Below are 93,573 nucleotides of genomic sequence, written 5' to 3' on the forward strand. Positions count from 1 at the left end.
CTCCCCTCCCCCCCCCCCCCCCCCCCACGACCGGGTGAGACTCCGCCGAAATCGGCCCGCCGCCCGGCCACGCCCGCCAGGATGGATCGGGTGCCCCCCGCAGACCTCTGGCATCACCACGGCCGCACCCGCCACGCCACCGACCGGACCGTGCCCAGCTCCTTCCGCTGGAGCTGGAGCCAGGACAGCGGGCCCGGCCCGGAAGTCCTCGGCGCCGGCCGGGCTGTGCGTCGGCGATCTCGGCGCCGGGACCGCCCGGCACGCCGCCCACCTGGCCGTCCACCACCAGCCCGCCAGGATCATGGCCGTCGACGCCTCACCCGCCCAGTACGCCATGGCCACCGACCTGTACGGCCACCTCGCGCCCCGCCTGGGCATCGTGCCGTCCGACGTGGTCAGCCACCTGCACGCGATGCCGGACACCTACGACGTGCTGTACAGCGTCTTCGGCGCGGTCGACTTCACCGAGCCGCGGGAGCTGCTGCCGGTGGCAGCCGCCGCACTGCCGCCCGGCGGGCGGCTCGTGTTCTCCACCCTCGCCCACTACCTCGGCGGCGAATCCGCGCAGCCCGACGTACTGCACGCCGACATCCCCGCGAAGACACCGGACGGCAGGGCGACCACCATGCACCGGTGGGTGCTCCAGGAACACGTGTGGACCAAGCTGCTCGACGAGGCCGGGTTCACACGGATCAGCGTCGACGTACTGCCCGGCGGGGACGGGCCGCGTACCGCCGACGCGCTGCTGGTGACCGCGTACCGCTCGTCGTGACGTCCCACTCTCTGCGGGTGGGGGGGCCAACTCCGCGCCAGAGGCACTCTCCAGGTGACCGCGTGAACATCATCGACCTCCTGGCGGACCTCCAGGCCCGGCACGACGAGGCCACCGCCCTGGCCGACGAACTACGCGCTTCCACGAGTACATGCAAAGGCTGCCCGGCTCCGTTGGCACGGTCGTGCCGGTCGTGTACGACAGCAGGAAGCCGCGGCACACGAAGACGGGAACCCGCGAGAACCTCGACTTCGACGGTGAGCGGCTTGTCGTGCTCTTCGTCGGGGGCACCGGTCTCGTGCTGCTCGGTGTCGGGGCGCTGCTCTGTCTCATCGGTGCGGTGACGTGACGCATCGGACGCGCAGTCGACGGGCCGGGATACCGCGACGCGCGCTGCGGGCGGGGTCAGGGTGATTACCAGGACAGGCGGCCAAGGACGGCCGCATGCCGTGCCGATCCCGCACTTGAGATGGACGATCTCCGGTCGCCGAGCCCACGCCCGCACCAGCCACTACCGGCGCCAGGCAACGCAACGAGCCTGAAGACACGATCTACAGCTGGACTACTAAGGGGTGTTTTCGAAAGCCCCGAACAGCACCCACAGCGCCCGGCACACACTCTCGCCGCACCGGCCGAAATCCCAAGTACATAGGCGGCCTACGCGGTTGTGGCGATGCCGCCGTCGACGGGGATCACGGCGCCCGTTAGGTATGCGCCTGCCCGGCTGGCGAGGAACACGGCGACACCCGCCATGTCGTCGTCGCGGCCGATCCGGCGTAGTGGGGCCGACGCCGCGATCGCCTCCCCGAACTCATCGAGGGTTGCCGCCATCATCGTCGACGGGAACGGTCCCGGCGCCACGGCGTTCACGGTGACGTGCTGCGGTCCTAGTTCCTTGGCGAGCACTCTGGTGAGTTGATGCAGTGCGGCCTTGCTGCTGGAGTACGAGTAGTTGGGCCGCTGGGGGATGTGGATGGCGGCGATGCTGCCGATGTTGATGATCCGTGCGGGATCGTCGGCGGTGCCCGCCTTGCGAAGTGCGGGCAGCAGCGCCTGGACTAGCCAGAACGGCGACTTCAGGTTGAGGTCGATGACCGTGTCCCAGGCCGCGTCTGGGAACGTCGCCAGCGGCTCGTCCCACAGGGCGCCCGCGTTGTTGACGAGGATGTCGAGAGGCTCCGAGTCGGCGGTGACGAGGTCGGACAGTCGCCGACACTCGTCGTGGCGGGACAGGTCGGCGGGGATGGCCCGCACGTCACCGAATTTGGACAGCTGTTCCTGCGCCTGAGCGCACGCTTCTGCGTTGCGTGAGCTGATGACCACGCGGACGCCCGCCTGGAGAAGGCCTCGCGCGATCATCATCCCGATGCCTCTGGTGCCACCGGTGACGAGCGCGCGCTTTCCACTCAGATCGAAAAGTTCTGCGTGCGTTGTGAATTGGTTGTCTATCACTTGCCGTCTTTCTCGTTGGTCGTGCGGGGTGATGCGTCGACGCGTCGGGGGTTCGGTTCAGCTGTCGGTGTTTTAATGACGATTTTGCCGGGGCCGTGGTGGCTGACCGTAGAAGAAAATCATGCCCATGCAGCCGAGCCCGAGAGCCGAGACTTCGAGTTGTTGTCTTAGTTTGCGTTGTTGCATTAGAGATGCTCCTGGGGTATCGGTCGTCTGGCTCCCGCTTATTTCGTGTTTAGCCGGGAGCCGGTATAGAAGTTGGGCAGCCTTCCGGGACACCGGCGAGACCCTGGTGATTACCGGCATGCCCTCAACGCTATGGCCTTGGCGTGCACTCCAAGCAAGCGGAACAGGTAAGAAATCGGCAGGGTGCTCCCGCGGGGCGGCGGCCGCACCCCTGGGTGCTGTCGAGCCGCGGGGCCGCGCGGGCATGGCCTCGACTGCCTGGGTACCGCTGTGCGGCATGAGCCCCTGCCCGACGAGCAAGAGGCCATCCGTGACGCTGCCGGCATCATCGCGGAGTACAACGCTCGGATGGAGGAGCAAGCCCGGGCGTACGAAGAGGGCCATCACTGATCCGGACCAAGGGCTCATACTGCTCCCGGCGCCTCACCCTCATCAGTAGAGGCATCAGGAAATTCCTCTTGTCCTGTCACGCCACGCCGTATCCGCTCACGCTCAATATCGGCAGCGATTCGTGCACGCTCCATCTCGTGCTCTTCCTTGATTACCGTTCGTTTGGTCTCGCGTTCGCTTCCGCAACTCGACACCAGCGAATTCGCACCACGGAATCGAGCGCCTGCTGACCAAAGTGCGGAACTGCATTCCCGTCTCCGTCAGTAGCACCCGGCCGTAGATGCCATTGACCCTGCCGAACAACGCGGTCATCGAGAAAACGCCGAAACCGCCAATCCACACCCGCGGTCCGGCGCCCGCGCCCCCAGACCGACCGCCACTGTCCCACCGGGGAGGATCAGCATGACAAAGCCGGTGCGCCACCAGCTCTTTCGCCGTGCGGCATCACTGTGGCCGATCAAGACATGGGCCATGCGCCTGATGCTACTGACCGGGGCGGTCAGAAGAGCGGACGCAGCCAGCGAAGCATCGGCCCGAGCATCAGAGCCTCGGCAGTCCGCCCACCCATCAGCCGTGCGGTTTGCCTTCGTCGGCGATGCTGCGACTGCGCAGTGTCCGACGTGCACCACGTCGAGCGGTGGGCCATGCCCGGGACACCGGCTCGTGTGCCGTCGCCGAGAAACTCGACTTCACCATCGGGCGCGGGAGATCGCCGCCAACCGGCAGGCGATCACCGACCGCTGGACCGCAAGGAATTCACGAAGTAGAAGTGGCCCGCGGCGGGCACCTTGGCCACGAACGGGTGATCGGAGACGGGCCGTACCTGGTTCCACCCCATCTGGGGTACGCGCACTCGCCCACCGTCGAATGCCCGCACCGTTCCGGGGAGCCATCCCAGGCAGGTGGCGTCCTGCTCCACGCTGTGCTCGAAGAGCACCTGGAGTCCGACGCAGATCCCCAGGAACGGCATCGGTCCGTCGACCACCAGCAGGTGGAGCGCGTCGGGCCACCCGGTCCCCGACAAGTACTCCATCGTGGTCCCCGCCGAGCCGACCCCACCGGGTCATGGTCGCCACGACCGTCCCGGACAGCGGCACGAAGAACTCCGCGGCCGTCTCGGTCGACCCGATTGTCCCCAAAGATCGGCGGGAGGGAAGTGCATGACGGACGTGAGGACGTAGACCGGCCGACCCGGGTCCTGATTCCGCTGGCTGTCACGGTGGCGGGATTTCCTTGGGCGCGGAGTCAGGCACTTCGGTGGCGGGGTTGGAGGTGGAGGTGGAGGTTGTGGGGGCGGATGACGATGTCCCTTTCGTAGCGGACGGGTGCGGCGGTGGCGGGTGTGAGCTGCCAGCGGCGGGTGAGGGCGCCGAGGGCGAGGGTGAGTTCGCCGACGCCGAGGGTGTCGCCGATGCATTTGCGGGCGCCCAGGCCGAAGGGGATGAGGGAGCCGGGGACGGGGGGTGTGGTGTGCGGGGGCGCCCAGCGGGCGGGGTCGAAATGGTGGGGGCTCGGGTGGGCGGACGGGAGGTGTTGGACGAGGTAGGCGCTGACGACGAGGGTGTCGCCGGCTTTCAGGGGGTGGTCGCCGAGGGTGGTGTCGCGGGTGACGGTGCGGGTCAGGAGCCAGACGGGCGGGTAGTGCCGCAGGGTTTCGGTGATGACACGGCTGGCGAGTTCCAGCTCGGACAGGTGGGCGTGGGTGAGGGGCCCCGGGGGCAGGGTCGCCGCTTCGGCGTGTACGCGCTGCTGGAGGGAGGGGTCCTGTGCAAGATGGTGGGTGGCCCAGGCGAGGGCGTTGCCGGTGGTTTCCATTCCGGCGATGAAGAAGGTGATGACCTGGTCGCTGACGTCTTTGTCGGTCAGGGTGCGGCCGTCGGGACCAGGTTCGGTCAGGAGGCTGAGGAAGGCTCCGTGGTCGGTGGTGCGGGCGCGGTGTTCGGCGATGATGCGGCCCAGTGTGGCTCGCAGGCTCCTCTGGGCTCGGGTGTAGCGGCGGTTCGCGGGCAGAGGAAGGCGAGTGTAGGCGGCGGGGAGCAGGGCGTGGGTGTAGATGCCGGCGGTGATCGCGGACATGTCCTGGACCATCGTGGTGACGGTGGCGGGGTCCAGGGTGCCGTCGAAGAGGGTGGAGACAATGGCGCGGGCTGTCAGCGCCTGGGCCTGTGCGGCCATGTCGAGGGTGCGGCCCGGCTGCCATTGGTCGATGCCGTCGGTGATTTCGGCGGCCATGAGGTCGAGGTGGGCGGGGAGGCGGTCCTTGTGGAAGGCGGGCTGGAGCAGGCGCCGTTGTTGCCGGTGACGGGAGTGCGGGCAGGCGAGCATGCCGTTGCCCATGACGTCGGCGATCCGGTCGTAGAGGGGGCCGCCCTTGTCGTAGAGGGCGTCGTCGAGGAAGACGTCCCGGGTGAGGGCGGGGTCGCTGACGAGGGTGGCGGTGAGCGGGCCCAGCCGGACGCGTGACAACGGCCCGTGGGCGGGTGCGGCAGTGAGGAACCTCGCCGGGTCGTTGAGCAGGCGCAGGGCGTGCCCGACCAGGGGCAGCGCGCCGGGCAGCAGGGGCAGGGCCGCGGGGATGTTGGAGGGCCGGGAGGCGGTGAAGGTCATTGTTCTCCTGGCGGAGCGCTGGGTGGGACATGAACGGCGCCGGGCACTGTGGGGCATGCGAGTGTGCTGAATGTGCCGGTCAGGTGTTCCACCACCAGGCAGCGACGGGTGTGGTGAGGGGTTGGCTGAGGCGTGCGGGGTCGGCGAGCCGGGTGACGACGGCGGGCATCTGGATGCGGGGGGTTACGGTCTGGCCGGGGTTGTTGGGGTCGTTGTAGCGGCCGCTGGTGAGGTGCCAGTGCAGGCTGCCGGCGACCCAGTCGGTCAGGGCGCGCCCGTAGCGGACGAGGCGGGGGCTGGCGCCGTCGGTGAGTTGCTGGGCGAGCTGGTGCAGGCGGTGCATGGCCCGGTCGTGCATCAACGTCGCTTCACGCAGCGCCTGCTGGGGGGTGCAGCTGTGGTGGCGGGCGAGGATGGGCACCAGGTTCATCGCCTCGGGGTAGCCGAAGTGCTGTTCGCGGAAGGCTTCCTTGTTGTACGAGGTGGTGTCGTTGTGCCAGGCGATGAGGGCAACGCACAGGTCGTGCAGGACGTGGATGCGCGGGTCGTGGTACTCCTCGGCGGTCAGGACGTAGTCCTGGGCGATTTCGATGAAGGCGAGTGCGGACAGGGCGGCGCTGCTGCTCTGCCACATCATGAGGTAGTCGTCCAGGTTCGCGGAGTGGGGTTTCTGCCGGATGGCGGCTTCCCAGACCAGGCCGGAGAAGTACGCGTCGACCTGGTCGGTCCACCGGTAGACCTGGGCGGGAGTGCCCTGTCGGTCGAGGGCGGCGCGGATGTCGAGGAGGGAGGCGGCCCACTTGTCGTCGCGCATCAGCGGGGCATCGGGGGTCTGCAGTGCGCGGCTCAGCCGGGCGAGGTAGGGGGCGAGGGTTTCGGGGGCGGTGCCGCCGAGGGTCTCGTCGCAGAGTGCGTCGTCGAAGGAGAAGAGCCAGTTGCAGTAGTTGGTGCCCGCCAGGAGTGTGTCGGCACGGCCGTCGGGAATGCCGAGGCCGACGAAGTCACCCACGTGGGCGCGGCGGGTGTACTCGCGGTGCGCGTCGTCGGTGAAGAGGTCGAAGCTCTGCATCCAGGTGAGGCTCTCGGCGTCGACGGCCTCGGCGTGCGGGGAGCGGCGCGGGGGGAAGGGGCAGTACAGGGGTGGCACGGCGAGCGGTGTGTGCGTACAGGTGGCCACGGGAACTCCAGGGCTGGACGGCCGGGTGGGTGAGGGGCCGGGCCGGTGACGGCCCGGCCCGTGGGTGCGTGCGGGAGGGTCAGGCCGTGGGAGCGGTCACCGCGGCGGGGGCAGTGGAGGTGGGGATGTGTGCGAGCGATGAGGCCGGGCGCGGAGAGCGGATCATCATCACGCACAGGACCAGGGACCACAGGGCGAAGCCGACGTAGGAGCCGAAGCTGCCCCAGCCCCACGGGGTGAACGGCGTGTCACTGGTGGTCAGCACGTTGAAGAAGTACCCGAAGTGCGCCATGGCCAGGACGTGGGAGGTCCAGCCGGTCCAGCGGGGCAGGGTGGTGTTCTTCAGGATCAGGCTGCCCGCGGCGTAGGAGAACAGGGCGAGCGGCAGGGACCCTGCGTAGCCGAAGGTGACGCACAGGTCGTAGGTGAGGTGCAGGTAGGCGCTGCTGATCGCGTCCGGGCGCTCGGCGGCGACGGGGCCGAGGAGGAACGCGGCGTTGGACATCATCCAGCAGATGCCCACGGACAGGGCGGCGGGGATGAGGAGTTCGGCCTGCAGCGGTGCCCGGCCCGGGGCGGTGAGCCACCGCTTGAGCCCGGCGGCGAACCAGATGAACAGCAGGCCGAAGGCGATGTCGATGGTGTAGCCGGAGATCGACGGGTTCTGGGCGAACCAGGTGCCGATGCTGTCGGAAGAGTCGCTCCAGTACGGGAAGGGTCGGCTCAGCGGGTTGCGGACGAAGGGCAGCGGGACCAGGAAGAGCGCCACCATGGCGATCCCGATCCAGCCGGCCACCTTGGCCTCGCGGCGTTCGTCGTGGGCGTTGAGCATCGGCGTGTCCTTAGGTAGTGAAGGGACGGGGCCGTGCCCTGGCAGGGCACGGCAGGAGCGCGTGCAAGAAGCGCCCCGGGGATCGCGGTTGTACGGGGGTGGAACAGACCCGAGGTTGAACGCGGGCACGGCATGAGCGCAGGGGCGAACCACGCCCTGGGGACCGGTTCTCGTGGCGACGAGGGCGGCTTGGCCGGTGAAAGTTGTGGAGGACTGCGGCCGGGGCTCCGGGCCGGACAGAAGTGCGGCTGCGGGCGTACCCGGCCGCGGTTGGTCAGCGCAGGCCGGTGAGCCAGGAATCGGCGGGGACCAGGCCCGTCCACGGGCGGTCGGCGGCGGAGTCGGCCAGGGCGTCGAGCGCGTCCGCGATACGGGCCAGCAGGTTCTCGGCGTAGTGCGGTGGGGCGTAGGCCGGGTCGAAGATGACGGCCAGGTCCAGTGCGTCTCCGTTCTCACGAGCCAGCAGGCCCAGGTCGCAGGGCAGTTGGAAGAGCTGTCCGGCGAAGGCGGGGTCGAGCTGGTCGGTGCGCTCGACGGCGCAGCCGGTCAGGCGCAGCCCTTCGACGGGGGGCAGGTAGTCGTAGAAGACGAACTGTGAGGCGGCGAAGAGTTCTCCGATCGGCGGATGGATTCCTGCCAGGGTGAGCAGGGAGGCGCTGTCGTGGCACAGCGCCTGGTGCAGGTCCGTGTCCGCGGCGTGCAGGGCCTGTCGCACGGTCACTGCCGGATCTTGGGGCACGTGATGACGTACGGGGACGGCTTGGGCGTACAGGCCCGCGGTGTGGGCGGTGTTTCCCGGGTGGGCGGCGCTGACCGCGAGGAGGAGCGTCTCGTCCTGCCCGGTGTCGGCTGCCACGGCGGCGGCGAAGAGCGCGTACAGGGCGCTGGCCGGGGTCACGCGCTCTGTGCGGGCCAGCCCCCGGAACGCGGTGGCGGTGGTGGCGGGGATACGCCGGGTCCGCAGCAGGGCGTCGTGGGCGTCGGTGTGGGTGCCCAGATGAGCGGGCGGGATCAGGAGGCCGGGGCGGGCCCCGGAGAGCCGTTGCGTCCAGAAGGCGATGTCGTCGGCGCGTGGCTGCTCTGGTGCGTTCAGGGCGTGGTAGTCCGTCGCCGGCAAGTTGCTGGCCCGGCCCTTGACGGCGTCCGCGTAGAGGGTGGAGAGCTGCTGTTCGACGAGGTTGAGCGACCAGCCGTCGGAGGTGAGGTGGTGCAGTCGCAGGCCCAGCAGGTGATCGTGCGGGCCGGCGGTGAGGAGGGTGGCGGTGAAGACGTGTCCGGCGGCGGCGTCGAGGGGATCGGCGGCGTCCAGAGCCGCCAGGAACTCCGCGGGACTGCGGGAGCCCATTGTGTCGACGGGGTGATGGCGCAGGACCGCCTCGGCAGCGGGGTAGACGGTCTGGTGCAGTTCGCCCGGTTCGCCGGTCAGGTGCACTGCGGTACGCAGTGCGGGCTGGTGGGCCACGAGCCGGTCGACGGCCGCCGACAGGGCGCGGACGTCGAGGGGGCCGCGGATGCGGTAGTGGCATTCCAGCGAGAAGCGCGGCCCGTGACTGGGCAGGATCCCGCCGGCCCGGTCGTCGTTGACCCTCAGAAACTGGTGCGTGGGTCCCGCGGCCAACCGCGCCCCGTCCGGACCGATTTCCGTCAGGGTGTCCGTCATGAAAGCGGCCCGTTGCCCGGGCAGTGACGCACCGGCGGCCGTGTCGGCCAGGTGGGCGGCCAGCCGGGCCGCGGTGGGGTGCTCCAGCACCGTGCGGGACGGGACGCTGCGGCCCAGGGCGTCACCGATCTGCGTGGCAGCCCGCACCGCCCGCAGCGAGTCGCCGCCCAGCTCCACGAAGTCGTCGTCCACTCCCACCCGGTCGAGCTCCAGAACGCTCGCCAGGATCCCGGTGAGCGTTTCCTCGACCGGCGACTCCGGTGCCCGGTAGGACATGGACACCGCGGGCCGTTCGCTCGACGGTGCGGGCAGGGCCGCCCGGTCGAGTTTGCCGTTGGCGCCCAAGGGCAGTTCGGTCAGCAGTACGTACCGACCGGGCCGCTCGTGTTCGGGCAGCCGGGCATCGGCCTGGCGGCGCAGTGCCGGCAGCAGGTCTTCGGACGCCCGGGCCAGGACGTGCCGGTGCAGGGGTGCCGAGATGAGCTCGTCGTCCCTCACCGGCTGCGGCCACCGGATCGCGACCGCCCGCTCGGCAGCGGTGTCCGCGCCCGGGGAGACAGCGGGAAGGAACACGACGTCGAAGGCGCCGTCGCGGTACCCCGCCGCACGGGACAGCCGCACCGGCCGCCCCAGTTCCGCCGCCAGTTCCTCCACGTCCGCGGGATGCACGGCGTCGGCGTCGGCGCGGGCGGCCAGAGCCCGCAGGTCGGCGGCGGTGAATCCGCTGCGGCCCGCTGCGAGGATGTCCCGTACCGCGCACGCCCCGGCCGTTCGGCGGTTGGGCACTCGCAAAACCCCCACCGGTCCCGGCTCCGCCGCCAGCAGCTCCCGCAACCCCTCCAGGGTTCCGGGCCAGGAGCACCACTGCGCCACCTCGAGGACGGAGTCCGGCAATTGGGGGGTGAGGACGGCGTCGAAGCGGAAGTCGTTCATCTCGTTGCGGGCGAGCCCGGTGCGGGGCCGCACCTCGGCATGGGAGGCTCCGCAGCGGGTGAACCAGCGCGGGTCCACCAGCAGATACGGGTCGAGGGCGACCCGGCGCCGCCACCGGGTGCGCAGTACCTCGCCCCCCACGGCGTCGTCTGCCCCGTCCAGGACTACGGACGCGTGGAAGGCGTCCTGCACCGTACGGTCCTTCACGTCACCGAACACCACACGGCCGCCTGGCGCGGATGCCCGCAGCGCGGTTGTCACGGCTCGGGCCAGATGCGCATCTGAGTTCAGGTAGGGCACGACCGAGTTGCACAGCACGAGATCCATCCCCGTGACGTCCCCCGCGCTGGTCACATCTCCCTGGCGCAGCTCGACCCGGGACAGCGCCGTGCCGTCGAGCCGGGCGCGCAGGGCGGCGAGGGATTCGACGGAGACGTCCACGCCCACGACGCGTGCCGCCGCGTCGGCCAGCCGGGTCAGGATCATGCCCGAACCGCAGCCCAGGTCCAGCAGGCTGCCCGGGGAGCCGTTCTCGGAGGCCAGACGCACCGTGGCCTCGATCCACTCCTCCATCTCCGCGTCCGGAAGCTGCTTTCCGGTGTAACTGCTGGTCCATCCCGCCCGCTCATCATGGAAGTCCAGGCTGCTGAAGAGCTTGTCCCAGCTCTCGTGCAGCTGTCGGGCCGCGCTCTGCTCGTCCCACCGCGGAACCACGTGGGCGACCAAGCGGCCCCGGTGGACGCCGACTGTCACGTCCCGCACCCCCGGCACCTCCTGCAGCACCCGGGCGATGCCCTCGGGCTCCACCCGGAAACCGCGCACCTTCAGCTGGGCATCACACCGGCCCAGCAGTTCCAGCCTGCCGCTCTCATCGAACCGGCCGAGATCACCGGTGCGGTACATCCGCTGCCGTCCGTCGCCCGGGCAGGCCACGAAACGGGAAGCGGTCAGCTCGGCATCCCCCGGGTACCCCTGCGCCAGCCCGGCGCCCGTGACGCACACCTCACCGACCTCACCTGCCGGAACAGGCTGACCGTTCCCTCCGATCACGAGGACCGGCGTCCCCGGCAAGGGGGTGCCGACTGTGACGGGCTCCCCGGGCCGGAGCACGGCGGCCGTGCACCACACGGCCGCCTCCGTGGGCCCGTAGGCGTTGACAAACTCCACGTCCGGCATCCTGCGGTGGTGATCGGCGGCCAGCTCGCTCGGGCAGGGCTCGCCCCCCACTACGACCTGCCGCAAGTGGGGTGACGGGCCCTCCAGGAGCGGCAGGACCGCCCCGTACAGCGACGGCGTGAGCAGGACGTGGCTGACCGGACCCTCGGCCATCTGCGCAGCGAGGTCACTCAGGGCCTGCTGCGGGTCCGCGGGCGCCAACCACACGGTTCCGCCGGCCAGCAGCGGCCACCAGATTCCCGGCAGCGAGGCGTCCGTCGTCATCGGCGACACCACCGCCATGCACCGAACCGGCGTGGCAAAGCGGTGCGCATAGGCTTGCATGGTGTGCGCGATCGCCCGGTGCGCGACCGCGACCGGCTTGGGCCGGCCCGACGTGCCCGAGGTATGAATGATGTACGCACGCATCTCCGGCGAAGGGCCTAGCTGGCTCCCGGCTTCCGCCACACCGGTGCCGGAGCGGTGAACCGTCGGATCGTCCAAGTCGACCCGGTCGACGCCATCGGGCAGGCACTGCCCGGACAGCGCGAGCACCCGCCGCGTCTCTACCCCCGCCAGCAGATCACGAAGCCGGTCCGGCGGATCATCGGCAGACACCGGCACATACACCGCCCCCGCAGCGAACACCGCCAACTGCGCCACCACTGCCCGCACACCTCGCGGGACCGCGCAGGCCACAGCATCACCCGCACTGATTCCGCCCGCACGCAGGTACCGGGCCCATGCGGAGACTTCGTCCACGAGCTGGGCGTAGGTCAGGCTCTCCGACGGGTCGGTCACCGCTGTCGCACCGGGCACTTCTTTCGCACGCTCGCAAAGCAGGTGCCACAAAGTGGTGTCGCATTCCGGGTGCGGGAAATCTGAACGGTCCTCCCGCAATTCGAGAATATCGGTCACTTTTCTCCCGAAGATAGCGATTGGCATGTTGAGCGAAGGCACCCCTGGCGGATTCAGACCGGAGGACCATCAGCTCAGGAAATACATAAGGAGCACTTGGGGGAAATCCCTTTGAGACTTGAGAGTGACGCCCCAATGTTAAAATGCGTTTCGTCCGGATAAGTTCCCGAGAAGACCGGCGCGGCAAACACCATATTCGCAAGAACTTCCTCAGGCGGTAAATGCGATTCCCGTCGTTCGAGATGCATGGAATTTTACGTTTGAGGGTTCAGTCCGGGTTGTTCCCGAAACGGTGCTCTTCAGGAAATGCGAAGCGCATCACGGGGACACCGGGACGCAGTGGCGTGTCAGCAGCGGCGCCAGTGACGCAGGCGCGATGAGTACCAGCCCCGCGCCGCAAGGGTGATGCATCGCCCTGAGGGACCTACCGGCCGCGGCGCGGCCCGCCATTACCCGAAGGACGCCTATACGCTTCCCTTGGTCGTGGACGGCGTCTGCGCGTCAGGGAACAGCCTGGCAAGCAGCGCTGGTCCGGCTTCCGGAGCGCGGGAGAGGCCAACACCACCGGAGCCGAACAGGCAGGGTTTTCATTCGCAGACCCGCCCCCGGCAGGTGGAACCGCTGGCAGGCGCACCGCGGCAGGGGCGGACGAACTGCGCGCCCCTGCCGGATGGCCTGCGGGCGTGGCTACCCTGCGAGGGCGCGATTACCCGAAGGGACCGAGGCGTCGGTCAGGCGAGGCTTCCGAGGAAGTTGCTACCCGCGTCCGTGAGCTCGTCGCTGAGCAGATACTGTTCCCAGCCCGCGTGGAACTCTTCCCGGGAGACCTGCCCGTCGTTGTTCACGTCCATCAGCGAGCACGTCGCTGCGGCCTCTGCCGGGCTGGAGCCGAGAGCCTCCAGATAGCGCTGGAAGTCGACAACCGGGACGAGCCCGTCGTCGTCATCGTCGATGGCTGAGAATTCGGCGTCCAGTACCGAGCGGCATCCGGAGATCACCTGCTCCCGACGCCCCAGGGTGTCGGACATCGCGGACCGGAACTCCTCGCGGGTGATCATTCCGTCACCGTCGGCGTCGGCCGCCGCCACGAGACGGTCCCACCCCTCTCGGTAGGCGGCGAACAGCGCAGTCGCCTTGGGGGAGTCCGCGGACACGCGCCCTGAGCGGATTACCTCCTGGCCCATGAGCTCGCAGTCGGCGAATTCCAGGACGCCGCTTCGGTCGGCGTCGAGCCGATCGAAGATCAAGTCATATTTCTGCAGAATAGATTCGGTGGTCACTGCGTCACTCCTCCAAGAGCGGAATCTGGATGTCGGCACCGCCTGGGTTGATACCCGGCAATGACTACAGGGTCCTATCCAATGAAATGGCGTCATACACCATTTTCGACGGGCTCGTCATGAATGAGGTAATCGCATAAGCGGGGTCGCGTAAGAAATAGGCGGTGTGTCACCGGGCGGGATCGACCGATCACACCGCAAGTACGTACGCCAGACCGGCCCGCTCCTGCCTCCACCAGGACCGAGAGCGGGAGGGACGAGGACACGGTTACGACTTCGTGGCCGTCTGGCGGACTGGTCGGCAGCCTTCCTCGCCCTCGCCGACGGCACGACCACCTGAGGCGAGAAGGACCTTGGCGAAGATCCTGGGACTGGCCAGCGCGGCAAGGGGTTTGAGCATGTGGAAGACATTGACGAACAGGCTGTGCAGACTCGGATCGGTCACCATGAGCCGCAGGAGGCGCCCCTTGTACCACGCGACCGGCCGCAACCAGAGAGGCAGCGGCTCACGTCGGCTGTGATACTGCCAGACAAGGTCGTCGCTGGCGGTCATGATCCACTGCTTGCGGGCGATACGTGCGATATGCCGCTGGAAAGAACGTGCGAGGCCCTCGATGGTATGGGGCCGGCCTCGCAGCACCCGGGTCAGATGGTCCGCCAGGACCCGGGCTTCGAGCACGGCGGTAGCCATGCCTTGCGCGTAAGCCGGATTGAAGGCGCCGACGGAATCGCCGATGGCGACGAGCCCATCAGGCCATCTACTCATCTGTGCATACAGAGTGAGACGGTTCTCGGTACGCCTGAAGACATGGATCCTGCCGCCCGGCACGGGGGTGGCACCAGCAAGCAGCCGGTCAAGATCGGGGTTCCGCAGGCTCGCGGCGAACTGCCGCCAACCGGCGGGGTCCACCGGCGGATGGTCTCCGCCCGCGCCGAACAGAGTGACCAGCCAGTTCCCATGCTCCAACCGCGCGGCGAACCCCCCACGCGGTTGCTCTGGCGCGTTGTACGGCTGGAACAGCGCGTCGAAGTCCTGTGACGGCGCCTCCACGGTCCTGGTCGCGTAGACCAGGTCCGCATCAGTGACCTTCTGTGCCGGCCGCGGATAGCCCGCGTGCTCCAGCCAGTTCGGGAGTGGTGAGAACCGCCCGGAAGCATCCACGACCAAAGCCGCTTCGAGCGTGCGCCCGCCCTCCAAGCGGACTCCGACTACGCGCGATGCGCCGTCGTCCCAGCACAGCCCCTTGACCCGGCTCCGGTCGCGTACGTCCACTGACGTGTCCGTCAGCACTCGCTGGCGCAGCCTCCACTCCAGCAAGTCCCGCGAGAACGCCTGCACGGCCACATTCATGGGTGTACGTGGCAGCCGGCAGCCGGCAACCGTCATGGATGTCCGTAGCCCAAAGTCGAACAGCGGTGCCCCGTCCGAGGACAGCTCCTCACGCAGCCCGGGAAAGAGACGTTGCAGTTCTGAAGCGCCGCTGATCAGCAGACCGTGCTGGTGTCGGGCCTGCCCAACCCCCCTGCGAGGCACGGCCGTTGATGGCAACGATGCAGCTTCCAGTACGACAACGCTCTCGAAATGGTCTGCGAGTACCCGGGCAGCAACCAGCCCCGCGATGCCTGCGCCGATGACTGCTGCCTGGCCAGCGAATTTCAGCTGACGGCATTCCGGCATATGTGTCCTCCCGGTGTGGTTGGTGTGCCGCGCCGCTTGTCGGCCAGCAGGCAGGGGTGACCGGACAAAGGCGGCAGGCTGCACGGCTCGGCGGTCAAAGCAGCGCCGCTAAGCGTCGTGGTGAGCGTGGACACGGGAACCGAGGTCGCGAGGGCAGACGAAGATGTCCTTCGCCAGCAACTCCCCTCCCGCCAGCGGGTACGCCTCAGGATCTCCCGGCTGTTGACGGCCGCCCCTAAGGGTTGGAGATATTCACCGTGCCAGGCCGGTACCGGGGAAACAACACAACCGTCCCACAGTCCTCCTTCCGGGGGACCCGCAGGAGTTCGCGGCCATGAACGTCATAGCTCAGCGGGCCCTTGGACGGCCGACACTGTTCGCGGCAGCCGACTACGGCACCGACTGGCGATGGACCTGGTCGCCCCTCCTCGACACCAACATGATGGGCGCCCTTGACTTCCTCCCCCTCGTGAACGAGAGGGGGTTCCTACGGCTCGCGCCGTGGGGTTTTCTGCTTCGTCGCCGACTGCCCGCCCGGAGAACTCCGTTGAGGTCTTGCACCAGCTCCACAGACAGACACCGCCAGCCCGGCGGCCAGAAGGTTGTTCGCCGCGTTCACGTCCCGGTCATGGACCGCACCACAACCGCACACCCACCTGCGGACGCTGAGCGGCATCATGTCCTGCAGACTGCCGCAGACGGAGCACAGCCGGGAGGAGGGGAAGAACCGGTCCACCACGATCACTTGACGCCCGTACCAGGCAGCCTTGTACTCCAGCATCGAGCGGAACTCGCCCCAGCTCGCGTCCGAGATGGCCCGGGCCAGCGTGCGGTTTTTGACCAGATTGCGCACGGTCAGGTCCTCGATCACGAGCGTTTGGTTGTCACGCACGAGACCAGTGGTCAACTTGTGGAGCATGTCCCGGCGCCGGTCGGCAATCCGGGCGTGGACCTTGGCGACCTTGCGCCGGGCTTTACGGCGGTTGGCTCCGTCGCCCTTGGCCGTGCGGGACAGCCCCCGCTGAGCCTTGGCCAGCCGGGCGCGATCCCGGCGCTCATGCCGGGGGTTGGCGATCTTCTCCCCAGTGGAGAGGGCCAGCAGGTGGTCCAGGCCAACATCGATTCCGACCGCGCGGTCGGTGGCGGGAAGCGGTGTGACATGGGGGTCCTCGCACAGCAGCGAGACGAACCAGCGTCCGGCCGCGTCCTGCGACACCGTCACCGTCGACGGCTCCGCACCCTGAGGCAGCGGCCGGGACCACACCATGTCCAACGGCTCAGCCATCTTCGCCAGGGTCAGCCGGCCGTCCCGGAAACGGAACCCGCTGGTGGTGTACTCCGCCGACTTCCGCGATGTCTTGCGCGCCTTGAAACGCGGATACTTCGCCCGTCTGGCGAAGAAGTGGGTGAACGCCCTCTGCAGGTGCCGCAGCGTCTGCTGCAGCGGCACCGACGACACGTCGTTCAGGAACGCCAGCTCCTCGGTCTTCTTCCACGCCGTCAGCATCGCCGAGGTGGCGTTGTAGCCGACCCGTTCCTGCCGCGCCCACGCCTCGGTGCGGGCGGCGAGCGCCAGGTTGTAGACCTTGCGCACACACCCGAACGTGCGCGACAGCTCCGCCGCCTGCGCATCACTGGGACAGAAGCGGTACTTGAACGCCCGCTTCACATGGTTCACGGCCACGCGCACAAACCAGCCAGGCGGCAGGTAGAGATCAAACCTGCGGGTCAGGGCACTGGGATCCGCCCTTGCGTCGCATCCCAGCCCCTTGCCCTGCTCCGCAGGGATTTCGTTTCCTCCCCCGGCTGAAGCCGGAGGTATCCACGAAAGGACTCCGATGACTGGCCGGTTTACGCCCCGGAACGGGACGTCCAGGGCAGCACGTGGGCACGGGAGCGCGACGCGCAGCGGGAGGAGGCCATCGCCCGACCGTGCCGCATGGGAAAAGGAGCGGCAGGACGCCCGCGATGAGCTGAAGGCGCAGGTGTGGCTGCCGGCCGACAACAGCCGCCGGCTGCGCGCGATTGCCGCCCGCACCGGCCTTGGGCCGGAGCAACTCGCCCAACTCGCCGACCGGGTCCGCATGGACGACGACGGCGCCCTGACAGGCGACGCCTTCACCCCACGCTGACAGGGCGCTGGGAGGCACTGCTGGCCGGGGCCGGGGCGGTGCGGTTGCCTTGGAGGCGACCGCGCCGCCTCACGGCGCGAGCCCGGCCGCGCAACGCGAACCGGGCTCTCCAGTGAGCACTGTGCATCGTGAAGTTGCAGGTCACGGGTCTGGTGTGCGTGAGTTTCAGTGTGCTCATGCTGGTAGGCGGCCGGTGTCCATGGCGAAGATCGTCTGACCGGTCGGCTGGGGCGGTTCTCGGGTTCTGCTGCGCCTGCCGGGAGGGGCCGCCTACGATCCGTCGCCGGGCGGATACGCAACCAGATCGCGGGGAGGGTACGGGGATGTCCGAGCTGGAGCGGATCACGGCGCGCCGGAGCAAGCTGGATGCACAGTGCTCCATGGAAGCGTCACGGCGGGGACGCTCACCACGTTCGACATGGTCAGCCGCGCCCACCGAAGGGGCAGCGTAGCTCGCTGGAGACTCAAGTCACCCTGAGAACTGTCAGGTTCCCGTCCCACGGCCTGCGTTCTACGATGCGGGTGACTAGACCGGCAGTAACGAAATATGCGTACCAACCAAGTGCCCAGCTTGGGGGTACGCGTACTCAAAAGAGGAGGATGATCCAACCAATGAACTTAGGTCGCATTTCTCGCCCATTCAAAACGACTAAGCGAACAGCATCGACGGTGGCGGTGACCGCCCTAGTGCTCACTGCACTGACAGGGACATCTCGCGCGGATTCGGGAGACTCTCAGCAAGAATTCACTCTCAGGGCGCAAAACCTGGGCTTGACGCGCCCTCAAGCCAATGCCCTCCAGGAGCGGGTGGAGTCTTACCTCGCCAAGAACGGTGGAGTGCAAGTCGAGATCAACAAAATCAATTACGATGACGGCAAAAGCCTCGTCGTTCCTCTGCCAGGCGAAAAGAAAGTTCGCGAAATCAACGCTCAGACTAAATCAATCAAATCATCTAGCGCCGATATCGTCTGCGAGGAAGGGAACTTCTGCGCCTGGTCGGGAACCGACTACACTGGTACTCAATGGAACCTATATCACTGCAGGGACTATTCTATGCCACCCGGTTGGACATATGGATCTTGGTGGAACAATCAGACCGGCCGCGCACAGGCGCTTTTCAAAGACAAGCAAAAGATAATTCGATGGATCTCGGATCCCGCCCCCACTTCGGATCAATATGCACCCTGGGATTGGGTCGGCTGGATTAAGCCCTGCTGAGCAGGGAGCCGTCCAGCAGGAAGATGCCGCCGCCCGTTCGGACGACCTTCTCGCATGCGTGGTCCAGACGCGGGGCGCGAGCGGCGAGCAGGCCGACAACCTCCCGCACCCAGCAGAAAACGGTCGTGCGGTGGATGCCGTCGCCGCCGGCGCCTCGTCGTCATGCGTGTGAAGACCACGTCGACCTCGACGAGCCGCAGCAAGATAGGGGCCTTGGACGTAGCCCGTCGCCATGGTCAAAGACGCCGGGCACAGGCCCGCGTCCCGGCTCCCGGCCCCGAGCCCGCATATCCCTTCCGCAGGCTTGCTGGACCCGCACCCGCGCAGAATGCGGTTCTGGCAGTCGCCCTCGCCGACTCGCCGGTGCGTCTTCGCTGCCTCGGCCCGCAGGTGAGGGCGTGCGCGGTGATCTCCTTTGGGGGGAGAGACTCGCGCTCCGGCCGCCGCCCGCAGCGAACACGGCGGCGGCCAGGCCCCTTGCTGGGTGCGGGACCGCAGGGCGTGCAGGCGCGTTATGCCCTCCACTCCGGGCCGAAGTCGACTATCAGGCTGGTGCCGCAGCTCATGCCGAACTTCCAGTTACCGGGACCCATCCATCGTCCGAAGTGAAACGAACCGTCCCTGCACCCCGCATATGCGCGCGCCTGGCCTTGGAACACCCGACAGTCGGCGGTCCAAGTGTGCAAGTCCGATTTCCAGTTGGTGCATTTGGTCTTCAAGGCTTTCTGTGCCTGCGGGAGACAAGGCGGCGGCCCCACAGCCGGCCCAGCTCGCAGGCGCGCCGCTTGTGTAGGGCCGTTACCCCTGCGGGGTGATGCTCAAGGACCGGATGAGCTGGGCCAGTTCTTCACGGAAGAGCTTTTCCGGGCTAAGGGCCTGGGTCTGCAGGTGGCCGTAGATCTCGAGTGACACCAGGCCGTGCAGGTGGCTCCAGATGCGCAGGGCGAGGGCCACGGCGGCCGGGGGCAGGTCGGGGAAGGCCGGGCGGACCTTGTCGAGGAGACCGGCGTCGAAGTCGGACCACTCGAAGTCGCTGTCCGCGTAGCGGTGTTCGGCCTGCGGCCAGGCGGCGGCCGCCAGCGCAGTGATGCCAGTGCAGACACGGTGGGCGGCGTCCGGGGCGGCGCCGCCCTCGGGAGGCCGGTAGCCGGGCACGGGGTCACCGTAGATGAGGCGGAAGCCCTCTGGGTTGGCCAGCGCCCAGTTCCTGAAGGCGCAGGCCCATGCCTGGATCCGGGCGGCCGGGTCCTGGGCAGGGGCGGCGTCCCAGGCGGCGTCCACCGTGTCGGCCAGCGAGGTGTAGACGTTGTTGATCAGCGTGGTGACCAGGTCGTCACGGGTGGCGAAGTAGCCGTAGATGGCGTTGGCCGTCATGCCCATCTCGCGAGCGATCGCCCGCAGCGTGATCGCGTCGGGTCCTCCCGAGGCCATCAGCTCCAGCGCGACCTTCTTGATCTCGGCGGTCGTCTCGGCCCGCAACCGCTCGCGGCGCCCTTTGATGGTTCCCACGCTTCCCACGATCACTCACTCTACAGCGTCATAATACTGAGCGCCGTATCATTACTTCACGCCGTATAGTTACTGCGTGCCGTGAAGAGAAGATGACGGCATGGGCGACTGACGCACGAGCAACCACCAGGGGAGAGCCATGCACATCGGAGTCATCGGGGCCACGGGCGGCATCGGCAGTCGCGTCGTCGCCGAAGCACTCGGCCGGGGGCACCACGTCACGGCCTTCAGCCGTGACGCCACGCGGATCGACGAGGACCGGAAGAACGTCGTCTGGCAGAGCGTCGACGTTCTGGACGCCGAAGCCATCGCCGCCGTCATACCCGGCCTCGACGTCCTGATCAGCGGGTTCCAGCCCGGAAATGCCGCCAAGGACATCGCCGACACGGTGGCCCGCTCGATCGCCGATCCCACGGTGTACGCCACCGCCGCGCGAGCACTCCTGAAGGCGCTGGAGAGCCACCCCCGGACCCGGCTCATCGTCATCGGTGGCGCCGGCAGTCTGGAGATCGAGCCCGGACTCGTACGGGCCGACTCCGATGAGCTATTGCACGAAGCCCTCGACGCGATCGGCCTGCCGAGGGAGTACACCGCCGCGGTGCGCGGCCACCGGGACGCCCTGGACGTCCTGCGCACCTCCAACCGGTTGTGGACCTATTTCAGCCCCGCGGAGGACATAGCGCCCGGCGAGCGTACGGGCCGGTTCCGGATCGGCGGCGATCAGCCCGTACTTGACGCGGACGGGCGCAGCCGCATCTCGGTGGAGGACGCCGCCGTCGCCCTCGTCGACGAGGCGGAACTGCCCCGCTTCGTCCAGCGCCGCTTCACCATCGGCTACTGAACCGACGCCGGCGGACCAACGCCGCAGCTGTCGGCGGCCCTGACAAGCGCGGCGCCGCGCCGCTATTGACCGGGTGCGGCCGCAGACACGTTCGCGATCCCCAGGGGGAAGTCCATGAACTTCCCCCTGGGGAATATCGGGCTCTGTCGGGGATCTTGTGAAGTCTGCGGGGTCAGCTCAGTTCAACGTCTGGGCTTTGCGAGACAAGGCCCAGACGTAGTGCCAACGGTCCTCCTTGAGTTCCCTGGGGCTGTTACTTGTGGCGGCGTCGATGATCGTCCAAATGCCGCTGCCTGCACTGCTGGCCGCGATGAGCTTGAAGGCGTCCTCCATCACGGGGCCGTAGACGGCGGCCAGGACGGCACCGACCGTGCCCACGGCCGCGCCGCTCACCGCCACGGCCCTGCGCCGTCGGGCCATGGCCATCTGCGCCCTCATGCTGTGCAGCTGCTGCTCGATGTCAGCCGCGATCCTCATCAACGCCTGCTCGGACTGCACTGCGTTGACTGCATCGTCCAGTTCGAGGAGCGACTTCCGCAGAAAGGTACGGAAGTCCGCATAGGAGTTGAATTCGGACGCGGTGATGTCACTGAAGTCTCTCAGTCCTACACCGTCAATAAAGGGCAGCTCTATTTCCAGAATCGGCCGGACAATACGGCTCTTGATCGGGTGTGCGCCGGACGCGTCGACTGCCCGGCCGTCATGGATGAGGTAGTCGATGCAGGTCACCTGCTCGGGTTGTCCGAACGACGCGTGATCGATGCTGCCCTCTACGACCTGGCCGGCCCGTGTCGAGTAGTTGGGGAGGTACCAGGTCAAGCCAGCCTTGAGCAGCGGCTCCGAGTCCAGAAGCCAGCGCCCAAGCGCGGCAAGGTCAGGGCTGTGGATGCCGATGGACTCGGTCGGGTGATTGTCGATCGAATGCCTGAGCCGCCTCTGCGTATCGACCGAGCGGTCCATGTCCCCGTCGAAGGGCAGGTTCATATCATCCAAGACCCACTGGGCTGCCCATCGTTCGGTTGAGAACTGAGTCACCGGGTGGAAGCTGCTGTTCCAGTCACCAGACAGAAGCAGAGTGTCGGAGACCAGAGCCACGCGTTTCGTCACATCCTCAAAGTCGGCAATGTTGGCAGATATTCCTACGTAATAGCGAGACCGAGATAGCTTCTTCTGAACCCTTAGGCTGGATCCCACGCGCCCCCACATGCGCATCGAATATTTCACGGCAACCTGTTCAGGATCCCCTCGCTCACCCGAAGAGAGCCCGGAGAAGAACCCCCGCATCATCCGGGCAACGTCTCTGTTCTGAACCGTCCGGCAGCGTCGCAGCATGGAGTAATTGTGCCAAGAACGCACAGGCGATATCTGCGTCTTCAAGGGATGCAGGCGCATCTGCCACACCGTGGGAAGCACCAGCCCAACAGCGCGTTGCCGATCACCGAACCTGACACACCTTCTGGACTGGGTGTCACGTCAACGCCAACTACAGGTCTTCACGAGCTGTAGAGGATGCGTCTGCGGAGGAGGTCGAGGTTGGCCCGGCCGAAGCCCATGCGCTTGAGGAGCTTGGCTCTGGTCACGTGCCCCTCAACCTGGCCAGAACTCCAGGGGGTGGACAGGCCGGCGGTGACCGCATCCAGGTCCCGTCTCATGCCGTTGACCAGGGAATGCAGGGCGGGCAGGTCATCTGCGAGGACGCGGTCCATCCATGCGGGCAGTTCCTCACCCCGCAGATCGCGCATCATGTCGGCGAAGTCGCGAACGTGGCGTGCGGTGGCGTCGAGGTGTGGACAGGCAGCCCGGATCTCTTTGAGCTCGGCCGCGTCGGTCTCGGCGAGGTGTCCGGGGCTGGTCATGATCCAGCGGGCGACGCGCCGGGGTTTCGGGGCAGGCCGGGACTCGGGAGTTGGCACGGGCGGGTTCTTCGGCTTGGGGCTGTGCGGCATTTTGAAGGGGCGGAAGTAGCGGCGGACGCACTGGATGTCTCCGGTGAAGCCGCGTGCGCGCACTTCACGGTGCAACTGCGGGATGTCGTGGCAGCCCTCGCGCCAGCGTTGGTGCAGGTAGGGCTTGTGCTCGTCCAGGATCGATGCCCGGTTGGTGGCCTTGACCAGCAGTTCGTCGAGACTCCGGGCGCGAGTGAAGCGCCGTACGGTCGAGTGGTCCAGCCGCAACTGGCGGCCGATCGCGGCCAGGGACTTGCCCTCGGACAGCAGCTGCTGCACCGCCGTGTACCGCTCGGCGGTGCGGGCCACCAGCAGCCTTGGGTGCCCGAGGACGTCCCGAGTGCCGTCCGGCGGGACGAACGGCACCGCTTCCGGGGGTGGCTCCGCCGTCTCCTTGGGCGCCGTGGCGGACTCCGTGACGGCCGGGGCCGTCATGAACGCCTTGCGGATGCACTGGTGATGGGAACCGACCGTCTTCTCCACAGCTTCGGCGAGGTTGCGCAGCAGGTGCCAGGCGTCTGCCACTTGCCGGGCCTGCGGAGCCCCTCTCCGGGCGCCTTCGGCGTAGGCGCCAGCCCGGTCACGGCAGATAACCTCGACTTCCGGATGGCCGCGCAGCCAGGCTGCCAGCGGCTCGGCGTCCCGGCTCGGCAGCACATCGACCGGGCGCCGTCCTTCCAGGTCCACCAGGATCGTGGCGTACGAATTGCCCTTGCGCAGCGCGAAGTCGTCGACCCCGAGGACCCGCACGCTGATCTGTGGTAACTCCGGTAATCCGCGTAGGAGTTCAAGGAGCTTGTCCTTGGCGACGCGGATGCTCAGCGCGGCCGCGAGCCGCACACCGGGCCGACCCGCCAGAACAGCGGCGATCGAGGTGAGCAGTGTGCGTAGCAGCGGCGTGTACCGGGCATGCGGGCTGGTCAGCCCTTCGATCTGCTCGGCGAACGTCACCGCCGGACACTGCGGGTTGAGGCATTTGAACCGGCGCACCACGAGTTCGACCACCACCGGGGCTCCGCCGACGGGCGCGTCAGCGAGCTGGCGCGCGTAGCGGCCGTGCACACGCCACGACACCACCCCGCATCTTGGGCACCTCGCCGTCGGTTCCGCGGAGTGAGCGTAGAACGTGACCGTTCCGGCCGCACGCTCGATCGACTCGACCACCACACCGGCCAAATGCGGCAGCAACCGTCCCAAACCCCCTGAACTGCACACCTGGTAGATGCCCAGATCAGGCAGGTGACGTCACAAGATCCTCGACAGAGCCGAATATCGTGAGCGTTCACACACAAGAACAGCGCCGCAGCCAAGCAATGGCTGCAAAGGGCTGGCGAGAGGCGCCGGGACGTGTAATCACCCGAGCGCATTCTCTCCGGCTTCGCCCTGGTCAGTTTGCTCTCGTAGTCGTTTGACCTGTTGTTTCTTGGTGGCAATGTGCCGCAGGCTCTCCTGCAGTCCGGCGACTTCGCCGAGCCACTGCATCCGCTGGGCTTCCCCGAGACGTTTGCGGGTGTTGGTCTCGATCTCCAGAAGTCGGGGTTCCTGGGCCAGGTCCAGGCGGAGCATGGGACATCTGACGCAAGCGTTTTCATGCTGGCAAGGGGTTCCGTAGGGGCGGTCGCAGGTGCCGAGGGCGACTTTGCGGAGACTGAAGTGGTCACGGAATTCCTGCCATTCGATGTCACTCGGTTCGCGGTACTCCTCGCTGGGGCGGTGGGTCCGGCGCTGGTCGACGAACTGCCGGTAGTGGCGGATGACCTCCTCGGGATAGACCGCGACGTATGCCTGGGGCGTGTTGAGATCAAGGTGGCCAAGTAGCTTCGCGGCGATGTGGATCGGCAGGCCGCCGTTGACGGTCTCCGTGGAGAAGATTCTGCGGAAGTCATGGGGCGTGAATCTCAGCGGTGTCCCGTCGACATCGACGATGCCGGCCTGCAGGGCGAGATCGGTGAGGAGTTCGCGGATGCGGTTGGCGGAGATGACCTGCAGCCGGTGCTGGGAGGGGCACTGGAACAGGTGCGGCAGCGACGGGCCGAAGACCCGCTCGTAGCCGTCGTATCGGTTCAGCAGCGGGACCCGCCCGTCGGGGCCTTTGATGCGGCGGATGATTCTGGCGAGCACCGCGACCAGGTCCGGGTCGGCGGGGATGACGCGTTCGCGGTCGGTCTTGGACGGGCTGATCTGCAGCAGCGGCACCGTCTCGCCGGTGGGCGCCTGGTACTGGCGCAGGCTCAGGTGGGTGAGCTCCAGCAGTTCCTCGATCCTGGTGCCGGTGCGTCGCAGGACCTCGATGCCGGCCCAGGTCCAGAAGGCGTTGTTCTCCTCGCATTCGGGCGTCGAACCGCGGGCCGGGCTCGTCGGCCGGGGTGATGAACAGCGCGGTGGGCCGCCAGTTGCTTCGTTTCCGGCCGGTGCGTCGATACCGCCGGTCCTCGATGGTGAATTCCTCGCCGGGCTTCGCGGATCGGGCCGCGTCCAGGAGGAGGGTTGCGCGGTGCAGCCGGTCCTCGGCGGCGCGGACGAGCTGCGGGAGGACGGGGACCAGGGTGCGGGTGCGTTGCTGCATCCGCGCTTGTCGGTGCCGGGTCTCCTTGAGGTAGCCGCGGATGTCGGCTTCGCTGATCGGGCAAGGTGCGGCCCACACGCAGGACACGCCGATAGTGCGGTCAACGGGTCGGTGCACCGCCTTCCCGGAGAACGACCACCGCAGGCAGAACAAATGGCACTTCACCAGCTCGCCCCGCAAACGGACCGCGACCTCGCCGAAGTCGACCTCGGCTTCGGCGCCGGCCAGGTGCGACTGCTCGATGAACACCTGCGCCGGGCCACGGCCGGCCTCGACCCGAATCTCCGGCTTCCGCTTGGCGACGTAGGCGCGCACGACCTGGTAGGACACGTCGTCCATCGCGTGCTCGTTGATCAACCGGCGATAGATCCGGACCACCGTGTGACGCTGCTTCCTCGGCGCATCCAGATCAGCCAGCAGCATCTGGTCGATCACCGGCTTGAACGGATCCAGCTGGAACGGCGAGGCGCATACGGTTCCCGAGGTTGCGGCCACGCCGAACTCAGCGCCTTCTGAACAGTCCGCCAGCCCACCCGGCACTTGCGCTCCAGCGCCCGGTTCGACATGCCCTCGTGAGCGTCACGCCGCAGCGCGGCATACAACTCGACCTTCGACTGACCAGGCGGCATCGGCGGTGCTCCTTCACTGAGCACATTCACCTTGCCACCGCAACCCCGCGAGTGACTCTACTTCTCACGAACAACTTCCCAGCTAACCAGCCGGTGACATCCACTCAGACGGACAACTGACAACCCACAAACACCGTCAGAGCCATCCTTGCGAAAACCATTGGTGCCCGGCTTGCTCCGCTGATGGACTGACGTCCTACCGTGAGTCTGCCGGTGACGGAGGTAGTGGTTGTGACAGGCTATGACGTGCTTGCCGAGGTGTACGAATGGCTCATCTCGGATGCAAAGTTGCCTCCAGCCGAGTTCGCTGCGTCGTTCGACGACGTCCTCAATCTCCTGCCGTCGAACGCTCACGTCCTCGACTGTTCGTGCGGAACCGGACAGTTGGCGGTTGGCCTCGCCGGTCGTGGCATGCAGGTTGTCGCAACTGACGCCAGCGAGGCGATGGTTCGTCGGACTGCAGAGTTGTCCAAGGAGTTCGGGGCATCCGTCCGGGCCGTACGGGCGAACTGGGAAGAGTTGCCCGACCATTTCCAGGACAACACGTTCGACATGGTGTTCTGCGTTGGCAACTCGCTTCACCATGCCGCGGGCGCGACAGGCAGGGGTGCTGCTCTGGAGTCGATGTCACGGCTTCTGTGCCCCGGCGGGCGCTTAGTACTCACATCCCGCACTTGGGAACTCGTGAGGGCCAGAGGTTCCCGGCTGGAGATCAGTGACCGACTCGTCCGCCGGAACGGTCGCGATGCCGTCGTGGTCTACCGCTGGGAGATTGCGCCGCATTGGGAGGAGGAGCACCACATCGAGATTGCGATCGCGCAAGTTGATGCGACCGGGTTGGTTCTTGTCCGCTCGGAACTGCTGTCCTGCTGGCCCTACCGGTACGAGGAACTCGAAGTCGAGCTGCACCGGGTCGGACTCCAAACGGAACTGAGCACGTTCGATCTTGAGGCCGAGAACTACATGGTGGTCGCGAGCAAGGTATAAACACCGGACTCTCAGTCCCTGGCCGGACCGCGCGGTTGCTCGCAGGACGCTTGCCCTCTCATCGGTGCGGGTTCAAGTGGTCAACGCAACGCCTCGGACGAGGAGTGCTCGTCGATCAGACGGCGGTAGATCCGGGGTGACGGTGTGGCGCTGTTTCCTGGTCGCGTCCAGATCAATGAGCAGGATCTCGTCGATCAGCAGCGTGAACGGATCCGGCTTCGACGGCCGCGCCGAAGCGGTTGTCGTGCGTGGCTGCGCCCAAACCGAGGTCAGGGCCTTGTTGACCGTGCTCCAGGTGACGCCGTACTTGCACTGCAACGCCCGGTTCGACATGCCATCGCGGGAGTCGCGCCGCAGCGCGGCGTACAACTCGACCTTCGACTGGCCAGGCCGCATCGGGGGTGCTCCTTTACTGAGCACATCCAGCTTGACACCGCAACCCCGATGGTGACGTCAGAATTCGGCTCTGGCACAGATCTTGGGGAGCGAACGCGGAGAGTGACAGATGACGCTTGAGCTAGGAACGACGATCCTGGGACTCAAGCGCCATGATCGGACCGCTGTAGGGTCTTACAAGATCACGATAGTCCCAGGCGGAACCGGTCCCTCGCCCGCGTAGGTGTCCCCCAGTGGCTCCGACGGGGCGTCGTCCTCGGCGAGCGTCAGGCTGGGCCACGGCCTGGCGAGGACGGCGTCGTCCAGTGTGATGCCGAGGTGGTCCAGTACGAGGGCCACCACAGGTGCCATCCCGGCACCTTTGCCTTCGTGCGCGGCGAGTGCCGCTTCCACCCGTTCCCACCAGGGGCCGAGCGGTTCGGACCGGGTGTGCTCCATGCCGGGCTCGAAGTACTCGACGCACTCGCCGTCACGCCAGTACTGGAAGACGTCCATTCCGTCGGTGGTCGCCACGCTGTATGTCTCAGTGCCCCGAGACAACTCCGCGAGCACTGCTTCCCCGAAGCTGATGCCACCTTCCTCCTCGACGCTGAAGGCCCATTCACCGATCCTCCCGGACCGCAAGAGCGAGACCATCCCGTCGCCGGAGTCGCCCGAGGGTAGGTCCGAGGCCGCGTCCCAGTCGAGTATGTGTGCCTGGTCCGGGTCGGCCCCGTACCGGGTGAACACCTCCTCGGGGCTGAGGCCATGGGTAAAGGTGACGCACATCCAGGCCGCCGCCCAGCGGAGCGAATCCAGGTCCTCATCTGTCTTCATGTCTGGCCTCCGTCGTTCATTTTGGTACCGCTCGCCGGCCCTGCATGCCCTCGTGTTCCCGGCCATGCGCGTGGCGCGACGGGGAGTCGGGCTCATGCTGCCTGATGACCGCGGAGGCTATTGCAGCAGGATCATCTTGCGGAGTAGTTCGAACCCGGCGCGCCCGTAGAGCTGCCTCTTGATCTTCTTGATGCGATTCACAGCACCCTCGACACTGCCGGAACTCCACTCCAGGGTGAGTCCGGCTGTCACCGCGTTGAGGCCTCGGAGCATGTGGAGTGCGAAGTTGGTGAGGCCGGGCAGTTGGCTGGCGTCGACGGCGTCGATCCAGGCAGGGAGCGTGGTGCCGAGGTGGCGGCTCCCGGTCGATGTGTTCGAGCTGGAGGCAGCGCCCCGCACCGCGCGGATACTGCTGCTGTCCGCCTGCGACGGGCAGCAGGCCGCCATCGAACGCGGCGACGAACCAGGCCGGGCACTGCTGCGCTTGCAACTCCCCACCCGCCCCGACCCGCAGTCCCACCGGGACTGGACGTGGGTCGCCTGCCCGGTCCCGCTGCCGCCCACGGTCCCCGCGAACGCGGTGCTGCACCTGCCTGCCCTGCGCATCCACCAGAGCAAGGTGCGGGCCGATCTTGCCTACACGCACGCTGTCCCGAAGGCCCAGCGAACCGGGCACACGGTCGCACTCGGCGTGGACTGGGGCCTTAACACGCTGTTGTCTGCTGGTGCCGCCCGGCTCCACGACGACGGGCGTATCACCGCCCCCGGCAGCGGGGGCATGTTCCGCGCCGCCGGTGTCCTCGCGAAACAGCACCGCCTGCGCCGCCTGTCCGAGCACCTGCACGCCAAGGCCGACCACTACCAGCGGCTCACCGGCGGCCATGCCGAACACCCCTTGTCCTCCAGGCATCAGGTCCTCACCGCCGAGATCCGACACGTCTGCGACCGCCGGTCGAACCTCAATGACGCCCTCGCCTGGTCCGCCGCCCGCTGGACGGTTGATCAGGCCATCGCCGCCTCGGCAACCGTGATCCATGTCGAAGATCTTCGCTCGATGGAGGCCAAGGGCATGGGCCGCAGCATTAACACGCGTATGTCCCAGCAGGTGCGCGGGCAGATCGTGGACCGGATGCGGCACCTGGCCGCCGAGGCAGGTATCGCCGTCGTGAGGGTCCCGGCCCGGAACACCTCCAAACACTGCCCGCCGTGCCTGGTCCCGCTGCGGCACCGTAAAGCTCCCGACCGCCCAGGGCTGGAAGTGGGCTGTCTGCAGTTCCTGCGGCTATCAGGGCGACCGCGACGCGGGTGCATGGAAGCGCATCGCCGCACGCGGCCTCACCCACCAGGCGAAGACCGTGACCGAACGCGCCGGCGGTGCCATGGTCATCCGCTCGGTGGTAGACAAACTCGAAGCCAAAGCCATGGTCACCCCGACCACCGCGAGGACCAGCCGGGACCGGTCCAAGACCGGACTCACCCGGCGACAGACAGCACGCCCCGCGCCCAGGCGACGCAGGGCCCCCCACCAGCCCTTCGGGTCCGGCGGGCCAGCGTCCGGGGGGACACGCTCACACGGACCGGCCCCGGCTGCCCCGCGCAGCCCACCGGCACCAGGGCGTGACGACGATCAGCACACCCACCACCGGTCACCGGCCGCAAGGGGCAGCACTGGGCGCGGGAGATTCCACCTGCACGCTCACGCCACCCATCCACGGTGGACAGATCCCGCGCCAGACACCACGTCTGACACGGAATCACTTAGCTGATCAGAGACGCTGATGGTGCCAAGGATCGACCCTGCGGTCATGACGATGCGCGGGCCGCGCTGATCGAGGATCCGTCCCACGCGAATGCCCGCGACCGCGGAGAAGATCAACGCCGCAGAGAACGCCGCCGTGGTCGCGCCTGCGGACCAACCGGCTTCGGCGGTGATCTGCGGATTCAGGACCGGAAAGGCGTAGTAGACGATGCCCCGGCTGGTGATCTGGGTGGCGCACAGGGCGGGCAGCGCGGCGCGGGGCCGTGACCGGCCCCCGTCCCGGTGACGGCCCCGCCGGTATGGAGGTCGGTCATCGGCGGGTCAGCAGCAGCCGCCCGCGGCGGCCGGTTCCTTCGCGCCGGTGTCGGCCTCGGCTGGGCTGGCGCAGCAGGTGCTGCCCTGTTGCTTGGCCAGGGTGTCGGCGTCGGCCTTGACGACGTACACCTCCCAGGGTTCCTGGCCGGGGCCGTGGACCCAGACCTTGTCCTGGAGGGCGTAGCAGCAGGTGGTGTCGTTCTCCACGTCGGTGGCCAGGCCGGCCTCGCCCAGGCGGACAGTGGCAGCGTGGACCGTTTCGCTGCTGTCGACCTCGACGCCGAGGTGGTCCATGCGGGTCGCCTCGCCCGCCGCGCCCTCGATCAGGACGAGCTTCAGCGGGGGCTCGGCGATGGCGAAATTGGCGTAGCCGTCGCGGAGTTTGGCGGGCGCGGTGCCGAATAGCTTGCTGTAGAAGGCGACCGAGGCGTTGAGGTCGGGGACGCGGAGCGCGAGCTGTATGCGGGACATGACGAACCTCCTTGGATGGGTGGGGAGTTCAGCAGCCGCCGGAGGCGGTTGCCGGGGCGCCGATGCCGATCTGGAGGATGGTGGGGGTGGCGCAGCAGCCGCCGCCGTCGCCGGCCTGTGCGGCCTCGGGGTCGTCGAAGAGGCCCGCGCCGCCGCACACGCCCGTCTCCGGCAGGGTCAGCTCGACGCGCTCGGCGGCCTCTTGGTCACCTGCGATCGCTGCCGCGATGGAGCGGACCTGCTCGTAGCCCGTCATCGCGAGGAACGTGGGGGCGCGGCCGTAGGACTTCATGCCGACCAGGTAGACGTCCTTCTCCGGGTGCGAGAGCTCGTTGACGCCGTGCGGGTAGACGGTGCCGCAGGAGTGCTGGTTGGGGTCGATGAGCGGGGCCAGGGCGGTCGGGGCCTGGAGGCGCTCGTCGAGGCCGAGGCGGAGCTCGGAGAGGAAGGACAGGTCGGGGCGGAGGCCGGTGAGGACGATGACCTCGTCGACCGGGTCGAGGCGGCGGCCGTCCTCGCCGACGAGGACCAGACGGCCGTCGGCGTCGCGTTCGATGGCGTCGGTGCGGAAGCCGGTGACCGCGTCGGCGTGGCCGTCGTCGACGGCGGCCTTGGCGGCGAGGCCGAGGGCCCCGCGGGCGGGGAGCTGGTCGGAGGTGCCGCCACCGAAGGTAGAGCCGGAGATGCCCCGGCGCAGGATCCACACGCCCTTGGTGCCGGTGCCGTCGTCGGACGTGGCGAGGTCGGCGAGGTACGCGAGCGCGGTGAAGGCGGAGGCGCCGGAGCCGATGACCGCGGTGCGCCTGCCCGCGTACCGGGCCCGCACGGCCGGGTCCTTGAGGTCCGGTACGCGGTAGGTGATCCGGTCGGACGCGGCCTTCTCACCGAGGGCCGGAAGGCCGCTGCCGCCTGCCGGGCTGGGGGTGGTCCAGGTGCCGGAGGCGTCGATCACCGCGCGGGCGAACAGCCGCTCCTCGCGGCCGTCCGCGTGGGCGACGTGGACGACGAACGGCTGGGTCTCGCGGTCGGCGTCCACGATCCGGTCCCGGCCCGCGCGGGAGACGCCGGTGACGGTGGCGCCGAAGCGGATCTGCTCGCCCAGGACGTCGGCGAGCGGCTGGAGGTACTGCTCGGCCCAGTCCCCGCCCGAGGGGTAGGTGGCGGCGTCAGGCTTCACCCAGCCGGTGGGGGCCAGCAGCTTCTCGGCGACCGGGTCGGTGACCTCGCCCCAGGTGGAGAACAGCCGCACGTGCGCCCACTCGCGCACCGCCGCTCCGGCGACCGGGCCGGCCTCCAGGACCAGCGGAGTGAGGCCGCGGCCGACCAGGTGGGCGGCGGCGGCGAGACCGGCGGGACCGGCCCCGATCACGACGACGGGCAGCTCGGTGGTGGCAGGCGCGTTCACGGTCGACTCCTCGGTGTTTCGACATCCGTCGATGGCTTGCACGGCCAGCATTGCACCTGATTCGACGAACGTCAACATAGACATTCATCGAATCCAGGGTGTATCCGTGGAGCACGTCGATGTCGTGGTGATCGGCGGGGGGGGAGTCCGGGCTGGCCACGGCGCACGCCCTGCGACACGCCAGAAGGGCATCGAGCCGGTGGTACTGGAGGCATCCGATCGGGCGGCGGGGTCGCGGCCGCGCTACTACGACAGCCTCACGCGGTTCTCGCCCGCCCGGTACAGCTCACCGCCCGGGATGCCGTTCCCCGGCGCCGCCCCGGACCGCTAGCCGTACCGGGACGAGGTCGCCGCCTACCTCACTGCGTACACCGCCCGGTTGGACGCGGACATCCGCACCGGCCGGCGCGTCACCGCCGTCCGCCCGGCCGACGGGGTTTCGGGGTGGATCTGGCGGGTGGTGGCCGACTGGCGGCGCGCGCCGTCGTCGCCTCGGGCACGTACGGCCGCCCGCACCGCCCGGCACTGCCGGTCCTGGAAAGCTTCACCGGTTTGGTGCCGCACGCCGCCGACTACCGCAGCCCGGAGCGGTTCGCCGCGTAGCCGGTCGTCGTGGTGGGAGCGGGCAACTCCGCCGCGCAGATCGCAGCCGAGCTCGCCACGTGGCCTGGGTGACGCTGGCCCGCCAGCGCATCGGGGGTCGTGACCTGCACTTCTGGCTGAAGCGGACCGAGCTGGACATCGCGCCGCTCGGTCGGCTTCCGCACACCCCGCCGACCCGGCTCGTCATCGACGACGGCCGCTACCGGGCCACCCTCCCCCAGGGGGCGCCGGTCCGGCGGGAGCTGCTCACCGGCATCGACGGCGTCAAGGCCCTCTGGCCGGACGCGACGCGGAAGGAGGTGGACGCGATCGTCCTTGCCACCGACTACCGACCCGCCCTTCCCTACCTGACCGGCCTCGACGGCGCCCTCGACGCGGCGGGGCAGCCCCGGCATCACGACGGCGCCTCGCTCACCCACCCGGGGCTGGCGTTCGTCGGCTGGAGTGGCAGCGCAGCCTGTCGTTCAACTCGCTTCGCGGCGTGGGCCGGGACGCCGGCCGCGTCGCGCGGCGGCCGGCGCACCGCCTCACCCGGGGCCAGACCATGCCGGGCCTCGCCCGCTTGGTTCGATGTGTGTCAACATAGACGTATGTCGAATGCCAAGGTGCTGCCGCTGATAGAGCCCGCCGCCGGCCAGGCCGTGGCGCCGTGCTGCCCGCCGCTGACCGAGCGACCGTTCAGCGCGGAGGAGGCCGAGGCGGCCGCGCGGATGTTCAAGGCGCTCGGCGACCCGGTGCGGCTGCGGCTGTTCTCCGCGGTCGCCTCGCACGAGGGCGGCGAGGCGTGCGTCTGCGACATCTCCGACGTCGGCGTCTCCCAGCCGACCGTCTCCCACCACCTGAAGAAGCTCAAAGAGGCCGGACTACTCACCTCCGAGCGGCGCGGCACCTGGGTCTACTACCGCGTCGAGCCGTCCGTGCTGGCCGCAATGGGACAGCTGCTGACCAACGCGTCGGCTGTGGCCTGACCCACGCGCTGTTCCCGGCCCGTCGCTGGACCTGGGCGGTCGGGATCCGGCCCGTACGGCGGCCGGTGTCGTCGGTCAGGACGGCAGGTCAGCCGGTCGTGGCCGTTGCCCGATCCGGGTCCGAGGCCGGTACGAGCCGTGGAATGAGGCGTACGTAGGCGACCATGCCGATGACCTCGACGAGGGTCTGGGTGACCACCACGACCGCGGCGACGGCCAGATCGTCGGGCAGGGCAAGGGCGAGCGGCAGGACGACCAGCGAGTTGCGGGTGGCGCCGGTGAAGACGACGGCCCGGGACGCGGGGGCGTCGAGCCGAAACAGGCGTGCCACCACGCGCCCGGCGAAGGCCATGGCGATCAGGAAGACGGCGTAGACGGGGATGACGGCCGCCACGTCGCCGAGGCGGCCGTCCAGCTTGGGAACCTGGGAGGCGACGACCGTGATCAGGGTGGCGGCCATCAGCGGCACCATGGCGGTGGTCGTGGCGCCGGAGACCGTCTGGCCGGCCGGACGGCGCGCGGCCCACGCCTGCAGGGCCCAGGCCAGGGCGAGCGGGATGACGATCAGGAAGAGGAAGGCTTCGAGGAACGGGCCCGCCTCGACGATGTTCCCCAGGTCCGGGCCCACGAACAGGTACAGGAAGCCGGGCAGGAGCAGCATCTGCGCGCCGAGCAGGAGCGGGGTGGCGGCCAGCAGGCGGCGGCTGTCGCCGCCTGCCAGTCCGCTGAAGACGATCACGTAGTCCACGCACGGGCACAGCAGCACGAGCAGCACGCCGACCCGAACCGCCTGGTCTGCGGGCAGGAACGCGAACAGGGCCGCCACGACGAGGGGTACGACCACGAAGTTCACGGTCATCGCGGCGGACAGGAACCGGCTGTCGCGCAGCGCGCGGAGCAGATCCGAGACCGGGACCTGGAGGAAGGTGACGAACAGCAGCGCGCCGAGGACGGGGTTGATGGCGTGCTCCAGGCCGGGGCCGGCGGCGGGCGCCGCCCAGCCGAGGAGGCCGCCCAGGGCCATGGCGCCGAGGTAGATCGCGACCTGGTGATCTTCCATCCGCTCGACCAGGCCGCGCTGTTCCTGCGACACCGTGTCCGACCCCTTTTGGCTGTGCTGATCAGTGTGGCTGAGCCCCTCGTGGGAGTGGTTCATTGTGGCAAGCGGTCGGGGCCAGGGCCGTGCGGCCCGCGATCTCACGGGCCGCGTCCCGGGCCGGGCGGCCCACACCGATGAGCGTCGCGGAGGCGGGTCCGGTCCAGTCGCCGTAGCCGAGCAGGTACAGGCGCGGCTCGTCCACCGCCTGGGTTCTCTCGGTGGCGATGTGGCCGCGTCGGCCTCGGAGTTGGAGCGGGGCAAGGTGGGAGAGAGCGGGACGGAAGCCGGTGCACCAGATGATGGCGTCGGCCTCGGCGCGCGTGCCGTCGGCCCACTCGGCGCCACCGGGGACAAGACGAGAGAACATCGGGCTCGCCTTCAGCAGGCCGCGGTCGCGGGCCTTGCGTACGGATGGTACGGCGACGATGTCCCCGAGCGAGGCGACGCCGCCCGTGTCCGTGCGCCCTTCGTCCAGGGCACGGCGGCGGGCGGTGGCCGCGTCGAAGAGCGCACGCCCGTCGATGTCGTCGGCGAGGAAGCGCGGCGGGCGCTGGGTCACCCAGGTCAGTGCCGTGTCGTAGGCGAGGTCGGCGGCGATCTGGGCGCCGGAGTTACCCCCGCCCACCACGATCACGCGTTGGCCTGCGAAGTCGGCGGGACTGCGGTACTCCGCCGTGTGCAGCTGGCGGCCTTCGAAGACCGCTTGGCCGGGGACAGCAGGGAGGAAAGGCCGCCACCAGGAGCCGGTCGCGCTGATCACGGCGCGGGCGTGCCAGGTACCGGAGTCGGTCTCCACCCGCAGGAGCACACCGTCCCGGTGGACGCCCAGGACCCGTACCGGCCGCTCAACGGGGAACTCGTAGCGCTTCTCGTATTCGGCGAGGTACTCCACCACGTGCTGCGCGTCGGGGTAGGTCTCGCCGCTCTGCGCCGGCATGAGACGTCCGGGCAGCGAGGAGTACGCGGCCGCGGAGAACAGACGCAGCGAGTCCCAGGCGTGCTGCCAGGCCCCGCCCGGCGTGGTCTGGGCGTCGAGGACGACGAAGTCGAGTCCCAGGCGGCGCAGGTGGTAGCCGGCGGCGAGCCCGGACTGGCCGCCGCCGATCACCACCACCTGCGTCCTGTTGGTCATTCGGCCGATGGTCCGCGCATGAAGATGAGGGCCACCAATGCCAGCCCTGCCATACCGCCGACGAGTTGCATGCCGATGAAGCCCAGGAGCGAACCCGGCGCGATGCCCGCGAAGGTGTCGGTGAAGGCGCGGCCGATGGACACCGCCGGGTTGGCGAACGACGTCGACGAGGTGAACCAGTACGCCGCACCGATGTACGAAGCGACGGCCGCCGGTGCGAAGCGCAGCTGGTCGGTGCGGGCCAGGCCGAAGATCAGCAGGATCAGGCCGGCCGTGGCGACGACCTCGCCCAGCAGCAGGTGCCCCGCCGACCGGTCGTGCGTGGACCACTCCACCAGCGGCTTGCCGAACATCGCGTCCGCCAGGATGGCGCCCGCGATGGCGCCGACGATCTGCGCGGGGACGTACACCGCGGCCTCGCGCAGGGTGACCCCGGCGCCGCCGCGTCGCGCCGTCCACCATTCGGCAAGGGTGACGACCGGGTTGAAGTGCGCGCCGGAGACCGGGCCGAGCAGGAGGATCAGGATGCCGAGGCCGAAGACGGTGGCCGTGGAGTTGGCCAGCAGCTGCAGGCCGACGTCCTTGGTCAGTTCGGTGGCCTGGATGCCGGAGCCGACCACGACCGCCACCAGCAGCGCCGTGCCTACGAGTTCGGCGGCGGCTCGGGCGACCAGCGGGGTACGCGGCGGGGTGGCACCCGGCGCGGGCCGCGGCTCGGCGCCCACGGCTGTGGCGGACTCCCTGGCTCTGTCGTGCTCGGTGGCCTCGGTGGCGGTCAATAGGACTCCTCGGTGCAGTCGCCGCAGGGGCGGGGATCAGGGGCAGGACCGCTTGACGTTGTTCTCGGCGGTGGCGCGCGCGGTCTCCGCGAGGTCGGCGAACTGACCGGCGAGGGCGGCGATGACGTCGGGCTTGAGCCGGTAGTAGGTGAACCGGCCGCAGGGCTCGGTCTCCACGACCCCGGCCTCACGCAGGACCTTCAGATGGTTGGAGAGGTTGGTCTGTCTGGCCCCCGTCTCCTCGATCAGGTGCGTGCTGCAGAGCGTCTCCTTGGCGAGCAGGGTGACGATCCGGAGGCGGAGCGGGTCAGCCAGGACCCGCATCAGATCAGTGTCGACTGACGTCAGCATGCACTGATACTGTCACATCAGTGGTGACTGACACCATCGGGTGCTGATGTGGTCGTGCCCTCCTCTGTCGCCTGCCAGGTGTCGCCTGACGGGCGCGAGATCAAGAGAGACCTCCTGATGTCCGACAAGCCGTCCGTACTCTTCGTCTGTGTCCACAACGCCGGCCGTTCCCAGATGGCCGCCGCATGGCTGACCCACCTGGCCGGAGACCGCGTCGAGGTCCGCTCCGCCGGCTCCAACCCGGGCGCAGGCGTCAACCCGGCCGCCGTCGAGGCCATGAGCGAGGTCGGCATCGACATCTCCGCCGAGGTCCCGAAGATGCTCACCGTCGACGCGGTGAAGGAGTCGGACGTCTGCATCACCATGGGCTGCGGCGACACCTGCCCGGTCTTCCCCGGCAAGCGGTACCTGGACTGGCAGCTGGAGGACCCGGCGGGCCAGGGCGTCGAGGCCGTACGCCCCATCCGCGACGATATCGAGCGCCGCGTCCGCGGACTCCTCGACGACCTCGGCGTCCCGGCACAACACTGACCACACGCAGGGCGTGCGGAGGCCGGACCCACACGGCCCGGTCGCCGTACGAATCAACCGTGCTGTGCGGGCAGCCAACGCTCCAGGTAAGCGCGCAGCCCTTCGAGATCTGCACCGCGCGCGACGAAACCGAGGCAGCCGTCAGAGCGTACGAGCCCCTGGACCACGTCCGGCCACGGGCTCTCGCCGCCAAGCCGGTGCACGCCGACCAGGTCGTCCCGTCCGCGCAGGACCAAGGCGATGCGTTCGTCGGGCCACAGCTCGGGCGGTCCGGACACAAGTAGGTGCCAGCCCGGCCCCGAACTCCGCGCCTGGAGCCCGCGCGGCAGGTCGGGCAGCCGGTCGCCCGCCCGCGGCCCCTTCCTCGGCGACCGCGAACCCACGCCGCAGGCGGGGCTTCGCCGGTAGTGGATGCCCAGCTCGGAGACCGTACGGAAGACCCGCCCGCGCGGTCCTGTCACCGCAGCGCCAACGGGGCCAGGCGCGGGGCGAGCCGGGTGCGGGCAAGGCGGACGAGCGGGTTACGGCTGGTGCCGATCGCGAAGGCGCGATCAGTGAAGCGCAGCACCGCTCCCCACGGGCCAGCACACCATGACCGCCCTCAGCACCCTGGTCAAGGCTTGATCACTACGGCAGGCGCAGGATCCCGTTCAGGCTCAGGGACACACCCCAACAATCGCCACGTTCCCCCTCCACCGCCCAAGTGGTCCCATAACTAACCGCCCTGTGGGCCCACCCCGATCGCCAACATCGGCGCCCTGCCCCTTGCGGTCGCCCGCGACGCGGGCTGCGAAGGAGTAGTGCCGATCGGCCCATTCCGGGCTGAGTATCGCTTCCAGCATCGGCATCGAGCGGCAGTGATCGCGAAGCGCGGGAATTGCGGGCAGTTGCCGAGCAACATCGTGGATGGTCACGTCTGCATCCAACATCAGAGGGCTGACAGAGTCCGGCCAGGCCCGCAGCCGAACCTCACGCGGATAGACCGGAGGCGCTGAGCAACTCGCTGACGGCGTTGCGGACGTTCTCGTCCTGGACGAAGCCTCGCCAGCCGCCGTTGGTACACAGCCGCTGGTCACGGGCGGGCACGTCACGCAAGAGGTGTGCGGCAGGTTGGGCTGCTTGCCCGAGTTTCGCCAGGTGGTCCAGGGCGGGAAGCATGACGGGCAGGTAGTTGCCCTTCGTCAGATCCAGCACGGCCGTCGTGAGCACCGGGACAGCGGTCTCGGTGTCGCTGGTTGCAGCCCACAGGGCGTGCGCTGCCTCGACGCGAGTCCAGGGGTCGGTATCGGCTGTCAGCGCCCTGAGCTGGTCCGCGTAGGGGGCGACATGCGATCCGAGGCCGGCGAGCTTGAGCAGGACGGGATGGCGGAATCCTCGCTCCTCAACGCTGCGTCCGAGTTCTTCCAGGGCTGGCCCCGGTTCACCGCCGACTCTCCAGTACGCCCAAGCCGCGAGTGCCGTATGCGGTCCGGTGGCACGCGATCGGGACAAGAGCAGGTCCCGTGCTCCGTTCCCCGCCAAGCCGATCCCTGCCAGGGCCTTCGCCGCAGCCATCCAGGTCCGGTCGTCCTCCAGCAGGCCGAGCAGCCGTGGAACCGCTGCCTTTGCCACGGGCCCCCAGTCCGCGAGTACGTCGCAGAGCCGGTTGAGCAGGTGGTCATCCGTGGCGGAGTCGAGTTGGTCGCAGATCAACGGAAGGAGCGGCTCGGCGTGATCCTGGAGGTAGCCCAGCACCTCATGGAGTGCGGGGAGGGTGACAGGGTGCAGGCCTGTGGCGGGGTAGTGGGCGGAAGCCGATGCGAAGCCGGAGCGTGTGCCGGCGATCAGTTCGATCAGGCCCGGCAGGCAGCGGGGATCGTTCATCCGGGCCAGGGCCCACAGGGCAGCCTCGCCGACGGTCTCCCGTTTGCGTGTGGTGCGGGCTGCGGTGTCGGAGAGGAGTGTGGCCAGCTCGTCGGCGTGGGCGGCGGCTGCCGGGCCGAGGCAGGCCAACAGCTCGGCCGCCCGGAAGCGGACTTCAGGGGCGGGATCGTCCAGTCGCGCGACGAGGCGTGGCAGAAGGGCAGCGGTCGGTGAGTGCCACTGAGACAGCAGCCTGCCCGCCTGGGCCAAGGCACCGATCCGCTGATCGTCGTCGTGATGGTCTGCCAGCACGCCGAGCGTGAACGTGGGGGCCGGGCCGGTGATCAGCCCCGCAGTCCAGGAGTGGACACCCAGTACCCCGGTCTGTACCGAGCTGGTATGCCGCCACAGCTCGACGGTTGGGTCCCGGACCGCTTCGAGTATCAGGCTCAGCCGTCGGGCAGGCAGGCCCGGGTCGTTCGGCGTGAGCGCGTGCACTGCTGCCAGGCGTATCTGAGCCTGTGGAGCGTCGAGCAGACGATGGAGCACGTCGAAGACCTCGACGCCCTGCGCGCCCACTGGTGCGCGCAGGGCCGCCTGGCCCAGTGAGAGGACCAGCTCAAGGCGGGTAGCCAGATCCTCCTCCACCTCCCAGCACCGCAACAGCCCAGGTAGAACCAACTCACCGGGGCTGCCGCAGACACCGAGCACGTCGGCTGCGGCCCGCCGGATCTCCGGCTCGGGGTCATCCAGCAGGCCCAGCAACTCGGGCAGGGCCTGGTCCCACGCGGCTACCCAGCCGGAATCAAGGAACCGGGCTTCGATCCGACCGGCCTCCGCTGCCAGCATCGCCACCAGCTCCAGCATCGCGCAGCGGCTCGGCACCTGCGGTGTCGCAGCCAGGCGGAGCACGAAGGGCAGTGCGGCCGAGGCGGCGGAACAGACCCAACCACCTTGGTGGAAGAGCAGGTTGAGTACCTCGGATGAGGCGTCGTCTGCATCGTCCGGATCCGGACCCCCGCATCGGCGGAGCAGGCCGGGTACGTCCTCGGCAGACCCGTAGTTGTGCTTCAGCCCAGCCCAGTCGACCGCATCCAATCCCACCCACATGCGCGCGACCCTACCGGCCGGGACACCCACGCTCAGCCGAGTCGTGACTGAACGCGCTGGTTGCCCTCGACGTGCTGCGTCGCGTCGCGGTCGATGGCGGCGAGCCGGGTCTCGGTGGCGGGGTCGAACCGGCCGGTGACGACGCTGCCGTCGGCCTGACGGATCCCGGTCCGCGGCCCCTTCGTCATCTCGCACTCTAAAAGTTGCGCCCGATCACCGCGCGAGATTTTCGTCTTTCGTTCCCTACAGGCGTCGGTGACCACATAGAACGGTGGTTGAAGGGATCCGTCTTGACTACTCACCGACTGCTCCGGGCCCTGGCGGCACAGCGCGGCACCACCACGGGGATGCTGAAGGACGAGGACCCGGTGCTGGCGTCCCGCCGCCGGCTCGCCGCCGACGCGGAGCAGGTGGCCCGCGCCCGCGCGGACCGCTTCGAGGGCCCGGAGATGCATCGGCTGACGGACCGCCTGTGGGCGTACGGCGTCACCGCGCTCAACCGAGGGATGCGGGACAGCTCGCTCACCAGCCGGGTACGGGCCGCTGCCGAGCGTATGACCTCCTTCTCCCTGGAGGGCGGCCGCCAGCGGCTGTTCGACGTCGATACCCGGATCGCTCTCGCCGTGCAGACCGTCCTTGACGAACGGCATGTGGGTGTGACCGCAGACAGACCACGGTGTCGCCGAGGGGGTCTGAGGGAACCGCTTCGGCGCGATGGGCGAAGGACAGGTGAAAGCCCAAGTATTCGAGCATCGTCCCTTGGACGAGAGGAGCCCCGATGACCGTCGGACCAGGCGTCGGCATCGGCACCGCGCGTGCCGATGCCGAGAGCGACGCCTCAGTGATCGCGCGGTCCCGGGATGAGCCCGAGGCGTTCGCCGCGCTCTTCGACCGGCACGCCGACGCCGTGCACCACTATGCGGCCCGCCGCCTCGGCGGCGAGCTCGCCGATGACCTCGTGGCGGAGACCTTCACCACCGCATTCCAGCAGCGGCATCGCTACGACCCGGCCCGCGGCGCGGGCGCCGACGCCCGACCCTGGCTGTTTGGCATAGCGACCAACTTGGTCGGCCGGCATCGGCGGGCTGAGGCCCGCCGGTTCAAGGCCATGGCCCGGGTCCCGGCCCTCACCGACCACGACGAGCCGCTGGCCGACCGGGCCGCGGACCGGGTGGTGGCGCGGGCCGTACGCCGCGAGCTGGCGGCGGCGCTGGCCGCGCTGCCCGCTCGGCACCGGGACGTGCTCCTGCTGGTGGCCTGGGGGGATCTCAGCTACGGGGAGGCGGCCCAGGCCCTCGGCATCCCCGTGGGCACGGTCAGATCACGGCTGCACCGGGCTCGCAGCAAGCTGCGCGAAGCATTGGGCGGATCCAATCCGACGGCACTGCGAGAGGTATCCGACCATGAATGACGAACTCGAACTCTTGAGGGAGTGGGACGCGGACGCGGCCCCGCTCACCGGTCCGGCCCGGGACCGGGCCCGGCACCAGCTGCTCAACGCGATGGCCCACGCGGACCAGCGCACCGGCACCGGCCCCAGTCGCCGCCATGCACTACGCCTCGCGGGGACCGCGGTGGTCGCCACGGCGGTTACGGGGACGGCGGTGCTGATCGGCACGGACGGCTCCGGCGAGGGCGGCGCACCGGGCACGAGCACCCCGCGGGTGGAGAACGCCGCCGCGACAGTGCTGAACGGGGCGGCGGCGTGGGAGCGCGAGCAGGAGAAGGAGCCGGTGGCGCCGCGCGACGACCAGTTCATCTACTCGAAGCGGATCATCAAGGAGACGGAGCAGAAGACCGGCAAGGTCAAGACCTACACCGACGAGATGTGGGACTCGGTGGACGCCTCCAAGCCCTCCTTGTCCATGGAACTGGGCCGCGAGATGTGGGAGGAGCCCGCGGGGAAGGGCGGCGGGGTGTGGCCACCCCGGAAGTGGAGCGAGCTGAAGAAGCTGCCCCAAGACCCGGAGAAGCTCATCTCGGCCATCATCTCCGTCGGCGGGTCCGACGACCGGTCGATCAGCGATCTCGACAAGCTCAATCGGTTCGAGGCCTACTGGCTGCTCGGCGAGCTCCTGAAGAACCCGGTACTGCCCCAGGGACTGCGCCCCGCGGCGTACGAGGCGCTGGCCCTTGTGCCCGGCGTCAAGACGATCCCGGGAGTGAAGGACTCCGCCGGGCGGACCGGGGTGGGGATCGCCTCTACCGAGCGCGGGTCCTACGAAAGCAAGTACCTGATCTTCGACCCGGCGTCGTATGAATTCCTGGGCTTCCGCGACGAGCGGATCTCAGCTTCCGGGAAGAAGAAGTACATCCAGCTGTCGCATGTAGTGGACTGGGGGATCGTCGACCGGGTGAAGCAGCGCCCGTAGGCCGCTATCCCGCGGCCGAGACCCGCAGGGCCGCCGACACCGGCAGATGGTCGCCGGCGGCCCTGCGGTTTGCCTCCGGGAGGTCAGTGGGGATGCCGCAGCCGAGGACCTCGCCGCCCGGCGTCGCGAACGCCGCGTCGAGACGGCGGTCCGGGGTTGAAACGGCATGTCCCTGACGCTGTCAGGGACAAAGAGCCCCAGCTCAGCACGGCAACAGAACGCGAGAGGTCCAGATAACGGCCTGCTCGTCAGTCAGGAATTCCACCGGCACGCGGTGACCGTAGCCACGCCACGAGCCCCGTTCAGCGGGCTTGCCCGAACTGCCCCATGACCGCCGATCGCTGCGCTGGCTGACCAAGATCAATCTCACCGTTAGCCGCTGTACCGCTGCTACTCGCGACCGGACGAGCTGGCGGATGGCCGAGCCAAAGCCGGAGGTATCCACGAAAGGACTCCGATGACGGTGAAGCCCTGTGGCCTGGAAGGTCGGGGCAGACCGGGTTAAGCAGTGCCGTCCTCGTCGTTGTCGCTGTCCGGGTTGGGGTGGATCTTGTTCCAGGCGTAGGCGGCTCCGGCGACAGTGGGGCCGACGATTAGCACGGCGCCGCCAGCGTCCTCGATGAGTTCCTTGACCGAGTCGCTCTGCACCTGGGCCTGGACGAGGGCGATGAAGACGAGGATGCCCCAGAACCACAGGAACAGGGTGCGTTTGGTCTCCCAGGACATGCCGGAGGGCTGGGACTGGGCGAAGGCGGCGGCGGAGTCGGTGAGGGTATCGAGGAGTTCGGCGGAGACGTCCTCGGGCGCGGCCTCGTCGGTGGGTTGCCGGTCCTTGATCCGGGCCAAGAGGTCGGTGAGGGACTCGTACATGGCGTTCGTCGCGTGCTCGGCGGCGAACGGGGACACCTGCCGGATCAGGGTCTGCATCGTCTCCGGGTCCGGGCCTCGGGAGGCGAGCGCGGGGGCAGTATCACCGGGCTGCGCGCTGAAGGCGTCGACCGCCTCCTGTATCTGCGCGGAGTCGGTTCTGTTGAGCAGCCGGGCGACGGATTCGCGCATCGCGGTCCAGGTGTCGGTGGACATGGCGGCGACAAGTTGAGTGCTGGCAGCGAGCGCGAGCGCGGCGAGCGGGTCGGGGTTCTCCTCGGGCATGTGGCTCATCCTCACCCCGCCAGCCCTCTGATGGGACGGGGTCATCGAATCTCAGCCCGACATGTGGCTGGGTTGGGTCGAGCCGGGGCGCGATACTGGCCTTTCGGCCAGCCCGTTTCCCCGACCCGCCCGCCGCACCCGCCGTGCGTGTCTCCACGCAACGGGCGCTCCACGTGCCTTGGCCGGCATCCGGCGCACCGCACTGCGGTACGCCGTGGGCATCCTGGTCCTGCAGGCTGGCTGGTGCGGCTGGCTCTGCCGGTCGACGGCGGGACAGCCACGTTCGCCGTCCTCGCCGGCTTGGAACTCGCGGTGCCGGTCTGGGCCGAGGGCACCACCTGGCATCCACAGCACATAGCCGAGCGCTACGGTCTGTTCACTTTGATCGTGCTCGGCGAGTCCGTCATGGCCGCCGGCCTCGCCGTCGGTACCGCTCTGAACACCCACAAGAACCTCGGCTCCATCCTGCCCATCGCGCTGGGCGGGCTGCTGACCGTCTTCGCGCTGTGGTGGATGTACTTCGCCCAGGTCGCGCCACGCCGTCTCAGGACACAGAGGACGGCGATGCTGTGGGGCTACGGGCACTACGTCGTGTTCGCCGCCGCGGCTGTCTGCACGGTGCCCGTCACCCTCTTCGTCACCTGTGTGTGGCTGCTGCACCGACGGGCCGCTCAAGTTGTCCACGGCGGCCAACGTTCTTCCGCCTGTCGCGGCTCTGGCCGTCCTCTCCTCGACGGTCACCCCCTTCCCCGTACTGGGCACCGGCATCATCGCATCCCTGCTCATCGCGGGCCCGCTCGTCCTCGTGCGGCACGAAGGTTCCGACGCCTGAGGGCGCCCTGCGTCGGTCGGAGCGCCCTCAGTACCCTGCCGCGGAGCGTCAACAGTGCGCGCTAGACCCGGTCTTCGGGGGCGATGTACTCAAAGGTCGGGCCGGCCGCCAGGCCGTCGTCGTCCTGCATCGCCATCAGGCTCTGCGCCTGGCCCTTGGCCGCGTACATCGTGCCCACGGACATGCCCAGCATCGCCGGGTTGCCATTGAAGGCCTGCTCCAGCATCTGCAGCATCTTGCAGTACGTCTGGTTGAACGTCTCCTGCGCGGTGCGGATCGCACTGCCCTCGGGGTGGTCCGCCAACCGCTGGTTGGGGCGCACGGGCTGGACTCCGGCCAGGTCCACGGTCACGGGGTCGCCTGTGGGACCGGATTCCGGTGTGTCGCCCGGCTGATAGCGGCGCCCCACGGCGAGCTCCTGGAACCGGTAGTAGTGGGAGACGGCCTTGGTCTCGGGGTGGAACAGGTCCTTGTCCCCGTCCCAGACGTCGGCGCGTGCCGCGCCCTCCCCCTGTTCGACGATCTCCTCCAGCGCCGCGAGCGCGGTGTTCAGGTCGGTGACGGGGGCGAGGTGGCCTGCCGTGTGGGCGAACGGGCCGCCGGAGACCTGCCGGGCGGGGTCGCCGGTGAAGACCCGCTCCTCGCCCAGTTCGGCGCACAGGTCCCGCAGGCCCTTCTCGACGGCGTCGTAGAACTGCCCGATCGTCTCGTAGTTGTCGCCTTCCGCCGGGGCTCCGGGGTGCGCGGGCTGTTCGAGGCGGAGGAACATGCCGAGGGCTTCCTTACCGAACGGCAGGAGCGACAGCTCGATGGAGGGGTCGGCGTGCGGCATGGTCCGCGGATGCGGCGGCAGCATCTGCGGTGTGTCCAGGCGGGGTTCGCCGCCGACCGCGTTCAGCAGGTTCGCGACCAGGGCGAGATGGATCATCTCCTCGACGAACACGCCGCTGATCAACTGGGCGGCGTCCGCGTTGCGTTCGGGGTCGAGGGAGTAGAGCGCCGTCAGGTACGGCGGCAGTGTGGAGTGCTCGATCTCGATCGCCCACTGCAGGTGCCTGCGTAGGTCTTCCAGGGTCGCGATGCCGGTCGTCGCAGCGGCGGCGAGCGTGGTGGACTGGTCCTGAGGCATGGCGGAAAGCTCATTTCTGCTGGTCGGCGTAAGGGGTGCTCATGCAGTGGCCACAGGCTGAACGCCGCCGTCCTCACGGAGCGGAGAACGGGCCGGCCACCCACGGCGGTGCGGGCACACCCTCTGAGGTCAATCCACTGACCGGCCAGTCGGAGCATCTGTGACATGCGCGGGTGCTGGCCTGATGTCACCACCCATGACACTGTCCACAATATTCCACACTGATTCGATGCACAGCGAACGTGAGATAGTGTCAGTATTCACGGGTGACGGGCCTGCGGGCTGTGGCATCCGGGCGCTGGTGGCGGAGGGACAACTTCCCCTCCAGGCCTTCCTCTTCTGTTCCTTTGTGTTCCCGCTCTTCCGGGAGGCCGTGCTCATTCGCAGCTTGGTTTCGGCTGACGTGCCCGAGGAGTCTTCCAAGAAAGGTGTGTTCCATGGCTGAGCTGTTTTACGATGCGGACGCCGATCTGTCCCTCATCCAGAACCGCAGAGTCGCGGTCATCGGCTACGGCAGCCAGGGCCACGCCCATGCGCTGTCCCTTCGGGATTCCGGCGTCGACGTGCGCGTCGGCCTGCACGAGGGCTCCGCGTCCAGGGCCGTGGCCGAGGAACAGGGTCTGCGGGTGGTGACGGTGGCCGAGGCCGCCGCCGAAGCCGACGTCATCATGATCCTCGTACCGGATCCCCTCCAGGGCGAGGTCTACGAGGAGCACATCGCCCCGCATCTCAAGGACGGCGACGCGTTGATCTTCGGCCACGGGTTCAACATCCGGTACGGCTTCGTCAAGCCGCCGGCCGGCGTGGATGTCTGCATGGTCGCTCCCAAGGGGCCGGGCCATCTGGTGCGCCGTCAGTACGAAGAGGGCCGCGGTGTTCCGTGTCTGGTGGCCGTCGAGCAGGATGCGACCGGTCAGGCTCTGGCGCTGGCGCTGTCCTATGCGAAGGGCATCGGCGGCACCCGTGCCGGTGTCATCAGGACGACCTTCACCGAGGAGACCGAGACGGATCTCTTCGGCGAGCAGGCCGTTCTCGCCGGCGGTGTTTCCGCCCTGGTGAAGGCCGGCTTCGAGACGCTGACCGACGCCGGCTACCAGCCGGAGATCGCGTACTTCGAGTGCCTCCACGAGCTGAAGCTCATCGTCGACCTCATGTACGAAGGCGGCCTGGAGAAGATGCGCTGGTCCATCTCGGAGACGGCCGAGTGGGGCGACTACGTCACCGGCCCGCGGATCATCACCGATGCCACCCGGGCAGAGATGAAGAAGGTCCTCGCCGAGATCCAGGACGGCACCTTCGCCCGTGAGTGGATGGCCGAGTACCACGGCGGTCTGAAGAGGTATCACGAGTACCGGAAGCAGGACTCCGAACTGCTGCTGGAGACCACCGGCAAGGAACTGCGCAAGCTCATGAGCTGGGTCGACGAGGAGGTGTAGGTCGCGCGCCGCGGACGGGGGCCGGGCTGTGCCTCCCCGTCCGCGGCGGTCTGTTCCGGGGCCGCGGTACGCAGGTCGGATTCAGCCCATTTCCTCGAGTGCCTTGCCCTTCGTCTCCTTGACGAACCTCAGGACGAAGGGAATGGACAGCGCGGCGAAGAGCGTGTAGATCACGTACGTGCCGGAGAGGTTCCAGTCGGCCAGCGAAGGGAAGCTCGCCGTGATGGCCCAGTTGGCGATCCACTGTGCGGAGGCGGCGACTCCGAGGGCGGCGGCGCGGATCCGGTTGGGGAACATCTCGCCGAGCATGACCCAGACGATGACGCCCCAGGAGAGGGCGAAGAAGAGGACGAAGGCGTGGGCGGCTATCAGAGCGACCCATCCCTGGCCGGCCGGGAGTTCGCCGTCGACCGCGCGGGCGGAGAACGCCCACGCCTCCAGCGCCAGGGCGGCGGCCATGCCGACCGAGCCGACGATGGCCAGCGGCCTGCGCCCGACCCGGTCGACGAAAATCATCGCGATCACCGTGCCGACGATGTTGATGATCGACGTCGTGAACGAGTAGAAGAACGAATCGGTCGGGTCGACGCCGACGGACTGCCACAGCGTCGAGGAGTAGTAGAACGCGACGTTGATGCCGACGAACTGCTGGAAGACCGACAGTCCGATGCCGACCCAGACGATCGGCTTGAAGAAGAAGCCACCGGCGCGCAGGTCCGCGAAGGTCGACCTCTCCTCCCCTCGCATGGCCGTCTCAATCTCGATGACGCGGGCATCGAGGTCGATCCCGTCGCCCTCGACCTCTACGAGGATGCGGCGCGCCTTCTCGTGATGACCGATGGAGATCAGGAAGCGGGGGGACTCCGGTATCGCGAAGGACAGCAGTCCGTAGAGCACGGCCGGAACCACCATCACGCCGAGCATGACCTGCCAGGCCTCGATGCCCAGCACCTTGCCCCGCTGGTCGCCGCCCGCTGCGTTCAGCAGGCCCCAGTTGACCAGTTGGGAGATCGCGATGCCGATGACGATGGCGGCCTGCTGGAAGGAGCCGAGCCGGCCGCGGTAGGCGGGCGGGGAGACTTCGGCGATGTAGGCCGGGCCGATCACGGAGGCCATGCCGATGGCGATCCCGCCGATGACCCGCCACATCGCCAGGTCCCACAGTGCGAAGGGCAGGGCGGAGCCGATGGCGCTGACAGTGAAGAGGACCGCGGCGATCTGCATGCAGCGGATCCGGCCGATGCGGTCGGCGATCCGGCCGGCGGTCGCCGCGCCGATCGCACAACCGATCAGGGCGATGGCGATGACCTGGGCCAGCACCGCCGAACCGACGTCGTACCGGTCCCGGATGGCCTCGACCGCGCCGTTGATGACGGAACTGTCGTAGCCGAAGAGAAAGCCGCCCATCGCGGCCGCGGCCGCGATGGAGACGACGTGGGCAAGAGGGGCGGGGTGAGCCGCCTGGGCTGGTGACGGGGGTGTCTCAGCGGTGCTGGTCACATGAACTCCTTGTGCCACTGGTCTGGGAACGCGGTGTCTCGCCCTAAAGACCGGTGGGGCCCGGACGGTGTGACACTGTTGCGTCGGCCGATCGGTTCTGGCTGTCCGGGAGTTCGGGCAGGTCCTCCAGGAAGTCCGCGGACGGCGTGAAGAACAGGGCGCCCGTGACTGCGGTGGAGAAGTCCAGGATCCGGTCGTGCGACACCGTTTCCGTGCCCAGAAACATGCGCTCCAGCATCGTCTCAGTGACTTCGGGGCTGCGGGCGTACCCGATGAAGTACGTACCGAACTCCTCGGTGCCCACCGTCCCGAACGGCATGTTGTCGCGGATGATCTCCCTCTCGGTGCCGTCCGCGTCCGTCACGGTGGTGAGGGCGACGTGGGAGTCCGGCGGTTTGACGTCGTCCGCCAGTTCCACGTCGGAGAGTTTCCGTCGGCCGATCACCCGCTCCTGGGCTTCGACCGGCAGGGCTTCCCAGGCATCGAGGTCGTGGAGGTACTTCTGCACCACCACGTAACTGCCGCCTGCGAAGCCGGGATCCTCCTCCCCCACGAGCACGGCGGCCTGTGCCTGGGCACCCGTGGGGTTCTCCGTGCCGTCGACGAAGCCGAGGAGGTCTCGTTCCTCGAAGTACTGGAAGCCGTGTACCTCGTCCCGCACCGTGACCGCTCCGCGCAGTCGGCTCATGATCTCGGTGGCGAAGGCGAAGCACAGGTCCTGCCGCGCGGCGCGTATGTGGAACAGTAGGTCGCCAGGGGTGGCGACGGCTCGGTGCCGCGAGCCGTGCAGTTCCTTGAAGGAGTGCAAACGGGCCGGGCGTTCTCCGGCGAACAGCCGGTCCCAGGCGTGGGACCCGATGCCGGTCACACAGCTGAGCAGGCCGTCGGGGTGGGCGCGGAACCCCACGGCACGTTCCAGTGAGCCGATGTCCGGGAGGAGTTCGCGAACGGTCCTCTCGCCGCCTTCGTCAATCGTGACGACCAGGAAGATCGCCGCACTGGTCAGTGGAGACAAGATCATCTGAGGCACGGGTTCCTCGACCCCTCCGGACATGGATCATCACTTTCGGCTGCGGCAGCGGTGGTGGGCGGACTCAGCGCCAGGGGCGCTCAATCGCTCAGTCGATCGGTTCGGGACAGTTCGCGCGCTTCCTCGCGCGTCAGGGGACGCGGTGTGGCCGCCGCCGCGATGGCTAGCGAGCGCTCCTCGTCCAGCACCCCGCGCGCGTGCAACTCCTCCAGAAGTTCCGCCAGCGCCCGGGAGTTCGCCATGACCCTTTCCGCGGTCCTGGCGAGGAACGGCTGGTCGACCAGGTCGGGCACCTCGACCTCCTGGACCTCCATCCGGTAGATGCAGATCTCGCGGCGGCGGCCCGTCGAGAGTTTGCTCCAGCCGTCCAGGACGCGCCATCGCCCCTCGCTCCCGCGAAGGTGCGGACCCTCGGCCGTGGCGGCCGCCTGCAGTTCGGCCTCCAGCTCCTGATGCCGCTCGTCCGGCACATGCAGTTCCAGGGCGAATCGGCGCAGGGGCCGTCCGCTGTGGATGGACGTCTCCGAGGGCAGCTGTGCGGCGGCGAGTTCGCGCATCGCACCCAGCAGCTCGATGTCCAGTGTCGTCATCGGAGTCCTTTCGTGGATACCCCCGGCTTCAGCCGGGGGAGGAAACGAAACTCCTGCGGAGCAGGGCACAGAGCTGGGATGCGCCGCAAAGGCGGATCCCAGTGCCCTGACCCGCAGGTTTGATCTCTACCTGCCGCCTGGCTAGCTTGTGCGCGTGGCCGTGAACCGTGTGAAGCGGGCGTTCAAGTACCGCTTCTATCCCAGTGATGCGCAGGCGGCGGAGCTGTCGCGCACGTTCGGGTGTGTGCGCAAGGTCTACAACCTGGCGCTCGCCGCCCGCACGCAGGCGTGGGCGCGGCAGGAACGGGTCGACTACAACGCCACCTCGGCGATGCTGACGGCGTGGAAGAAGACCGAGGAGCTGGCGTTCCTGAACGACGTGTCGTCGGTGCCGCTGCAGCAGACACTGCGCCACCTGCAGACCGCGTTCACCCACTTCTTCGCCAGACGGGCGAAGTACCCGCGTTTCAAGTCGCGCAAGACATCGCGCAAGTCGGCGGAGTACACCACCAGCGGGTTCCGTTTCCGCGACGGCCGGCTGACCCTGGCGAAGATGGCGGACCCGCTGGACATCGTGTGGTCCCGGCCGCTGCCCGACGGTACGGAGCCGTCGACGGTGACGGTGTCCCAGGACGCGGCCGGACGCTGGTTCGTCTCGCTGCTGTGCGAGGACCCCCATGTCACACCGCTTCCCGCCACCGACAATGCGGTCGGAATCGATGTCGGCCTTCACCATCTGCTGACCCTCTCCACCGGGGAGAAGGTCGCCAACCCGAGGCACGAGCGCCGCGACCGCGCCCGGCTCGCCATGGCCCAGCGCAAACTGTCCCGCACGGCCAAGGGCGAGGGAACCAACCGGGCCAAAGCCCGGCGCAAGGTCGCCAAGGTCCACGCCCGGATTGCCGACCGGCGCCGGGACATGCTCCACAAGCTCACGACTCGGCTCGTGCGTGACAACCAAACGCTCGTGATCGAGGACCTGACCGTGCGCACCATGGTCAAAAACCGCACGCTGGCCCGGGCCATCTCGGACGCGAGCTGGGGCGAGTTCCGCTCGATGCTGGAGTACAAGGCTGCCTGGTACGGGCGTCAAGTGATCGTGGTGGACCGGTTCTTCCCCTCCTCCAGGCTGTGCTCCGTCTGCGGCAGTCTGCAGGACAAGATGCCGCTCAGCGTCCGCACCTGGGCGTGCGGCTGTGGTGCGGTCCATGACCGGGACGTGAACGCGGCGAACAACCTTCTGGCCGCCGGGCTGGCGGTGTCTGTCTGTGGAGCTGGTGTAAGACCTCAACGGAGTTCTCCGGGCGGGCAGTCGGCGACGAAGCAGAAAACCCCACGGCGCGAGCCGTAGGAATCCCCTCTCGTTCACGAGGGGGGAGGAAGTCAAGCTGCGTCTGCCGTCGCCCGTGGTGAAGGCGTAGGTGTAGTAGCCCTGGACGGTGCCGGTGTGGCCGTAGACCGTCACGCCGCAGGACAGCTTCCTGCCGCGCAGTCCCAGCCCGTAGGACTGGGTGCCGTCCGCGTTCACCGGGACCATGCTCATCATGGCCTGCAGTTGCGGCCCCGGAACCAGCTTGCCGGTCACCACGGCGCCGAAGAACCGGTTCAGGTCCGCCGCACTCGAGATCACGGCTCCGGCGGACTGGGCCCGGGAGGCGGTCTGCTCGGTGGAGTCCACCAGCGGCAGCGTGGCGTCGTCGTCACGGACGTAGCCCCGCTCGTAGGCGCCGGTGAGGGTCGTTCGCGGATGCACGTACGAGGTGTTCTTCAGGCCGAGCGGCTGGAAGATCCGCTGATCGTAGTGCGTGGCCATCGGCACACCCGTGACGTGCTCGATCAGCTCGCCCAGGACCACGAAGTTGGTGCTGGAATAGCTGTAGGCGGTCCCCCGGCGCGTTGGTGGGCTGGTGTGCGGTCGAGAGGTCAATGAGTTCCTGGTACGTGAACACCTTGTTCCGGACCGCCTCGAAGCCAGGAACAGTGTGATAGAACATGTCATTCGTACAGTCCCACAGGCCGCTGCGGTGGCTCAGCAGATGCCGCACCGTGATCCGGTCGTCCGGCAGCGGCTCGGCGAGGTAGTCGTTCGTGGGCGCGTCGAGGTCGATGCGCCCCTCGGCGACGAGTGACATCAGCACGACGGTGGTGAAGCCCTTGGTGACGCTGCCGACGCGGAACCTGCGGTCGGCGTCCATCGCAGTGCCGGAGGCGGTGTCCGCCTTGCCCGAGGAGACCCGGTAGCGGACGTACCGGAGTCGATACGGGTGAGCGCGCCGGGCGCTCCGTCGGCCATCGCCTGCTTCTGGACGGCCAGTACGCCCGCGACCGACGGGGCGGGAAGGGTGGTTGTGGGGGCGGCGCCCGCGGTACTCGCGTTCCTGATACGCGTCCAGTTCCTTCTGACGTGATCGAGTGGAGACGCTCACGGCACGGCACCCAGGCAGAGGCGGTCCTGGCGGTCGATGACAGGCCGGAGAGCGCCGGACGCAACGATAACGGGCACAGTGTGGAGAACCACAAGGTGAGGGAGATGTTGTCAATGGCGCAACCTGGGCTGATGACTTGGGTGTTCGCCAACTTCCGTCAGTGCCTGCTGGGTTGGGGTACGGAGAGGTGGCCGGCAGGCGGGCGGGTTCGGTCGTCGTCTGCGGGCCGGTCGCGGGCATGGGGAACTCCTCATCGTGGAAGGGCGCCCGTCGAGGGCGTGGTTCCACCCTCGCCGCGGGACACCGGCCCCCGCGCCCTTGCTTCCCGTGGTGGGGTCCGTGGGACCCGTTGGACCCTTGTGGGCCGCTCGTGGAAGCCCGTAAGACCCGTGGTCGAGTCCGTGGGCCCCCGCGGCCGGCGTCAGGCGCTCCGCATCGAGTCCTCGTCGTCGAGGTCATCGGCCGGGGCGTCCCCCAGGACACCGGGCAGCGCGCGACGTGAGTTGATGCCGAGCTTCACGTACACCTTGCGCAGGTGCCACTCCACGGTGTGCGGGCTGATGAACAGCTCCGCGCCGATCTTCGCGTTCGTCATGCCGTCGGCGGCGAGCGCGGCGACCTGGAACTCCTGGGCAGTCAGGGCGCTGCTCGGCCTGTCCTCCCGCACCCTGACGTGCCCGCCGGTGGCGAGCAGTTCGCGGCGGGCCCGCTCGGCGAAGGCGTGCGCACGCATGCCGTCGAACATCTCGTGAGCCGTACGCAGTTGTTCCCGAGCCGACGAGCGGCGCTGCCTGCGGCGCAGCCACTCGCCGTACAGCAGGTGGGTGCGCGCCACCTCCACGGCCACACCGCCGCGCTCGAACTCCTCGATCGCGGTCCGGTACAGCCGGTCGGCCGCGTCGCCGTCGGCGAGGAGTGCCTGCCCGCGGGCGGCGGCGCCGCGTGCCCATCCGGAGTCGGCGAACCGGGTGAGCTCGATCAGCCGGGCCAGCGAGGCGCGGGCCTGGTCGAGTTCACCGCACCGGGTGGCGGCCTCGACGTGTTCCACCAGCGACAGACCGGTGAAGTTGAATCCGTCGTGCTCGATGCCCGCACGCGCGGCCTCCAGCGCCTCCTCGTAGCGCCCCAGGCCGTTGAAGAGCACTCCCTGGATGTAGCCCGTGGCGCCCAGCAGGGAGACCTCGCCGCTCTGTTCGGCCCGCTGTCTGGCTTCCTCGATGATGCCGACGGCGACCTCCGCCTCGCCGCGCCACGCGGCCAGGACCAGGGTCGCGTACTTGTGCGGGGCGTGGCCCGTCGCAGTGGTGAGCGCGTCGGCCTCGTCGATCATCCGGTCGGCCTCGGGGAAGTCTCCGTAGTGGATGTGCACTCCGCCGGCGTAGATGAGGGCCGGGGGCAGAGCGCCGAGCGCTCCGACGTCGCGGGCCAGGCGCACTGCCCGGCCCGACAGCGCGTCCCATGCGTGCAGGTCCCAGGCGTAGTGAATGAACGCTTCCAGTGCGACCGGGACCAGCAGCAGCCAGCGCATGACCGCTTCCCGGGTCCCGAGTTCCTCGTGCACGAGCAGGTCCAGCGCGCCCTGCAAGGCCGGGACTCCGGTCTCGTACCCGTCCGCGAGAAGCGCGGCGACGCCGTCGAGGAGACGGTCGGCGGCCACCGAACCGGAGGGGGGCGCCCCTGAGTTGCGGGCAGCGATCGCTGCCGCGCGGGCGCCGGTCGGGCCGTGGACGCGGCCGGCGAAGATGGTCGCGCTGATCGCTTCCAGGTATGTCTCGCGTGCCAGCGGCGATCCGGCGGCAGTGAACTGCGCGGCGGCCTCCAGCAGCAGAGGTGCCGCCTCGTCGCTGCGGCTGCGGGCGAAGAGGATCCGGGCCCGCAGGCGCGCCAGCCGGGCACGGTCCAGAGCGCTCAGAGGACACAGTTCGGCCACCGTCGCGAGTTCGGTGGCCCGGTCGGGCGCCGCGGCCGAGAAGTGTGCCTCGGCAGCCGCGAGGGCCCGGCGGCCGCGCGCCCACGCGTCCGGTGTCACCTCGGCCGCGCGCTCCAGCAGCACCGCCTCGGCAGCGATGCCGCCGCGCTGCCGTGCGCGGTCGGCGGCCTGCTCAAGGCCGGCGGCGACGTCCTCGTCCGGCCCGTCGGTGGCCTGGGCGGCATGCCAGGCGCGCCGGTCGGGGTCCAGCACCGGGTCCGTGACATCGGCCAGCGCCCGGTGCACCGCTCGGCGTTCCTCGGGCGTGGCTCCCTGGTAGACAGCGGAACGGACCAGCGGATGCCGGAACCTGACGGACTCCCCGAACTCGATCAGACCGGCCGCCTTGGCCGGTGCCGCGTAGGGAACGATCTCGAGCTGGCCGGCCGCGCGCACCAGCAGGCGCGCGTCACCGACCGGTTCGGCCGCGGCGATCAGCAGCAGGGTGCGGGTCGCCGCCGGGAGGGAACCGATCCGGCCGGCGAAGTCGCGTTCGACGCGGTTCGCGACCGGCCCGTAGGCGCCCGGCCGGGCCGACGAGTCGAGTCCGTAGGCCAGCTCGGCGGCGCTGCGACCGCGGGAGAACTCGAGCAGCGCGAGCGGGTTGCCGTCCATCTCCGTCACGAACCGGTCCCGGACCCGCTTCTCCAGCCGGCCGCCGACGACGGATTCCAGGAGCTGTCCGGCCGCAGCGGTGTCCAGACCTTCCAGCCGAAGGGTGGGCAGGCCGTTGAGGGCGGCCCCGCCCTCGGGGTCCCGCACCGAGAATGCCATGGCGACGGCCTCGGCGAGCAGTCGGCGTGCCACGAACTCCAGCGTCTGCAGGGACACTTGGTCCAGCCACTGGGCGTCGTCGACCAGGACGAGTACCGGCCGGGTCTCGGAGGCCCGGGTGAGCAGGGTCAGCACGGCGAGTCCGACGAGGAAACGGTCGGGGGGATCTCCGGCGGCCATGCCGAACGCCACGCGGAGGGCGTCGCGTTGAGGTTCCGGAAGTTCGTCCAGTTCGCCGAGGAACGGTGTGCACACCTGGTGCAGGCTGGCGTAGGGCAGCTCCATGTCCGCCTCGATGCCGTTCGCCCAGGTCACCTTCACCCGCGACGCCTGCGCGGCCGCGTACTCCAGCAGCACCGACTTCCCCATGCCGGCCTCGCCGCGGACCACCAGGATGCGAGGCCCGCCTTCGCTCAGCCCGGCCAGCAGGTCCTCGAGCGCCGCGCACTCGCGTTGCCGGCCGACCAGGTCGGGAAGCGGGCTGGCGATCATACGACGCGGCTCCTCGGGACATCTGGGGACGAAAAGGCCCCACAACATTGTCGGAACAAGCCTTGTAACGATATCCGGGACGCCTCACACCCTGTGTGTCCGTTGCCTGTGACAGTCTCCACGTCCGGAAATCCTCGGGAGGTGTCACAAAAGAGCCCGCTGTCCGGTCGACCTGCCGATGATCTCGCCCGTCGCCCGCCGCAGGAGGTCCCTCGTGTCATCGCTCGGACACCAGCTCGCCACATCCGTGCTCGTTGTGGGAGCCGGTGGATCAGCCCTCCGCGCGGCCATCGAGGTCGCGGAGGCCGGTGTCGCGGTCATCGCCGTGGCCAAGCGCACGCATGCCGCTGCCACACCTCGTCGGGACTCTGCCGAAACGCTGCGGGAGGGCCGTCTGTTGGCCGATCCCCGAACCGCCCAAGTCGTCGCCCGCTACGCGGAGCAGGGCTTCCAGGACGTGGGACGCTACGGCCCGCGCCGGTCCGGCCACCCGTACGACAGCGCCGCGTTCACCGGCGAGCATGCCGGGCCGGGGATGCACCGGGCACTGCAGACCCGCGCGGCGGAGCTCGGCATCCCCGTCCTCACCGGCGTGTACGTCACCCGGCTGCTGGTCGACGACGGAACGGTCTTCGGTGCCTACGGGTTCGACCTCGCCGACGGCTCGCGCTACCTCGTGCACGCAGACTCCGTGATCCTCGCGGCCGGAGGGCACACCCGCATCTGGCGGCGCACGTCGTCGCGCCGTGACGAGAGCGGCGGCGACGCCTTCCGCCTCGCCGTCGAGGCGGGCGCCCGGTTGCGCGACCCCGAGCTGGTGCAGTTCCATCCCCTCGGTCTGGTCGGGCCGGAGCACGCGGCCGGCCTGCTCGTCGACGACGCGGCACGCGGTGAGGGCGGAGTGCTGCTCAACAACCTCGGTGAACGGTTCATGGCGCGCTACGACACCGAGCGCATGGAGCGCTGCAGCCAGGACAGGGTCGCCGCGGCCGCCTACACCGAGATCAAGGAGGGGCGCGGCACCCAGGCCGGCGGGGTGTGGCTCGATCTGTCCCATCTCCCGCGCGAGACCGTCCTGACACGGCTGCCCCACGTGCACCAGACCTTGCTGGACGTGCAGACACTCGACATCACCCGTGATCCGGTCGAGGTCACGCCGACCGCTCAGTATTCGCTGGGCGGGGTCTGGGTGAGACCCAAGGACCACAGCACCGATGTCAACGGGCTCTACGTGATCGGGGAGGCGGCCGGCGGACTGCACGGCGCGAACCGGCAGGAGGAGAACTCGTTGATCGGACTCCTCGTCCACGGCCGGATCGCGGGCCGGGCCGCGGCGGAGTACTCGGCCCGGCTCACCGTGCAGCAACGCTCCCCCGCGGCGGTGCGCGCCGCGGAGAGTGACGTGTCCCGCCTGCTGGCTGCCAACGGCGACCAGAACATCCGCGCCCTGCTGCGCTCGGTGCGCCACCTGATGACGGAACACGCCGGCGTCGTGCGCGAGGAGGCCGGTCTCGCCGCCGGGCTCGCCGGACTCGCCGAGATCGAGGCGCGCACGGCTCACGCCGGGATCCACATCGACATCGGCGGCTTCCAGGACCTCGCGTACGCCTACGACCTCAGGTCCACCCTGCTCGCCGCGCGCGCGACACTGGAGTGCGCACGGGAGCGCAAGGAGACACGGGGCAGTCACCACCGGTCCGACCACCCCGATGTCGACCCCGACCTGACGGTCACTCTGGTGTGGTCGCCGGCGACCGGGGTACGGCGCGAGCCCGTCCCGCCCACCCCCACCCATATCGCCGAGTTGGTGCGGGACGTCTCGGCCCACGCCGGGTCACCGGAGCAGAGACGGTGACCCCGGGAGAAGGCGTCCGGCTCAGTTCTTGCCGCGCCGCGGGGCGGTCGGCGTCTGCGGCAGGTGACGGGACGCCCACCCGGCCAGTTCGCTGAGGATGAGCATGAGGGCCGTTGCGTCCGGGGTGAGGCGGTGCCGGACCATGACCGGCGGTCCGGGCTCCACCTCGCGCACGGTGAGTCCCGCGCCGGACAGTTCGGAGAGGCGCTCCGAAAGGACGGAGTCGCTCGGGCTACCGGGATTCATGTCGCTCGGTGTACGTCATCCTCTCCGTCCGTGCCCGCGGCCTCGCCGCCGGACCGATGGCCGGCTTCGACGCCGCAGGGATCGACCAGGAGTTCTTCCCGGACGGCGACTGGCACTGCGTCCTCGTCGTGAACATCGGCCATCCGGCCGGTCCCCCGCAGTTCGACCGCATGCCGCGCCTCGCGCACGAGGACGCCGTCGCCTGAGCCGAGACGACGGGCACCGGGTCAGGACGGTTCGAGTGGACGACCACGCGGTAGCCGGCGGGTTCCGAGGTGATGTGGAGACCGGGATCGTCGAACATCCGCTGCAGCGAGGAGAGCCACTCAGGGTCGGCGGTGGCGCGGTCGAGGGCGAGGCCCGAACTCCAGTCGGCGATGTGGACGAACCGCACCTCGGGCGTGTCGGCGAGTGGCCGGTGTAGACGGGAGCGGAGAAAACCGGGCTGGTGCGCCATGATCCCGGCGTTCTCCCGGTAGACCTCGATGAAACGCTCGGCTTCCTCCACCGGCACGCTGTAGCTCTTGATCACCGTGACCGGACCGTCGACACCGGTCTTCGCGTCCAAGGACTGACTCATACGCTAACGACCGGGCACGGCCCGGTTCTGTGACAGGTGATCGGGGAGCAGGGACAGCAGGCGCAGATTGGTGTGGCTCTCTGTTCCCGGTGTGGCGGTGTAGACGACGAGCCGTTGGGACTGGTCGGGGTCGACGAGTGTCTGGCAGTGCAGGTCCAGCGTCCCGAGCTGGGGGTGGAGAAAACGCTTGGGAGCGCAGGCGGGCCCCAGTACGGGACGCTTCCGCCAGATGTCGGCGAACTCGGAGCTCTTCTCGATGAGCGCGTCCACGAGCTCGGCGGCCCGCGAGTGCGCGCCGTCGCGGGTGTAGGCACCGTGGAGATCCGCCACCATCAGACGGCTCTGCTCCGTGTGCTCGCTCTCCGGGCGGATCAGGCGGGAGGCGGGGTCGGTGAACCAGCGGTAGTGGGCGCTGCGGGTCAGTCCGGTGTACGCCGTCGCGTCGCCCAGCAGTGCCACGGCCGGACGTGTCTGCTTCAGTGTCTCCCCGAGGTGGTTCATCACCAGGGCGGGGGTGTCCTCGAGCCGGTCCAGGATGCGCATCATTCCCGGATCGACATGGTCCTCCCTCCGCACCCGGCGCGGCACGGCATGCCCTCCGAGCCGGAAGAGGTGGTCCCGCTCCTCCAGGGACAGGCGCAGGCCGCGGGCCAGCGCGGCGAGCATCTGCTCGGAGGGGTGGGGGCCTCGTGGCTGCTCGAGGCGGCTGTAGTAGTCCGCCGACATGTCACAGAGTGTTGCGACCTCCTCGCGGCGCAGTCCTCCGGTGCGCCTGCGGCGCCCACGGGGAAGGCCGACGTCCTCCGGCTGGAGCGCCTCGCGGCGGGCCCGGAGAAAGGCTGCCAGAGCTGCTCGGTCCGCCATCGCTGTCCTCTCTGCCGGGAGGTGCGTCGTCCTCACCTTTCGGCCAGGTGAACGATGCGATCAGGACGATGCATTCCCGTGCCACGGTGTGTTCCGCTGCCGCGGGCCGCGCTGTCAGCTCCGTGCGCCGACGCCGGGCCGCCTCACCGCGTGATCGCCTTGGTCTCCAGGAATTCTTCGAGCCCGGCACGGCCCATCTCCCGGCCGTTGCCGGACTGTTTGTACCCGCCGAAGGGCGCCTGGAAGTTGTGCTGCCCGCCGTTGACGTCGACCTGGCCGACGCGCAGGCGCCGGGCGATCGCCATGGCGTGCTCCTCCTCACCGGACACCGCGCCGTTGAGCCCGTAGATGGTGCCGTTGGCCATCTCGACGGCGTGGTCGTCGTCGGCGTAGGGGATGACCACGAGGACGGGGCCGAAGATCTCCTCCTGGGCGATGACCGACTCCGGGTCGACGTCGGCGAAGATCGTGGGCCTGACGTAGGCGCCGGTCTCCAGGCCCTTGGGCCGGCCGGGGCCGCCGACCACGAGCGTGGCGCCGTCGGCGACGCCGCGGCGGATGTAGTCGTCGACGCGGCGGCGCTGGGTCTCCGAGGCGAGCGGGCCGATCCGCGTGCCCTCGTCGGTGGGATCACCGACGACGTACTCCTCGGCCGCTGCCCGCAACTTCTCGACCACTGTCTCCTGAAGCCCCTCGGGCACGAGCATCCGCACGTAGGCGCCGCAGGCCTGGCCGGCGTTGGCCCAGGCGAAGGCCAGACCGCGGGTGACGGCAGCGTCGAGGTCGGCCTCGGGAAGGATGATGTGGGCGGCTTTGCCGCCCAGTTCGAGGGCGACCCGCTTGATGGTGCCGGAGGCGGCCACCGACACGGCCCGGCCGGCCCGAGTGGATCCGGTGAAGGAGATCATGTCGACCTTCGGGTGCCGTGCGAGTGCCTCGCCGACGGCCGGTCCGGTGCCCTGCACCACGTTGAACACACCGTCGGGCAGGCCGGCTTCGGTGGCTATTTCGGCGAACGTCCGCGCGCTGAGCGGGGAGAGCTCCGACGGCTTGAGGACGACGGTGTTGCCCGCGAGCATCGCAGGGACGACCTTGGTCACGAGTTGCTGGAGCGGGAAGTTCCACGGAGTGATCGCGCCCACGACGCCGATGGGCTCGCGGACGACGAGCGAGTTGTCCACCACCGACGTCCACTCGAACTGCTCGGCCGCCGCGATCGCGGCCAGGATCGAGGCGACCGGGAAACCCACCTGCGCCTGCCGGGAGAAGCTGATCGGCGCGCCCATCTCCTGGGTGATGGTGGCCGCCAGTTCCTCACGGTGCTTCTCCAGGCTCTCGGCCAGGCGCCGCATGACGGCCGCCCGCAGCTCCACGGACGTCGACGCCCACCCGTCGAACGCGGCGAGCGCGGCACCCACCGCCAGGTCCACGTCCTCGGCCGTGCCCTCGTGGAACGTGGCGACGACCGATTCGTCGGCGGGATTCACCACATCGATCAGCGGCCCGGAACCGCGCACGGCACGGCCGTCGATCCAGTGGGACGGAGCGGGGAAGGGAACCGTGTGTTCTTCGTTCATGCCGCCAGGGAACACCGGTCGCCGCACGGCATCCATGCCCTCTCAGACCCATGATCCACGTCACTCCCCGGTCGCGACAGCGCCTCACCGCGACGGCATCGACCGCCGGAGCTGTTGTTACCGTGCCCCACCCCTCGCCATGGCCGCCTCCCGCGGCCACGACATCCCCGGCGTTCACAGTGCCTGGGGCCGGCTCCAAACCGCCGCTCTTCCCAAGGCTCGGGTCAGGGACGCGAGCTCACGAGGAGCACCGTGCCCACGAAGGTCAGCAGGGTCAGGACGGCCACAGCGATCATCAGCCGGCGCATCCAGCGCAGGAAACGCCGTTGACGGGCCGAGTCGGCCTCGGCGACGCTGTCGGCGATGTGCTGCGTCACCACCCCGGCGACGTACTTCTGCTCGTCGAGGTACCACTCTTCGATGTCCCTCTTCTGCTGGTGGGTCAGCCCCACCGACTGCGCGATGAAGGCGGCCACGCGCTGACGGGCGGCACTGAGATGAGCCTCCCGGTACAGGTAGGCCTCCATGTCGGCCAGCCCGCGAGCGGCTTGCTCTTCCGTGCTCATAGATGCGCTCCCGAAGTCGGCGGCCCGGCGCCCGGAGCGGAGCCGGGCCGCGAGGACGGCGCGATGACTCGGACCGCGCCTCGGTACCACGGTGGCTCAACCGGTGGCCTGTACCGCCTCGTCGACCAGGCGGGCGACGTCACCGGGACGGGAGACGGCGACCGCGTGGGAGGCGTCGACGGTCACGACCGTGGCCTTCGCGCGTTCGGCCATGAAGATCTGTACCTGGGCCGGGATGTTGCGGTCCTCGGTCGCCACGAGGACCCAGGACGGAATGTCCCTCCAGGCGGGGGCGGAGGCCCCCTCGGCCAGCGCGGCGTCGGCCACGGGCCGCTGGGTGGCGGCCATGACCGCCGCGGTCTTCTCGGGGACGTCGGCGGCGAACTGCTGGTGGAACTTGCTCTCCTCGATGTAGAGATCCGCCACCCGGCTGCCGTCCGGAAGGGCGATCGGCACGGGGCGGAGCGTCTCCCCGAGGGTGCTGCCCGGGAACTTCCCGGACAGGGCGACCGCGCTCTCCCCTTCGTCCGGCAGAAAGGCCGCGACGAAGACGAGCGCCTTGACACGGTCGAGTCCGCGTGCGGCGTTACTGATCACCGAACCGCCGTAGGAGTGCCCGACGAGGACCACGGGGCCGGCTATGGACTCCACGAGCTGCCGGACGTAGTCGCTGTCCGTGCTCAGCCCGCGCAACGGATTGCTCGCGGACACCACGGAATGGCCGTGGGACTGGAGCCTTTCGACGACGCCGTTCCAACTCGAGGAGTCCGCGAACGCTCCGTGGACGAGGACGACGGTCGGCTTCTGTGCACTCATGAAAGGGGCCTTTCATTCAGCCGGTGGCATGCGGCCTGCGCCCTGCGCGCGCCATCGGATGGAGGGTTGTACTGGTTCGAAGGAGCGATCTTTCGGCGAGCGCGGAAAACAGAGATCGTTTTCCGCGCCTTTGCCGCGCACGGAATCAATTGGTGCCGAGGGCTTTGCGTAGCACGTGGACGGCCTGCTCGATCGCCGCGGTGGAAGACTGGGTTCCGCGGACCGGGTTCAGCATCATGAAGTCGTGCAGCGAGGCGTTGTAGCGGACGCTCGTGGTCGGCACACCGGCCTGGATCAGCTTGCGCGCGTAGGCCTCGCCCTCGTCGCGCAGCACGTCGTTCTCGTCGACGGCGACGAACGCCGGCGGCAGTCCCCGGAGCTCCTCCAGGGTCGCGCGCAGCGGGGAGGCGGTGACCTGGTCCCGCTCGGTCGGGTCGGTGGTGTAGGCGTTCCAGAACCACTCCATGGCCTTCGCGGTCAGGTGCGGCCCGTGGGCGAAGGTGCGGTAGCTCTCGGTGTCCTGCCCCGCGTCGGTGACCGGGTAGTACAGCGACTGGTGCAGGAACGTCACGTCGCCCCGCTGCTTGGCCAGGTGGGTGAGGGCGGCGCTCATGTTGCCGCCGACGGAGTCACCGGCGACGACCAGGCGGGAGCCGTCCAGCCCCTCGTCGGCGCCCTGGGCGGTGATCCAGCGGGCAGTGGCGTACGCCTGCTCGATGGCGACCGGGTACTTCGCCTCCGGGGAGCGGTCGTACTCGACGAAGGCCAGGGCGGCCTTCGCGCCCACGGCGAGTTCGCGCACCAGGCGGTCGTGGGTGCCGGCGTTCCCGAGGATCCAGCCCCCTCCGTGGACGTAAAGGATCACGGGCAGGACGCCCGTGCTGCCGACGGGCTTGATGATGCGCACCCGCACATCGCCGACCTCCGCGGGGACGGTGATCCACTTCTCGTCCACGTCGGGCTTCTCGACCGGTCCGGACTGGACGTCGTCCAGCAGCTTGCGGGCGCCTTCGACGCCCAGTTCGTACAGCAGCGGCGGCTTGGCGGTGGCGTCGGCGAATTCCTGCGCGGCGGGTTCGAGAACAATGTCACTCATGGCACGGTCCTTTACGGGCGGTGAGTTCGGGAGGTCTTTCCCTCCTATGAGACCGGGCCGGGAGTCATTGTGTGACAGCGCCGGGGAAAGGAATGTGGAATGCGCCCGCCGGTCACTGGTCGGCTGAAGTCCGGTTGGCATCCGCGGGCTTCGGCAGCAGAAAGCCGTCGATGTACAGGTTGACGTGCTCGTTGTAGAACGCGGTCAGGCCCGCGATGCGGTGGACGTGGGCGGTCGGGAAGTCGTAGGTCCAGGCGATGTCCTCGTGGGATGCGGCGTCACTGTCGAGGGACCAGTAGCTGCTCGTCGTCCCCTTGTACGGGCAGCGTGTGACCGTGTCCGAGTGGCGCAACCGGGTCCAGTCGATGGTCGCGGGGTCGAGGTAGTAGCGGGTCGGCAGGCCGGTCTCGAAGAGCTTGACGCAGTTGTCGGCCTCCGCGAGCACGACTCCGTCCAGCTCGACCCGGACCCTGCTGTTCGAACGCAGGGCGTCGACACGGGAGTAGGGGCTGCGGGGGTGCACGAAGACCGGCTCGTCCTCTTCGAGCCAGGTGTCCAATGCTTCCCACTCGAAACGCACGGTGTCACGCAGAGCGCCCGGAGCGCCCTCGCCCCAGACCCACGCCGCCCCTTCGCGGACCTCCGGTCCGACCTGAAGAGTGTGACGGTGCGCCGGGCCGGCACCGAGCTGCTCCATGTGTCCGTCGTCGCGGAGCTCGCCGTCGACCAAGTCCTCGACGGGGATGCTGAATTGCGGGTATGCCTGCCATTCCCACACGTACAGGGCACGGCGGGTGTCGAAGACGACCCGGCCGGCGACCGTCCCCCGGATGCGGCGCGGGACGGCTTCGACGTGCCCGATCGGGACGATGAGGCTCGGATGCAGAACACTTTCGGTTGCCATGGTGATCACCTTGTATTCGCTGACGGTGTGCTGTGATGCTATCGGGCTGTGTACGGCCGCCCGGACGTGGAGCGTGGTACCAACATCTTCACACGGTGCCCCACCGGGTATCCCGGTGCACCGGGACCCGCGGTGTCACAGATCCGGCAGGTTTCCGGTCAGTGGACCGTAACTGTTCCGCACCTGAGGAGATCCCCCGTGGAAGCTCGCATCAACTACTTCGGCAACGCGCTCGCCGGCAAGGTCATGAAGCACCTGAACTCGGCCGGGGCGGCGGTGCACTCGACCCTGCCGGTCGCCACTCAGGAGCTGGTGAAGATCCGTGCCAGCCAGATCAACGGCTGCGGCTTCTGCACCGACATGCACACCAAGGACGCCACCGCCGCCGGCGAGGAGCAGCAGCGGCTGAACCTGGTGGCCGTGTGGCGCGAGGCGACGGTCTTCACCGAGGCCGAGCGCGCGGCCCTGGAACTGACCGAGCAGGGCACGCGCATCGCGGACGGCTCGGCCGGGGTGTCGGACGATGCCTGGGCGAACGCCGCGAAGCACTACGACGAGGACCAGCTCGCGGCGCTGATCTCGTTGATCGCGGTCATCAACGCCTACAACCGCATCAACGTCATCAACCGGCAGCCGGCCGGCGGCTACAAGCCCGGCATGTTCGGCTGAGCCGACCGCTCCGGCCCGGCCGGACGCGCGGGTCCGTCACCCGGCCACCCCGGCCATCGGCCGGGCGACGGACACCGGCCGCCCGGTATCCGCCCGGTGTCCGCTCGCCCCGCTGCACCGACTGCCGCCGTCGCCCGGGTGACTCCCGCCCCGCCGGCCTGTGGTCACCAGCTGACGCCAGGACACAACATGATGCACTCTCCCGCCACGGACGGCGCCGCCCCTGTTCCCGTTCCCTTGCTCCGGATCGCCAGTGCCCGCGGCCGGTGGACCCTGCTGGCCACGGTGCTGGGATCGAGTGTGGTCCTGCTCGGCTCCACCGTCACCAACGTCGCGCTGCCGCGTATCGGCCGGGACTTCGGCGCCGATCTCGCCGTGCTCCAGTGGACGGTGAACGCCTACATGCTGGCCCTGGCGGGCCTGATCCTGCTGGGCGGTTCCCTGGGCGACCGGCTCGGGCGACGACGGGTCTTCGTCGTGGGCGTCGTGTGGTTCGCGGTCGCCTCGCTGCTGTGCGGTCTCGCCCCGAACGCCGGCACGTTGATCGCCGCCCGGGCCCTGCAGGGCGTCGGCGGCGCGCTGCTCACCCCCGGCTCGCTCGCGATCATCGAGGCCTCCTTCCACCCGGACGACCGGCCGCGCGCGATCGGCCTGTGGTCCGGCTTCGGCGGGATCGCGGCGGCCCTCGGACCGTTCCTCGGCGGGTGGCTGGTCGACGGCCCCGGCTGGCGGTGGACGTTTCTGCTGAGCATCGTCCCGGCGCTGCTGTGCGTGCCCGTCGCGCTGAACCACGTCCCGGAATCCGTGGGCAGGCTCCGCGAGGACACGGTGGTGGCCACCGGCGCTGGAGGCCGGGGGCGTTGGGCTTTCGACGTACCCGGCGCCGTCCTGGGCGCCCTGGCGCTCGCCCTGACCACCTACGCGCTGACCGCGGCACGCCACGGTGGTCCGGTGGCCGTCGCCGCGGCAGTCGGCGGCGTCGTCTCCGGCGCCGCGCCCCGGTCGTCAAGGCGGCCGGGGACCTGACGGTCGCCGGGCCCGCGGCGGGCACCTCACTCCCGACGACGTGACGGAAGCGACGTTCACCGTCTCCAACACCGGTTCGCGCGGCGCGCTGTTCGACACCGTCACCGTGCCGCCGAAGGAGGCCGCGATCCTGGGCCTGGGCGCGACGGTCAGGCGGTCGTCCGCGACGGCGACGACGAGGTCATCGGCATCCGGGACCTGGTGCACCTGTCGTTGTCGTACGACCACCGGCTGGTGGACGGGGCGGACGCGGCCCGCTACCTGACCTCGGTCAAGGCGATCCTGTAGGCCGCGGCGTTCGAGGACGACCTGTACGCCGACACCGTGGCGTAGGAGAAGGAGCGCTGGTGCGGCCCTGCCACCGCACCGGCGCAGGCATGTGGTGTCATCCGCCCTTGCCGCCCTGCGGACACCGGCCACAGAACCGTGGCCGGTTCGCCCGCTCCGTGCGGAGGTCGGCGAGGTCCCGGGCCCGCGCCCAGGCGGTGACGGTGTCGCCTTCCTCCGTGCGGTGCACGGGAACGTCCGCGTGGCGCAGGATGGCATCGATCCGTTCGTCCCCTGCCAGGAAGAGACCGTAGAGGGTCTCCCCGCCGCCGCTGAGCGCGTGCCGCGCCAGACGTCGCAGGAGACAGGTTCCGAGTCCGCGGCCCTGCCAGGAGTCCTCGACCAACAGCGCGGCCTCCACGGCCGAGTGGTCCGGCATCAGATGTCCGACGGCGACGAAGCGTCCGGTGACGTCCAGCACGGCCAGGTGGACCGAACCGGGGCGGGTCAGCAGAGTGGGTAGGTAGGTGCGGGGGTCGGGCATCGCCCGGTGGTAGCGGCTCCACAGGGTCTGCGGTGAGCAGCGGCGGTGCAGCGCTACGGTTCGGGCGAGGTCGGCGGGGCCTATCGGTGTGATCCGCGGTTCGCGGCGCATGAGCTTGTCCTTGCACATCCGGGGCCGGTGCGGGAGGTGGCCCGCCGGAGCGTCGGCCGGTTGAGCGGGTCGCGGACACCTGACCGGCCGCACCGGCCGGGTGTGACATCGCGACGAGCCGTGCGGACGGGCTCGCGGCAGCGCGCCCGTCCGCTCAGGACCCGTCTGGCGGTGTCAGCGCACCAAGTGAGCGGCGTCCTCGATGACCTCGGTGACCTTTCCGGGCTTCGAGACGCTCACCGCGTGGGAGGACCGTACCTTCGAGGTGTGGGCGTGGGCCCGCTGGGCCATGAACTCCTGGGCCGCGGGCGGGATGTTGAGGTCCTGTGTGGCGACCAGGACCCATGAGGGGATGGTCTTCCAGGCCGGCTCGGCCGCGCCCTCGGCCAGGGCGGCGTCGGTGACCGGCCGCTGCGTGACGGCCATCAGGTCCGTCTTGTCACGAGGCACGTCCGCCGCGAACTGGTGGCGGAACCTGTCGTTGTGGATGTAGAGGTCGTTGACCTGGGAGCCGTCGGCGTTCGTGGTCGGCACCGGCCGCAGCGCGTCGCCGAGCGTGCTGCCGGGGAACTTTCCCGACAGCTCGACCGCGCTCTCGCCCTTGTCCGGGAGGAAGGCCGCGAGATAGACCAGCGCCTTGACGTTCTCGTTGCCGGTGGCCGCGTTGCTGATCACCGAGCCACCGTAGGAGTGCCCGGCCAGGACGATGGGCCCGTCGATGCCGGCCAGGACATCCTTGAGGTAGGTGGAATCGCCGCTCAGGGAGCGCAGCGGATTGGCGACGGTGACCACCGGGTACCGGTCGTGCCGCAGCTTGCGGATGACGTCGTTCCAACTCGTGGAGTCGGCGAACGCGCCGTGGACCAGGACGACGGTGGGCTTGGGTGCCTCGGTGGCGGCGCCCTTGTCGGCGGCGGCCGGGCCGGTCGTGGTGACGAGCAGCCCGGCGAAGATGCTCGCGGTGGCGAGGGCTGTGAGAGCGGTGTGGGCCCGGCTGGTGCGGGAGGTTCGGTCCATGTCGATTGCCTTTCGGACGGGATCGGTGATCGGTGCCCGCGTCTCCCGGACGGGAAGCGGGTGGTGGTGGAGGCCGACGAGATCTGAGTGGCCGTCTGCCGGGGTGCTGGTGAGGCCGCTTCGGCCACGAGGACGGCGCCGATGCCGCCGCGCGGCTCAGGGCCGATGCCGCCCGGTGAGCTCCTTGTGCTCGGCCGGCGAGGGTTTGGGGATCTGGGTGCCCGGGCCGTAGAAGGCACGGCTGAGCGCGACGCGCAGGCGCCGGGTGCGGGCGGGCGCGGAGCCGTCGGGGTCCCGGTCGGGCCCGCCCTCCAGGGGCCGGTACTGCTCGTGGGCGGTGAGAGTGTGCAACCGCGCCTGGTCGAGGGGCTCGTGGACCTCGACGTACTCGCCGTGCGGCAGTCGTTTGATGACGCCGGTCTCGCGCCCGTGCAGCACCTTGTCGCGGTCGCGGCGCTGCAGGGCCAGTGCGAGACGCTTGGTGATCACGAAGGCCAGGACCGGGACGACGAACAGGCCGACGCGCACGGTCCACGTCACTGAGTTGACGGAGACGTGCAGCCTGGTGGCTATCACGTCGTTGGCGGCGCCGATGAGCGCCACCACGTAGACGCTGAGCCAGGCCACCCCCAGGGCGGTCCGCACGGGGCGGTTGCGGGGGCGGTCCAGCAGATGGTGGTCACGGTCGTCGTCCGTGACCCAGGCTTCCAGGAAGGGGTAGGCGCCCATCGCCAGGAAGAGCAGCATCCCGCCCAGCAGGGGCAGGAGGTTGTCCAGGGCCAGGGTGTGGCCCCACAGGTCGATCTCCCAGCCGGGCATGACGCGCAGCAAGCCGTCCGCGACGCCCATGTACCAGTCCGGCTGGGATCCGGCGGAGACCTGGTCGGGGCGGAAGGGGCCGTAGTCCCACACGGGGTTGATCTGGGCCACGGCGGCCATGAAGAAGATCACGCCGGCTACGAAGCAGAAGTAGCCGGCGGACTTGACGGCATGAACCTTGAACGGAAGGCCGACGACGTTGTTCTCGGTCCGGCCCGGCCCGGCGTACTGGGTGTGCCGGTGGCGTACGGCAAGAGCCACCTGGCCGACCAGCAGGATGATCATCAACCCAGGGATGACCAGCGTGTGCAGGGTGTTGAAACGGGCGATCAGGTCCTCACCGGGGAACTCACCGCCGAAGAGGAAGAACGACAGGTAGGTCCCGACGACCGGGATCGACAGCAGAGTGCCATTGACCACCTGCAGGCCGGTTCCGGACAGCAGGTCGTCGGGCAGGTCATAGCCGGTCAGGCCCGCGAACATGGCCAGGACGAGCAACAGGAACCCCAGTACCCAGTTCAGTTCACGCGGCTTGCGGAACGCGCCGGTGAAGAAGACCCGCAGCAGGTGCACGAACACCGCGGCGACGAAGACCAGTGCCGCCCAGTGATGAGCCTGGCGGACGAGTAGACCGCCGCGGACGTCGAAGGAGATGTGCAGGGTCGAGTCGAAGGCCTGGGACACCAACTGACCCCGCAACGGCGCGTACCGGCCGTCGTAGATCACGAGGTCGGCGGAAGGGTGGAAGTAGAGGCTGAGGTAGACACCCGTGATCAGCAGGATGACGAGACTGTAGAGCGCGATCTCGCCGAGCAGGAACGACCAGTGGTCCGGGAAGACCAGGCGGCGCGCGGAGCGAGTCAGCCCCCGCAGGCCCGTCCGGCTGTCCACCCACGTGGCGAGTCTCTCTCCGCCGCGCCCCCGCTCCGGCTCGGCCGGCCGGCTGTCGTTGCCCATCTCGTCACCATTCGTTTCTGCGTCGCACCCCGGGGCTCGCCGTCTCTGGTCCCGCATCGGGTCAGCGCACAGCGGGCACGACGGATCCGATTCGTCCAGAACTGCACTGCCTGCACTGACCGCACTGTTCAGGTGCATTCATAAACTGCTGTCCCAATCAAGACCGGCGAGACGGCAAAGGTGTGACACCGTCGCGTGGCCCGACGTCAGCATGTGACGACGTTCTCCAGCACCTCACCAGTGCCACCCACCACGTGGCACTGTCCGTCGTCGGTACGGAGCGGCTCCAGGAAAGCGGCTACTTCCGTGCCAAGCAGGCGCAGGAGGAGCTGACCAAGGACTCGGGCATCCCGTACTCCATCGTGCACGCCACGCAGTTCTTCGAGTTCATGAAGGGCATCGCCGAATCCGCGACCGACGGCGACACCGTCCGTCTGGCCCCGGTCAAGATCCGGCCCGTCTACTCCGACGACGTGGCCGCGACCGTGGGCCGCACCGCCGTCGGCACCCCCGTCAACGGGGTGGTGGAGGTCGCCGGTCCCGACGTTTCCGGCTGGACGAGCTGATCGGCAAGGGCCTGGCCGCCCAGAACGACCCGCGCAAGGTCGTGTCCGACGTGCACGCGCCGTACTTCGGTGCGGAACTGCAGGAGACCACGCTGCTCCCCGGCCCGGACGCGCACATCGCGGAGACCCGTTTCGCCGACCGGCTCGCGCAGCAGCAGGGCTGAGTCATCACCGGGCAGCCGGCACTGGGGAGCCTGCTGCCCCGGGCCGGGGCCTGCCGTGCGCACCGCGTCACGGCGGGTCCCTTCCGTTCACCACAGACTTCAGGGTGGTCCCGTTCCCGGGACCACCCTGACATCGTTCGCGCCGCGCTCACGCAGCCGCTTCCCTCGCCGTCGGCCGACGCATCGTCCGCGGTGGCATGGCCCGGCGCTCTCCTTCCGTCGTACCGCCCCAGATGCCCTCGACCGGGCCCACGTCGACGGCCCACGACAAGCACTGCTCCGCCACCGGGCACCGGCGGCAGACGGCCTTCGCCTCGTCGATCTGAAGGGCTGTCTGGCCACTCCTGATGTTGCCTACCGGGAAGAAGAGATCCGGGTCTTCTCGTAGGCACAGGCTCCCGTCGCGCCAATCCATGGAACACCTCCTGAGTGTGGAACGAACACTGTTCGGGGGTGGCTCATCACGTGGGGGGAAGCATGGGGAAAGTGGCCGGCAGCGCGCCGCCAGCTCCCACGCGGGTGGCAGAACGCCACCACCCTTCACTGGGAAGGACCGATGGATCGGCACATGTGTGACATCGGCGCCGGGCCGGCGGCGGATCGTGAAGTTCTGGCACAAAGTGCGTCGCGCACCTGTAACGAAGCGTCCGCGTGCTCGGTCTCTTGGAGCGGAGGTGTCCCGCGGGAACGCGCACCCGGCGCCCGGGCGGTCCCGGCGTGCGCACTGCCTCCGTCAAGAACCGGCAACAGGAAACGGAGAGCGAAGGACATGCATCCAGAGGCGATCCCCGTGGAGGGCGACCTGCATGAGGCCGTGTCCGTCTTCGTGAAGCTCCGACCGCGTCTCTTCGGCATCGCCTATCGCGTGCTGGGCAGTGCGGTGGAGGCCGAGGACGTCGTCCAGGAGGTGTGGCTGCGGTGGCAGCACACCGACAGGGCCGTGGTGGTCAGTCCCGTGGCCTTCCTGTCGAGCGCCACCACACGACTGGCCATCAACGTGGCCCAGTCGGCCCGGGTCCGCCGCGAGACCTACATCGGTCCGTGGCTGCCCGAACCCATCGACACCAGCGACGACCCGCAGGCCGGTGCCGAACGGCCGGAAGCGCTGGAACTCGCCCTGCTCCTGGTGCTGGAGAAGCTCCCCCCGACCGAGCGTGCCGCCTACGTGCTGCGGGAGGCCTTCGACTGCTCCTACCCGGAGATCGCACAGATTCTGGGGCTCAGCCCCGTCAACGTGCGCTAGATCGTGAGCCGGGCCCGCAAGCACCTCACCGAGGACCAGCGGGACAGCGTCGAGCACGGAAGGCTGCTCGATGCGTTCGTCACTGCCGCCCGACAGGGGGATGTCGCCTTGTTGGAAGTGCTGCTCACCTCGGACGCGGTCAGTCTGTCCGACGGGAACGGCATGCGCGGGGCGGCCCGCGTCCCGGTCTTCGGTCGAGCCCGCGTGGCGAACCTGTCGACCGCCTATCCGCGGTTCTGGCCGACGGTCGAGGTCGAGGCGGCCGAGGCCAACGGTCGCGGCGGAGTCGTCCTGTACCGCGACGGCCGGGCCTCCACCTTCATGACCGTCGCGGCCACGCACCGGGCATCCATCACGTGATGTGGGTCTTCAACCCGAGCAAGATCGCCGCTCTCCGCTCCTGCTCGGGCTCGCTCGAGGTGGCCTGCAGCTCTCTCTGACAGGCAGTCAAATGCCTTCAGGGGCAGGACTGTTCCAGGAACGCAGCTTGTCGGGGTTGAGGACTGCCCAGATCTGGGCGACACGGGAGTGGACCAGGTCGAGGGTGATCACGGCGGCGACCCGCTCGTCGTAGCGGGCGACCAGTCCGGTGCGTCCGTTGACCGGCCAGGTGTCCACGGTGGTCCGCGGCCGGGCGGAGAGCAGGGTGAGCAGGCTCCGGGCGACGTGTTCGTCGCCGGTGACGGGCCTGGTGGGCGCGCGGACCTTGCCGCCGCTGTCGAAGTACGCGGTGACCTCGTCGGTCAGCAGTGCTCTGAGACCGTCGTGGTTCCCGTCGGCGCACGCCTGCCGTACGGCGCGCGCGATCTCCTCCTGCCGACGCGGCGATGGCGGTCGGCCGCTTCGGGCGCGCAGACCCTGCCGGGCCGTGACCGCCGGGTCGGCGCCGACCGGCACCGGTCGCACCGCGCCGCCCGGTGCCGTGGACGCGGACGCTCCGGAGACACCGTCGAGCACGAACGCGGATCTCTGCGCCGGTGACAACGTGTCCACCGCCCGCAGCAGCACCTCGCTGACCTCGCCCTCCAGCCCGTCCTCGCGCGGTGCCCGGCGGCGCGCGGAACCACGCGCGTCACCGTCCGGACCGAGCGGGGCCAGCCGTGCCAGCGACAGGCCGCCCACGACGTGGGTCAGCCAGGTCCGCGGCGTCCGTATGCGCGACCGCTCGCCGTCGGAGAGCCCGTACCACTCCCGGTACGCCTCGTCGGCGACGCGCTCGGCCGTGACCCGGCTGCCCAGGATCCAGTGCGCGACCTCCACCAGGTGCCGCCGCTCGTCGAGCAGTTCCGCGAGCGGCATGGCGTCACCGATGTGCTCCATACCGACTCCCCCTTCCGCGCGGCCCTGCCGCCGCCGCGGCCGCGTCGCACGGAACGTTACCCGCTGGGTCCCGCTCCCCCGGTCGGTGAGCCCGCCGCATCGAGAAGTGGGAGAGATGCTGACATCTCTGCAACGAAACACACTGTCACGTCGACCTGCGGCCTTCTGTCCCACTCAGTGGCAATATAGTGTGTCGTGTGTACAGGCTGCCCATGGAGTCTCCTTACTCCGGGCCGCTCCTCACACTCACGTTCCGAAGGGAATCATCATGCGCACTTCAGCACGTGCCACTGTCGTCGGAGCCTCCCTCATAGGGCTCTCGCTCGTTCCGGGAGCCGCCCAGGCCACCCCCGGCGGCCCCGGTGTCAGCGGCAAGGTCCTGGCCCAGCGGACCGTCGGCGACACGGACTACATCCTCCGCGAGATCACCATTCCTCCCGGCCAGGCGACCGGGTGGCACTACCACGACGGCACCCTGTACGCCTACGTCAAGCACGGCACCCTGAGTCACTTCGACGCCTCCTGCACGTCCGACGGCGTGTACAAGAAGGGCAGTTTCCTGAAGGAGCCGTCGGGCGCGGATCACGTGCACATCGGCGAGAACCGGGGGGCGACGGACGTCGTCCTGGAGGTTCTCTACGTCCTGCCGCACGGCGCCCCCTTCTCCCAGGACGCTCCGTCCCCCGGCTGCGAACTGCCCTAACGCGGCAGCTGTACGACGGCTGTCACAGCTCCCGTCACTACCCGGTCAATGCGGTATCGACGGCTCGCGGCGGTCTCTGCCCCGGGCCCCGCGGCGACGAAGGAGCAGCATGGCAGGGACACATACATCAGCCGCCTCCGAGCGGCCGCTGGTCCCGAGAAGCCCATCCACCGGACTTCCGACGCGGGTCGAGGGGGGACGCGCGGATGACTCGAAGCGCTGACCGCCGGACCGATCCCGCCGCCGTCGCCGTCTCGCTGGCCGCGCAGGCCGCCGTCCTCGAGGGACGGCTGGGTGTGCTCCGGGAGGCGATCGACGAGGTGGACGCCCAGATCCACGCGGTGTCCGAGAAGATCAGACGGCTGCCGCGGTCCGTGGCCGGATCCGGCGACACCGAGGCACCGGCGGACGAAGGGAGCGACACGGGGCTCACCCCCTCACCGACGGGCCGTCGCTGACGGCCCGTGCGGGCGGATCGCACCGATCAGTAAGGCCGGCACCCCGCCTCCGCAAGAAACGGTGTGTCCTCCGTGGGCCTGCCCACTCTGTTCTCGTACCGGCGGGGCCGCTGCATATGATGTGCGGCAGCATCCCCCGGTGCCGCGCCGGATGGCGGGCCGTGACATCGAGCGGTCCCGCCAGGACAAAGGGTTGAGGACGAGAGGAACCCATGGTCTCCGTGACCCCGACGGCTCGCACCATCGAGAGCACTGCCGAGAGTCTCCAGGAGGACCTGACCCGGCTGGAGATCCAGAAGCAGGCGCTGGAGAGGGAACTGGCCGCGGTCACCGCCCACCTCGGTTCCGTGCAGCGGGCGCTCGACGCCCTTCAGGCCCTCATGCCCGGCGCCGGCCCGGCCGCCACGCCCCCCGGTCCCGTGGACGCGCCCTCCCCGGCGAAGCCGAAGCCCGCGCGAGCTTCGGCATCCGCCGCTCCGGCCGACGAGCCCCCGGCCAGGGCCGGCGGGAGCGACGACGCCGGTAAGACGTACGGCAAGCTCACGGAACAGATCCTGGCCTACTTCGCGAAAGCCGGAGACGCCGAAATCCGCGCCCGCGACGTCGCGTCCGCTCTGGGACGCGACACCGACAGCGGCAACATCAACGCCGTCCGCAGCACACTCGACCGTCTGGTCGGCGCCTCGCGCGTCCAGCGGGTCGGCCGCGGGCTCTACCGCGCCGTCAAACCCTGATCCGGCCTCCGGGCTCCGAGGGCTCCTCGCTCCGGCGTGGTTCGCCGTAGGACATCGGCTGCTGAAGTACGGGGCGGGGCTCTCCACGTAGGTCCAGGCGGATGTCACATGATCCCCGTCTGGCCGGTCTGCTCTGCAAAGAACGCTGCGGCCACGCGGTGGTGGGGCGTGGCAGGGTGCAGGAGGAAAGGACGCCTCATGGGGCACACCGGTGACACGGTGCCGATCGCTGATCTGCTCGACGAACGGCGGCACCTGCTCGACGTCGCCTCCTGGATGCTGGGCACCGGTCCCGAGGCCGAGGACGCCGTCACCCATGCCTACCAGCGGTGGTACGGCCTGACCGACGCCCAGCGGACGAACATCGCCGAACCGCGCACCTGGCTGACCAGAACCACGGGCGCCATCTGCCTGGCCCGACTGCCCCTGCAGAGAGGCTCGTCCGCGGTCGCGGGTGAAGCCGCCACCGAGATCGACCGGGCGCTGACGCAAGAGATCAGCGACGTCCTGCTCGACGCGCTCAACACGCTGTCGCCGGCCGAACGGGCCGTGTTCGTCCTCGACGACGTCTTCGCCGTGCCGCCGCAAACGGTCACGGTCGTGGGACAGCCAGCCGACGCAAGCGCCGAACTCGCCGATTACGCCCGCCACAGCCTGCGCGGGCCCCGGGTACATGCCACGACGCCCCCACAGCACGACCGGATCGTCCACGCCGTCCGGGGGGCCTGCGCCACTCTCGACGCCGCGCGTCTGGACTCCCTGCTCGCCCCCGACATCAGCGCGTTCTTCGACGGTGGCGGCAAGGTCCGCGCCCTCCCCCGACCAGTGCACGGCAGCCGGCACGTGGGCCGCGCCCTGCTGACCCTCCTCACCCCGCGCCCTCACATCACCCTGCACGTGCGTCCGGCCAACGGCCGCACCGCGATCGTCGTACGCCACCGCGACCAGGTCGCCGCCGTCATCAGCTTCGGCATCGCCCGACATCTGGTCACCCACGTGTGGGCCGTTCTCAACCCGGACAAGCTGCGTTCCTGGAACCGCGGCCTCGCTGCGGCCGTCGAACGCGGCGCACAAGACGGTTGACCCGCCGATGACGCACGCACCCGTTGCGCTTTGCCATGACAGTGGCAACAATCGGTGCACAAGTCCTTCACCATCCATTGCTGCATCTTCATCACAGTGCCGGCTGAGATCCGAACGCATCGTTCCGGCGCATCGCAGCTGGACGGGGGCGCGGCACCTGAGTTGAGGATGAGAGGGAGACATGGTTTCGGCATCGCGCACGGCACGCACCATCGAGAGCACCGCTGAAAGCCTCCAAGGGGATCTTGACCGCCTGGACTTGCAGAAACGGTCGCTGGAGAGAGAACTTGCCGCCGTCGCCGACCATCTCGAAACCGTGCGCCGAGCCGTGCACGCCCTGGAAAGCGTGATGACAGGCCCGGCGGACACGGCGCCCGCAGCGGAAACCGTCGACCCGAACCGGCGCTCTGCGGCACCGTCGACACGGACAAAGGCGGGCTCGGGCACGGGCCGTGCGGCTCCTGTCGGTTCCTCTGCCGACGCCCGGGCGGCCTCGCGGCCGCCCGGGCGCGACGAGATGGCCGGGAAGCGGGCTTCCCGTTCGAAGAACACCTCCCGCTCGAAGAACGACGCGGATCGCACGTACGGCAAGCTGACCGAACAGACCCTCAACTACCTTTCACAGGTCGGTGACACCGATGTGCGCGCCCGCGACGTGGCAACAGCGCTGGGCCGCGCCACCGACAGCGGGAGCATCAACGCCATCCGCAGCACGCTCGACCGTCTCGTCGGCACGTCCCGGGTCCAGCGCACTGGCCGGGGCCTCTACCGTGCCCAGCAGCCCTGAGCGACAGACCGAAAGGCCAGGCCATAGCCCCGGACGCCGTTTCGCGGGGGATCGAGGGCGTCCGGGGCTATGGCACCCGCCCGGTTCTGTGCAGCGGGTGCGACAGCGTTCCCGACGCCTTCGTGGAGTGCGCCTCGACATCGGAAACACTGTATTCACCCTACCGCCCTTTGACACACCCAATGACACTGTTGGTTCCCGGGAAGTGATGCGATCCATAACAATGTCATCAACAGTGACGAATTCTCTTGGAGTCCAGCCACCGCGCACGGATCATCGGACGACGTGAAGCACTCGTATCAGTCCTCGCCGCTTTCTCCCGGCACTCATGCGCTCACCGTCCCCCACGGTCTCGCCCACATCGAACAGCGGTACCACGTCACCGGTTCGGGCCCCGTGTGCGTCGCTCATTCAGGCGGGCCGGGCATCGGCTGGGAGTACCTCCGGATGCCTGAGCTGGAAGAGCGTCTGACCATGGTCTACGTCGAGCCGGTCGGAACGGGGCGCTCCGGACATCTGCCGGACGCCCGTGACTACACCGTGGCCACGTACGCGAACCTCCTGCACCATGTCGTCGAACACCTCGGGCAGCCGCGGATCCAGTTGCTCGGGCACTCCCACGGTGGTTTCGTCGCCCAGCAGTACGCACTTGACCACCCGGACCGCCTTGCCTCTCTCGTCCTGTACGACACCTCTCCTGTGGCGGACGACGCGTTCTGGTCGACGGCGGTCGCCGCCATGGAACGGTTCGTGGAACGGAACGTCGACGCCCATCCTGAGGTGGCCGGTTACACCGCCGCCCTCACCACCCCTCTCGGCCTCTTGAACGACGACAGTGCCACCGCTGTCCTGCGGCAGATCATGCCGGCCTATGTCTTCGACTACTGGGGCCGAGAAGGGGAGTTCGGGCCTGCCCGTCGGTTGCTGCGGATGTACGCGGCCCCCAACCGCGGGGAGGGCGCTCCGTTCGACGTGCGGCCAGAGCTGTCCCGTATCACCACTCCGGCCCTGGTCCTGGCCGGGAAGGACGATTTCATCTGCGGACCTCACTGGGCCCGTCTCCTTCTCGAGTCGATGCCCGCCGCCGAGTTGTCGGTCCTGAAGGACACCGGACACCTCGGGCACGTCGAACGGCCCTCTCAGTTCAGCGCCGCGGTGCTGGGGTTCCTCCGGGCGCACGGCGTTCTCTCCTCGTAGCCCGTCACACGGTGCGCCGTAGCTGTCACAAGGTGAGCCACTGTCCGGTCAAATCATTCGAACACGGATGAGGCACCGGCGGTGACTCACACCGGAGAACAGGCATCTCATTCACCAGTTCGGAGTCGGCATGCTGTCCGAACGATCCGCACAGATCGTCCGCACCACTCCCCCCGCCGTGGGCGCCTCCCTCGGCGCCATCACCGAGCCGTTCCACCTCTGTATGTTCGAGGAACGGCCCGAGCTGCTCCGCGACTTGTGCGACTTGTTCAACCGGGCGAACCAGGCCAGTGGCGCGCAGAGAGAGGCTCTCGCCGGTGCCGTCGCCGCCTTCGCGACCGCGCTCGTGGAACACCCCGACGAGCGCCCCGAGGCGGTGCTGGGCCGCAACGCGAACAAGCACGCCGCGCTCGGCATCACCTCCGACCAGTACACGCTGGTCGCCCGGCACCTCCTCGGAGCCGTCGCCGAGGTCCTCGGTGACGCCGTGACTCCGGGGTTGCATCCGCATGGGACGAGGTCTACTGGCTGATGGCCAACGCTCTCATCGCCATGGAAGCGCGCCCGTACGCGCAGGCACAGGTCGAGGACGGTGCCGTCTGGCAGACCATGGAGATCACGGAACGCCATGAGGAGACCCCCGACGCGGTGTCCCTCGTCCTGCGACGCGCCGACGGGTCACCGACCGGACCGTACATCCCAGGCCAGTACGTCAGCGTGCGGGTCGAACTGCCCGACGAAGCACACCAGATACGGCAGTACAGACTCTCCTCGGCCCCCGGCCTCAAGACCTGGCGCATCACCGTCAAGCGGGAGTACTCCGCCGACGGTCAAGTGCCCGAGGGCGAGGTCTCCTCCTGGCTGCACGCCCACGCCAATCCCGGCGACACCCTCCAGATCTCCCTCCCCTTCGGCGACCTCCTGCTCCCTGAGGGCGACGGCCCGCTGCTCGCCTCGGCAGGCATCGGCGTCACCCCCATGCTGGAACACCTGGCCACCACCTCGCCCCACCGGCCCGTGACCGTCGTCCACGCGGACCGCTCTCCCTCCAATCACGCCCACCGGCTCGAACTCGTCGAACTGGTCGGCCGACTCCCCCATGCCTCGCTGCACGTGTGGTTGAGGACACCGACCACCCGGACGCCGCCGCGGACCATGTCAACGAGGGCTGGGCCGACATCGCCCGCCTCTCCCCCGCCCCTGACGCCACGGCATTCCTGTGCGGTCCCCTGGCCTTCATAAAGGCCGTCCGCACCGACCTGCTCGCCCACGGGCTGAGTCCCCGATCCATCCACTACGAAGTGTTCGGCCCGGACCTCAGGCTCAGCAAGTAGAACACCCGCCGCGTGACAGCCACCCAAAGGACCTCAACCAGTGAGCGAAAAGGTGTGCTCGCAGCTACAGACAGACGCCGCGCACAGAACGCCAAGAACACCACGACCACGGCACCGGTCAGAAGCAACCGCACCGGAGCGGAACCCCACGGAGGCACTGCGCGTCGACGCCGAGCGCAACCGCGAGCGCATCCTGGCGGCAGCCCGCCGTCTCATCTCCCGCGAAGGACTCGGTGTCCCCATGACCGCCGTCGCACGCGAGGCCGGCGTCGGCAACGCCACCCTGTTCCGCCGATTCGGCACCAGGGAGCGCCTCATCGACGCTGTCTACACGGATCGTGTGGAGGCCCACCACAGCCTTGTGACGGCCTGCTCGAACGACCCGGACCCCTGGCAGGGTTTCGCCGACTACGTCCAGTGCGTCTGCGCCCGGCAGATCGCGGACCCGACCTTCGTCGAGGTCTTGACCATGACCTTCCCCGCCGGCGCCGTGGAGACCCGCCGCGCCGAGGCATCCCGCGGTGCGCTCGGGCTCATCTCCCGGGCCAAGAAGGCCGGTTACCTGCGCGAGGACTTCAGCGACCGTGACCTCACCATTCTGCTGTTGGCCAACTCCGGCGTCGTCCAAGCAGGCGGCAACACCGCCTCGAACGCCTCGCGCCGCCTCGTGGCCCAGACACTGCGCGCCTATGCCACGCCGGACGCGCCCCTCACACCGGTGCCGGACGCTCCGCCTGCCACGGAGCTCTATCACGCCATGATCAGCCTCGTCCGATCGCGTCCCGCATGAGTCGGGCGAGCCAGTCGGTGCGGGTTCGGCGGGCCATGGTCGAGATCCGTGCCTGCGGGCACAGGGCGTCGAAGCCGTGGAAGCCGCCGGCCCAGACGTGGAGTTCGGCCTGGCCGCCCGACGCCCAGATGCGGGTGGCGTAGTCGGTGTCCTCGTCACGGAAGACCTCTGCGGAGCCGGTGTCGATGGAGGTCATCGGCAGACCCAAGGGGTCCTCGGCCAACCCCTGCGACATGTACGCGGACACCTCGGCGTCGGTGAGGTCTGAGACTCGGCAGGTCATCTCGACACCGGGTGGAATGTGGGTCTCAGGTCTGTGGTGGGCTTGCCGGAACCGTTCGGGCCGAGGAATCCCGTCACGCTTCCGGAACGCACCCCGAAGCTCAGGTCCTCGACGGCGACCGTCCCGCCGTACCGTTTGGTGAGACACCTGGCCTCGATCATCACGACTACCTGTTTCTGTTCGTGCGCCGGAAATTCCACGCGTCGGATGGACGTGTTCCATGCTCGGAACGGGAGACGGACGCCGGAAGGAGGCTGTCCTCCGAGACCTCTGGGGGAAATCCCCCAGGCCACGGGCGCGCGGAGCGTCGCTGACCGGCGTGAGGCTCAGCCTGCACCCCGCCAGACCCACCCCGCGCGCCACGGGAGCCGGTCGGCCACGGACCGCAGTTCCCTGGCCGCCAGAGCGTCCGGATCCGGCGACACCTGGCCGAGCGGGGGCCCAGGGCGTGCCCACGACCCGGGTGAGCGCATCGGCAGCCCGCCGCCCGCGCCCGACACCTCGAACCTTTTCGCCGCAGTGCGAGCACACCAGCCACGCCATGTTCTCGATCACGCCCGTGATCCGCTGGCGGGTCTGCACGGCGATCGCACCGGCCCGCTTGGCCACCTCCGCCGCAGCCCGCTGCGGAGTCGTCACCACCAAGAGCTCTGCCGACGGCACCAACTGGCCTACGGACAAGGCGATGTCACCCGTGCCCGGCGGTTAGCGGCACGGTCTCCGCTGCATGAGCCGGCGGGGCAGTGGCGAGCGGCAGCACGACCAGAGCGGCGGCCGCGAGGCCCCGAGAACAGACTTGATCATCTGCTGTTGACAGCGGCTGACGAACCACGCCATGGGGCGACTGCCCAGCAGGTCACCCGTGTGAGCGGAAACAGTCGTACCGGAGAAACGAACCTGCTCGGGGCGCACCGCCACGCGGCGATGGGTCAACTGCTGCGGACCTCCGAAACGTTCGCCCGCTGCTCCGACGCCCCAGCGACCCATCGGCGCGAGCCGGGCCCGTCACCATGGGGGAAGATTTTCTGATCACGGCCAAGCCACCTGCAGCGTCGACCTCATCGACCCCGCCACCGGGGCCTCGATCGGGGCGGGCTGGTCGTCCGAGGATTCCCCCAGCTCGGGAAATGCATGCGGGGGAATGTGGTTCAGGGGCGGGCAGTTGGCCGAATCGCGAGCCGACTCAGGCTGGCCGACGTTGCTTACGCTCTTCCCCATCGCTTACACAGAGCTCTACGCTCATCGGGTGTCCGAAAGCTCGCAGCCAGCCGTCAGCGCCGTCACCCTGGGGAGACCGTGGACGTCGGGACGTTGATCCTGTTGGGGACGGCAGGGGGGCTGCTGCGTGGGGCGCTGGATCTGTACGCCCGGTTCGTGTCCTGGCAAGGCGATCGCCGCGCCCATCGGCAGTGGACCGTGGCAGGCACGGCGCAGGGGGAAGCCCCGCGGTTCCAGGCGTACTTCGACCCCGCCGTCGATATCGCGGCGGCCGTTGTGCACAGCGTGATGGGCGCCGGGGCCGCAGTGCTCTTCGGCACCACGGGACAGATCAGCGGGGCATACGCCGCCCTTGTCGTCGGATTGTCGGCGCCGATGCTGCTCACCCAACTCAGCCGCATCCAGACGGTGAACGAAGCGGTAATGGGCGACCGGCAATCTGCTGGCGCGGCCATGGAGGCCGGTGCACCTTCGTCTTCATCTGACGTGGGCGGTGCGGACGGCCATGGCACCGTAGAAGCCCCCGCAGCCGCCGTCGCGCCGTCCGCTCCTTCGCCCCGAACGGAGTCCCCTGCCTCCGCGGGACCCATCCAGCCCCCCGCCCTTGCAGAAAACCCGCCGCTGCCCGTGCGACCGGTGCCTTTGAACAGGTCTTCTGCCGCAGTCGCGGATACTCGCCCGCCAGATCCTGCACCCGGCGAGATTGACGCAAACCGATCACGGCTCCTGGATCCCACGCGCCCCGGGGACGTTTCCTTCCCTGCGAGGGCGGCCGACGGAACGGGATCTGGCTTCGATGGCCAAGGCGCGCCACGATGGCGACAGCGGCCGGCGATCGGGGAGGACGGGCTGTGAACAGCGTTCCGCGACACCTGCTGGTTGAAGACCGTCAGGACTTCGAGCGGATCCTCGACGAGGTGCTGCGTGCCGGCCCTCACAGCCCTCACGCCCCGGAACTGACCGCCATGGGTCAACAGCTCAGCCGTGAGCAACTGCGCACCATGGTGCTGAACGCCACCACCCTCATCACGGCTGCCGCGGCGACCGAGTACCGGCACTACGTACGGCTTCGCGAAGAGCTCCGCGGGCAGGCGTCCTCATACGAGTCCTCAGGCACCAACTTCTCGTCCTCGGCGGACGCTCTCTCCTCCTGTGCCGTGCCCCGCTCCGGCACCAGCCCGGCGGCCACCGGCCACCACGCCCTGGCAAACCTGGGCCGTCGCTTCGCTGTGGTCGTCCTGGGTGCCGGACCACCGGGCGGCGGCAGGATCAGTAACGGAGTCGCTCCGCAGCGCTGGGCCGGGATGTCCTACGGCCGCCGCCTGCTGGCAGCACTGATCGGTCTGCGCGTACGCCCAGTGTCCGTGACGACGACCAGAGCGCGGACGCTGCGTGCGTCCGAGCAGCAGGCCAACCACAAGACACCCGCCCCGGAAACGACCGAGAGCCAGGAATTGGCCCGGGCCAGAGAAGCCTGGCAACAAGCCGTGCTGGAACGCGGCATCATGCCCTTTCTGCGGGAGGCCCTCGCCGACTCCGCCACGGTATCCCCGCGCTCGAACACCCCCGAGCCCATCAGCCTCCTACCGCGCCGCGACTACGACCGCTCTGGCGGCCTCGGCGCCCGTCCCAGCCCCACTCCGGCACGGCGCCTGCACTTGACCACCCCGGACTTCGCAGGCCCGGAAACGGAAACCGTCACCATGCAGGCGCAGACGGACACTGTCAGCACGGAGACGCCCGCGCCCAGGGCCGTGCGCTCCTACTCGGTCGCGCCGGGCAGCCGCCTCAACGTCCGCAGCGGTCCGGGCACGACGTACAGCATCGTGCGTGTCCTGCCTGAGGGCGTTCGGGTCCCGATCAACTGCCAGTGCCCCGGCGAGACGATCAGAGGTCCGTACGGCACGACGAACCTCTGGGACAACATCGCCGACGGTGAATACGTCTCGGACGTGTACGTAAACACGGGCAGTGACGGATACATCGCACCACGCTGCTCCTGACCCGACGACGTGGTCGCGCTGGAGGCCCGCAAGGCCGCGCAGGCAGCCGGCCGGGCCCCCACCCACCGTCAGCGCACGCCGTCACCGCCGGACCCATTCGAGCCGCCCCGTCCGCAGGTCAGCCACCTCACCGCACGCCGCCTGGCCGGCTCCCTGCCCGAAGACGCCCGCCCGCTGCCCCGCCTGGAGCAGTGGGACTAACTACTCCACCTGCGCCGGAAGGACTCGTCACGACTGCCGCCCATCACACGCTCACCGCACAGGCGTCCGACGCCGCGATCGACACCGCCTGCCGCATGCTCCGGCTGCCCACCATGCGCGCCCAGGCCACCGACACCATCGCCCGCGCCGAACGCGAGGCGCTCTGCTACGCGGGCTCCTCGCCGAGTTCCTGATGGCCGAGTGCGAGGACCGCGACCGACGCCGAGCTGAACGACGCATCCGCGCCGCCCGCTTCCCTCGCGAGAAGTCCCTGCGCGACTTCGACTACAACGCCAACCCCAACGTCGACCCGGCCGTTATCCACAGCCTCGCCACCTGCGACTGGATCACCAAGGGCTACCCCCTGTGTCTGATGGGAGATTCCGGCACCGGTAAGTCCAACCTGCTGATCGCGCTGGGCACCGCTGCCATCGTGACCGGCTACCGCGTCCGCTGCACCACCGCCGCCAGCCTGGTCAACGAGCCGGGCCAGATCCAATTCCGAGATCTCCTGCGAAGCGCTGTCCCGCAGCCCGTCCCTCAACCCAGGACACGACCATCACGGATGCCGCGAGGCAAGCCGCACGAAACGGACTAAAGTCACCCCAGAGGGTGACCCTGCCCTCGACTACAGCCATCGGACGAGAGATCAAAGGCCATCGATCCGGTAACTTGGGCCGTTCCGTGTGATGGCTCATGTGCGGAAATCCCTTTCGGCTTCGGCGTGGTCGCCGGGCGGGGGTCAGACGGTGACGGTGTAGGAGGATCCGGGGAATTCCCAGCCGTCGGTCCCCTCACCGATGTCCTCGATGATCACGTACTCGACGAAGTCGTCCTCGAACGCGTCGTCGCTGAGTTCGCCCTCGGCCCACTTCCGCTCGATCTCAGCCCAGTTGCCGCTGCGGCCGTCGATCCGCAGCGGCGCCGGGATGCGGCCGTGTTCGTTGAGTTCACCGCGGATGCGGTCGTCGTCGCCGGTCCTGACGCGGCCTCGGATCTCGAACTGGCCGTTTTTGAAGGGCTGCGGAATGGGGTCGGCCGGTACGATCGCGATGTTCTCGTAGGCGGCGTGGATGATCCCTTGGTAGCTGCGGCGGACGTTGTACTCCGGATCCGACAGCCACTTGACCAGGGTCTCGGGCCGGACGGTCAGCCCTGCCCGTTCGAGGGCCTCCCAGCCTCGCTGCGTGTGGGTGAGCTGGGAGAGCTGGGCGTGCCAGTGCTTGGCGTGGTAGCTGGACAGGCGTCGCAGGGGCTGGACGCCGTGGTCGCGGAGCAGCGCGTTGAGGGCGGCGCCGAGGGAGCCGCCCGTGCCCGTGGCCATCAGGCCTCACGTCCCGCCGGGGCGGTCTTGACCTTGACCTCGCCGAATCCGGTGCCGACTTTGTAGGTGTCGGGGGCCTGGCCGTCGGGGGTGAGGAAGACGGCCTCGTCGACGTTGCGCAGGGCGATGAGGGTGTGCCCGGCCTGGACGGCGCGCCAGGCGACGCTCCAGTGTCGTACGGAGGCCTCGGCGACCAGGGCCATGCGCCAGTCCGGGCGCCAGAACGGCGAGTTGACTTTCTCACCCTTGGGCCACAGCAGACGCAACGCGATGGACAGCCGGCGCTTGTACTCCACGTACGGCTCGCCGCCGGCCTGGACGAGCTCGGCGCGCGCTTCCCGGGCCACCTTGTAGAAGTGCTTGAACAGCGACTCGTTGGCCTTGCCGGTCCAGGAGTCGTGAACGACGAGCGGCTCGGCGATGTGCCCCTCCCTGGTGAGCTTCTGGAGCTGGCGCAGGTGGGGGGTGGTCACCCAGACGCGGCCCTGGTCATCAGCCCGCTCGGCGAGACGGCCCAGCGGGTGCGGCATGTTCCGGTGGTTCCAGGCGGGGACGGTGATCAGGAACGCCCCGGCGCGGTCCTTGCCGACCTCCTCCAGCGGGCCGGTGTGAAACAGCTTGTTCGGCGCGAGCGGCACTCCGGAGCAGGCCGACGGGTAGGAGCCGTTGCGGTCGATGGTGCACAGGCTGCCGGCACCGAACTGCTCGGGCACGAGGAGCCGGTCGCGTTTGCCCGCCTTCGTCTTCTCGGTCGTGATGTCGGGGTGGACCCAGCGGGGCTCGCCGTCCATGGCCTCACTGAAGATCGTCCACGGCTCGCCGGCCCGGTCTGTCTTCCGGATTACCAGGATGGGGTTGTACGTCGACCGACCCACGGCGTCCTTGAGGATCTTCAGCCCTCGGAAGACGGCGCCTTCCGGCTCCTCCTCGTCTTCGCCCGGCTGTACCCAGGCGTCGTCCTCGGCCTCGTCGTCCGAGGCTGGCTGGGCATCCGCGGCGGGCCGGACAACGGCCGGGTTTTCGGCAGGTGCCTGCTGCTGGGTGGTGCCGGTCGCGGCCCCGGGGCCGGCGTGGGTGCGCAGGGCCGGGCAGGAGGCGCGCAGCGCGGGGTGGTAGTCACGCAGGGCGTTGGCCAGTCGACGGCCTTGGGCGTCGTCTGGCAGGTGGGCCACCGACTTGAAGGCGGAGACCAGTTCGACGCCGAGACTCTCCACGGCTGCGTCGTCGCCGTCACTCACCGCGGTGCGCAGGGCGGCCAGGACCCGCGTGGCCTCGGCAGGCAGTCCCCGCTGGGCGCCGGACGTGTAGGGCAGCGCCGCTTCCGCCAGTTCCACCGCAGGGCTCTGGGGAGCGTCGGTGAACCGGGCGTGGAGCAGGTCGGGCTGCAGGTACGCCGAGCCGATCGTGCCGAAGTCGCGTTCCGTGACCGTCACTTGGACCTTGGAGGGGTCGGTGGTGGCCGTGAGCGTCATCAGGACGTCGGCGTCCATCAGGCCCAGGAGCGTGGGGTCGTCGCTGTCCACGACGGCCAGTACCGGTACGTGCAGGGTGCGCGCGAGGCCGGCCAGGACCTGGGAGGCGTCCGGGAGGCGGTCCCCGGACAGCGGCAGGCGGGCGCTGTGGGCGGCCTGGAGCCGGTCCACCACTACGAGGGCCAGGCGCTCCATGTGCGGGGCGGTGTCCGCGATGTCCTCGGCGGTCAGGTCGCTGCCGTCATCGATGAGCAGCAGGTCGCCCACACCCGCCTGGACCAGCTGGTGGGCGACCTGCTGCTCGTGCTCGGTGAGGCGGCCCTGCTTCAGGCGCGGGTAGTCGCCCCCGGTCTCCGCGGAGAGGATCCGGCGGAAGATGTCGTCCCGGTTCGGTCCCGACGCCGCGTACAGGACCGTGCGGTGGTCGACGAGCGCCGTCTGCCGTGCGGCCGCCAGCCCCAGCAGGCTTCCGCCGACATTCGGTGCGGCCGCCACGAGCGTCAGCCGGCCCGGCTGCAGACCGCCCGTTGCGGCGTCCAGGCCGGGCAGCCCGAACGTGGGACCACCGGCGGGGCCGGGCGTGAGCACAGAACCGATGGCGTCGCCCAGCGTGGCGAGCCTGCGCGGCGCGCTGCCGCGGTCTTGAGTGCCCGGGCTGTTCACCGCGTCTCCTGCGAGCACCGCGCCGGTGTGCGCGGTGATGTCGGACGAGAGAGCACCTGAGGATGAGTCGGCCGGGAGCAACACCGCGACCGGTGTCGTGTTCCGTCGGAGCACCTGCGGCTGGCCCTGAGCCGCCCTCGTGATGAGGTCACCGAAGTCCTTCTGCGCCGCACTCAGTACGTGGGACGGGAACGCATCGGTCTTCCGGGCCGCCGGGAACCGGTCCAACGGCGCCAGCAGTGCGCGATCCTCCCGCTTGTGGATCAGCGTCGTCACCCCGTCGTCCTCGGCGCGCTTGACCAGGGCATAGAGATCCTTACGGGCTTCGGTCGCGTTCATCGCGGGCTCCGCCTGTGGTGACTGACTCACTCGCCCTCCTAGAACTCTCAACTCCCTACCACGATACAGATATTCACTCACTTCATTAACTGAAGGCATAATATTTTTCGAGATTCTCACTCATTTGTGAGGCTCTTCGGTGTGAATTGACGGCTTGAAGCACTCGCTGTCCTTGAAGCACTCACTGCCGGTGCCGACGGACGGCCGCACGACACCACGAGGCCCGGGCCCAGAGGGGCGGGTAGCGCGTCCACTGCCGACATCTCTGCCGCGTACGCGATCAGGTCGGCGACGTGACCAGGGCCAACGTCAGGGCGGCACGCCGCAGCGACGGCCAGTCGCCGGGGGCATCCAGCAGCAACGTCCACGGCGTCGCCGATCCGGTCCTCGTTCAGCTGGTTCTCAACCTCGAATTCCGCCATCGACTGTGCCCGGTCCTCACGACTCCCGTCCGCCGCCTCCTCCACGAGTTCCAGTGCCAGGGCGACCATGTCGTCGCTCACCGACAGCGCGATCCCCAACTCCCGCAGTTGCTCCGGCGCCAATTGCTCCAACAGCTTCTGCAGGTGACCTGCAACCGCTGCGTTCGCCTTGCTCAGCGAGGGCAACTCGACATTGGGAACCGGCGGGTGGCCAACTCGCGGACGTCGTCTACGCCTTCTAGCCGCTCGGCGAAGTCCAGGGCCGCGTCGACCGCCGCGAGGGTGGCCGTGCTCTGCGGCGCCGGGGCAACCGGCGACCCGGCACAGCGCCGCCGACCGGCCCCAGCACCAGACTGGCACTCTCGAACCTCTGCGCCATCGCGCCTCCCCCGGTCCTGGTCACAGCCGGTCGGTGAACTCGCAGCGCGCGTGCACGGCAAGCAGGCGGGAAGGATCCCGGAGCGTTGCGGGGTCAGGTCAAGCGGCCCGTACAGCAGAGCCGATCCCCTCAGGCGGGCGGCCTCCACCCATGCGGCGGACACCGGCTTCAGCTCCGGGGCGGTCCACCGTTGTCCGGATTGCTCGCCCGTCACCTAGCGCGATGCCGAAACGAAGATGACCTTCCGTCCGTGATCACGGGAGTTCCACGCTTCCAGACCACGCGGAACGGCTGCACTGGAAGGTGGTGCTGGGTCTACCCCTGTGGTGGTGCTGGACCGCTGGTGGGCCAAGCGGGTCGTTCATAGCGTCGTACTCATGATGGATGACACGAACGAAGGACGAACGGGTGCCACCAGGCGGACGGCATTGCGTGGGCTGGGACTCGCGGTGGGGGGCATGGCCCTGGCCACCGGGCTCGGAACCTCGCCGGCCGCAGCGGACCCGCGTCGCGGTCTCACCACCTACGTGCTGGTGCACGGTACCCACAGCGCCGGCGCGTTCTGGATGCCGATCGCGCGGGAGCTGACGCTGCGCGGTCACCGCGTCGTCATGGTGGACCAGCCGCGGCATGGCGCGGAGGCTTTCGTGCCGGAGTCGTACCAGCGGCAGGACCTCAAAGCGATGACGGCCGAGCGTTCCCCGCTGAAGGGCCTCGGGCTGGAGGATTACGAGGCGCGCGTCACGGGCATCGTGCGGCGGGCGGCACGGAACGGCCCGGTGGTGCTGGTCGGGCACAGCCTGGGTGGCGTATCGGTCAGCCGTGTCGGCGATGCCGTCCCGCATCTGCTGCACCACATCTGCTACATGGCGGCCTTCTGTCCCAGCCGCGTCCTGCCCACAGCGGACGCCTGCACGGCGGCACCCGAGAACGCGAACGCCGTCAGCCCGGTCGAGCTGACGGTGGGTGACCCGGACGGGCTCGGTGTCCTACGACTGAACTTCCGGACAGGTGACAGCCGTCAGCTGGCCCTCCTGAAGGAGATGATCTGCGCGGACTACCCCGACGCCGAATTCCGCCGGATACTGGCCGGCATGCAGACCGACGAGCCCGTCGCCGCTTATGCGGGCCGAGCGGTCGGCCGGGCTGGTAGCTGGGGACGCATTCCCCGCACCTACCTGCGTTTCGGCAGGGACCGGACGATCGCCACCGCACTCCAGGACCGAATGATCGCGGAAGCCGACGCGTTCACGCCCGGCAACAGCTTCCGCGTGCACGATTTTTCCCGGGCGTCACACGCCGGCCCTCTGGATCCCATCCCGGTCGCAGAAATCCTGGACACGCTCGCAGGGCAGGAGGGCTAGGCCGTTTCTGATGGCTCTTGGTGGGCTGGGTGGATCTCGTGGTTGGCCGACCAAGACGCTCGTATGGTGCGGCGAGCCCCCGCGTCGAGCGCGGCGACCTTCTCGTCGGAGGCCCGGCGGGCGGACAGCACCAGGATCGGGATCTTGGTCCAGCCGCGCAGGGCCTTGATGACGTCCGTGCCGTCCATGTCCGGCAGCCCCAGATCGAGGAGGACCACATCGGGCTGGCGGGCGGCGGCGAGCCGCAGCGCGGTGGCGCCGTCGGGGGCCGCGTCGACGCCGTACTGCCGTGCCTGCATGTTGATCACGAGGGCCCGTACGAGCTGGGGGTCGTCCTCTACGACCAGTACCCGGGTCATCGGTGTGCGCCTTTCCTGTTGCACGGAGAGCCAGAGGATGCGGAACCCATGTCAGGGCCGCGGGAGTTGACGGATCGGAAATGCCTCCAGTCCCGCCAACTCCCGCGGGGTGCGCGTAAGGCCATCAGCTCTTCGCCACGAGTTCCTTGAGCGCGATGTTGAGTTCGAGGACGTTGACCGTGGGCTCGCCCATGAAGCCGAGGACGCGGCCGTCGGTGTGCTCGTCCACGAGCTTCTGGACCTGGGCGGCGGGCAGGCCGTTCTTCTCGGCGATCCGGTGGACCTGGATGTCGGCGTAGGCCGGGGGGATGTCCGGGTCCAGGCCTGAGGCCGAGGAGGTGACCGCGTCGGCGGGTACGTCGGACGCCTTGACCTTGTAGTCCGCGGTCGAGTTGTCCTTGATGACCGCCGCCTTGGCGTCCTTGACCCACGTGATCAGGTCGGCGTTGTCACCGGAACGGTTCGTGGCGCCGGACAGGATCAGCTTGTACTGGGTGTTGACGCTGTTGGCGCCCAGACCGTTCTGCGGGCGCCCCTGGAACCACTTCAGGTCGGGCTCCGGGGTCTCCTGGCCCTTCTTCAGCGGCAGGTTGTACGCCTGGCCGATGAGCGAGGAGCCGACGACCTTGCCGTCCGCTTTGATCTCGGAGCCGTTCGCCTTGCCGGGGAAGATTCCCTGGGCGACGCCGGTGATGGCCAGCGGGTAGAGGATGCCCGTCACCACGGTGAGCACCAGGAGGGCGCGCAGGCCGGCCCAGAGCAACCGGGCAGTGTTCGTAACCGAGTTGTTCATGGCGGTCAGCCGATCCCGGGGATGAGGGAGATGAGCAGGTCGATGATCTTGATGCCGAGGAAGGGGGCGATCAGCCCGCCCAGGCCGTAGATCCCGAGGTTGCGCCGCAGCATCTTGTCCGCGCTGACCGGGCGGTACTGCACGCCCCGCAGGGCGAGCGGCACGAGCGCGATGATGATCAGCGCGTTGAAGATGACCGCGGACAGGATCGCGGAGTCGGGCGAGGACAGGTTCATGATGTTGAGCTTGTTCAGGCCCGGGTAGACCGCCGCGAACAGCGCCGGGATGATCGCGAAGTACTTGGCGACGTCGTTGGCGATCGAGAAGGTCGTCAACGCGCCCCGGGTGATGAGGAGCTGCTTGCCGATCTCGACGATCTCGATGAGCTTGGTCGGGTTGGAGTCGAGGTCGACCATGTTGCCGGCCTCCTTGGCGGCCGACGTCCCGGTGTTCATCGCCACCCCGACGTCGGCCTGCGCGAGGGCCGGTGCGTCGTTCGTGCCGTCGCCGGTCATCGCGACGAGCTTGCCGCCCGCCTGCTCACGCTTGATGAGGGCCATCTTGTCCTCGGGGGTGGCCTCGGCGAGGAAGTCGTCGACGCCGGCTTCATCGGCGATCGCCTTGGCGGTCAGCGGGTTGTCGCCCGTGATCATGATCGTCTTGATGCCCATCCGGCGCAGTTCGTCGAACCGCTCGCGCATGCCTTCCTTGACGACGTCCTTGAGGTGGATCACCCCGAGGACGCGGGCGCCCTTGTCGTCCTCGACGGCGACCAGCAGCGGGGTGCCGCCCGCCTCGGAGATGGAGTTGGAGATGGTGTCGGCGTCCTCGGCGACCGTGCCGCCCCGCTCCTTCACCCAGGCGAGCACCGAACCGGTGGCCCCCTTGCGAACCTTGCGGACAGTGCCGTTCTCTGTGAGGTCGACACCCGACATGCGGGTTTGCGCGGTGAAGGCGATCCACTCGGCATGCGCCAGCTCGCCCTGGTGACGCTCACGCAGCCCGTACTTCTCCTTCGCCAGTACGACGATGGAACGGCCTTCGGGCGTCTCGTCGGCCAGCGACGACAACTGCGCGGCGTCCGCCAGCTCGGCCTCGGCCGTGCCACCTACCGGTACGAACTCGGCGGCCTGGCGATTGCCGAGTGTGATGGTGCCGGTCTTGTCGAGCAGCAAGGTCGACACGTCGCCCGCGGCCTCGACCGCCCTGCCCGACATGGCCAGTACGTTGCGCTGCACCAGCCGGTCCATGCCCGCGATACCGATCGCGGACAGCAGCGCGCCGATCGTGGTCGGGATCAGGCAGACGAGCAGCGCCACCAGCACGACCATCGTCAGGTGCGTGCCCGCGTAGTTGGCGAGCGGCGGCAGCGTGGCCACCGCGAGCAGGAAGATGATCGTGAGCGAGGCGAGCAAAATGTTCAGCGCGATCTCGTTCGGGGTCTTCTGCCGGGCGGCGCCCTCGACCAGGTTGATCATCCGGTCGATGAAGGTCTCGCCCGGCTTCGTCGTGATCTTGATGACGATGCGGTCGGAGAGGACCTTCGTGCCGCCGGTGACGGCCGAGCGGTCGCCGCCGGACTCCCGGATGACCGGCGCCGACTCACCGGTGATCGCCGACTCGTCCACGGACGCGACGCCCTCGACGACGTCACCGTCGCCGGGGATGATGTCGCCCGCCTCGCAGACGACCAGGTCGCCGATGCGCAGCTCGGTGCCGGGCACCTGCTCCTCACGGTCCCCCACGAGCCGCCGGGCGACGGTGTCGGTCTTGGCCTTGCGCAGGGTGTCGGCCTGAGCCTTGCCGCGCCCCTCGGCCACCGCCTCCGCCAGGTTCGCGAAGATCACGGTGAGCCAGAGCCAGGCGCTGATCGTCCAGCCGAACCAGTCGCCCGGGTCCTTGAACGAGAACACCGTAGTCAGCACCGACCCGACCAGCACCACGAACATCACCGGGGACTTGACCATCACCCGCGGATCGAGCTTGCGGAAGGCGTCCGGCAGCGACCTGAGCAGCTGCTTGGGATCGAAGAGTCCCGCGCCGACCCGGCCTTCGCCGGTCTTGTGGCCGGTCGGTGCGTCCTGGTGGGGAGCGAGCGTCGGAGTCGAGGTCGGAGTCGGGGTGGACATCGAGTCCTCTTGATTCGTTACGTCGGTGGTCATGACGCCAGCCCCTCGGCCAGCGGTCCCAGCGCCAGCGCCGGGAAGTAGGTCAGACCGGTGATGATCAGGATCGCGCCCACCAACAACCCGGTGAACAGCGGCTTCTCGGTGCGCAGCGTGCCCGCGGTGGCCGGCACCGGCTGCTGCTCGG

At 69.0% G+C, this 93,573-nt stretch carries 79 protein-coding genes and 15 pseudogenes; 36 read left to right on the forward strand and 58 right to left on the reverse strand.

Annotated elements, in window-relative coordinates:
• Positions 1 to 81: 81 nt before the first annotated feature.
• Together ACTWQR_RS32225 and ACTWQR_RS32230 are read left to right on the forward strand one after the other, a co-directional pair.
• Positions 82 to 772 (forward strand): annotated as a pseudogene (locus ACTWQR_RS32225) (class I SAM-dependent methyltransferase).
• Between the two features lie 151 nt (positions 773 to 923).
• Positions 924 to 1,121 carry a hypothetical protein gene (locus tag ACTWQR_RS32230; RefSeq protein ID WP_443230742.1) on the forward strand — a complete coding sequence of 66 codons (198 nt, stop codon included), beginning with the start codon at positions 924 to 926 and terminating at the stop codon, positions 1,119 to 1,121.
• 308 nt (positions 1,122 to 1,429) lie between these two features.
• Here ACTWQR_RS32230 and ACTWQR_RS32235 read toward each other — a convergent pair whose 3' ends face one another.
• The 9 genes from ACTWQR_RS32235 to ACTWQR_RS32275 form a co-directional block, all read right to left on the reverse strand.
• The gene (locus ACTWQR_RS32235; RefSeq protein WP_443230743.1) at positions 1,430 to 2,224 is read right to left on the reverse strand and encodes an SDR family oxidoreductase; all 795 of its coding nucleotides are present in this window, start codon (positions 2,222 to 2,224) and stop codon (positions 1,430 to 1,432) included.
• Between the two features lie 1,306 nt (positions 2,225 to 3,530).
• Positions 3,531 to 3,824 (reverse strand): imidazole glycerol phosphate synthase subunit HisH, encoded by a 294-nt coding sequence (locus ACTWQR_RS32240; RefSeq protein ID WP_443230744.1) that lies wholly within the window; start codon positions 3,822 to 3,824, stop codon positions 3,531 to 3,533.
• Positions 3,825 to 4,045: 221 nt separating this feature from the next.
• The gene (locus ACTWQR_RS32245) at positions 4,046 to 5,407 is read right to left on the reverse strand and encodes a cytochrome P450 (protein WP_443230745.1); all 1,362 of its coding nucleotides are present in this window, start codon (positions 5,405 to 5,407) and stop codon (positions 4,046 to 4,048) included.
• A 79-nt stretch (positions 5,408 to 5,486) separates the two neighbouring features.
• Positions 5,487 to 6,584 carry a terpene synthase family protein gene (locus tag ACTWQR_RS32250; protein ID WP_443230746.1) on the reverse strand — a complete coding sequence of 366 codons (1,098 nt, stop codon included), beginning with the start codon at positions 6,582 to 6,584 and terminating at the stop codon, positions 5,487 to 5,489.
• A 79-nt stretch (positions 6,585 to 6,663) separates the two neighbouring features.
• The gene (locus ACTWQR_RS32255; protein ID WP_443230747.1) at positions 6,664 to 7,416 is read right to left on the reverse strand and encodes a hypothetical protein; all 753 of its coding nucleotides are present in this window, start codon (positions 7,414 to 7,416) and stop codon (positions 6,664 to 6,666) included.
• A 274-nt stretch (positions 7,417 to 7,690) separates the two neighbouring features.
• Entirely contained in the window at positions 7,691 to 12,109 is a 4,419-nt protein-coding gene (locus ACTWQR_RS32260; protein ID WP_443230748.1) for an amino acid adenylation domain-containing protein, read from the reverse strand.
• Positions 12,110 to 12,813: 704 nt separating this feature from the next.
• Positions 12,814 to 13,362, reverse strand: a complete 549-nt coding sequence (locus tag ACTWQR_RS32265) for an EF-hand domain-containing protein (protein ID WP_443230749.1) — start codon at positions 13,360 to 13,362, stop codon at positions 12,814 to 12,816.
• 268 nt (positions 13,363 to 13,630) lie between these two features.
• The gene (locus ACTWQR_RS32270; RefSeq protein WP_443230750.1) at positions 13,631 to 15,040 is read right to left on the reverse strand and encodes an FAD-dependent oxidoreductase; all 1,410 of its coding nucleotides are present in this window, start codon (positions 15,038 to 15,040) and stop codon (positions 13,631 to 13,633) included.
• 487 nt (positions 15,041 to 15,527) lie between these two features.
• Positions 15,528 to 16,724 (reverse strand): RNA-guided endonuclease InsQ/TnpB family protein, encoded by a 1,197-nt coding sequence (locus ACTWQR_RS32275; protein WP_443230751.1) that lies wholly within the window; start codon positions 16,722 to 16,724, stop codon positions 15,528 to 15,530.
• Positions 16,725 to 16,878: 154 nt separating this feature from the next.
• Here ACTWQR_RS32275 and ACTWQR_RS32280 point away from each other — a divergent pair, with 154 nt between their 5' ends.
• Both ACTWQR_RS32280 and ACTWQR_RS32285 read left to right on the forward strand, forming a co-directional pair.
• Positions 16,879 to 17,172 carry a hypothetical protein gene (locus ACTWQR_RS32280; protein ID WP_443230752.1) on the forward strand — a complete coding sequence of 98 codons (294 nt, stop codon included), beginning with the start codon at positions 16,879 to 16,881 and terminating at the stop codon, positions 17,170 to 17,172.
• Positions 17,173 to 17,772: 600 nt separating this feature from the next.
• The gene (locus ACTWQR_RS32285) at positions 17,773 to 18,390 is read left to right on the forward strand and encodes a peptidase inhibitor family I36 protein (protein WP_443230753.1); all 618 of its coding nucleotides are present in this window, start codon (positions 17,773 to 17,775) and stop codon (positions 18,388 to 18,390) included.
• Here the strand turns inward: ACTWQR_RS32285 and ACTWQR_RS32290 are convergent.
• The gene (locus tag ACTWQR_RS32290; protein WP_443230754.1) at positions 18,377 to 18,499 is read right to left on the reverse strand and encodes a hypothetical protein; all 123 of its coding nucleotides are present in this window, start codon (positions 18,497 to 18,499) and stop codon (positions 18,377 to 18,379) included. The genes ACTWQR_RS32285 and ACTWQR_RS32290 overlap by 14 nt on opposite strands.
• A gap of 689 nt (positions 18,500 to 19,188) precedes the next feature.
• Positions 19,189 to 19,899, reverse strand: a complete 711-nt coding sequence (locus ACTWQR_RS32295; RefSeq protein ID WP_443230755.1) for a TetR/AcrR family transcriptional regulator — start codon at positions 19,897 to 19,899, stop codon at positions 19,189 to 19,191.
• Positions 19,900 to 20,038: 139 nt separating this feature from the next.
• Between ACTWQR_RS32295 and ACTWQR_RS32300 the strand changes: the two genes are divergently transcribed.
• Positions 20,039 to 20,740, forward strand: a complete 702-nt coding sequence (locus ACTWQR_RS32300; protein WP_443230756.1) for an NAD(P)-dependent oxidoreductase — start codon at positions 20,039 to 20,041, stop codon at positions 20,738 to 20,740.
• Positions 20,741 to 20,917: 177 nt separating this feature from the next.
• On the opposite strand, the gene ACTWQR_RS32305 is transcribed toward ACTWQR_RS32300, so the two are convergent.
• The 3 genes from ACTWQR_RS32305 to ACTWQR_RS32315 form a co-directional block, all read right to left on the reverse strand.
• Positions 20,918 to 21,835, reverse strand: coding sequence for a hypothetical protein (locus ACTWQR_RS32305; RefSeq protein WP_443230757.1), 918 nt, complete (start codon positions 21,833 to 21,835; stop codon positions 20,918 to 20,920).
• Between the two features lie 398 nt (positions 21,836 to 22,233).
• Positions 22,234 to 23,901 (reverse strand): ISL3 family transposase, encoded by a 1,668-nt coding sequence (locus ACTWQR_RS32310; protein ID WP_443230758.1) that lies wholly within the window; start codon positions 23,899 to 23,901, stop codon positions 22,234 to 22,236.
• A gap of 138 nt (positions 23,902 to 24,039) precedes the next feature.
• Positions 24,040 to 24,978: a tyrosine-type recombinase/integrase gene (locus ACTWQR_RS32315; protein ID WP_443230812.1), complete on the reverse strand. Its 939-nt coding sequence runs from the start codon at positions 24,976 to 24,978 to the stop codon at positions 24,040 to 24,042.
• Between ACTWQR_RS32315 and ACTWQR_RS32320 the strand changes: the two genes are divergently transcribed.
• Both ACTWQR_RS32320 and ACTWQR_RS32325 read left to right on the forward strand, forming a co-directional pair.
• Positions 24,926 to 25,768, forward strand: a complete 843-nt coding sequence (locus ACTWQR_RS32320) for a hypothetical protein (RefSeq protein WP_443230819.1) — start codon at positions 24,926 to 24,928, stop codon at positions 25,766 to 25,768. The genes ACTWQR_RS32315 and ACTWQR_RS32320 overlap by 53 nt on opposite strands.
• A 344-nt stretch (positions 25,769 to 26,112) precedes the next feature.
• Positions 26,113 to 26,868, forward strand: coding sequence for a class I SAM-dependent methyltransferase (locus ACTWQR_RS32325; protein ID WP_443230813.1), 756 nt, complete (start codon positions 26,113 to 26,115; stop codon positions 26,866 to 26,868).
• Between the two features lie 72 nt (positions 26,869 to 26,940).
• Here the strand turns inward: ACTWQR_RS32325 and ACTWQR_RS32330 are convergent, their stop codons facing one another.
• The 3 genes and pseudogenes from ACTWQR_RS32330 to ACTWQR_RS32340 all read right to left on the reverse strand — a co-directional run.
• Complete coding sequence (locus ACTWQR_RS32330; RefSeq protein WP_443230759.1) at positions 26,941 to 27,264, reverse strand: hypothetical protein; 324 nt, start codon at positions 27,262 to 27,264, stop codon at positions 26,941 to 26,943.
• A gap of 174 nt (positions 27,265 to 27,438) precedes the next feature.
• Positions 27,439 to 28,080, reverse strand: a complete 642-nt coding sequence (locus tag ACTWQR_RS32335; RefSeq protein ID WP_443230760.1) for a DUF6461 domain-containing protein — start codon at positions 28,078 to 28,080, stop codon at positions 27,439 to 27,441.
• 117 nt (positions 28,081 to 28,197) lie between these two features.
• Positions 28,198 to 28,428, reverse strand: a pseudogene (locus ACTWQR_RS32340) (transposase); the annotation flags it as partial.
• Between ACTWQR_RS32340 and ACTWQR_RS32345 the strand changes: the two are divergent.
• Positions 28,370 to 29,701: a hypothetical protein gene (locus ACTWQR_RS32345; protein WP_443230820.1), complete on the forward strand. Its 1,332-nt coding sequence runs from the start codon at positions 28,370 to 28,372 to the stop codon at positions 29,699 to 29,701. The pseudogene ACTWQR_RS32340 and the gene ACTWQR_RS32345 overlap by 59 nt on opposite strands.
• Before the next feature lie 150 nt (positions 29,702 to 29,851).
• Here ACTWQR_RS32345 and ACTWQR_RS32350 read toward each other — a convergent pair.
• The 3 genes and pseudogenes from ACTWQR_RS32350 to ACTWQR_RS32360 all read right to left on the reverse strand — a co-directional run.
• Positions 29,852 to 30,153 (reverse strand): annotated as a pseudogene (locus ACTWQR_RS32350) (MFS transporter); the annotation flags it as partial.
• Between the two features lie 7 nt (positions 30,154 to 30,160).
• Positions 30,161 to 30,625, reverse strand: a complete 465-nt coding sequence (locus ACTWQR_RS32355) for an ArsI/CadI family heavy metal resistance metalloenzyme (RefSeq protein WP_443230761.1) — start codon at positions 30,623 to 30,625, stop codon at positions 30,161 to 30,163.
• A 28-nt stretch (positions 30,626 to 30,653) separates the two neighbouring features.
• Positions 30,654 to 32,030, reverse strand: coding sequence for an NAD(P)-binding domain-containing protein (locus ACTWQR_RS32360; protein ID WP_443230762.1), 1,377 nt, complete (start codon positions 32,028 to 32,030; stop codon positions 30,654 to 30,656).
• A 106-nt stretch (positions 32,031 to 32,136) separates the two neighbouring features.
• On the opposite strand from ACTWQR_RS32360, the gene ACTWQR_RS32365 reads away from it, so the two are divergent.
• From ACTWQR_RS32365 to ACTWQR_RS32375, 3 genes are all read left to right on the forward strand, one after another.
• The gene (locus ACTWQR_RS32365) at positions 32,137 to 32,361 is read left to right on the forward strand and encodes a hypothetical protein (protein ID WP_443230763.1); all 225 of its coding nucleotides are present in this window, start codon (positions 32,137 to 32,139) and stop codon (positions 32,359 to 32,361) included.
• 113 nt (positions 32,362 to 32,474) lie between these two features.
• Entirely contained in the window at positions 32,475 to 32,633 is a 159-nt protein-coding gene (locus ACTWQR_RS32370; RefSeq protein WP_443230764.1) for a hypothetical protein, read from the forward strand.
• Positions 32,634 to 33,223: 590 nt separating this feature from the next.
• Positions 33,224 to 33,601 (forward strand): ArsR/SmtB family transcription factor, encoded by a 378-nt coding sequence (locus tag ACTWQR_RS32375; protein ID WP_443230814.1) that lies wholly within the window; start codon positions 33,224 to 33,226, stop codon positions 33,599 to 33,601.
• A gap of 88 nt (positions 33,602 to 33,689) precedes the next feature.
• Here the strand turns inward: ACTWQR_RS32375 and ACTWQR_RS32380 are convergent, their stop codons facing one another.
• From ACTWQR_RS32380 to ACTWQR_RS32395, 4 genes are read right to left on the reverse strand one after another with little or no spacing between them, the layout of a single operon-like run.
• Entirely contained in the window at positions 33,690 to 34,694 is a 1,005-nt protein-coding gene (locus ACTWQR_RS32380) for a bile acid:sodium symporter (protein WP_443230765.1), read from the reverse strand.
• Positions 34,695 to 34,722: 28 nt separating this feature from the next.
• Complete coding sequence (locus tag ACTWQR_RS32385; RefSeq protein ID WP_443230766.1) at positions 34,723 to 35,832, reverse strand: ArsO family NAD(P)H-dependent flavin-containing monooxygenase; 1,110 nt, start codon at positions 35,830 to 35,832, stop codon at positions 34,723 to 34,725.
• Positions 35,829 to 36,611, reverse strand: a complete 783-nt coding sequence (locus tag ACTWQR_RS32390; RefSeq protein WP_443230767.1) for an aquaporin — start codon at positions 36,609 to 36,611, stop codon at positions 35,829 to 35,831. The genes ACTWQR_RS32385 and ACTWQR_RS32390 overlap by 4 nt, the downstream gene beginning before the upstream one ends.
• Before the next feature lie 36 nt (positions 36,612 to 36,647).
• On the reverse strand, positions 36,648 to 36,962 hold the full coding sequence (locus ACTWQR_RS32395; protein WP_443230768.1) for an ArsR/SmtB family transcription factor: 315 nt from the start codon (positions 36,960 to 36,962) through the stop codon (positions 36,648 to 36,650).
• A 117-nt stretch (positions 36,963 to 37,079) separates the two neighbouring features.
• Between ACTWQR_RS32395 and ACTWQR_RS32400 the strand changes: the two genes are divergently transcribed.
• Complete coding sequence (locus ACTWQR_RS32400) at positions 37,080 to 37,493, forward strand: arsenate reductase ArsC (RefSeq protein ID WP_443230769.1); 414 nt, start codon at positions 37,080 to 37,082, stop codon at positions 37,491 to 37,493.
• A 53-nt stretch (positions 37,494 to 37,546) separates the two neighbouring features.
• Here ACTWQR_RS32400 and ACTWQR_RS32405 read toward each other — a convergent pair whose 3' ends face one another.
• From ACTWQR_RS32405 to ACTWQR_RS32415, 3 genes are all read right to left on the reverse strand, one after another.
• Positions 37,547 to 37,954, reverse strand: a complete 408-nt coding sequence (locus ACTWQR_RS32405; RefSeq protein ID WP_443230770.1) for a hypothetical protein — start codon at positions 37,952 to 37,954, stop codon at positions 37,547 to 37,549.
• A gap of 508 nt (positions 37,955 to 38,462) precedes the next feature.
• Entirely contained in the window at positions 38,463 to 40,445 is a 1,983-nt protein-coding gene (locus ACTWQR_RS32410; RefSeq protein WP_443230771.1) for a HEAT repeat domain-containing protein, read from the reverse strand.
• Between the two features lie 32 nt (positions 40,446 to 40,477).
• On the reverse strand, positions 40,478 to 41,095 hold the full coding sequence (locus tag ACTWQR_RS32415) for a hypothetical protein (RefSeq protein WP_443230772.1): 618 nt from the start codon (positions 41,093 to 41,095) through the stop codon (positions 40,478 to 40,480).
• 128 nt (positions 41,096 to 41,223) lie between these two features.
• Between ACTWQR_RS32415 and ACTWQR_RS32420 the strand changes: the two genes are divergently transcribed.
• Both ACTWQR_RS32420 and ACTWQR_RS32425 read left to right on the forward strand, forming a co-directional pair.
• Positions 41,224 to 41,856, forward strand: a complete 633-nt coding sequence (locus ACTWQR_RS32420) for an RNA polymerase sigma factor (protein ID WP_443230773.1) — start codon at positions 41,224 to 41,226, stop codon at positions 41,854 to 41,856.
• Positions 41,849 to 42,817 carry a CU044_5270 family protein gene (locus ACTWQR_RS32425; RefSeq protein WP_443230774.1) on the forward strand — a complete coding sequence of 323 codons (969 nt, stop codon included), beginning with the start codon at positions 41,849 to 41,851 and terminating at the stop codon, positions 42,815 to 42,817. Before ACTWQR_RS32420 ends, ACTWQR_RS32425 begins: the two co-directional genes overlap by 8 nt.
• Before the next feature lie 4 nt (positions 42,818 to 42,821).
• Here ACTWQR_RS32425 and ACTWQR_RS32430 read toward each other — a convergent pair.
• Positions 42,822 to 42,971, reverse strand: a pseudogene (locus ACTWQR_RS32430) (endonuclease/exonuclease/phosphatase family protein); the annotation flags it as partial.
• A gap of 347 nt (positions 42,972 to 43,318) precedes the next feature.
• Positions 43,319 to 43,969, reverse strand: coding sequence for a hypothetical protein (locus tag ACTWQR_RS32435; RefSeq protein ID WP_443230775.1), 651 nt, complete (start codon positions 43,967 to 43,969; stop codon positions 43,319 to 43,321).
• 243 nt (positions 43,970 to 44,212) lie between these two features.
• Between ACTWQR_RS32435 and ACTWQR_RS32440 the strand changes: the two genes are divergently transcribed.
• The gene (locus ACTWQR_RS32440; RefSeq protein WP_443230776.1) at positions 44,213 to 44,866 is read left to right on the forward strand and encodes a low temperature requirement protein A; all 654 of its coding nucleotides are present in this window, start codon (positions 44,213 to 44,215) and stop codon (positions 44,864 to 44,866) included.
• Here the strand turns inward: ACTWQR_RS32440 and ACTWQR_RS32445 are convergent.
• Positions 44,863 to 45,930 carry a ferritin-like domain-containing protein gene (locus tag ACTWQR_RS32445; protein ID WP_443230777.1) on the reverse strand — a complete coding sequence of 356 codons (1,068 nt, stop codon included), beginning with the start codon at positions 45,928 to 45,930 and terminating at the stop codon, positions 44,863 to 44,865. The genes ACTWQR_RS32440 and ACTWQR_RS32445 overlap by 4 nt on opposite strands.
• Before the next feature lie 229 nt (positions 45,931 to 46,159).
• Here ACTWQR_RS32445 and ACTWQR_RS32450 point away from each other — a divergent pair, with 229 nt between their 5' ends.
• Together ACTWQR_RS32450 and ilvC are read left to right on the forward strand one after the other, a co-directional pair.
• Positions 46,160 to 46,375 (forward strand): hypothetical protein, encoded by a 216-nt coding sequence (locus ACTWQR_RS32450; RefSeq protein ID WP_443230778.1) that lies wholly within the window; start codon positions 46,160 to 46,162, stop codon positions 46,373 to 46,375.
• Positions 46,368 to 47,366 carry a ketol-acid reductoisomerase gene (gene ilvC, locus ACTWQR_RS32455; RefSeq protein ID WP_443230779.1) on the forward strand — a complete coding sequence of 333 codons (999 nt, stop codon included), beginning with the start codon at positions 46,368 to 46,370 and terminating at the stop codon, positions 47,364 to 47,366. The genes ACTWQR_RS32450 and ilvC overlap by 8 nt, the downstream gene beginning before the upstream one ends.
• An 81-nt stretch (positions 47,367 to 47,447) precedes the next feature.
• Here ilvC and ACTWQR_RS32460 read toward each other — a convergent pair whose 3' ends face one another.
• Genes ACTWQR_RS32460 through ACTWQR_RS32470 form a run of 3 tightly spaced genes read right to left on the reverse strand, consistent with a single transcriptional unit; the run spans position 47,448 to position 50,486 of the window.
• Positions 47,448 to 48,866 (reverse strand): sugar porter family MFS transporter, encoded by a 1,419-nt coding sequence (locus ACTWQR_RS32460; RefSeq protein ID WP_443230780.1) that lies wholly within the window; start codon positions 48,864 to 48,866, stop codon positions 47,448 to 47,450.
• Positions 48,867 to 48,909: 43 nt separating this feature from the next.
• Positions 48,910 to 49,920, reverse strand: coding sequence for a Dyp-type peroxidase (locus tag ACTWQR_RS32465; protein ID WP_443230781.1), 1,011 nt, complete (start codon positions 49,918 to 49,920; stop codon positions 48,910 to 48,912).
• Between the two features lie 56 nt (positions 49,921 to 49,976).
• Positions 49,977 to 50,486, reverse strand: a complete 510-nt coding sequence (locus ACTWQR_RS32470) for a hypothetical protein (RefSeq protein ID WP_443230782.1) — start codon at positions 50,484 to 50,486, stop codon at positions 49,977 to 49,979.
• A 154-nt stretch (positions 50,487 to 50,640) separates the two neighbouring features.
• Between ACTWQR_RS32470 and ACTWQR_RS32475 the strand changes: the two genes are divergently transcribed.
• Positions 50,641 to 51,837: an RNA-guided endonuclease InsQ/TnpB family protein gene (locus ACTWQR_RS32475; RefSeq protein ID WP_443230783.1), complete on the forward strand. Its 1,197-nt coding sequence runs from the start codon at positions 50,641 to 50,643 to the stop codon at positions 51,835 to 51,837.
• Positions 51,838 to 51,840: 3 nt separating this feature from the next.
• On the opposite strand, the pseudogene ACTWQR_RS32480 reads toward ACTWQR_RS32475, so the two are convergent.
• Both ACTWQR_RS32480 and ACTWQR_RS32485 read right to left on the reverse strand, forming a co-directional pair.
• Positions 51,841 to 52,869: pseudogene (locus tag ACTWQR_RS32480) on the reverse strand (serine hydrolase domain-containing protein); the annotation flags it as partial.
• A 464-nt stretch (positions 52,870 to 53,333) separates the two neighbouring features.
• Positions 53,334 to 56,147: a helix-turn-helix transcriptional regulator gene (locus ACTWQR_RS32485; RefSeq protein ID WP_443230784.1), complete on the reverse strand. Its 2,814-nt coding sequence runs from the start codon at positions 56,145 to 56,147 to the stop codon at positions 53,334 to 53,336.
• Positions 56,148 to 56,325: 178 nt separating this feature from the next.
• Between ACTWQR_RS32485 and ACTWQR_RS32490 the strand changes: the two genes are divergently transcribed.
• A complete protein-coding gene (locus ACTWQR_RS32490) occupies positions 56,326 to 58,002 on the forward strand; it encodes an FAD-binding protein (RefSeq protein WP_443230785.1) in 1,677 nt (558 codons plus the stop codon).
• A 21-nt stretch (positions 58,003 to 58,023) separates the two neighbouring features.
• Here the strand turns inward: ACTWQR_RS32490 and ACTWQR_RS32495 are convergent, their stop codons facing one another.
• From ACTWQR_RS32495 to ACTWQR_RS32530, 8 genes are all read right to left on the reverse strand, one after another.
• Positions 58,024 to 58,248: a winged helix-turn-helix transcriptional regulator gene (locus ACTWQR_RS32495; RefSeq protein WP_443230786.1), complete on the reverse strand. Its 225-nt coding sequence runs from the start codon at positions 58,246 to 58,248 to the stop codon at positions 58,024 to 58,026.
• On the reverse strand, positions 58,235 to 58,828 hold the full coding sequence (locus tag ACTWQR_RS32500) for an antibiotic biosynthesis monooxygenase family protein (RefSeq protein ID WP_443230787.1): 594 nt from the start codon (positions 58,826 to 58,828) through the stop codon (positions 58,235 to 58,237). Before ACTWQR_RS32500 ends, ACTWQR_RS32495 begins: the two co-directional genes overlap by 14 nt.
• 3 nt (positions 58,829 to 58,831) lie before the next feature.
• The gene (locus tag ACTWQR_RS32505; protein WP_443230788.1) at positions 58,832 to 59,692 is read right to left on the reverse strand and encodes a helix-turn-helix transcriptional regulator; all 861 of its coding nucleotides are present in this window, start codon (positions 59,690 to 59,692) and stop codon (positions 58,832 to 58,834) included.
• Positions 59,693 to 59,835: 143 nt separating this feature from the next.
• Positions 59,836 to 61,269 (reverse strand): aldehyde dehydrogenase family protein, encoded by a 1,434-nt coding sequence (locus ACTWQR_RS32510; protein WP_443230789.1) that lies wholly within the window; start codon positions 61,267 to 61,269, stop codon positions 59,836 to 59,838.
• Positions 61,270 to 61,493: 224 nt separating this feature from the next.
• On the reverse strand, positions 61,494 to 61,835 hold the full coding sequence (locus tag ACTWQR_RS32515) for a hypothetical protein (RefSeq protein WP_443230790.1): 342 nt from the start codon (positions 61,833 to 61,835) through the stop codon (positions 61,494 to 61,496).
• A 96-nt stretch (positions 61,836 to 61,931) separates the two neighbouring features.
• Positions 61,932 to 62,651, reverse strand: coding sequence for an alpha/beta fold hydrolase (locus tag ACTWQR_RS32520; RefSeq protein ID WP_443230791.1), 720 nt, complete (start codon positions 62,649 to 62,651; stop codon positions 61,932 to 61,934).
• Between the two features lie 145 nt (positions 62,652 to 62,796).
• Positions 62,797 to 63,747, reverse strand: coding sequence for an alpha/beta hydrolase (locus tag ACTWQR_RS32525; RefSeq protein WP_443230792.1), 951 nt, complete (start codon positions 63,745 to 63,747; stop codon positions 62,797 to 62,799).
• A 112-nt stretch (positions 63,748 to 63,859) separates the two neighbouring features.
• Positions 63,860 to 64,651, reverse strand: a complete 792-nt coding sequence (locus ACTWQR_RS32530) for a DUF427 domain-containing protein (protein ID WP_443230793.1) — start codon at positions 64,649 to 64,651, stop codon at positions 63,860 to 63,862.
• A gap of 198 nt (positions 64,652 to 64,849) precedes the next feature.
• On the opposite strand from ACTWQR_RS32530, the gene ACTWQR_RS32535 reads away from it, so the two are divergent.
• The 3 genes and pseudogenes from ACTWQR_RS32535 to ACTWQR_RS32545 form a co-directional block, all read left to right on the forward strand.
• Positions 64,850 to 65,320: a carboxymuconolactone decarboxylase family protein gene (locus tag ACTWQR_RS32535; RefSeq protein ID WP_443230794.1), complete on the forward strand. Its 471-nt coding sequence runs from the start codon at positions 64,850 to 64,852 to the stop codon at positions 65,318 to 65,320.
• 189 nt (positions 65,321 to 65,509) lie between these two features.
• Positions 65,510 to 66,316, forward strand: a pseudogene (locus tag ACTWQR_RS32540) (MFS transporter); the annotation flags it as partial.
• A 2-nt stretch (positions 66,317 to 66,318) separates the two neighbouring features.
• A pseudogene (locus ACTWQR_RS32545) lies at positions 66,319 to 66,634 on the forward strand (2-oxo acid dehydrogenase subunit E2); the annotation flags it as partial.
• A gap of 97 nt (positions 66,635 to 66,731) precedes the next feature.
• On the opposite strand, the gene ACTWQR_RS32550 reads toward ACTWQR_RS32545, so the two are convergent.
• The 3 genes from ACTWQR_RS32550 to qcrB form a co-directional block, all read right to left on the reverse strand.
• Positions 66,732 to 67,268: a GNAT family N-acetyltransferase gene (locus tag ACTWQR_RS32550; RefSeq protein WP_443230795.1), complete on the reverse strand. Its 537-nt coding sequence runs from the start codon at positions 67,266 to 67,268 to the stop codon at positions 66,732 to 66,734.
• A gap of 174 nt (positions 67,269 to 67,442) precedes the next feature.
• Positions 67,443 to 68,285, reverse strand: a complete 843-nt coding sequence (locus tag ACTWQR_RS32555; protein ID WP_443230796.1) for an alpha/beta fold hydrolase — start codon at positions 68,283 to 68,285, stop codon at positions 67,443 to 67,445.
• A 156-nt stretch (positions 68,286 to 68,441) separates the two neighbouring features.
• Positions 68,442 to 70,061 (reverse strand): cytochrome bc1 complex cytochrome b subunit, encoded by a 1,620-nt coding sequence (gene qcrB / locus ACTWQR_RS32560; protein WP_443230797.1) that lies wholly within the window; start codon positions 70,059 to 70,061, stop codon positions 68,442 to 68,444.
• Positions 70,062 to 70,306: 245 nt separating this feature from the next.
• On the opposite strand from qcrB, the pseudogene ACTWQR_RS32565 reads away from it, so the two are divergent.
• Positions 70,307 to 70,791 (forward strand): annotated as a pseudogene (locus ACTWQR_RS32565) (SDR family oxidoreductase); the annotation flags it as partial.
• A gap of 148 nt (positions 70,792 to 70,939) precedes the next feature.
• On the opposite strand, the gene ACTWQR_RS32570 reads toward ACTWQR_RS32565, so the two are convergent.
• On the reverse strand, positions 70,940 to 71,206 hold the full coding sequence (locus tag ACTWQR_RS32570; protein WP_443230798.1) for a WhiB family transcriptional regulator: 267 nt from the start codon (positions 71,204 to 71,206) through the stop codon (positions 70,940 to 70,942).
• Positions 71,207 to 71,560: 354 nt separating this feature from the next.
• Here ACTWQR_RS32570 and ACTWQR_RS32575 point away from each other — a divergent pair.
• Positions 71,561 to 72,474 (forward strand): annotated as a pseudogene (locus ACTWQR_RS32575) (sigma-70 family RNA polymerase sigma factor).
• Between the two features lie 7 nt (positions 72,475 to 72,481).
• Here ACTWQR_RS32575 and ACTWQR_RS32580 read toward each other — a convergent pair.
• On the reverse strand, positions 72,482 to 73,354 hold the full coding sequence (locus ACTWQR_RS32580) for an RNA polymerase subunit sigma (RefSeq protein ID WP_443230799.1): 873 nt from the start codon (positions 73,352 to 73,354) through the stop codon (positions 72,482 to 72,484).
• A 268-nt stretch (positions 73,355 to 73,622) separates the two neighbouring features.
• On the opposite strand from ACTWQR_RS32580, the gene ACTWQR_RS32585 reads away from it, so the two are divergent.
• The 8 genes and pseudogenes from ACTWQR_RS32585 to ACTWQR_RS32620 all read left to right on the forward strand — a co-directional run bounded on the left by ACTWQR_RS32585 (position 73,623) and on the right by ACTWQR_RS32620 (position 80,440).
• Positions 73,623 to 74,057 (forward strand): cupin domain-containing protein, encoded by a 435-nt coding sequence (locus ACTWQR_RS32585; RefSeq protein ID WP_443230800.1) that lies wholly within the window; start codon positions 73,623 to 73,625, stop codon positions 74,055 to 74,057.
• 206 nt (positions 74,058 to 74,263) lie between these two features.
• Positions 74,264 to 74,515, forward strand: a complete 252-nt coding sequence (locus ACTWQR_RS32590) for a hypothetical protein (RefSeq protein WP_443230801.1) — start codon at positions 74,264 to 74,266, stop codon at positions 74,513 to 74,515.
• A gap of 212 nt (positions 74,516 to 74,727) precedes the next feature.
• Complete coding sequence (locus tag ACTWQR_RS32595; protein WP_443230802.1) at positions 74,728 to 75,249, forward strand: hypothetical protein; 522 nt, start codon at positions 74,728 to 74,730, stop codon at positions 75,247 to 75,249.
• A gap of 198 nt (positions 75,250 to 75,447) precedes the next feature.
• On the forward strand, positions 75,448 to 76,332 hold the full coding sequence (locus ACTWQR_RS32600; protein ID WP_443230803.1) for an RNA polymerase subunit sigma: 885 nt from the start codon (positions 75,448 to 75,450) through the stop codon (positions 76,330 to 76,332).
• Between the two features lie 181 nt (positions 76,333 to 76,513).
• A complete protein-coding gene (locus ACTWQR_RS32605; RefSeq protein WP_443230804.1) occupies positions 76,514 to 77,119 on the forward strand; it encodes a hypothetical protein in 606 nt (201 codons plus the stop codon).
• 285 nt (positions 77,120 to 77,404) lie between these two features.
• Positions 77,405 to 78,316 carry an alpha/beta fold hydrolase gene (locus tag ACTWQR_RS32610; RefSeq protein ID WP_443230805.1) on the forward strand — a complete coding sequence of 304 codons (912 nt, stop codon included), beginning with the start codon at positions 77,405 to 77,407 and terminating at the stop codon, positions 78,314 to 78,316.
• 130 nt (positions 78,317 to 78,446) lie between these two features.
• Positions 78,447 to 79,650 (forward strand): annotated as a pseudogene (locus ACTWQR_RS32615) (globin domain-containing protein).
• Between the two features lie 157 nt (positions 79,651 to 79,807).
• Positions 79,808 to 80,440, forward strand: coding sequence for a TetR/AcrR family transcriptional regulator (locus ACTWQR_RS32620; protein WP_443230815.1), 633 nt, complete (start codon positions 79,808 to 79,810; stop codon positions 80,438 to 80,440).
• On the opposite strand, the pseudogene ACTWQR_RS32625 reads toward ACTWQR_RS32620, so the two are convergent.
• The 3 pseudogenes from ACTWQR_RS32625 to ACTWQR_RS32635 form a co-directional block, all read right to left on the reverse strand.
• A pseudogene (locus ACTWQR_RS32625) lies at positions 80,412 to 80,711 on the reverse strand (alpha/beta hydrolase); the annotation flags it as partial. The gene ACTWQR_RS32620 and the pseudogene ACTWQR_RS32625 overlap by 29 nt on opposite strands.
• A gap of 44 nt (positions 80,712 to 80,755) precedes the next feature.
• Positions 80,756 to 80,884 (reverse strand): annotated as a pseudogene (locus tag ACTWQR_RS32630) (ABC transporter ATP-binding protein); the annotation flags it as partial.
• Positions 80,885 to 81,038: 154 nt separating this feature from the next.
• Positions 81,039 to 81,428, reverse strand: a pseudogene (locus ACTWQR_RS32635) (P-loop NTPase); the annotation flags it as partial.
• A 2,216-nt stretch (positions 81,429 to 83,644) separates the two neighbouring features.
• Between ACTWQR_RS32635 and ACTWQR_RS32640 the strand changes: the two are divergent.
• From ACTWQR_RS32640 to ACTWQR_RS32650, 3 genes and pseudogenes are all read left to right on the forward strand, one after another.
• On the forward strand, positions 83,645 to 83,944 hold the full coding sequence (locus tag ACTWQR_RS32640) for a peptidase (protein ID WP_443230816.1): 300 nt from the start codon (positions 83,645 to 83,647) through the stop codon (positions 83,942 to 83,944).
• A 9-nt stretch (positions 83,945 to 83,953) separates the two neighbouring features.
• Positions 83,954 to 84,145, forward strand: a complete 192-nt coding sequence (locus tag ACTWQR_RS32645) for a hypothetical protein (protein ID WP_443230806.1) — start codon at positions 83,954 to 83,956, stop codon at positions 84,143 to 84,145.
• Positions 84,136 to 84,629: pseudogene (locus tag ACTWQR_RS32650) on the forward strand (ATP-binding protein); the annotation flags it as partial. The gene ACTWQR_RS32645 and the pseudogene ACTWQR_RS32650, both read left to right, overlap by 10 nt.
• 258 nt (positions 84,630 to 84,887) lie before the next feature.
• On the opposite strand, the gene ACTWQR_RS32655 reads toward ACTWQR_RS32650, so the two are convergent.
• The 3 genes from ACTWQR_RS32655 to ACTWQR_RS32665 all read right to left on the reverse strand — a co-directional run bounded on the left by ACTWQR_RS32655 (position 84,888) and on the right by ACTWQR_RS32665 (position 88,551).
• Positions 84,888 to 85,469, reverse strand: a complete 582-nt coding sequence (locus ACTWQR_RS32655) for a hypothetical protein (protein ID WP_443230807.1) — start codon at positions 85,467 to 85,469, stop codon at positions 84,888 to 84,890.
• Complete coding sequence (locus tag ACTWQR_RS32660; protein ID WP_443230808.1) at positions 85,469 to 87,943, reverse strand: DnaB-like helicase C-terminal domain-containing protein; 2,475 nt, start codon at positions 87,941 to 87,943, stop codon at positions 85,469 to 85,471. The genes ACTWQR_RS32655 and ACTWQR_RS32660 overlap by 1 nt, the downstream gene beginning before the upstream one ends.
• A gap of 116 nt (positions 87,944 to 88,059) precedes the next feature.
• A complete protein-coding gene (locus ACTWQR_RS32665) occupies positions 88,060 to 88,551 on the reverse strand; it encodes a hypothetical protein (RefSeq protein WP_443230809.1) in 492 nt (163 codons plus the stop codon).
• A gap of 651 nt (positions 88,552 to 89,202) precedes the next feature.
• Between ACTWQR_RS32665 and ACTWQR_RS32670 the strand changes: the two genes are divergently transcribed.
• Positions 89,203 to 90,108 carry an alpha/beta hydrolase gene (locus ACTWQR_RS32670; RefSeq protein WP_443230817.1) on the forward strand — a complete coding sequence of 302 codons (906 nt, stop codon included), beginning with the start codon at positions 89,203 to 89,205 and terminating at the stop codon, positions 90,106 to 90,108.
• A 74-nt stretch (positions 90,109 to 90,182) separates the two neighbouring features.
• Here the strand turns inward: ACTWQR_RS32670 and ACTWQR_RS32675 are convergent.
• From ACTWQR_RS32675 to ACTWQR_RS32690, 4 genes and pseudogenes are all read right to left on the reverse strand, one after another.
• Positions 90,183 to 90,467, reverse strand: a pseudogene (locus tag ACTWQR_RS32675) (response regulator); the annotation flags it as partial.
• Positions 90,468 to 90,591: 124 nt separating this feature from the next.
• Positions 90,592 to 91,260: a potassium-transporting ATPase subunit C gene (locus ACTWQR_RS32680; protein WP_443230810.1), complete on the reverse strand. Its 669-nt coding sequence runs from the start codon at positions 91,258 to 91,260 to the stop codon at positions 90,592 to 90,594.
• Positions 91,261 to 91,265: 5 nt separating this feature from the next.
• Positions 91,266 to 93,422, reverse strand: coding sequence for a potassium-transporting ATPase subunit KdpB (kdpB, locus tag ACTWQR_RS32685; RefSeq protein WP_443230811.1), 2,157 nt, complete (start codon positions 93,420 to 93,422; stop codon positions 91,266 to 91,268).
• Positions 93,419 to 93,573: potassium-transporting ATPase subunit KdpA (locus ACTWQR_RS32690; RefSeq protein WP_443230818.1), on the reverse strand; the 155-nt coding region annotated here is incomplete at its 5' end. The genes ACTWQR_RS32690 and kdpB, both read right to left, overlap by 4 nt.

The organism is Streptomyces sp. 2A115, from assembly GCF_052245575.1.
Classification (GTDB): domain Bacteria; phylum Actinomycetota; class Actinomycetes; order Streptomycetales; family Streptomycetaceae; genus Streptomyces.

Bases quoted from the DNA above. Each gene is read 5' to 3' on its own strand.
- ACTWQR_RS32230 (WP_443230742.1), top strand. From the start codon at position 924: ATGCAAAGGCTGCCCGGCTCCGTTGGCACGGTCGTGCCGGTCGTGTAC.
- ACTWQR_RS32245 (WP_443230745.1), bottom strand. From the start codon at position 5,407: ATGACCTTCACCGCCTCCCGGCCCTCCAACATCCCCGCGGCCCTGCCC.
- ACTWQR_RS32255 (WP_443230747.1), bottom strand. From the start codon at position 7,416: ATGCTCAACGCCCACGACGAACGCCGCGAGGCCAAGGTGGCCGGCTGG.
- ACTWQR_RS32260 (WP_443230748.1), bottom strand. From the start codon at position 12,109: ATGCCAATCGCTATCTTCGGGAGAAAAGTGACCGATATTCTCGAATTG.
- ACTWQR_RS32270 (WP_443230750.1), bottom strand. From the start codon at position 15,040: ATGCCGGAATGCCGTCAGCTGAAATTCGCTGGCCAGGCAGCAGTCATC.
- ACTWQR_RS32280 (WP_443230752.1), top strand. From the start codon at position 16,879: ATGACTGGCCGGTTTACGCCCCGGAACGGGACGTCCAGGGCAGCACGT.
- ACTWQR_RS32285 (WP_443230753.1), top strand. From the start codon at position 17,773: ATGATCCAACCAATGAACTTAGGTCGCATTTCTCGCCCATTCAAAACG.
- ACTWQR_RS32300 (WP_443230756.1), top strand. From the start codon at position 20,039: ATGCACATCGGAGTCATCGGGGCCACGGGCGGCATCGGCAGTCGCGTC.
- ACTWQR_RS32330 (WP_443230759.1), bottom strand. From the start codon at position 27,264: ATGCGGCCTGGCCAGTCGAAGGTCGAGTTGTACGCCGCGCTGCGGCGC.
- ACTWQR_RS32335 (WP_443230760.1), bottom strand. From the start codon at position 28,080: ATGAAGACAGATGAGGACCTGGATTCGCTCCGCTGGGCGGCGGCCTGG.
- ACTWQR_RS32355 (WP_443230761.1), bottom strand. From the start codon at position 30,625: ATGTCCCGCATACAGCTCGCGCTCCGCGTCCCCGACCTCAACGCCTCG.
- ACTWQR_RS32375 (WP_443230814.1), top strand. From the start codon at position 33,224: ATGTCGAATGCCAAGGTGCTGCCGCTGATAGAGCCCGCCGCCGGCCAG.
- ACTWQR_RS32385 (WP_443230766.1), bottom strand. From the start codon at position 35,832: ATGACCAACAGGACGCAGGTGGTGGTGATCGGCGGCGGCCAGTCCGGG.
- ACTWQR_RS32395 (WP_443230768.1), bottom strand. From the start codon at position 36,962: ATGCTGACGTCAGTCGACACTGATCTGATGCGGGTCCTGGCTGACCCG.
- ACTWQR_RS32400 (WP_443230769.1), top strand. From the start codon at position 37,080: ATGTCCGACAAGCCGTCCGTACTCTTCGTCTGTGTCCACAACGCCGGC.
- ACTWQR_RS32410 (WP_443230771.1), bottom strand. From the start codon at position 40,445: ATGTGGGTGGGATTGGATGCGGTCGACTGGGCTGGGCTGAAGCACAAC.
- ACTWQR_RS32415 (WP_443230772.1), bottom strand. From the start codon at position 41,095: ATGCCGTTCGTCAAGGACGGTCTGCACGGCGAGAGCGATCCGGGTATC.
- ACTWQR_RS32420 (WP_443230773.1), top strand. From the start codon at position 41,224: ATGACCGTCGGACCAGGCGTCGGCATCGGCACCGCGCGTGCCGATGCC.
- ACTWQR_RS32425 (WP_443230774.1), top strand. From the start codon at position 41,849: ATGAATGACGAACTCGAACTCTTGAGGGAGTGGGACGCGGACGCGGCC.
- ACTWQR_RS32435 (WP_443230775.1), bottom strand. From the start codon at position 43,969: ATGCCCGAGGAGAACCCCGACCCGCTCGCCGCGCTCGCGCTCGCTGCC.
- ACTWQR_RS32445 (WP_443230777.1), bottom strand. From the start codon at position 45,930: ATGCCTCAGGACCAGTCCACCACGCTCGCCGCCGCTGCGACGACCGGC.
- ACTWQR_RS32450 (WP_443230778.1), top strand. From the start codon at position 46,160: ATGCACAGCGAACGTGAGATAGTGTCAGTATTCACGGGTGACGGGCCT.
- ilvC (WP_443230779.1), top strand. From the start codon at position 46,368: ATGGCTGAGCTGTTTTACGATGCGGACGCCGATCTGTCCCTCATCCAG.
- ACTWQR_RS32465 (WP_443230781.1), bottom strand. From the start codon at position 49,920: ATGTCCGGAGGGGTCGAGGAACCCGTGCCTCAGATGATCTTGTCTCCA.
- ACTWQR_RS32470 (WP_443230782.1), bottom strand. From the start codon at position 50,486: ATGACGACACTGGACATCGAGCTGCTGGGTGCGATGCGCGAACTCGCC.
- ACTWQR_RS32485 (WP_443230784.1), bottom strand. From the start codon at position 56,147: ATGATCGCCAGCCCGCTTCCCGACCTGGTCGGCCGGCAACGCGAGTGC.
- ACTWQR_RS32490 (WP_443230785.1), top strand. From the start codon at position 56,326: ATGATCTCGCCCGTCGCCCGCCGCAGGAGGTCCCTCGTGTCATCGCTC.
- ACTWQR_RS32495 (WP_443230786.1), bottom strand. From the start codon at position 58,248: ATGAATCCCGGTAGCCCGAGCGACTCCGTCCTTTCGGAGCGCCTCTCC.
- ACTWQR_RS32500 (WP_443230787.1), bottom strand. From the start codon at position 58,828: ATGAGTCAGTCCTTGGACGCGAAGACCGGTGTCGACGGTCCGGTCACG.
- ACTWQR_RS32505 (WP_443230788.1), bottom strand. From the start codon at position 59,692: ATGGCGGACCGAGCAGCTCTGGCAGCCTTTCTCCGGGCCCGCCGCGAG.
- ACTWQR_RS32510 (WP_443230789.1), bottom strand. From the start codon at position 61,269: ATGAACGAAGAACACACGGTTCCCTTCCCCGCTCCGTCCCACTGGATC.
- ACTWQR_RS32515 (WP_443230790.1), bottom strand. From the start codon at position 61,835: ATGAGCACGGAAGAGCAAGCCGCTCGCGGGCTGGCCGACATGGAGGCC.
- ACTWQR_RS32520 (WP_443230791.1), bottom strand. From the start codon at position 62,651: ATGAGTGCACAGAAGCCGACCGTCGTCCTCGTCCACGGAGCGTTCGCG.
- ACTWQR_RS32525 (WP_443230792.1), bottom strand. From the start codon at position 63,747: ATGAGTGACATTGTTCTCGAACCCGCCGCGCAGGAATTCGCCGACGCC.
- ACTWQR_RS32530 (WP_443230793.1), bottom strand. From the start codon at position 64,651: ATGGCAACCGAAAGTGTTCTGCATCCGAGCCTCATCGTCCCGATCGGG.
- ACTWQR_RS32550 (WP_443230795.1), bottom strand. From the start codon at position 67,268: ATGCGCCGCGAACCGCGGATCACACCGATAGGCCCCGCCGACCTCGCC.
- ACTWQR_RS32555 (WP_443230796.1), bottom strand. From the start codon at position 68,285: ATGGACCGAACCTCCCGCACCAGCCGGGCCCACACCGCTCTCACAGCC.
- qcrB (WP_443230797.1), bottom strand. From the start codon at position 70,061: ATGGGCAACGACAGCCGGCCGGCCGAGCCGGAGCGGGGGCGCGGCGGA.
- ACTWQR_RS32570 (WP_443230798.1), bottom strand. From the start codon at position 71,206: ATGGATTGGCGCGACGGGAGCCTGTGCCTACGAGAAGACCCGGATCTC.
- ACTWQR_RS32580 (WP_443230799.1), bottom strand. From the start codon at position 73,354: ATGGAGCACATCGGTGACGCCATGCCGCTCGCGGAACTGCTCGACGAG.
- ACTWQR_RS32585 (WP_443230800.1), top strand. From the start codon at position 73,623: ATGCGCACTTCAGCACGTGCCACTGTCGTCGGAGCCTCCCTCATAGGG.
- ACTWQR_RS32590 (WP_443230801.1), top strand. From the start codon at position 74,264: ATGACTCGAAGCGCTGACCGCCGGACCGATCCCGCCGCCGTCGCCGTC.
- ACTWQR_RS32595 (WP_443230802.1), top strand. From the start codon at position 74,728: ATGGTCTCCGTGACCCCGACGGCTCGCACCATCGAGAGCACTGCCGAG.
- ACTWQR_RS32600 (WP_443230803.1), top strand. From the start codon at position 75,448: ATGGGGCACACCGGTGACACGGTGCCGATCGCTGATCTGCTCGACGAA.
- ACTWQR_RS32605 (WP_443230804.1), top strand. From the start codon at position 76,514: ATGGTTTCGGCATCGCGCACGGCACGCACCATCGAGAGCACCGCTGAA.
- ACTWQR_RS32640 (WP_443230816.1), top strand. From the start codon at position 83,645: ATGCAGGCGCAGACGGACACTGTCAGCACGGAGACGCCCGCGCCCAGG.
- ACTWQR_RS32655 (WP_443230807.1), bottom strand. From the start codon at position 85,469: ATGGCCACGGGCACGGGCGGCTCCCTCGGCGCCGCCCTCAACGCGCTG.
- ACTWQR_RS32660 (WP_443230808.1), bottom strand. From the start codon at position 87,943: ATGAACGCGACCGAAGCCCGTAAGGATCTCTATGCCCTGGTCAAGCGC.
- ACTWQR_RS32670 (WP_443230817.1), top strand. From the start codon at position 89,203: ATGGCCCTGGCCACCGGGCTCGGAACCTCGCCGGCCGCAGCGGACCCG.
- ACTWQR_RS32680 (WP_443230810.1), bottom strand. From the start codon at position 91,260: ATGAACAACTCGGTTACGAACACTGCCCGGTTGCTCTGGGCCGGCCTG.
- kdpB (WP_443230811.1), bottom strand. From the start codon at position 93,422: ATGACCACCGACGTAACGAATCAAGAGGACTCGATGTCCACCCCGACT.